At 65.9% G+C, this 115,343-nt stretch carries 90 protein-coding genes, 1 tRNA gene and 3 pseudogenes (2 of these 94 only partly in view); 46 read left to right on the forward strand and 48 right to left on the reverse strand.

Going from position 1 to position 115,343, the window contains the following annotated elements:
- The 5 genes in view from drmA to QXK92_RS01195 are tightly spaced (at most 28 nt apart) and all read left to right on the forward strand, a layout consistent with a single transcriptional unit that may run on beyond the window.
- On the forward strand, positions 1-2,220 hold the 3' portion of the coding sequence (gene drmA, locus QXK92_RS01175) for a DISARM system helicase DrmA (RefSeq protein ID WP_306239852.1). 1,443 nt of this gene lie to the left of the window's left edge; the window shows 2,220 of its 3,663 coding nt (coding positions 1,444-3,663); the start codon falls outside the window, past its left edge; it ends in the stop codon at positions 2,218-2,220.
- Complete coding sequence (drmB, locus tag QXK92_RS01180) at positions 2,217-4,286, forward strand: DUF1998 domain-containing protein (protein WP_306239853.1); 2,070 nt, start codon at positions 2,217-2,219, stop codon at positions 4,284-4,286. Before drmA ends, drmB begins: the two co-directional genes overlap by 4 nt.
- Entirely contained in the window at positions 4,286-4,999 is a 714-nt protein-coding gene (gene drmC, locus QXK92_RS01185) for a DISARM system phospholipase D-like protein DrmC (protein WP_306239854.1), read from the forward strand. Before drmB ends, drmC begins: the two co-directional genes overlap by 1 nt.
- Positions 4,999-6,162 (forward strand): DNA cytosine methyltransferase, encoded by a 1,164-nt coding sequence (locus tag QXK92_RS01190; protein ID WP_306239855.1) that lies wholly within the window; start codon positions 4,999-5,001, stop codon positions 6,160-6,162. The genes drmC and QXK92_RS01190 overlap by 1 nt, the downstream gene beginning before the upstream one ends.
- Before the next feature lie 28 nt (positions 6,163-6,190).
- On the forward strand, positions 6,191-6,556 hold the full coding sequence (locus QXK92_RS01195; protein ID WP_306239857.1) for a very short patch repair endonuclease: 366 nt from the start codon (positions 6,191-6,193) through the stop codon (positions 6,554-6,556).
- 5 nt (positions 6,557-6,561) lie between these two features.
- On the opposite strand, the gene QXK92_RS01200 is transcribed toward QXK92_RS01195, so the two are convergent.
- Entirely contained in the window at positions 6,562-7,446 is an 885-nt protein-coding gene (locus QXK92_RS01200) for an HNH endonuclease (RefSeq protein ID WP_306239858.1), read from the reverse strand.
- Between the two features lie 178 nt (positions 7,447-7,624).
- Here QXK92_RS01200 and QXK92_RS01205 point away from each other — a divergent pair, with 178 nt between their 5' ends.
- The 4 genes from QXK92_RS01205 (at position 7,625) to QXK92_RS01220 (ending at position 11,505) form a co-directional block, all read left to right on the forward strand.
- The gene (locus QXK92_RS01205; protein ID WP_306239859.1) at positions 7,625-8,590 is read left to right on the forward strand and encodes a hypothetical protein; all 966 of its coding nucleotides are present in this window, start codon (positions 7,625-7,627) and stop codon (positions 8,588-8,590) included.
- Between the two features lie 28 nt (positions 8,591-8,618).
- Positions 8,619-9,014, forward strand: coding sequence for a hypothetical protein (locus tag QXK92_RS01210; protein WP_306239860.1), 396 nt, complete (start codon positions 8,619-8,621; stop codon positions 9,012-9,014).
- Positions 9,015-10,084: 1,070 nt separating this feature from the next.
- Positions 10,085-11,170 carry an IS630 family transposase gene (locus QXK92_RS01215; RefSeq protein ID WP_306239861.1) on the forward strand — a complete coding sequence of 362 codons (1,086 nt, stop codon included), beginning with the start codon at positions 10,085-10,087 and terminating at the stop codon, positions 11,168-11,170.
- Between the two features lie 2 nt (positions 11,171-11,172).
- The gene (locus tag QXK92_RS01220) at positions 11,173-11,505 is read left to right on the forward strand and encodes a hypothetical protein (protein ID WP_306239862.1); all 333 of its coding nucleotides are present in this window, start codon (positions 11,173-11,175) and stop codon (positions 11,503-11,505) included.
- 86 nt (positions 11,506-11,591) lie between these two features.
- Here QXK92_RS01220 and QXK92_RS01225 read toward each other — a convergent pair whose 3' ends face one another.
- From QXK92_RS01225 to QXK92_RS01235, 3 genes are all read right to left on the reverse strand, one after another.
- Positions 11,592-11,897 (reverse strand): hypothetical protein, encoded by a 306-nt coding sequence (locus QXK92_RS01225; protein ID WP_306239863.1) that lies wholly within the window; start codon positions 11,895-11,897, stop codon positions 11,592-11,594.
- Between the two features lie 321 nt (positions 11,898-12,218).
- On the reverse strand, positions 12,219-12,506 hold the full coding sequence (locus QXK92_RS01230) for a DUF732 domain-containing protein (RefSeq protein ID WP_306239864.1): 288 nt from the start codon (positions 12,504-12,506) through the stop codon (positions 12,219-12,221).
- Positions 12,507-12,688: 182 nt separating this feature from the next.
- Positions 12,689-13,432 (reverse strand): ankyrin repeat domain-containing protein, encoded by a 744-nt coding sequence (locus tag QXK92_RS01235; protein WP_306239865.1) that lies wholly within the window; start codon positions 13,430-13,432, stop codon positions 12,689-12,691.
- 477 nt (positions 13,433-13,909) lie between these two features.
- Between QXK92_RS01235 and QXK92_RS01240 the strand changes: the two are divergent.
- Positions 13,910-15,555: pseudogene (locus tag QXK92_RS01240) on the forward strand (nuclease).
- A gap of 50 nt (positions 15,556-15,605) precedes the next feature.
- Here the strand turns inward: QXK92_RS01240 and QXK92_RS01245 are convergent.
- On the reverse strand, positions 15,606-16,268 hold the full coding sequence (locus QXK92_RS01245; RefSeq protein WP_306239866.1) for an NUDIX domain-containing protein: 663 nt from the start codon (positions 16,266-16,268) through the stop codon (positions 15,606-15,608).
- 104 nt (positions 16,269-16,372) lie between these two features.
- Between QXK92_RS01245 and QXK92_RS01250 the strand changes: the two genes are divergently transcribed.
- The gene (locus QXK92_RS01250; protein ID WP_306239867.1) at positions 16,373-17,815 is read left to right on the forward strand and encodes an ADP-ribosylglycohydrolase family protein; all 1,443 of its coding nucleotides are present in this window, start codon (positions 16,373-16,375) and stop codon (positions 17,813-17,815) included.
- Between the two features lie 36 nt (positions 17,816-17,851).
- On the forward strand, positions 17,852-18,595 hold the full coding sequence (locus QXK92_RS01255; RefSeq protein WP_306239868.1) for an ankyrin repeat domain-containing protein: 744 nt from the start codon (positions 17,852-17,854) through the stop codon (positions 18,593-18,595).
- 81 nt (positions 18,596-18,676) lie between these two features.
- Here QXK92_RS01255 and QXK92_RS01260 read toward each other — a convergent pair whose 3' ends face one another.
- From QXK92_RS01260 to QXK92_RS01275, 4 genes are all read right to left on the reverse strand, one after another.
- Positions 18,677-20,239: an SIR2 family protein gene (locus QXK92_RS01260; protein WP_306239869.1), complete on the reverse strand. Its 1,563-nt coding sequence runs from the start codon at positions 20,237-20,239 to the stop codon at positions 18,677-18,679.
- A gap of 510 nt (positions 20,240-20,749) precedes the next feature.
- The gene (locus tag QXK92_RS01265) at positions 20,750-20,929 is read right to left on the reverse strand and encodes a hypothetical protein (protein WP_306239870.1); all 180 of its coding nucleotides are present in this window, start codon (positions 20,927-20,929) and stop codon (positions 20,750-20,752) included.
- Positions 20,930-20,931: 2 nt separating this feature from the next.
- Positions 20,932-21,390, reverse strand: a complete 459-nt coding sequence (locus QXK92_RS01270; RefSeq protein WP_306239871.1) for a hypothetical protein — start codon at positions 21,388-21,390, stop codon at positions 20,932-20,934.
- A gap of 11 nt (positions 21,391-21,401) precedes the next feature.
- Positions 21,402-21,623 carry a hypothetical protein gene (locus tag QXK92_RS01275; protein ID WP_306239872.1) on the reverse strand — a complete coding sequence of 74 codons (222 nt, stop codon included), beginning with the start codon at positions 21,621-21,623 and terminating at the stop codon, positions 21,402-21,404.
- Positions 21,624-21,875: 252 nt separating this feature from the next.
- On the opposite strand from QXK92_RS01275, the gene QXK92_RS01280 reads away from it, so the two are divergent.
- The 3 genes and pseudogenes from QXK92_RS01280 to QXK92_RS01290 form a co-directional block, all read left to right on the forward strand.
- The gene (locus QXK92_RS01280) at positions 21,876-23,711 is read left to right on the forward strand and encodes a long-chain fatty acid--CoA ligase (protein ID WP_306239873.1); all 1,836 of its coding nucleotides are present in this window, start codon (positions 21,876-21,878) and stop codon (positions 23,709-23,711) included.
- A gap of 53 nt (positions 23,712-23,764) precedes the next feature.
- The gene (locus QXK92_RS01285) at positions 23,765-25,153 is read left to right on the forward strand and encodes a wax ester/triacylglycerol synthase family O-acyltransferase (protein WP_306239874.1); all 1,389 of its coding nucleotides are present in this window, start codon (positions 23,765-23,767) and stop codon (positions 25,151-25,153) included.
- A gap of 9 nt (positions 25,154-25,162) precedes the next feature.
- Positions 25,163-26,716: pseudogene (locus tag QXK92_RS01290) on the forward strand (APC family permease); the annotation flags it as partial.
- A 21-nt stretch (positions 26,717-26,737) separates the two neighbouring features.
- Here QXK92_RS01290 and QXK92_RS01295 read toward each other — a convergent pair.
- On the reverse strand, positions 26,738-27,928 hold the full coding sequence (locus tag QXK92_RS01295; protein ID WP_306244081.1) for an MFS transporter: 1,191 nt from the start codon (positions 27,926-27,928) through the stop codon (positions 26,738-26,740).
- Between the two features lie 98 nt (positions 27,929-28,026).
- Between QXK92_RS01295 and QXK92_RS01300 the strand changes: the two genes are divergently transcribed.
- Positions 28,027-29,700 (forward strand): ATP-binding domain-containing protein, encoded by a 1,674-nt coding sequence (locus QXK92_RS01300; protein WP_306244083.1) that lies wholly within the window; start codon positions 28,027-28,029, stop codon positions 29,698-29,700.
- A 388-nt stretch (positions 29,701-30,088) separates the two neighbouring features.
- On the opposite strand, the gene QXK92_RS01305 is transcribed toward QXK92_RS01300, so the two are convergent.
- The 3 genes and pseudogenes from QXK92_RS01305 to QXK92_RS01315 all read right to left on the reverse strand — a co-directional run.
- A complete protein-coding gene (locus QXK92_RS01305; protein WP_306239875.1) occupies positions 30,089-34,282 on the reverse strand; it encodes a PE domain-containing protein in 4,194 nt (1,397 codons plus the stop codon).
- A gap of 233 nt (positions 34,283-34,515) precedes the next feature.
- Entirely contained in the window at positions 34,516-35,094 is a 579-nt protein-coding gene (locus QXK92_RS01310) for an alkaline phosphatase family protein (protein ID WP_306239876.1), read from the reverse strand.
- A 66-nt stretch (positions 35,095-35,160) separates the two neighbouring features.
- Positions 35,161-38,661: pseudogene (locus QXK92_RS01315) on the reverse strand (PE domain-containing protein); the annotation flags it as partial.
- A 220-nt stretch (positions 38,662-38,881) separates the two neighbouring features.
- On the opposite strand from QXK92_RS01315, the gene QXK92_RS01320 reads away from it, so the two are divergent.
- Positions 38,882-39,145 carry a hypothetical protein gene (locus tag QXK92_RS01320; RefSeq protein WP_306244085.1) on the forward strand — a complete coding sequence of 88 codons (264 nt, stop codon included), beginning with the start codon at positions 38,882-38,884 and terminating at the stop codon, positions 39,143-39,145.
- 18 nt (positions 39,146-39,163) lie between these two features.
- Here the strand turns inward: QXK92_RS01320 and QXK92_RS01325 are convergent, their stop codons facing one another.
- Together QXK92_RS01325 and QXK92_RS01330 are read right to left on the reverse strand one after the other, a co-directional pair.
- Positions 39,164-40,714, reverse strand: coding sequence for a serine/threonine-protein kinase (locus QXK92_RS01325; RefSeq protein ID WP_306239877.1), 1,551 nt, complete (start codon positions 40,712-40,714; stop codon positions 39,164-39,166).
- A gap of 175 nt (positions 40,715-40,889) precedes the next feature.
- Positions 40,890-42,812: a serine/threonine-protein kinase PknD gene (locus QXK92_RS01330; RefSeq protein ID WP_306239878.1), complete on the reverse strand. Its 1,923-nt coding sequence runs from the start codon at positions 42,810-42,812 to the stop codon at positions 40,890-40,892.
- A 186-nt stretch (positions 42,813-42,998) separates the two neighbouring features.
- Here QXK92_RS01330 and QXK92_RS01335 point away from each other — a divergent pair, with 186 nt between their 5' ends.
- The 3 genes from QXK92_RS01335 (at position 42,999) to QXK92_RS01345 (ending at position 44,425) form a co-directional block, all read left to right on the forward strand.
- Entirely contained in the window at positions 42,999-43,781 is a 783-nt protein-coding gene (locus QXK92_RS01335; protein WP_306239879.1) for a hypothetical protein, read from the forward strand.
- Between the two features lie 82 nt (positions 43,782-43,863).
- Positions 43,864-44,091, forward strand: a complete 228-nt coding sequence (locus QXK92_RS01340) for a ribbon-helix-helix domain-containing protein (RefSeq protein ID WP_306239880.1) — start codon at positions 43,864-43,866, stop codon at positions 44,089-44,091.
- Positions 44,078-44,425, forward strand: a complete 348-nt coding sequence (locus tag QXK92_RS01345) for a type II toxin-antitoxin system PemK/MazF family toxin (protein ID WP_306244086.1) — start codon at positions 44,078-44,080, stop codon at positions 44,423-44,425. Before QXK92_RS01340 ends, QXK92_RS01345 begins: the two co-directional genes overlap by 14 nt.
- A 30-nt stretch (positions 44,426-44,455) precedes the next feature.
- Here QXK92_RS01345 and QXK92_RS01350 read toward each other — a convergent pair whose 3' ends face one another.
- Positions 44,456-44,869, reverse strand: coding sequence for a DUF6636 domain-containing protein (locus tag QXK92_RS01350; protein WP_306239881.1), 414 nt, complete (start codon positions 44,867-44,869; stop codon positions 44,456-44,458).
- 175 nt (positions 44,870-45,044) lie between these two features.
- On the opposite strand from QXK92_RS01350, the gene QXK92_RS01355 reads away from it, so the two are divergent.
- From QXK92_RS01355 to QXK92_RS01365, 3 genes are read left to right on the forward strand one after another with little or no spacing between them, the layout of a single operon-like run.
- The gene (locus QXK92_RS01355; protein ID WP_306239882.1) at positions 45,045-45,794 is read left to right on the forward strand and encodes an Rv3717 family N-acetylmuramoyl-L-alanine amidase; all 750 of its coding nucleotides are present in this window, start codon (positions 45,045-45,047) and stop codon (positions 45,792-45,794) included.
- A 10-nt stretch (positions 45,795-45,804) separates the two neighbouring features.
- Positions 45,805-46,650, forward strand: a complete 846-nt coding sequence (locus QXK92_RS01360; protein ID WP_306239883.1) for a hypothetical protein — start codon at positions 45,805-45,807, stop codon at positions 46,648-46,650.
- A gap of 48 nt (positions 46,651-46,698) precedes the next feature.
- A complete protein-coding gene (locus QXK92_RS01365) occupies positions 46,699-48,258 on the forward strand; it encodes a serine/threonine-protein kinase (RefSeq protein WP_306239884.1) in 1,560 nt (519 codons plus the stop codon).
- A gap of 10 nt (positions 48,259-48,268) precedes the next feature.
- On the opposite strand, the gene QXK92_RS01370 is transcribed toward QXK92_RS01365, so the two are convergent.
- On the reverse strand, positions 48,269-48,589 hold the full coding sequence (locus QXK92_RS01370) for a DUF202 domain-containing protein (RefSeq protein WP_306239885.1): 321 nt from the start codon (positions 48,587-48,589) through the stop codon (positions 48,269-48,271).
- Positions 48,586-48,942 (reverse strand): YidH family protein, encoded by a 357-nt coding sequence (locus QXK92_RS01375; RefSeq protein ID WP_306244088.1) that lies wholly within the window; start codon positions 48,940-48,942, stop codon positions 48,586-48,588. Before QXK92_RS01375 ends, QXK92_RS01370 begins: the two co-directional genes overlap by 4 nt.
- 42 nt (positions 48,943-48,984) lie before the next feature.
- On the opposite strand from QXK92_RS01375, the gene QXK92_RS01380 reads away from it, so the two are divergent.
- Both QXK92_RS01380 and QXK92_RS01385 read left to right on the forward strand, forming a co-directional pair.
- Entirely contained in the window at positions 48,985-49,683 is a 699-nt protein-coding gene (locus tag QXK92_RS01380) for a haloacid dehalogenase type II (RefSeq protein WP_306239887.1), read from the forward strand.
- Positions 49,684-49,688: 5 nt separating this feature from the next.
- Positions 49,689-50,474, forward strand: coding sequence for a potassium channel family protein (locus tag QXK92_RS01385; RefSeq protein ID WP_306239889.1), 786 nt, complete (start codon positions 49,689-49,691; stop codon positions 50,472-50,474).
- On the opposite strand, the gene QXK92_RS01390 is transcribed toward QXK92_RS01385, so the two are convergent.
- Positions 50,427-51,716, reverse strand: a complete 1,290-nt coding sequence (locus QXK92_RS01390; RefSeq protein ID WP_306244090.1) for an MFS transporter — start codon at positions 51,714-51,716, stop codon at positions 50,427-50,429. The genes QXK92_RS01385 and QXK92_RS01390 overlap by 48 nt on opposite strands.
- Positions 51,717-51,831: 115 nt before the next feature.
- Here QXK92_RS01390 and QXK92_RS01395 point away from each other — a divergent pair, with 115 nt between their 5' ends.
- Positions 51,832-52,434 (forward strand): class I SAM-dependent methyltransferase, encoded by a 603-nt coding sequence (locus tag QXK92_RS01395; RefSeq protein WP_306239890.1) that lies wholly within the window; start codon positions 51,832-51,834, stop codon positions 52,432-52,434.
- On the opposite strand, the gene QXK92_RS01400 is transcribed toward QXK92_RS01395, so the two are convergent.
- The 4 genes from QXK92_RS01400 to QXK92_RS34010 are packed head-to-tail and all read right to left on the reverse strand — an operon-like array spanning position 52,424 to position 54,486.
- The gene (locus QXK92_RS01400) at positions 52,424-53,728 is read right to left on the reverse strand and encodes a cytochrome P450 (RefSeq protein WP_306239891.1); all 1,305 of its coding nucleotides are present in this window, start codon (positions 53,726-53,728) and stop codon (positions 52,424-52,426) included. The two genes, QXK92_RS01395 and QXK92_RS01400, sit on opposite strands and share 11 nt — an antisense overlap.
- Before the next feature lie 56 nt (positions 53,729-53,784).
- Positions 53,785-54,141, reverse strand: coding sequence for an MmpS family transport accessory protein (locus QXK92_RS01405; RefSeq protein WP_306239892.1), 357 nt, complete (start codon positions 54,139-54,141; stop codon positions 53,785-53,787).
- Between the two features lie 16 nt (positions 54,142-54,157).
- Positions 54,158-54,322, reverse strand: a complete 165-nt coding sequence (locus tag QXK92_RS34005) for a hypothetical protein (protein WP_371934478.1) — start codon at positions 54,320-54,322, stop codon at positions 54,158-54,160.
- Positions 54,313-54,486, reverse strand: coding sequence for a hypothetical protein (locus QXK92_RS34010; RefSeq protein WP_371934254.1), 174 nt, complete (start codon positions 54,484-54,486; stop codon positions 54,313-54,315). Before QXK92_RS34010 ends, QXK92_RS34005 begins: the two co-directional genes overlap by 10 nt.
- 69 nt (positions 54,487-54,555) lie before the next feature.
- Between QXK92_RS34010 and QXK92_RS01415 the strand changes: the two genes are divergently transcribed.
- Together QXK92_RS01415 and QXK92_RS01420 are read left to right on the forward strand one after the other, a co-directional pair.
- Positions 54,556-55,641 (forward strand): dihydrodipicolinate reductase, encoded by a 1,086-nt coding sequence (locus QXK92_RS01415; protein ID WP_306239893.1) that lies wholly within the window; start codon positions 54,556-54,558, stop codon positions 55,639-55,641.
- 92 nt (positions 55,642-55,733) lie between these two features.
- Positions 55,734-57,560, forward strand: coding sequence for an Hsp70 family protein (locus QXK92_RS01420; protein WP_306239895.1), 1,827 nt, complete (start codon positions 55,734-55,736; stop codon positions 57,558-57,560).
- Here QXK92_RS01420 and QXK92_RS01425 read toward each other — a convergent pair.
- The 3 genes from QXK92_RS01425 to QXK92_RS01435 form a co-directional block, all read right to left on the reverse strand.
- Positions 57,557-58,183, reverse strand: a complete 627-nt coding sequence (locus QXK92_RS01425) for a hypothetical protein (RefSeq protein WP_306244550.1) — start codon at positions 58,181-58,183, stop codon at positions 57,557-57,559. The genes QXK92_RS01420 and QXK92_RS01425 overlap by 4 nt on opposite strands.
- A gap of 81 nt (positions 58,184-58,264) precedes the next feature.
- Positions 58,265-59,323 carry an SAM-dependent methyltransferase gene (locus QXK92_RS01430; RefSeq protein ID WP_306244092.1) on the reverse strand — a complete coding sequence of 353 codons (1,059 nt, stop codon included), beginning with the start codon at positions 59,321-59,323 and terminating at the stop codon, positions 58,265-58,267.
- A gap of 55 nt (positions 59,324-59,378) precedes the next feature.
- Entirely contained in the window at positions 59,379-60,332 is a 954-nt protein-coding gene (locus tag QXK92_RS01435; protein ID WP_306239897.1) for an SDR family oxidoreductase, read from the reverse strand.
- A gap of 81 nt (positions 60,333-60,413) precedes the next feature.
- On the opposite strand from QXK92_RS01435, the gene QXK92_RS01440 reads away from it, so the two are divergent.
- Positions 60,414-61,133, forward strand: a complete 720-nt coding sequence (locus tag QXK92_RS01440; RefSeq protein ID WP_306239898.1) for an SHOCT domain-containing protein — start codon at positions 60,414-60,416, stop codon at positions 61,131-61,133.
- Positions 61,134-61,244: 111 nt separating this feature from the next.
- Here the strand turns inward: QXK92_RS01440 and QXK92_RS01445 are convergent, their stop codons facing one another.
- Complete coding sequence (locus tag QXK92_RS01445; protein WP_306239899.1) at positions 61,245-61,868, reverse strand: MBL fold metallo-hydrolase; 624 nt, start codon at positions 61,866-61,868, stop codon at positions 61,245-61,247.
- Positions 61,868-62,953 (reverse strand): S-(hydroxymethyl)mycothiol dehydrogenase, encoded by a 1,086-nt coding sequence (locus QXK92_RS01450; RefSeq protein WP_306239900.1) that lies wholly within the window; start codon positions 62,951-62,953, stop codon positions 61,868-61,870. The genes QXK92_RS01445 and QXK92_RS01450 overlap by 1 nt, the downstream gene beginning before the upstream one ends.
- 32 nt (positions 62,954-62,985) lie before the next feature.
- On the opposite strand from QXK92_RS01450, the gene QXK92_RS01455 reads away from it, so the two are divergent.
- The 3 genes from QXK92_RS01455 to QXK92_RS01465 all read left to right on the forward strand — a co-directional run bounded on the left by QXK92_RS01455 (position 62,986) and on the right by QXK92_RS01465 (position 65,547).
- A complete protein-coding gene (locus QXK92_RS01455; RefSeq protein WP_306239901.1) occupies positions 62,986-64,068 on the forward strand; it encodes a class I SAM-dependent methyltransferase in 1,083 nt (360 codons plus the stop codon).
- On the forward strand, positions 64,069-64,905 hold the full coding sequence (locus QXK92_RS01460) for a serine hydrolase (RefSeq protein WP_306239902.1): 837 nt from the start codon (positions 64,069-64,071) through the stop codon (positions 64,903-64,905). It abuts the gene before it with no gap.
- A gap of 129 nt (positions 64,906-65,034) precedes the next feature.
- The gene (locus tag QXK92_RS01465; protein ID WP_055577186.1) at positions 65,035-65,547 is read left to right on the forward strand and encodes a DUF3145 domain-containing protein; all 513 of its coding nucleotides are present in this window, start codon (positions 65,035-65,037) and stop codon (positions 65,545-65,547) included.
- Here QXK92_RS01465 and QXK92_RS01470 read toward each other — a convergent pair.
- The 9 genes from QXK92_RS01470 to QXK92_RS01510 form a co-directional block, all read right to left on the reverse strand.
- A complete protein-coding gene (locus tag QXK92_RS01470; RefSeq protein WP_306239903.1) occupies positions 65,544-68,477 on the reverse strand; it encodes an RND family transporter in 2,934 nt (977 codons plus the stop codon). The two genes, QXK92_RS01465 and QXK92_RS01470, sit on opposite strands and share 4 nt — an antisense overlap.
- Before the next feature lie 131 nt (positions 68,478-68,608).
- The gene (locus QXK92_RS01475; protein ID WP_306239904.1) at positions 68,609-69,967 is read right to left on the reverse strand and encodes a hypothetical protein; all 1,359 of its coding nucleotides are present in this window, start codon (positions 69,965-69,967) and stop codon (positions 68,609-68,611) included.
- Positions 69,964-71,298 (reverse strand): hypothetical protein, encoded by a 1,335-nt coding sequence (locus QXK92_RS01480; RefSeq protein ID WP_306239905.1) that lies wholly within the window; start codon positions 71,296-71,298, stop codon positions 69,964-69,966. Before QXK92_RS01480 ends, QXK92_RS01475 begins: the two co-directional genes overlap by 4 nt.
- A complete protein-coding gene (locus QXK92_RS01485; protein WP_306239906.1) occupies positions 71,295-72,632 on the reverse strand; it encodes a hypothetical protein in 1,338 nt (445 codons plus the stop codon). The genes QXK92_RS01480 and QXK92_RS01485 overlap by 4 nt, the downstream gene beginning before the upstream one ends.
- Positions 72,629-73,969, reverse strand: a complete 1,341-nt coding sequence (locus QXK92_RS01490) for a hypothetical protein (protein ID WP_306244093.1) — start codon at positions 73,967-73,969, stop codon at positions 72,629-72,631. Before QXK92_RS01490 ends, QXK92_RS01485 begins: the two co-directional genes overlap by 4 nt.
- A 5-nt stretch (positions 73,970-73,974) precedes the next feature.
- Positions 73,975-75,441 (reverse strand): condensation domain-containing protein, encoded by a 1,467-nt coding sequence (locus QXK92_RS01495; protein ID WP_306239907.1) that lies wholly within the window; start codon positions 75,439-75,441, stop codon positions 73,975-73,977.
- A gap of 304 nt (positions 75,442-75,745) precedes the next feature.
- Positions 75,746-76,258 (reverse strand): hypothetical protein, encoded by a 513-nt coding sequence (locus QXK92_RS01500; RefSeq protein ID WP_306239908.1) that lies wholly within the window; start codon positions 76,256-76,258, stop codon positions 75,746-75,748.
- 31 nt (positions 76,259-76,289) lie between these two features.
- The gene (locus QXK92_RS01505; protein WP_306244095.1) at positions 76,290-77,207 is read right to left on the reverse strand and encodes a diacylglycerol kinase; all 918 of its coding nucleotides are present in this window, start codon (positions 77,205-77,207) and stop codon (positions 76,290-76,292) included.
- Positions 77,208-77,224: 17 nt separating this feature from the next.
- Entirely contained in the window at positions 77,225-78,805 is a 1,581-nt protein-coding gene (locus QXK92_RS01510) for an FAD-binding oxidoreductase (RefSeq protein WP_306244098.1), read from the reverse strand.
- A gap of 47 nt (positions 78,806-78,852) precedes the next feature.
- Between QXK92_RS01510 and QXK92_RS01515 the strand changes: the two genes are divergently transcribed.
- The 3 genes from QXK92_RS01515 to QXK92_RS01525 are packed head-to-tail and all read left to right on the forward strand — an operon-like array spanning position 78,853 to position 82,562.
- Positions 78,853-79,425 carry a TetR/AcrR family transcriptional regulator gene (locus tag QXK92_RS01515; protein ID WP_306239909.1) on the forward strand — a complete coding sequence of 191 codons (573 nt, stop codon included), beginning with the start codon at positions 78,853-78,855 and terminating at the stop codon, positions 79,423-79,425.
- The gene (locus QXK92_RS01520) at positions 79,425-80,960 is read left to right on the forward strand and encodes a glycerol-3-phosphate dehydrogenase/oxidase (RefSeq protein WP_306244099.1); all 1,536 of its coding nucleotides are present in this window, start codon (positions 79,425-79,427) and stop codon (positions 80,958-80,960) included. The genes QXK92_RS01515 and QXK92_RS01520 overlap by 1 nt, the downstream gene beginning before the upstream one ends.
- Positions 80,961-80,999: 39 nt before the next feature.
- Positions 81,000-82,562 (forward strand): FAD-dependent monooxygenase, encoded by a 1,563-nt coding sequence (locus QXK92_RS01525; protein ID WP_306239910.1) that lies wholly within the window; start codon positions 81,000-81,002, stop codon positions 82,560-82,562.
- Positions 82,563-82,695: 133 nt separating this feature from the next.
- On the opposite strand, the gene QXK92_RS01530 is transcribed toward QXK92_RS01525, so the two are convergent.
- From QXK92_RS01530 to aceE, 7 genes are all read right to left on the reverse strand, one after another.
- Complete coding sequence (locus QXK92_RS01530; RefSeq protein ID WP_306239911.1) at positions 82,696-84,117, reverse strand: acyl-CoA carboxylase subunit beta; 1,422 nt, start codon at positions 84,115-84,117, stop codon at positions 82,696-82,698.
- A 59-nt stretch (positions 84,118-84,176) separates the two neighbouring features.
- Positions 84,177-85,430, reverse strand: a complete 1,254-nt coding sequence (gene kasB / locus QXK92_RS01535; protein WP_306239912.1) for a 3-oxoacyl-ACP synthase KasB — start codon at positions 85,428-85,430, stop codon at positions 84,177-84,179.
- Between the two features lie 75 nt (positions 85,431-85,505).
- The gene (gene kasA / locus QXK92_RS01540; RefSeq protein ID WP_306239913.1) at positions 85,506-86,756 is read right to left on the reverse strand and encodes a 3-oxoacyl-ACP synthase KasA; all 1,251 of its coding nucleotides are present in this window, start codon (positions 86,754-86,756) and stop codon (positions 85,506-85,508) included.
- Positions 86,753-87,100, reverse strand: coding sequence for a meromycolate extension acyl carrier protein AcpM (acpM, locus tag QXK92_RS01545; RefSeq protein ID WP_055577195.1), 348 nt, complete (start codon positions 87,098-87,100; stop codon positions 86,753-86,755). The genes kasA and acpM overlap by 4 nt, the downstream gene beginning before the upstream one ends.
- A gap of 75 nt (positions 87,101-87,175) precedes the next feature.
- Positions 87,176-88,093: an ACP S-malonyltransferase gene (locus tag QXK92_RS01550; protein ID WP_306239915.1), complete on the reverse strand. Its 918-nt coding sequence runs from the start codon at positions 88,091-88,093 to the stop codon at positions 87,176-87,178.
- Between the two features lie 137 nt (positions 88,094-88,230).
- Positions 88,231-89,550 carry a CdaR family transcriptional regulator gene (locus tag QXK92_RS01555; protein WP_306239916.1) on the reverse strand — a complete coding sequence of 440 codons (1,320 nt, stop codon included), beginning with the start codon at positions 89,548-89,550 and terminating at the stop codon, positions 88,231-88,233.
- A 135-nt stretch (positions 89,551-89,685) separates the two neighbouring features.
- The gene (gene aceE, locus QXK92_RS01560; RefSeq protein WP_306239917.1) at positions 89,686-92,475 is read right to left on the reverse strand and encodes a pyruvate dehydrogenase (acetyl-transferring), homodimeric type; all 2,790 of its coding nucleotides are present in this window, start codon (positions 92,473-92,475) and stop codon (positions 89,686-89,688) included.
- 160 nt (positions 92,476-92,635) lie between these two features.
- On the opposite strand from aceE, the gene QXK92_RS01565 reads away from it, so the two are divergent.
- From QXK92_RS01565 to QXK92_RS01580, 4 genes are all read left to right on the forward strand, one after another.
- Positions 92,636-93,220 carry a hypothetical protein gene (locus QXK92_RS01565; RefSeq protein WP_306239918.1) on the forward strand — a complete coding sequence of 195 codons (585 nt, stop codon included), beginning with the start codon at positions 92,636-92,638 and terminating at the stop codon, positions 93,218-93,220.
- Positions 93,221-93,304: 84 nt separating this feature from the next.
- On the forward strand, positions 93,305-93,715 hold the full coding sequence (locus QXK92_RS01570) for a DUF3052 domain-containing protein (RefSeq protein WP_306239919.1): 411 nt from the start codon (positions 93,305-93,307) through the stop codon (positions 93,713-93,715).
- Positions 93,715-94,176: a peroxiredoxin gene (locus QXK92_RS01575; protein WP_306239920.1), complete on the forward strand. Its 462-nt coding sequence runs from the start codon at positions 93,715-93,717 to the stop codon at positions 94,174-94,176. The genes QXK92_RS01570 and QXK92_RS01575 overlap by 1 nt, the downstream gene beginning before the upstream one ends.
- 46 nt (positions 94,177-94,222) lie before the next feature.
- Positions 94,223-94,297: transfer RNA gene (locus QXK92_RS01580), tRNA-Val, on the forward strand.
- 298 nt (positions 94,298-94,595) lie between these two features.
- On the opposite strand, the gene QXK92_RS01585 is transcribed toward QXK92_RS01580, so the two are convergent.
- The 4 genes from QXK92_RS01585 to QXK92_RS01600 all read right to left on the reverse strand — a co-directional run bounded on the left by QXK92_RS01585 (position 94,596) and on the right by QXK92_RS01600 (position 97,842).
- A complete protein-coding gene (locus tag QXK92_RS01585) occupies positions 94,596-96,014 on the reverse strand; it encodes a site-specific integrase (protein ID WP_306239922.1) in 1,419 nt (472 codons plus the stop codon).
- A 210-nt stretch (positions 96,015-96,224) separates the two neighbouring features.
- Positions 96,225-96,407, reverse strand: coding sequence for a helix-turn-helix domain-containing protein (locus tag QXK92_RS01590; protein WP_306239924.1), 183 nt, complete (start codon positions 96,405-96,407; stop codon positions 96,225-96,227).
- A gap of 6 nt (positions 96,408-96,413) precedes the next feature.
- Positions 96,414-97,256 (reverse strand): helix-turn-helix domain-containing protein, encoded by an 843-nt coding sequence (locus tag QXK92_RS01595; protein WP_306239925.1) that lies wholly within the window; start codon positions 97,254-97,256, stop codon positions 96,414-96,416.
- A gap of 334 nt (positions 97,257-97,590) precedes the next feature.
- Entirely contained in the window at positions 97,591-97,842 is a 252-nt protein-coding gene (locus QXK92_RS01600) for a hypothetical protein (RefSeq protein WP_306239926.1), read from the reverse strand.
- Between the two features lie 326 nt (positions 97,843-98,168).
- Here QXK92_RS01600 and QXK92_RS34015 point away from each other — a divergent pair, with 326 nt between their 5' ends.
- From QXK92_RS34015 to QXK92_RS01635, 7 genes are all read left to right on the forward strand, one after another.
- Entirely contained in the window at positions 98,169-98,810 is a 642-nt protein-coding gene (locus QXK92_RS34015; protein WP_371934479.1) for a protein kinase, read from the forward strand.
- Positions 98,811-98,869: 59 nt separating this feature from the next.
- On the forward strand, positions 98,870-99,133 hold the full coding sequence (locus QXK92_RS01610; protein ID WP_371934529.1) for a helix-turn-helix domain-containing protein: 264 nt from the start codon (positions 98,870-98,872) through the stop codon (positions 99,131-99,133).
- 126 nt (positions 99,134-99,259) lie between these two features.
- On the forward strand, positions 99,260-102,094 hold the full coding sequence (locus QXK92_RS01615; RefSeq protein WP_306244100.1) for a helicase-related protein: 2,835 nt from the start codon (positions 99,260-99,262) through the stop codon (positions 102,092-102,094).
- 3 nt (positions 102,095-102,097) lie between these two features.
- Positions 102,098-106,693 carry an Eco57I restriction-modification methylase domain-containing protein gene (locus QXK92_RS01620; RefSeq protein WP_306239928.1) on the forward strand — a complete coding sequence of 1,532 codons (4,596 nt, stop codon included), beginning with the start codon at positions 102,098-102,100 and terminating at the stop codon, positions 106,691-106,693.
- Positions 106,694-106,717: 24 nt separating this feature from the next.
- Positions 106,718-107,437: a hypothetical protein gene (locus tag QXK92_RS01625; protein WP_306239929.1), complete on the forward strand. Its 720-nt coding sequence runs from the start codon at positions 106,718-106,720 to the stop codon at positions 107,435-107,437.
- Positions 107,437-113,721 (forward strand): DEAD/DEAH box helicase, encoded by a 6,285-nt coding sequence (locus QXK92_RS01630; RefSeq protein WP_306239930.1) that lies wholly within the window; start codon positions 107,437-107,439, stop codon positions 113,719-113,721. The genes QXK92_RS01625 and QXK92_RS01630 overlap by 1 nt, the downstream gene beginning before the upstream one ends.
- Positions 113,722-115,343: the 5' portion of a 3'-5' exonuclease gene (locus QXK92_RS01635; RefSeq protein ID WP_306239931.1), read on the forward strand. The gene runs 601 nt beyond the window's last position; 1,622 of the gene's 2,223 nt are visible here — the first part of the coding sequence; the start codon lies at positions 113,722-113,724; its stop codon lies beyond the right edge, outside the window.

Genomic DNA, 115,343 nt, shown 5'->3' on the forward strand with positions numbered 1-115,343 from the left:
GAAGCCTATCTCGGCCTGGCTGCCTACACGTTCGCGATCCGTCGCTTGCAGGGCAAGATCGATACGGATGATGGTGTGCTCAATGGCGGCGACGGAGTCGCTGTTCTCATGCGGTACACGCTGCGCTTGCTCACGTCTCAACAGTTTCAGCGCGCAACCGCTCTCGTCTGTGCGGCCGAGCTCATCCGGCACGAGGATCCTTCGACCTGGGGCGAGACGCCCTTCACCATCGGGCTTTGGGTCGGAACCGCTGTCAGCCCAAAGCGGTTCGAGGACGCGAAAACACAAGTAGAAGAAGTGAAGTCGGGCAACAGCAAGCCCTTCGGCTTGACGGTGCTCCAGTTGCAGCGGTGCCCCTGGTGCGGCACCAAGATCGACCCGAAGCGAGATCTCCAAGTCGACCGAACTGCCGAACGCATCGAAGTCTATTGCGGAGAGCGTCGCGGTGAATGCCCGTTCGGCATTGACGGTAACGCCGATGGACCTCTACCGATCCTGACCGTGGACGACGAAATCTATCGCCATCCACCGACATTCTTACTTGCAACCGTGGACAAGTTCGCGCGACTGGCGCGCGAAGGTCAGGCCGCGAGTCTATTCGGATATGTAAACGAATCGTGTCCTCGGCACGGATACCGTCACCCGGACAGCGGCGGACTGTGCGGCAAGGGCGCTTCGCACAATGCCGTCAAAGGTGGTCGTCGGGACTATCCGAAAGTTGCAGTCCAACATGTAGATAGGCTGCGCCCGCCGGATCTGATCATCCAAGATGAGTTGCACCTGATCACCGGCGCTCTGGGCACTTCAGTCGGTGTCTTCGAAAACGCCATCGATGTGCTGTGCTCGTATCAACGCGACGGCGCGGTGGTCCGTCCATTGATTGTCGCGTCTACCGCCACCGTCCGTAACGCAGAACAGCAAGTACAGGCGCTCTATGGTCGAGGCGTCGACATGTTCCCACCACAAGTGCTCGACGTGCGGGACACGTACTTCTCGAAAGAGGTGCCTGTCAGCGACGACGCACCTGGACGCAAGTACCTCGGCGTGTGCGCACACGGAATCAGGTTGACACTAGCTGAGATTCGGATCGCTGAAGTGCTGCTCCTCGCCGGGCAAGACTTGCTCAACAAGGCCGGCACGGCTGCCGACCCGTATATGACGACCGTCGCATACTTCTCGGCAACACGAGAACTCGCTGGTATGCGCCGCTACCTCGATGATGACGTCACGACCCGCGTCACCGGCAGAACCGAGCCCTTCCCGCCTCGAACCAATGACTTTGAGCGGCTCGAAATCGGCGAACTGACTTCACGGATCTCCTCGGAAGACATCTCGGTAAACCTCGACAAACTTTCGTTGCCATTCACTGAGCGATGGAGCACGCAGGGGCGGCAGAAGTACTTCGACGACCGCGATGCCGCTCGCAAGGCTGGAAAGCCGGAGCCTGACTGGGGGACCAAGCCTTTCGATTTCGTTCTCGCGACGTCGATGCTTCAAGTGGGTGTCGACGTTCCCAGACTCGGTCTCATGCTCGTCGTCGGGCAGCCAAAGAACACGGCCGAATACATCCAGGCCTCCTCCCGCGTCGGCCGTGATCCATCAAAGCCGGGTCTTGTTGTGTCGCTCGCAAATTGGTCCAGGCCCCGCGACATGGCCCACTTCGAGCAGTTCCGCCACTACCACGAAACCTTCTACGCCCAGGTCGAAGCATTGAGCGTCACACCTTATTCGGATACTGCGATGGAGCGTGGTCTCATGGGCGTGCTCGTCAGTGTTGCGCGGGTGACGCAGGCACGGATAAGCGCCGGTCTTTCACCTGAAGAAGGCGCGGGTGAGATCCTGGAGTCGATGGCGAAGGTGAGCGAGCTCATCGAGCAGCTGACAGCACGAGCCGTCCCCGCTGTCGAAGATGCGGCTGCTGCGGACAGGCTGCGACTCAAATTGATTCAGCGGCAAGACCGTTGGTACGGGAAGGCGGAAGAGACCCAGGGCGCCCTGTTCTACGAGCGTGTTCCGAAGAATGCCACAGCGTGGCCCCTGCTGATCAGCCCAGAATCCTCGCTGATGAAGCCCGCCGATCAAGTATTCGTAGTCGCGAACTCGATGCGCGAGGTGCAGCCAGAGTTGAATCTTCTGGTCAGCCCCACGACGGAGAATCTGGCGTTCCGAGAGAAGCCCAATTACCCGAAGTGGAACGTCCCCGTAGAGAGCAAGAAGTGACCGAATCGCTAGCCGGAGCCGGCATCCTCGAAGGCTTAGAGCCTATAGCCGCGGGCGCCGAGCCCCTGGATCCGATCGCGGATGCCGAAGCCAAGACGTCGAAGAACTACGCGCGTGTGGGATCCATACGGCCATCCGCGATGCTGTACACGAATGGCATCGGAGCAACGGTCGACTTGCCGCACTTCGCCGTGATGCCGTCGGGTCTCGATGCGTGGGAGCGGGTATACGCGCGCCGACCCGGCGGAGCAGAGACGATCGCCGAACCTCGTCTGTTGGAGCTGACGCGGGGACACTTGGGTAGCCAGGTCGCTGAGCTTTGTAAGCCGCCGTGGGCACCGGAAGAGAAGGGGTGGGCGGCGGGGTCGGCCATCGATCTCGGGATTCCTTGCCGAATTTTCCCGCAATGGTTGCGTTGCACGGGCTGTGGCCTGCTGGCGCCGGTGTCGCATGAGCGGTTCAAATACCGAAATGTTGTCAAATACCGACCGGACCAGGCGGAGTTCTTGCACGAGAACTGCAAGGGCTTCGAAGGAAAGAAGAAGGCTTTCCGAGCGGTTGCGTTACCTGCGCGCTACTTGATTGCGTGTGTGAACGGTCATCTCGACGAGTTCCCGTATGACGCATGGGTTCACCGAGGCAATCCCTGTCCGTCAGGTGACAAGTTTCCGACTCTCAGGATGAGGGAATGGAAGAGCAACATCGGTCCGGACGTACAGATCCACTGTCTCGCATGCCGGCAGAGCCGCGGAATGCTCGAAGCCGTTGGGCCCAAGGCAGCCGAGAAGCTCCCGATGTGCCGGGGGCGGCACCCACACCTTGACGCCTTCTACAAGTGCGACCAACGAGGGCGCCTGTTGATGCTTGGGGCGGCCAACCAGTGGTTTGCGTCCACCATCGGGTTGCTCGCCCTGCCGACAGAACAGGCCGCCTCAGCGGCAGACCTTGCCTCGTTGTTGCGAACGCTGCCGAAAGTGGATCTCGATGACCTACAGAGTGTCGCCGAAATGAAGATGTTTCGGAAGTTAGCAGCGATGGCACTCAAGACTGACGTATTCGATGGCGTCGCTGATGAATTGCTTTGGGAGTCAGTGCAGATCGCGCGCGGGTCTGCGAACGCGAAAGTCGAGGATACATCGGAACAGCAGACAGATCCACGCACCATTCTTGCGCCTGAGTGGGCAGTGCTCACCGACGAAACGAAATACACACAGATGAGCGGCTCGCGCGACTTCCGAGCTGTCCGTCGTGACGTTCCCAAGTCATTGCAACCAGTGGTGTCAGCGGTTGCCGCGGTTGAGAAGCTGAAGAAGGTCAACGCTTTCATCGGTTTCACGAGGATCGACGCTCTTGATCGAATCGACGACGCGACTGCCCGTGTGGCTCCCCTGTGCACCAACGGCAAGCCGACGTGGGTGCCGGCCACTGAGGACAGGGGCGAAGGAGTCTTCCTGCAGTTCGACGAGTCAGTCGTTTCGTCCTGGGAGCAACAAGTCCTCACTCTGCCTATGTGGGAGGCGTTTCGCCAAGCACATCGTCTGAACTTCCAACGCCGCACGAGCAAGACGGCCGATGACATTGATCCAGATTCTCGCTTCCCTGCACCGCGTTACTGGGCGATTCATACGTTGTCGCACTTGCTCATTCGTCAGGCAGCGATGTCGAGTGGATACGGCAGCGCAAGCTTGACCGAGCGAATCTACGCCTGGCGGGCAGATGACGAGCATCCGGCAGCCGCCGGACTCTTGATCTGCACAACTGCGTCTGATGGGGAAGGCACACTTGGCGGCCTTGTTGAGCTCGCCAAGCCGGCCAAACTGGAGCGACTGTTCGTAGACGCAATCCGCCGCGGACAAAGATGCTCTTCGGATCCGATCTGTTCGCATCGCGTACCCAAGGGCAAGGAGGAATTCCTCCATGGCGCCGCATGCCATTTCTGTCTTTTCCTCAGCGAGACCAGCTGCGAGCGAACGAACCGATTCCTCGATCGGCGCCTGCTGCTTGGGTTGATGACCGACGAAGATATCCGGACACCGGCCCTGCTGGAAGGGCTTTCGATCCTCTGATGAGTAGCGCGGAGGTTGCGCGGCTGGGTGAGTTGCTCAGCTCCGAGGAGGCCAGATCGGTCGCCGCGGCTCTTCGCCAGCTCAAGCTGCCCCATCTTGCGGCTAAGCGTGCGTACCCAGAACATCGACCGGAGGTGCAGCGGCTGTTGCGGCAGCTGCTCGGCGCTGACTGTGACTTACTTCAAGTCGCGGCAGTGCTTGATGGAATCGCAGCGGTGCCGCAGGTGGAAAGGCCGGTTCCGGTGTGGACATCTCCGTCGGTTCCCGGGTCCGGCGGGCACACCACCCTCGCAGCACTAGACATGATCAACGGAGCGACGGGCTTTGTATATGCGGCGACGTACTCGGCTGGCAAGGATTCGCCCCATTTGCTTGCCCTCCGCAATGCGCTGGACCGTGGGGTGGCGGTAACTGTCGTGGTGGACGTCAAAGAGCGTGCTGACCACGCCGTCATGATCTGCAAGGCGTTGAATGGGGCGCGAACGTGGACACTGGCCCAACCGGAGGGCGGTCAGTGGGCGATTCAGCATTCCAAGCTAATTACGGTCGATGACACGACAGCGTTCGTCACAAGCGCCAACTTCTCAACCGCGGGAGCCAAGCGAAGTCTCGAATGCGGGATGCTGACACGAGATTCGCTTGTAGCAATGAGCCTGCGTGAACACCTGCAGAATCTGCATACGCATGGCATCTTGATTGATTTCATACCGTGATGGACTATCGGGACCAAATGTTCAAGCATCGTGATGTGGCCGCAGTAGGACTCTTTTCAGGTATCGGCGGGTTCGAGTTGGGATTTGCGCGCGCTGGGATAAAGACCAATCTGCTTTGCGAGTCGTGGGAGCCAGCTGTGGAGGTTCTGCGGCGCAACTTCGGTACCGAAATTGTCGGGGACATTCGCGCTGTTCATTCGCTGCCGACATGCGACGTGGTCACCGCAGGTTTTCCTTGTACCGATCTCAGTCAGGTTGGCCGCACGGCGGGCATCGACGGAGTCGAATCCGGCTTGATTCGTGAAGTCTTTCGGCTGGTGGCCCGGAGCGCAGCGACATGGGTCGTGCTTGAGAACGTCCCTAACATGCTCAGTCTGCATGGTGGAGCACCAATTCGCTTTATCACGCAGTGGTTTGAAGAGCACGGTTGGAATTGGGCCTATCGAACGATCGACTCGCAATACTGCGGTGTTCGGCAACGCCGCCGCCGGGTTCTCGTTGTTGCGTCGCGGACCGAGGACCCACGCGCCGTCATCTTCGCCGACGATGCACCGCCACGTCCTGGACGTGAAAGTCACCGCGCATACGGTTTCTATTGGACCGAAGGCAATCGCGGTATGGGTTGGGGCAAAGGTGTCACTCCCACGCTCAAAGGTGGATCGAAGATCGGTATTGCGTCGCCTCCGGGAATATGGCTATGCGACCAGCAGCCCGGATATGCGATTGCGCGTCCGTCCATCAAGGCAGGTGAGCGGTTACAAGGCTTCCCGGCTGGCTGGACATCCCATGCTGGAACAGAGGGCATTCGGTGGAAACTAGTGGGCAATGCCGTGACTGTGCCCGTCGCAAAGTGGTTGGGACGAAGGCTTGTTGACCCCGGCGAGCCCGTCGACGTCGAGCGCCGGGAACTTGCGGGTAGTCGGTGGCCACCGGCAGCCGCATCGATTGGCGGCCACAAGGAGACTTGGTGTGTGAGTGAGCGACCCTTGCAGATCGCATCGCGGGCATCGTTGGCGGCGGTGCTGGACCACTATGGTGCGTTGCCGCTCAGCCTTGGAGCCACTCGCGGCTTCGCCAAGCGCCTGAAGGCGAGTAGTTTACGAATCAGGTCCGACTTCGTCGATGCCTTGGACACCCACATAAATGCCCTCGAAAGGTCCTGAACCCCTCGATGATGTGACGCGCCGGAGGATGCAGAGGCAGCGTCAAAAGGGCACAGCTTTGGAGATTGCTATACGAAAGCGGTTGCATGGCATGGGCTTTCGATTTCGTGTCGACTTTCGACCTGACAAGTCGGTGCGCTGTCGAGGTGACATCGTGTTCACGCGGCGAAAGACCGTCGTTTTCGTGGACGGCTGCTTCTGGCACGGATGCCCCTTGCACGGCACGATGCCCGCGAATAACGCAGAGTGGTGGAGAGCGAAACTTGCTGCTAATGCGGAGCGCGACCGTCGGAATACCCTCGCTCTCAACCAACTTGGGTGGACGGTCATTCGCATTTGGGAACATGAAGAGATCGAATCAGCCGTCGAGCAGATACGCGGCTCCGTTCGCTAGTCTTCTCAACTAGCGGACTTGAATTCGTCAAACCGCTCTGCGAGGCGGTCTTTCGAGGGTCGGTCAGCGTGCCGTTTAGGCAGGGTCAGGGCTCGGCCATTCATTTCTTGGAGACCGTGCTGAAGCATAGGTCCGTCTGTGTCCTCCATCAGTCCCGCGTTGATTTGAACAACGTAGTCGGGAGATATGCCGAGAAGGTTCGTGTCGTAGGCGGCATGATGGATCTTGCAGAGGCTAAGCCCATTCTCGACTAGCGGAAGTCCGTGAGGTTTGTCATCACTGATAATGTGGGCGGCGTCAAGTAACTTACCGTGTCTGAGTGTGCAAACTGCACAACTCTCGTTGTACGCCAACATGATTCGCCCGCGGAACTCGGGCTGGTGGAGGCGTTGCTTCATGATTCGCTCTGCGTACGCGCGCTCGGGAGCGGTCAGGCGGAGCGGGTCTCCGATCTCTCGAAGGCTCTCGTCCAGCGCGATGAAGAACTTTCGGTTGGCGATGTCATCGCTGACGACATAGGCCGGAAATACGGGTACGTAGATGCTGGGCCGGAGCTTTCGAAGCAGGATGATCGGTAGCCCTAGTTCATATGCTCGCCGCAGCTTCGTATTATCGCCTTCGGTGTTGCCCTTCCGGTAGTCATACGCGAAGAGCGTCTCGCTGATATGTGTATCCGCGTAAGGACCGTCGGGGCTCGACACAATCGACAGGGTGGCGGCGAGATCTTGAGGATTCCAGATTCCTCTGCTTTGGTCGATGACGCGGCGGCTCTGGTCGCCTATTTGTAGCGAATTCAGTTCGGCTCGTGTGACGACTCCATGCTCGGCCGCGATCTCAGCAAGCCGGCCAAAGATCAGCTGGCGCAGGTGTAGCTCCGCAGCACTGTCCATTCACAATGCTTAGCACTTTGAAGCTGGTTGGTCCGGCATTTCGCTGATGCAGCGGCCGTTACCGCGTGCAGACGGGTCGTAGCGTCTAGCGGAAGTTGCTGCGATTGTCAGCGCTGGGTGGCAGACTGTGGCTGTCAAAAAGGGGGAACACATGGTTTTGCCGCTGATACCTGCGATCTTGATCGGCGTCGGTGCGCTCACAGGTGGGGGTGGAGTCGCGCTCGGTGGTAAGGGTGCGCTCGACATCAAGAAGGCGGTTGATGACCTCAACAACGCTCGCGCGCGGTACGAACAGCGTCGATCCGAGAGCATTGCGCGGGTCGGTGAGACGAACGATCGGGTGATCGCCCTAGGACGCCGTCAAAGAGAGGCGATCACGGACGTCGTGGTCAGCATGGCCGATTTCTTGCGACGCCACGAGAGGCAGGTGAGGGAGCACGAGCGACTACTGCTTGATGGCATCGAAGCTGAGCTCAACCTCGTAGTAGGGCCTGGCGGTGTGGATCTCAATCTCGGAGCATGGGTCGCTGGACTGCTCGGCTCCGCCGGCGCTGCAGCCGGAACTGGTGTAGGAGTGACCACAGTGGCCACTGCAGTGGGCACGGCAGGTACCGGAGCGTCAATCTCAGGCCTTTCAGGTGTAGCAGCGGAAGGCGCAATGCTGGCTTGGCTCGGTGGAGGGACGCTCGCATCAGGCGGAGGTGGCATGGCCCTAGGCGCTACCGCGCTGAACGTTGTGACGGTGGGCCCGGCGCTGCTGGTCGGAGGCTTCATGGTGATGGGGCAGGGCCAGAAGGCGCTTACCAAAGCCGCGGCTTTCCAAGCTGAAATCGCAGTGGCAATCGCAGAGATTGACGAGACGGACGCTCGACTGCATGCGATCGATGCCCGGGTCGAAGAATTGAGCGCAGTATTGGCCGACCTCGTTGTGCGTGGGGTGGAGGCGTTGGATGTCTTGGAATCCGACCCGTTTGACCCTGTCGCTCACACCGACAGATTTCAACGCGCACTCAGTCTGGCTGTTGCCGTTCGTGACGTCGCGGCCGCGCAGATACTTGACGAGTCAGGCGATCTGACCGTGGAAAGCGCGTCAGTGGTGATCAAGTACCGGGCGATGGACGGGGGTGAGCCCGAAAATGCCTGAAGAGCCAAGAGTGCACCAAGCTCGCGTCGTGGGAACGCCGTCCGGGCCTACATCGTCGCTGGACCCCTTCGCTGCACCCGGCCAGATCGTGGACGCAGCTCGTGAATTCGGCAAGATATACCAAACCGAGCACACCACCAGGGCGCGTATCAACGCATACGTGGATACGGAAGTAACGCGGATAAAGACCGCTGAAGCAGTATTGACGAGGTATTTCGAGAAGGTCTTCGAGGAGCGACGGGTCAACTTTCAGGAATTGTTTTCTCGGCTAGATACCGCTCTTGAACAACGGGATGGGGCGGCGATAACCAACATCGTATGCGGCATCGTCGACATCGCACGATCGTCGCCGTTGGCCGATCTTGGCGATTTGAGTCAGATCAGAGCCGCTCTTGACGACCCGGACCAGGTCTGGGAACTCTAAGCCCTTCGGCATGATCCCTGTGGCACCGGCGTTCATGCAACCGAGAGTTTCTTCGAACACCAGATGGCTACGAGCAACGACCGATTAATTTGCTTTAGCAACAGCTTCGGCGTTGTCGCGGGATCTGGCGCGGTGGTTCCATGGACTGAGTCGGACTTCCAATTCGCGGCTAGATTCCAGCATCCATATAACAAGATTCGACCTAACGCTACGCAGGCAGAACCTTCGCCCGATCGGTTGCCATCCGAAACGGCCACTGACCTACCCGCTGCCCACGGGTGCTTAGGTCGAGAGAGATCAGCGCGAGCCGGGCCCACTTGCCGACCACCGGTTCAACGGTGGTGACGCCCACCTGCCCCCTCGGTCGGTGTCGGCTCGTCCGTGAAATCCGGCGACCGGGAGTGGGGCACATTAAAATATGCAATGCGCACGCGCGACCAATGTCGAGTGGCTCCGCCCAGTGAACATACGTCTGCGAAGATCGGACGCCATGAGCAATAAACCGACATCTGATGCGAAAATGGCAGCGAGTAGTAGCTGCACGGCGGACGAGGATAGGGAAGACGCAGAAGCTAAGTACGCCGCCATGCAACTTCCGGTCTTCCACGGCACCAGACGGTCCAGCGCGGAGGCAATCATGCTAAACGGCTTCGAGGCGACATCCGTTGCCGACCAAATATCGGCTGTTGCAGTCAGATACGACGTTTCGCTGAGCGAGGTACGAGGCCACCTTCGGCGGATGAAGTGATTCGCTGACCTGGATGACAGGCTGGGGACTGTGTCGCTCACAGCCGATCCAGAGCGGGCCGGCGGCTGGGCGAATCGAGCACCCGAGGCGACCTGGGAAGCGCTGTGGTCCGTGTTCGCGCTGCGGCACCAGGAGCTGGGCGACGCTTACTATCAATCTGGCAAAGGTCATTTTTGGGTCATGGCTCAGATGATGTCTGATCCGCCCGTCGTCCTTGCGGCTACGGCCCCGATAGCGACGCTTCGAGCTTGGCAGTGGCCTGCTGGCGACAGTGCCCTAGTGTCCTGAGTCATTAATTACGGCTCAGTTGGTAAACTGAGTTGTGCCCAATCCGCAGGCTGCCGTGATCGAGTTGACCGATGCTGAACGTGCCGAGTTGGAGGGGTGGGCGCGGCGTCGGACCAGTGCGGCGGGGTTGGCTTTGAGGTCGCGAATTGTGTTGGCGGCTGCTGATGGTGAGTCCAATACCGACATGGCCGCTCGGATGGGGATCTCGCGGTCAACGGTCAAGCGGTGGCGAAACCGATTTGTGGAGTTGCGCTGTGACGGCCTGCTCGACGAACCGCGTCCCGGCCGGCCTCGGGTCGTAGGTGACGAGCAGATCAAGGCGCTGATCACCAAGACGCTGGAGAGCGCTCCGCGGGATGCCACGCATTGGTCGACGCGGTCGATGGCTGAGCATCTCGGGTTGAGTCAGTCGATGGTCTCGCGGGTCTGGCGGGCGTTCGGATTGGCCCCGCACAAACAAGATTCGTGGAAACTGTCCAAGGATCCGCTGTTTGTCGAGAAGGTCCGCGACGTGGTCGGGCTTTATCTGGATCCGCCGGAGCGCGCACTGGTGCTGTGTGTTGATGAGAAGACCCAGATCCAAGCGCTCAACCGCACTCAGCCGGTGTTCCCGATGCTGCCCGGCACGCCCGCGCGGGCCAGCCATGATTACGTTCGGCACGGCACCTCGAGTTTGTACGCCGCGTTGGACCTGGCCTCTGGTCAGGTGATCGGCTCGTTGCACGCCCGTCACCGGTCCCAGGAGTTCTTGGCATTCCTGAAAAAGGTCGATACCGAAGTCCCCGCCGACCTCGATGTTCACCTGGTGCTCGATAATGCCTCAACACACAAGACCCCAGCGGTAAAGCGTTGGCTGTCAACCCATCCCAGATTCGTCCTGCACTTCACCCCGACCAGCTCCTCATGGCTCAACCTCGTCGAGCGCTGGTTCGCCGAGTTGACCACCAAGAAACTGCGCCGCGGCACCCACACCTCGGTACGCCAACTCAACGCCGACATCCGCGCCTGGATTCAAAGCTGGAACGACAACCCCCGCCCCTACGTCTGGACCAAGACCGCCGACCAAATCCTAGCCAGCATCGGCAACTACTGCACCAGAATTAATGACTCAGGACACTAGAGATGCTTGAACGTCTCGTTGGCCAGGGCTGTAACGCCGACGCCTTCATCAAGCGTTATACGCGCACGCCAGAGTGGCGTGCAAAAGTTGATCAAGTCACTTTTGTCGCCTATGAGCAGAAACCAACTCGCCTTGAACGACACGAAATCATATTCATGTCGGGCGGAGGCCCTGACAGCTTCAATGAGCAACTGCGAGCGGGGTATTGGGGGCAACCCGGCGGTTACGACCAAGCTGGGATGCCTTGGTGGCCGTTTGAAGAGGTCTGGTCGAGGCTCAGCGAAGAGCGCCGTTCACAGCTGGAATATATTGCTGGACAAAGTCTGTCATCGTAGATCATGACGTCGCGTGTCGGTGTCGCGTGCTTGAGAGGCTTGTGGACTCTGACATTGTCACGTCCAGTTGCCGGTTACGGCTCGGTTCATTGCTTGTCGACGGGAGAACTCTGAAGCGTGAGTATGTGGCGGGAAAGGTGGCGATACTTCGACCGCTCCTTTTTACCCGCACTTTCGACATCGAGTATGAGCAGCCCAGCGATCCGCGCGCTCGGTATGTTTACGTGCTCTACGATCTCACGTAGCCCCGCCCAATCCGCTTGAGCCTCAAGATAATCGACGACCTGCTCGGAGTGTGGTTGCGCTGGAATGCGGTGGTCGAGGGGCATCTGCCGGATGTCTTTGTCTCGCTCACTTAACGGTAAGACCACATCGGCGGTGGTCGACAGCACGGCCCGCCCGTCTCACCGGCTGGTGGTTCGCCACAGGGGAGTCCAGCGACTGAAAGTGGATGACGAAGGAGAGATCAGGCTAGTCGAAACCCATGCCTAGCGCCGAAGTCGCGGTCGTCGAGGAACTCCGCTGAAGGTCCCAATGCCTGCCGGAGGACCGCCATCGCAGCGTCCTCGAAGCCAGTGGTCACGTCCTCCGAGCTTTCCGGGCGAGCCGTCGTTGACCTGGGGAGCGTAGCGGACGGGGGAGACACAGGCTCGATGAAACCGCACCCGCATGGTCCCAAATAGCCTGCTGGGTAGGTTGGCTCGTCTACATCCTCACGCCGGACCGGTATAGCCATTCTCACGTGCCCAGGCGACAACCAGGGACTTGGTGTCCGGACACATGTTGTTGACGGCTGCGGTCAGGATGATCGCCGACTCGGTCGGTGCGAAGCCTGTCCTGCGCAGCTTGCCGAGCACCAACGAAGGTGACACGTCGTTTCGGAGGTCGTGGCAGAGCCCCTTGCCGATATTGATCATGTCGGTGATTGACGCGTAGCTCACCCCCGAGTTGTCCAACTCGGAGATGAAGTCGTACTGGTCGGCCCGAGCCGGACCCGACAAGGCCAATGCCCCGCATGTTGCGACTACTCCCGCAATAACCCCACGTCCGCGCATTTTTCCCCCTCGCATCGCGCCGAGGAGCAAAGAATACGATTGGCCACCGACAAGAAAATCCCGACAGCGAAAGGCGCAGGGGCTGGCGTACGAGGAGGTCGAACAGCTGTGTAGGGATTGCTGCCCGACTACACGAATCCTTGATCGACCAGAACCGCGCCTTGCGTCGTGACCACATGTGCCTGTCCCGAACCGCCAACAACGCGGCACCAACTCTTCACATCGAGATGGTCTTGCGCCAACGTGATGTCGAACCCCCCGTACATCCCGGGCACGGGGAACCATATGCGCATGCCCGGCACCTCATGCAAGATCTCCACGGGAGGGTATCGCAGGACGCGTTGGGGATCGCGGCCGTCGTAGAGCACGCCGCAGATGCGGCTGTCGATGACTTCGGCGAGGTGCCACTCGAGCGCGCGGATTTCGTAGCGCCCCAGGGGGGAAGGCGGTGGCTTAAGATAGCGCGTGCGCAGAATGAGCGATTTTCGCTGTTGTGCGGCAATGTCTTTGGGGTGAACCGCCTTCAGGTCCCGTTCGCGCCGGACATCGTAGGCGGTGCGTCCCCGAGCGTCGGTGAGTGACTTCAAGGCGCCACGTCGGATGAGTTCGGCGGCGACTTCGTTGGGTGCGCCGTGCCAAGCGGCTTGGTGTAAAACGGTGAACCAGGTGGTCCCGCCGGGCCGCCACCCGTTGATGTCTACGTGTAGTTCGTCGTCGTCGAGCAGTTCGAATACTGTTGCCCAGTCAGCCGCTTTGGCCGCATCGGCACATTCATGACTCGCCGACACGTCATCGTCGAACAACAGGTCAGGGTCGAGTACCCCGCGCCACACGAAGGGTTGGTCAGTCGGTACGTTCTCTGGCCCCGTCATGACGTTCCCTCCTTCCGAGTATCTGCGAGGCTAAGCCAATTCAGGGTTTGGGCATCCCTGCCCCGCCGAGGAATACCGTCGGTGAAAAATCGTCCTGCTCTTTTGTGGTTCGCCATCCATAAGCTGGTCGTCACCCAGGGCCGGCACTGTATGGGCATGTTGCGCATGTCCGTGCCACCCGGTTCCTCACGGCCACGTGCTGGGTGGAAGTCATAAGCTAAAGCGGATGGACTACATGCGTGCCAAGCTGGTGCGGCTCGACAATTACGAGTGCTTGGTAGGGGCAGCGCACCGCGAAAGAACACGTCCTTCAGCCTCGCCTCGCAGTCAGGTGGGTGGAAAGACCCGACAACTCCCGCCCCGGACAGCGTTGTATCAGCCTCTCCGACGTCGGCGAGCCAACTGACTCGGTGGGTTGCTACGACGGTGCTAGTGGGAATCTTGCTACATGTCACCGCCGCGTTACTCAATCTTGTAATGGCGGAAACTGAGTCGACGCGGCTGCGAGCCCCAACCCCTCGCCTGCTGAACGGTGCCGGACGCTGCTCGTACCACACGCTGACCGACCAACTGCAACCCAACGACGTGGTGATCCCCAACCAGCGCTTCACCGACCATCTCAAAGACCACGAGATCGACTTCGTTGTCGGCATCGAGGGCGCCGGCATCGTCTGCTTGGAGGTCAAGGGCGGTGAAGTCTGGCACGACGGGGAAGGCTGGGTGCCAGATCCGCAGCGGCAAAACGGGTGAACATCGAGCCGGTCCGCCAGGCGCGCGAGGCGTGTTATGCGCTGCGCAGCTACGTCGAGAGCGACCCACGCTGGACACAGGCCCGAATGCGCTGGGACCACGTCCTCGTTCTGCCCAATGTCGAGCTGCCGGAGGACTTTTCACTACCGGAATGCCCCCGCTGGAAGATCTCGTCCACAAACTGCGCAGTCTTCTCATCCGTCAGGAACTAGACCGGCCGCTAATCACCGTGAATGGAATCAGCCAACTCGGTACCGTGTTGAGCGGCAGGGGATTACGCAACGCGACGTCGTGGCCCGTGCGCTGGCCAACGAGGACACCGCCGACACCCTCACCGGACACCAGTCCGTCATTCTTGACGCCATCCGCCTCATTCACCGGGTGGAGGTACGCGGCGGCGCCGGCGGAGGCAAGACCTTCCTGGCCATCGAGCAGGCCCGCCGCCTCGCACAGCAAGGTCAACGGGTGGCTCTCGTGTGTTACTTGCATGGCCTGGCCTCTTACCTCGAGCGCGTCAGCGCGGCCTGGCCCCACGCCATAGACCCGCTTACGTCGGCGAGTTTCATGCCTTGGGGGTTCGCTGGGGCGCACCGGAGGGCCCCGATGAATCGTTACGCACCGAGCAGACCGTGCAATTCTGGGAACACGACCTGCCGCAGCAGATGGCGGAGCTGGCAGCACAATTGGAGCCTGGCCACCGCTATGACTCGATCGTCGTTGACGAGGCGCAGGACTTCGCGGACGCCTGGTGGGACCCGTTGCCTGCAGCGCTGAGGGACGAGGAATCAGGCGGACTCTACGTCTTCAGCGATGAGGGGCAGCGGGTTTTCAGTCGTCATGGCTCCCCGCCGGTTCCGCTGGTGCCCTTGATCTTGGATCACAATGTGCGCAACACCAAGCAGATCGCCAACGCGTTTCAGCCGCTCGTCGATCACCCGATGCGCTTCCTAGGTGGCGACGGGCCCGCCGTGAAGTTCGTGGCCTGCTCGCGGGATGACGCTATGGGTGTCGGCGACGACGAGATCGAGTCGCTTCTCGATGACGGATGGCGCCCAGAAGACGTCGCTCTGTTGACCACCGGCAGCCGGCACCCCGAGCAGAAGGAACGGCAAGCAGCGGGCAACGCCGCCTACTGGGACAGCTTCTGGGATGCAGAGCAGGTGTTCTACGGACACGTGCTGGGCTTCAAAGGGCTTGAGCGGCGGGCGATTGTGCTCGTCGTTAACGAACAGTCAGCATTCGAGCGCTCGCGGGAGCGGCTCTACGTCGAGCTATCCCACGCTAGGGATCAGCTTGTGGTGTGTGGCGACCCAGCTTTCATTCGAGAAGTTGGCGGGCCGGATCTCGCTCGCCGGCTGCAGCTTCGTGGGTAGTCCAGCCCTAACATGGCTGTGGAAGCGGCAAACATCGTGTCCGAACGCTCTTATGCTCGGACTTCTTGACGCCGATACGTCTCGGCGGGCCGGCCTCTGCCCTCACTCTTCAGCTGTCCTGTAGGCGTGACGAACCTCGACATGGCACGCCGGAAGACATCTCGTTGGAAGCTCTTTCCCGCCACCGCCTCGTGAGCGGCTCGCAACTCGAAGAGTGTGAACTCATTACCGAGGAATCCATCGGGATCGGGTCTGTCGGCATAGCGCGCCTGCAGGTCCTGAAGAGCTAGCTCGACGATTGTCGGATGATCGAATGGAAGTGCACCGGGGTCGCGGGCCGGAGCTAACCTGGTTTGGTTCAGTCTGCGCGACTTGAGTTGATGCGGCTGCACAACGGCGATGTGAGCAACAGAGAGCACCCAACCGCGGTGGTCGCGGCGGGGGTTGTCGAACACATGGAATTGCCGAGGGCGCAGGCCGCGGACATCTGCCTTTTCCCGGAGCGATCGGTCGACGGCCTTGGCAAGTGTCTCGCCCTTATGCAGGAAGGTCCCTGGTAATGCCCATCCGCGCCCGGCAGGTCGACGCACCTCCAGCACCATTAAGGCGTTGTCGTGGCTCAGGCTGAACACGGCAGTGTCGACGGCGACTGACGGTCGCTCGTACTCGTCAAGCGCCTTGCCCTTGGAATCGCGGTGCTTAGCGTCGCTCATGTCAGTGCCTCCTCGCGCAGTCTAGACAAATTGCGCTCTATCGCGCAAAATGGGATTAATTAGCGCGAATGAGCGCAAAATGCCCTCGGAGGGAGATGGTGACCATGGCTTCATTGGACGACCGTATTGAGGGTGCACTACTCGGCGTCGCAGCCGGCGACGCTCTTGGCGCGCCCTACGAATTCGAGCCACCGCGCGAAGCGGGGCTCGAAGTGGCGATGGTCGGTGGCCGCGGTTGGGAACGCGGCGAATGGACGGACGACACCGCGATGGCAATTGCCATTGCCGAAGTGGCGGCAACCGGCGCCGATCTGCGCGAGGAGTCCGCCCAGGACGCGGTCGTAGCGCGCTGGCAGGAATGGTCTCGAAACCCCAAAGACATTGGGATCCAGACTTCGAGGGTACTCCGATCAGCCGCGCGCGGCGGCTCGATATCCGCTGCCAGTGCGCGCGCTGTATCAGCCAGCTTGCATGCACGCACCGGGCACACGGCTGGAAATGGCTCGCTAATGCGGACCGCGCCGGTGGCTATTGCCTACCTCGACGACGAGAACGCCATGGTCGAGGCTGCTCGCGCGATCAGCGAGCTTACTCACTATGATCCGGATGCAGGTGACGCATGCGCCCTGTGGTGCTGTGCAATGCGCCATGCGGTGCTCACCGGGCAGCTTGATGTCCGAGTTGGGTTGCGGTACATCGAATCCGGTCGACGTGCGCGATGGGAGCAGCGGCTGACTGAGGCGGAACGGGCGGCACCGTCGTCATTTGCGAACAATGGATGGGTGGTCGCCGCGCTACAGGCGGCATGGTCAGCGATAGTGACGACACCGGAACCGGAAGACGACCCATCTGCTGGGCGTTTCCGTGCCGATAGGCTCCGGCACGGCATCGATGCCGCGGTGCGGGCCGGCAATGACACTGACACTGTCGCGGCGATCGCGGGGGGATTGCTCGGTGCGGCCTACGGGGCCTCCGCTGTTCCGCTCGAATGGCGGCAGTGGTTGCACGGGTGGCCTGATCTTGATGCGCACGGCTTGGTGGGACTGGCTGCAGCTATTGCTCGAAAGGGTCAGGCAGACCGTTTCGACTATTCTTATTCGGATTTTCCGATCGAAACGTATGCCCGGCACCCCTACGACGACGGTGTCGTCCTAGGCGGCATAGGGGCATTGCGTCGACTGCCGGACAAGTTTGATGCCGTCGTGTCTCTGTGTCGGCTGGCCGATAGCGATGTGCGGCAGGATATCCCGCACATCGAAGTGCGGCTGATTGACCGAACGCCGAATGACGAGAATCCGCACTTGGACTACGTGATGCTCGACGCCACGCGGGCCGTCGAGCGGTTGCGAGAGCAGGGTCGGACTGTTCTGTTGCATTGCGTTGCGGCGCAGAGTCGTACGCCGACAATAGCGGCGCTCTACGGCGCGCGGCTACGCGATGTCGGTGCCGAAGAAGCGTTGCGCGACGTGCAATCGGTGCTACCTAGCGCTTGTCCCAACTCGGCGTTCCGAAGCGGGCTGCGGCGCCTCGTCGGCTGCGCCAACTGAATTTGCCTGAAAGCAAAGCAACACCGAGGAGGGTTGATGACTGACCGCGACTACGCACTTCCCGAAGGCCTCTTTGTCTGGTTCGGGGTGCTCGATCCGAGTTACATGTTCGACCAAGCTGTGTCGGCTGGCCACCGACTTGCCGATGCGGCCAAAGTGGGGGACTGGTCAACCGTCTTTAACATGCTCGACGACCCGTCGCAACAGGCTCGGATCAACTGGTGGCGGCCCGGCGGAACCGCATGGTTCACAGTCCTGCATCAGGCGGCCTGGCATGGCGCTCCTGCAGGCGTCGCCGACGAACTCATCCGTCGCGGTGCTCTGCGCTCGTTGACGGATTCCCGCGGACGCACCGCCTACGATGTCCGCTGCGAACGTGACTCGCAGGCAAAGAGTCCCAAAGGGGTTGCTGCACAACGACGCAAATCCCTGGTCTTACGCGAGCGGTGCCTTAAGCCTCCGCCTTCGCCGTTTAGACAGAGCGATATTAGCGTTCTTGCCAAGCATCTGGCTGGTGTCATCGACAGTCGCATCAAGGGCATGGACGGCTACGGGTCCGACCCGCAGCGCGTCCTGCGCTACCCACCTGTCGGGATCATGCATGAGGTACCAGGCCAGGAGTTGTGGTTCCCGGTCGGAGGCATGTACGGGGGCTTCCATATAAAGTTGATGGGAGATTGTCTGGAGGTACGCAGTTGGTGCCGGATCGTTGGGGGCTCCGGCCAGGCGCATCTCGTTACCCGCGAGGGTGCGATCTTGGTCGATGAAGGTTTCTGCTGATTTTCGCGCACGATTACGCCGATTCGATCTGAGCCGAGGAGGCAGGTCGTCGCTAAGCCGAATCCGGGCCACGCTGACACTTCATTGATCAATCCTTTCGCCCGCGGCAAACCGGTCGAGCATCTTCTCAACCGCCCGTGCGGTGGGCTGATCAGGACATTGCGTCAGCACTTGCTCAACCGTAGCTTGTAGCTTGCCGAGTTGCCTTGCGATCGCGCGCTCTCCCTTGGAGAGGAGACCGTTGAACGACTTGTCGAGTATGTGGAGGTCCTGTGGTGCCGCGAGTTGAGCAACCCGGTCTAGGAGGATCTGAAGCCTGCGTCCCGAGCGATCGCGCGAACCTTCGCCGACGCGGTGCACATCGAGAACATCTTTCCAAATGGGAGCCAGAGGCCAGTCCTCTATTGTCAAAACTGTTCCAAGTTGACTTAACGGCTTCGCTTTTGGCGAGTCAGTTGCGATCCGAATCTCCTCGACAAGTCGGTGGAAGTCGTCATCGGTGAGCGAATAGCCCACGAAAAGCAGGTGTTTGGTGACTAGCAGAGCTTGAACTATTCCAAAAAGTGCGCTGCGCTCTCGGGCAAGACGGAGGTAGTCGGACCGAGTGATGACAATATGATCGGGTTGTTCAATACAACCGTGCAGCTTCAATAGCCACGGACGGTCCCGTTGCACGCGACCGTAGGGCAACACAGTCATGCAGCTATCGATGTCGGAGGTGCGATAGGAGCAGGCGCGCTCGTACAACTGGTCGTAGTTGGTGGTGACTGCCTGCTGCACGCCAAGCGACGCAAGCAGGGCGTGGGTCAATCCAATCCGCTTATGTCTGTGAATAGTCTTGCGAATCTTCGTGAGCAGCTCCTCGCGTCCGCCTAGTTCTTTCGCGATCAACGCCGCTTGGTCACGCAAATCCAGCTTGTGTATTGCGTCTCGCTCGTCGTCCAGTGACGTGCGAGATCGAAGATTGTCCAGAAGAGCTTGCCAGCCGGGAACGCCGGCATCGCAACTCACCCCTGCGCCGATAAAAAGTACCAACCGACCAGCCCGCGCCTCCTCGGCAAGCGACTGAGCCAACTCCTCTTCAGCTGGCGGCAGTTGCCAACCGCCGCGTGCTGCTTGAACCGCTGACCAAGCCAAATCATCGTACGTGCAAAGAACGATGTCGACCTCATGCTTGTGCGCAAGACTTTTAAGCTTGGAAACGAGCGGCTTGATGGTGTCGCCTTTGGCGCCTTTGAGGCCGCCCTCTCCGGTACCGATTAACGGTAGCGCCAGTCGGAGTTTTGTTTCAGCATCCCGTCGGCGGCAGTGCTGGACGGACAGCTCGACAAACGCTTCTACGATCGGTCCTAGTTGGCCCACTTGATGTTTGACGTCATCGGGCGATTCGGCTTCGTACGTGCCAACATTGCAAAGAACAATCAGCGGGCGGGAACGCCCGAGATTGAACGGGACCGCCAGGGGATGCTCCCAAGATGGGCCCTTGAGGCGTCCCGCCGCGGACAGGCCAACGGCTGATGCAAATCCCGCGGTCACGTGGAACTTCGGATCCGTGGGACACAGCCAGGCGTCACAGTCAATTGTGGTGACATTGGCCTTCACCACAAACACATGACCGGCATCGTTGGGGTGCTTGGTTTCCATCAGTCAATCTCAGCACTGTTCGGCGTGGATGTCAGCGTTTCGGCAGTCGCGCAGCGACCCCCACCTCGCCACTTGATGAGAGCTGCGCCAAGCATCCTTTGCCCAAACGGAACTGGACGAATGAGTACCGGACGCACTTTCAACCGCTGATGGCGTCGAACATTTGATATTTGACATTTAGCGGCTGTGCTCATGAGGGGTCCGCGCCATCCACGATGTCGGCGACAATTGAATACTTGCCACTGCCAAGGGGTCGGAATTACTCGGCGAAGCCAACTCGTCGACCGTTAGGCAGGTTGAAATGGCGCTCCTGGCAGCGCTTTTCGACCCGTCCTACGCGGAAGGGATGTCGCGGAGGGTTGGTCAGTTCATCGGTCTTCCGACAGAGTAGGTGATTCAAGAAAGCAGACCTGGCGACCGGATCGCAGAGCCGCCTGGGCATTCACGTGAGCGTTTCAGCGTCCTCGGTGCGCTCTGATTCTTCGCAGTGTTTGTCTCGCAACGGCTCTGTCAGCAGCGCGCCCAAGCGAGCGAGACCGTGGCGGCGGCCGCGAGGACATGGGTTGTGGTGGTCGCGACGGCTCCGATGGTGGCGACGGCGGCATCGAGCACGCTCGGAATGTGAAAGTCCTCCCAGGCCTCGACCTGGTGATGGCGGGCCTTCGCGAAATTGTCGAGCTCGTCGCGCATGGCTAAGCGCTGGGTGGCCAGCTCTCGCACCGAGCCGAAGCGGAAGCCGTCGAGGCCTTGGACTTGCCGAACCGGTCGAGTACTTCCTTTGCGTTCCGGTAGATTGCGACGTCTTCTCGCAGATGGTGGTCGACGAGCTCGCGAGCCTCATCGATCGCTCGCAGCAGGTGTTCTGGTTGCGTCGATGCAACTCGCGCGAGGCTCCGGCGCTGCCATTTGTGCAGCGAATCTTCTGCGATCACCAGCAGGCTCAATGTGTCATTAAGTCGGTTGTCGTTGAGCGCATTTCGCAGCTTCTCCGCGCGTTGCTGCACCGGCAGTTCGTCATCGAAAGACGCCAGGATGCGCCCGACATGGTTGCGCAGTTGCTCGACGGTGACGTTGAGCGCCGGTCCAAGAACGGCCACCGAATCCCAGTACGCGTCGGGTAGCGACCCGCACCTTTCCAATGACTCGACCATCCGCGACAGGGTCAGGTTATTGCCGAGCACGTCCCCGGCCCGCCGTTCGCGAGCGAGGCGCCGTGGGTCCCGGCGACCCTCATGGCTCGCCCGGCGTTCCCCTGCAGCCTCGTCAGGTAGGACTCGACCGCGGCAGGATCGCCGCCAACTAGCAGGACCTCGTCGTGAAACGTCACCACGACCTCGTCGTCATCGATGCCGCCCGACATGTCGGACATTTGGTGTTCGCTCACGGCACCCCCGTCGGCAGCTAAGCAAGCGGGCCGCGAGTTTCCAGGCGCTCGTCGGCTGACGAGAGCGGACACTACACGCGTGGCGCCACCCGAGAACTCGGGTTTGGCGTCTATTGGGCAGAAGTTCACCCGGGACGGGGAGTGGTCGCAGCCGGTCAACAAAGGACCTTGTCCTCTGGCCGCGCCCCCGCACTCGTCGGACACTCGGGAGTCAGCAATAGTCCCGCTCAGCCCTCAAAGGAGCAGGAAGGAATGGTCGAAGCCGATCCCACCGTGGTCCGGCACCCCAGCGGAGCGCTGGTGTCCACGCTGCCGCAAGCCTTCCAGGAGACGGCCGCCATCAAGCCGGACTCGATCGCCATCCGGACGGTCGGCGACGAAGTGGTCATCACCTGGCGTCAGTACGCCGACCGAGTCCGCAAGATCGCCGCCGGCCTTGCCGCCCTGGGGGTCGCACACGGTGACACGGTCGGCATCATGTTGCGCAACCGGCCGGAGTTCCACCTGGTCGACACCGCCGCCATGCATCTGGGCGCGATCCCGTTCTCGATCTACAACACCTCGGCGCCGGATCAGATCCGGTACCTGTTCAGCAACGCCGGGAACAAAGTCGTGGTCACCGAGAAAGAGTTTCTGCCCGCGGTGGAGGCGGCCGGGAGTCAACCCAATCACGTGATTGTCGTTGACGCTGACGTCGAGGGCTACCAGAGCCTTGAACAGCTCGAATCTCACGGAGCAGAAGCCGATCTCAACCCAGCCTGGCGCGCGGTCCGGCCCGACGACGTCGCCACGATCATCTACACCTCGGGCACCACCGGCCCACCCAAGGGGGTCGAGCTCACCCACGCCAACGTCATGGCCGAATTCTCGGCGATCGTCGACCTGGTCGGCTTGCTACCGACCGATCGGATCACCTCGTACCTGCCGCACGCGCACATCGCCGACCGAGTGACCGGGCACTACGCCAACATGGTTCTGGGAGTGCAGGTTACCGATGTCGCCGACCTCCACGCCATCGCACAGGCGCTGCAGGATGCTCGCCCCACGGTGTGGCTGGGGGTGCCCCGAGTGTGGCAGAAGATCAAAGCCGGAATCGAAACGAAACTCGAGACCGAGGCCACCGGCCTCAAGCGCCGACTAGCGTTGTGGGCCATCGAAACCGGCGTGCACGCCGCCCGCCTGTCGTTGGCCGGCGAGCCGCTGCCCGCATCCCTTGCCATCCGCCGCAAGATCGCCGATCGCCTCGTGCTGGCCAAAGTGCGCGACGCGCTCGGGCTCGACCGGCTGCGGTGGGGAGTCACCGGTGCCGCCGCCATCCCGGTGGAGACAATCGAATTCTTCTGGGGGCTAGGCATTCCCGTCTACGAAGTGTGGGGGGAGTCGGAGTGCGTGGGCGGCGCGACCTCCAACCGGCCCGGTATGAACAGGGTCGGTTCGGTCGGGCCGGCGCTGAACGGCGTGGAGGTCTCGGTGGCCGACGACGGCGAACTGCTGATCCGCGGGCCGATCGTGATGCGAGGCTACCGCCATCAGCCGGAGCAGACCGCGGAGGCAGTCGACGCCGACGGCTGGCTGCACACCGGTGACATCGGCACGATAGACGCAGGTTTCGTGACGATCGTCGATCGCAAGAAGGAGCTGCTGGTCAACGAATCTGGCAAGAATCTCTCCCCGACGAACATCGAGATGGCGATCCGTGCCGCCTCTCCGTTGATCGACCAGGTCGTGGCGTTCGGCGATGCACGGCCCTACGTGACGGCACTCATCGTCCTCGATCCCGAAGCCGCCGCCGCGCAGGCCGCGGCGCTCGGCATGGCCGACCAGTCGGTGGCCGCATTCGCCCAGCATCCCGACGCGCGCGAAATGCTCACCGCCGCAGTCCTCGACGGGAATTCCAAGCTGTCCCGCGTCGAGCAGATCAAGCGATTCCTCATCCTCGGCACCTCGTGGGAGCCGGGCGGCGACGAGCTCACCCCGACGATGAAGCTCAAACGCAAGCCGATCGCAGAGAAATACGCGACGGAGGTTGACAAGCTCTACTCGGCGACGCCAGGCCCGGACGTCATCAGCCTCTCCGGCAGCAGCTGAACCCCGATGAACCGCACCTTGCGCGCGAATGCCGACGAGAGACCAGTGCAGCCATGAAGCGGTTGTCAGCCCTCGATGCGACGTTCTGGTTCGCTGATACGCACGAGTGTCCGCTGCACGTCGGGGGACTAATGATCTGCGACCCGTCCGATGCGGAGAATTTCAGCTTCGATCTGATGAAAGACCTGCTCGTACAACGCCTCCCGGAGCTTCCCATGCTGCGTCACCGGGTGAAGGGCGCGCCGCTGGGTCTGGACCGGCCGTGGTTGGTCGAGGACACCAAGCTCGACATCCACTATCACATGCGTCAGATCGCGGTGCCCGCACCCGGAGGACGCCGCGAGCTCGACGATCTGGTGGGCCGCCTGATGTCCTACCCGCTCGACCGCGACAGGCCGCTGTGGGAGATGTGGTTCATCGAGGGTGTCGAGAAAGGGCGGGTCGCGATATTGACCAAGATGCATCACGCACTGATCGACGGGGTGTCCGGCGCCGGGCTGACCGAGATCATGCTCGACGTCACGCCTGAACCGCGACCGCCCGCCGTCGTAGCCGGCGCATCATCGACGTCGGGCATGCCTCGATTCGAGCGGCGCATGTTCGGCGCGATCGTCAACGTCGCGATCATGACGCCCTACCGCGTGCTGCGGATTATTCAGCAAACGCTGTTTCAACAGTTGGCGGTGCGCGGGCTGCCCAACAAACCGCCGCGATTCTTCCAAGCTCCCACGACGCGCTTCAACACCGACCTCACTCCCGAACGGCGGGTCGCCACGTGCAGTCTCCCGCTGGATCGGCTCAATGCGGTGAAACGAGCCCATGAGGTGAAGCTGAACGATGTTGTGCTCGCACTGGTTTCGGGAGCGATGCGCCGTTACCTGCAAGACCGTGGCGAGCTGCCCGAGCGGCCGTTGGTGGCTCAGGTCCCGATATCCACCCACCACAACGGCGCCGAAGTCGGCAACCAGATCATCTCCACGACGATCAGCTTGGCCACCGACGTGGTCGAACCGGCCGAACGATTGAAGAAAATTTTCGCCAATTCCCAAGGCGCCAAGGAAATGACCAAGACGCTGACCGCTCATCAGAGCTTGGGGCTGACCGACACGACACCGCCTGGGTTGGTGGGACTGGCGATCCGCGCCTACACCGCAAGCCATCTCGGCGGGCACGTCGCCCCGATCAACCTGGTCATCTCCAACGTTGCGGGCCCTGACCACCCGATCTATCTGGCGGGCGCGGTCGTCGAGCGGCTGGTGCCGGTAGGACCGCTGATGCTGGACGTGGGGTTGAACATCAGCTGTTTCAGCTATCACCGATTGATCAATTTCGGTTTCGTCACAACACCCGAGATCGCCGACGACATCGACAAACTTGCCGACGGCATGGAGCCGGCCCTGCAGGAGTTGGAAGAGGCTGCGGGCCTTCACACGGTGAACTGATCAACAACGATGAGCCAACCTGAGATTGCGGCCGGTGAGGCCGTGGCGACCGTCGAAAGAAGAGGCCTCAAGGGTGGCGCACTCGGTTTGCTCTCCAGCGTGGTGGTCGGGTTGGCATCCACGGCGCCGGCGTACAGCTTGGCCGCGACATTGGGTCTGATCGTGGCCAGTGGCGGTGGGCAGCTGGCCGGTGTCAAAGCCCCTGGCGTCGTGCTCATGTCGTTCGTCCCGATGTTCCTGATCGCGGTGGCCTGCCGGGAACTGAACGCGGCAGAACCGGACTGCGGCACCACGTTCGCGTGGGCGTCGCGGGCATTCGGGCCCGTCGTCGGATGGCTCGGCGGCTGGGCAATGGTTGCGGCGGAAGTGATTGTGATGGCCAACCTGGTCGAGATCACCGGGGCGTACTCGTTCAGATTCGTCGGCGTCCTGGGCTGGCATTCGGTTGCGGCCCTGGCCGACAACAGGTTCTGGTCGACGGTCGGAGGCGTCTGGTGGATCGTGTTGATGACCTACGTCTGCTATCGCGGCATCGAGATCTCGGCCTCAGTGCTCTCCGCTCTGCTGTCGATCCAGATCCTGATGCTGATGGTGTTTTCGGTGGTGGCGCTGGTCAAGGTGTATACCGTTAGGGCCCAGGCGAATTCACTGCATCCGTCACTGTCGTGGTTCTGGCCGGACGGTCTTGATTTTGGGTCTCAAATCGCCCCAGCGATTCTGCTGGCCATCTTCATGTACTGGGGCTGGGACACAGCTTTGGCGTGCAACGAGGAGTCCGAGGACCCCACCCGCACCCCGGGCCGGTCGGCAATCATCTCGACTTTCCTGCTGCTGGCGACCTACACCGTGGTGACCGTGTCGGCCGTCGCGTTCGGCGGTGTCGGGACGACGGGCTCCGGGCTGGGCAACCCACACAACTCCAAAGACGTCTTCGCATCCATCGGTCCGGATCTGTTCGGCAACGGCACACTCGGCACGATTGCACTGCTGTTGCTGGCGGCGTCGATCCTCACGTCTGCCGCCGCCTCGACGCAGGCGACGATCTTGCAGACCGCGCGCACCACCTTGTCGATGGCGAGGTGCCAGGCGCTACCTGACTCGTTCGCGAAGATCCACCATCGCTACCTCACACCGACCACATCGACCATCGCGGTCGGCGCCGTGTCCATCCCGTGCTACGTCCTGTTCACTCTCGTCAGCACCAACCTGCTAACCGCGCTGGTCGGATCGGTCGGGTTGATGATCGCGTTCTACTACGGGCTCACCGGGTTTGCGTGTACGTGGTACTACCGCAAGACCCTCACCAGGTCGGTGCGGGACTTCGTGATCCGCGGCGTCGCCCCGCTGCTGGGCGGAGCGGTCTTGCTGATCGTGTTCGGCTACGGGCTCATCCAGTACGCCACGCCCGGTTGGTTGACGGACGACGACGGCAACGAGATCACATTCCTCGGGTTCGGCGCTGTCGCAGCGGTCGGTATCGGGGCGTTGGTGCTCGGACTGATCCTGATGGCGGTCTGGTGGGCGATAGCCCCAGCCTTCTTCCGGGGCCGCACCATGACGCGCGGCGGCGGCTGACGGAATTGTTCAGCGGTGCCCGACACCGCGGACCAGCCGGCCGCCAACAACGACCACCGCAAACACCCCGCCAACAATCCCCGAAACCAACAGTGGCAGTTGCCCGTTCGATCCCCACAGCAGCCCCGCCCACAAACCCGCCACCAGTACTCCGAAACCGGTCCCGCCCTGGAACACCCCCTGCGCGCTGGCCTGATGCTCCGGCCCGACGAGCCCGGAGATCCAGGCCTTCCCGACCCCGTCGGTGCATCCCGTGAACAGTCCGTACGCCCCGATGAGCAGCCAAGCCGTCACGACGTCGGTGGTCAGTCCCAGCCCGATGTAGCCGATTGCGAAGAACGTCAGCCCGAAACCGAACAGCGCCGGCCTGCCAACCCGGTCGGCCAGTGCCCCGGCCGGGTAGCTGGCCAGCGCATACACCAGGTTGTACCCGACGTAGGCCAGAATCACCTCGACCACCGAGAAGCCGATCTCGTTGAGCCGCAACAACAACAGGGCGTCGGGGAAATTCACCACACTGAACGCGATGAGCAGCGCGGTCACCCGCCAATACGGCCGCGGCAAGCTGCGCACACCGGCCCACATGGACGGCCGTTGTGCTCGTGGCACGGGACGGCTGCGCTCCCGTACCAGGAACATGAGCGCCACGCTCAGGACGGCGGGCACGATCGCGACGTACAGCAGCGGCTTGATCTTGTGGTCGAGCAGCTCGTAGCACGCCAGGCCCAGCAGCGGGCCGACGACAGCTCCCAGGGTGTCCATCGCGCGGTGGAAGCCAAACACGCGGCCGCGCAACGCCTCGTCCACCTGGTCGACCAGCAGGGCGTCCCGCGGCGCACCGCGGACACCCTTGCCGAGCCGGTCGACCACGCGACCCGCGAGCACACCCGGCCACGCCGCGGCCACGGCGATGATCACCTTTCCGAGTGCCGCCATCCCGTACCCGGTGGTGATCAGGGGACGACGCGAAAACCTGTCGCCGAGCGGGCCGGCCGCGAGTTTTGTCAGGGAGGCCGCACCTTCGGCCACGCCCTCGACGGCTCCCACCACAGACGGCGGAGCACCCAGTACGGCCGTGAGGTAGATCGGCAGCAGCGGATACAGCAGCTCACTGGCGCTGTCCTGCAGGAACGACACCGCCGAGAGCACCCGCACGTTACGAGTGAGCCAGCCGGGCCCCGAGCGGCTCGGCCGCACCATGTCTTCCTGGTCCACGGTGGTCAGCGTAGGCAACGGCGCTGCCGTGGGCGCCATTGGACTTGTGGCCAGTTGTCACCGGCACGTTGTTCAATCATGAAATGGCGGTAACCAAGTCGACGACCCTGCATGCCACAGCCCCGCGCCTGGCGAACGGCGCCGAGCGGTGTGTGTACCACGCGCTGATCGACCAGCTGCAGCCCAACGATCTGGTCATCCCCGGCCAGCGTGTCACCGACCATCTCAAGGACCACGAGGTCGACTTCGTTGTCGGTATCGAAGGCGCGGGCATCGTCTGCTTGGAGGTCAAGGGCGGAGAGGTGTGGCATGACGGTGAGGGCTGGTGCCAGATCCGCGGTGGGAAAAAGGTCAACATCGAGCCGATCCGCCAAGCGCGTGAAGCGTGCTATGCGCTGCGGAGCTATGTCGAGAGCGATCCGCGCTGGAAGCGGGGGCGCCTGCGCTGGGATCACGTCGTGGTGCTGCCCAATGTCGAACTGCCGAAGGACTTCTCGCTGCCGGAATGCCCACGTTGGAAGATCATTGATCGCACCGATCTTCCCATGCTGGTGCACAAGCTGCGTCGCATCATCATCCGGCAAGAGTTAGACCGGCCGCTGCTGGCCGAAGACGGGATCACACAACTCGGCACCGTGCTGAGCGGTAGGGGATTACCGCAACGCGACGTGGTCGCCCGCGCCCTGGCGAATGAGGACGCGGCCGATACGCTCACCGGTCACCAGTCCGTCATCCTTGACGCAATTCGTCTGATCAACCGCGTTGAAGTGCGCGGCGGTGCAGGCAGCGGCAAGACTTTCCTCGCCATCGAACAAGCCCGCCGGCTCGCTCAGCAGGGCCAACGGGTGGCGCTCGTGTGCTACTCCCACGGCCTGGCGTCCTACCTGGAACGCGTCAGCGCCGCCTGGCCCCGTCGCCAGCGGCCCGCATATGTAGGGGAATTTCATGCGCTCGGAGTTCTATGGGGCGCACCGGAAGGCCCGGACGAATCGTTACGCACTGAGCAGACCATCCGGTTCTGGGAACACGACCTTCCGCAGCAGATGGCAGAGCGCGCAGCGCAATTGGATCCTGGACATCGCTATGACTCGATCGTTGTCGATGAGGCACAGGACTTCGCCGACGCCTGGTGGGATCCACTGCTCGCCGCCTTGAAAGACGAGGAATCAGGCGGTCTGTACGTCTTCAGCGACGAGGGCCAGCGCGTGTTCAGCCGGCATGGCACGCCGCCCGTTCCCTTGGTCCCGCTGATCCTGGATCACAACGTGCGCAACACCAAGCAGATTGCCAACGCTTTTCAGCCGCTCGTGGATCACCCGATGCGCTTCCTGGGTGGCGACGGGCCCGCCGTGAAGTTCGTGGCCTGCTCGCGCGACGACGCTATGGATGTCGGTGACGACGAGGTCGAATCACTCCTGGGACAGGGATGGCGCCCGGAAGACGTCGCTCTGCTGACTACTGGCAGCCGACACCCGGAGCAGAAGGAGCGGCAAGCCGCGGGTAACGCCGCCTATTGGGATAGCTTCTGGGATGCAGAGCAGGTCTTCTATGGACACGTGCTGGGCTTCAAGGGACTTGAGCGACGGGCGATCGTGCTGGTCGTCAACGAACGGTCAGCATTCGAGCGCTCGCGGGAACGGCTCTACGTCGGGCTTTCCCGGGCGCGGGATCAGCTCGTGGTGTGCGGAGACCCGGAATTCATCCGGGAAGTGGGTGGCCCGGACCTTGCTGCCAGACTGAATCTTCCTGCTGGATAGTGCGCACCGGCATCGATATGAGTGGTGCGCATGGCTCCGCCATGCGGGGGATTTGATGGCGCATGGTGGAAAGAGTCTGAACTCATCACCGAGCAGTCCATCGGGACCGGTCTGTCGGCGTATTCGCCCTGCGGGTCCTGAAGAGTTAGGTGAAATGCAAGCGGTGGGCTTGCTACGCGGCCTGCAGCGCAAATCAGCCGCATCACCTCGGCTGATCCGTTGTTTCCTGGGAGCAGTCGGCGGTCAATTCCCGCTGGCGGCGACTCACGCCCTACTTGAAGTCGCGCGGTGAAGAGGCGAGAGTCGTTTCCGCGCCAGGGGATAAGCGCTTCTGCTGCCCTGGGTTGGCGAATAGGCGAATTTGTCAACAACTCCCGCGCCTACCCCCCTACGACCAGAACCCATTCATCGGCGTCGCATACATATCATTAAACGTCAACGGCGCCAACGGAACTCCCGGCATCGGACCCAGCGCGTACTCGATCGTCGACATCAGGCTGTACTGGTCGTAGTAGCTGTGAGTCACGAACTGCCCGGACAGCATCCCCGATGTGATGGCGCCCTGGTTGGGGATGACGATCATCGGAACGTGGTTGCCCTGGTTGCCGATTCCCAATCCCAGATTGTTGTAGTCCTCGTCCCAGGTGATGATGATGGCGTCGCGCTGGCCGGCGGTGTTCCACGCGGTGGAGTTCTGAATCTGCGAAACCTGCTGTTGCAGGAAATGGTCGCCGGCGGCCACGTTGTACTGGTGATTGGTGAGCTGGCTGCCCACGAAGTTGAGGATGCTGAGAGGCGAATCCACCGGCCCTTCCATGTCATTGGCGTTGTTGGCGACGATCCAGCTGAACCGCGGCGTGGTGCTCGGGTTCTGCAGATCGATGCTCAACTGTGTCAGCGGCAGCAGATGCTCCTGCTGATATGCCACGGTGTTGTTGAAGACATAGCTGTACTGAGCGGCTGGTATCTGGAACGTGCTGTAGTCACCGGAGGAGACCAGCGCGCCGGGGTAGGGCATGCCTTGCGCGTAGTTGGCCCACGAAACTCCGGCGCCGTCCATTTCTTGCATCAGGCTGGGGGCGTTGATGGACGGCGGGTTCGGGTTGTAGGTGAGGCCGAAGTCCGAGCCGCCGAGAATCCGGAAGTAGTTCGGCGCACTAGGGTGGCTGTTGGCGAAGTAGTTGTCCGCCGACCCGTAGGTGCCGAGCAGGCTGTTGATGTACGGCGCGTTCACACTCCCGACGATGTCGGTGAAGCCGTGGTTTTCCATGTAGATCAGGAACACATGATCAAGTTGGCCGACGTTGGAGGTTGGCACGGTCAGCGCCGCGGGGGTCAGGCCGGGCGCACCGACGGTGAACGACAGGTTGTCGGCGTAGGCGTTGTTGTAGTGGTTGGTGATGGGGTTGGAGTCGTTGAAGGTGGCGGTGACCACCGCGGAGGTGGTGCCTACCGGGATCGTCCCGGAGACCGAACGCGGCTGCAGCCCAATGGTTCCCAACCGATCGATGGCGCTGACCGTTGTCGTCGATCCGGTGCCCAGCACCGCGCCGTTGGAGTTGAGGAAGCTGACCTGCAGCGCGGTCGACGACGGGTCTACCAGGTATCCGCCGAGCAGCCCGCTGAGCGTGTAAGGCGTTGTGCCGGTGTTGATCTTGGTGGCTGCGGCGCTCAGATCGACCGTTTGACTGATGCTGGACGTCGCCACCGGCCCGCCACCGGCGAAATTGGCACCGGCGCCCGGGGGAGCGGTGCCCGGGAAGCCCAAGAAGCCCGGTAGGTCCGGGAACGGGAACGAGACTCCCAACACGTAGCTGACCTTGTCGGTTCCATACGCGATGATCGTCGGGGTGCCGCTCACGGACCAGCCTGGGAAGGTCACCGAGCTGGTGCCCGACGGTGACGGGGTCGCGATTTCAAAGTTCCCGTTGACCAACAGGTTCGGGCTCATCGGCAGACCGGGAATCCCGTTGACACCCAACAGGATTCCGCGGGTTCCAACAGTGCCGGGGCCGCCCAGCAACGCGAGCGTCGCCGCGTTGCCGGCGTTGCCACCGTTGCCGCCGTCGCCGATCAAAACGGCACTGCCGCCGGTACCGCCGTTCCCGCTACCAAAACCGGGGGCACCTTCAGCGCCGGTCCCGCCGGGCCCGCCGTTGCCCAGCAGCGCCCCGCCGACCCCGCCACGGCCGCCCGTCCCGCCGATGCCCGCGTCGGAGAAGCCACCGGTTCCACCGGCACCGCCGGAACCCAGCAAGGTCGCATCACCACCGATGCCACCTCGACCGCCGGAGAAGTGCCCGACGAAGGGCACTCCTGCCGTGCCTCCCGCACCGCCGGAACCGCCGGAGCCGAGCCAGCCTGCGCTGCCTCCTCCGCCGCCGTTGCCTCCACCTGCGATGGCCTGTGCGGGTGACAGCACCGATCCACCGGCTCCGCCGGAGCCTCCGGTGCCGGCGAATTGTCCACCCGCCCCACCGCTTCCACCCGGCCCTCCGGTTCCGGTCAGGCTGGCCCCGCCGTCGCCGCCGGCCCCGCCGGTACCGACCACGGAGCCCCCGATGGTGCCCGCTCCGCCCCCGAACAGCGAACCGGCGAGGCCGGCGGGCCCACCGTTTCCGCCGGCACCCCCGATGTCGCCGGCCCCGCCGACCCCGCCGTAGCCGCCGCCGGCACCGACCAGCCCGCTGAGGGCGCCACCGGCCCCGCCGGCCCCGCCTGCACCGCCCAGGAGAATGGGGACCGAGATTCTCGCCATCCCGCCCGTCCCACCGACCCCACCGGAGCCGAAGATCCCGCCAGTACCGCCGTCCCCGCCACCGCCACCGTTGCCGTCGGCCCCGACCGCGCCGGCTCCGCCGGCTCCGCCGTTACCGAACAACAAGCCGCCATTGCCGCCCTGACCGCCGGCGCTGCCGACCCCGGTCGCGCCGTACCCGCCGGCCCCACCCGTGCCGCCGCCGCCCAACAGTCCCGCGGACCCACCGGGCCCGCCGGGTATGCCGTTGGCGCCGGACCCGCCGGCTCCGCCGTCACCGAGCAACCACCCACCCGGACTCCCGGCGGCCCCACTGCCGGCCGCGCCTGGGGCGCCGTTGCCGATCAACGGGCGCCCGGTCAGCGCCACACTGGGCGCGTTGATGGCGTCGAGCACTGCCGCCGGCAGCAACAACCCGTTCGCGCCGGCGGCGCCGTTGCTGCCCGCCGGGGCCCCGAGTCCGCCGATCCCACCCGTTCCGCCGAGTCCGAACAGCGTGGCCTTTCCGCCGGCGCCACCGGCCCCGCCGGCGAAGAGCGCCGGCGCGGCCTGGGCGCCGGCCCCGCCGGCCCCGCCGCTGCCGAATATCAGGCCGCCCGCGCCGCCGTTGCCGCCGGCCCCGCCGGCACCGGTCGCGAACCCGCCGAACCCGCCGGCGCCGCCGAAACCGAACAGCCCCGCGTCACCGCCGGCCCCGCCGTGGCCGCTAGTGCCCCCGGCCCAGTTGCCGCCGCCGGCCCCGCCCGCGCCGCCCGAGCCCAATAGCCAGCCGGCGTGCCCGCCGCTGCCGCCCGACCCGGCGCTGCCGTGCAAGCCGGTGCCACCGGTGCCGCCGACGCCACCGTTGCCGAACAGGGGACCGGCCGCGCCACCGGCGCCTCCGGTTCCGCCACCTCCGGTGCCGCCCAATCCGCCAGTGCCCCCGCCGCCGCCGGCGCCGAACAGCAAACCACCGGCGCCGCCGGCCCCGCCGGTACCACCGGCGATGCCGACTCCGCCCGCCCCGCCGGGCCCGCCTCCGGCGCCGACCAGCCCGGCGAGTAGCCCACCGGACCCGCCGGCCCCACCGACACCACCCGCTCCGGCCGCCGCGAAGCCGCCGGTCCCGCCGGCGCCGCCGGCGCCGAACAGACCGCCCGCACCGCCCGCGCCGCCGGCCCCGGCCGTCCCGGCTGCCGCGAACCCACCGACCCCGCCGGCCCCGCCGGTGCCGATCAGCCATCCGCCGTGCCCGCCCGGCCCGCCGGCACCGCCAGTGCCTCCCGCCCCGCCGGCCCCGCCGGTGCCGATCAACCCCGCATCCCCGCCCGCGCCGCCGCCGTAACCGAACGGGGGACCGGCCGCACCTGACCCGCCGGCCCCGCCGTCGCCGATCAGCCAGCCGCCCGGAGCCCCTTTGGCTCCCGTGCCGGGCGCTCCGTTGGCGCCGTTGCCGATCAGCGGACGTCCGGTCAAGGCGAGGACGGGTGCGTTCACCGTGTCCACCACCTCGAGCAGGCTCTGCCCGATGGTCTGCTCGAATGCCTGCAGCGACAGTCCGTTGACGGTCTCGGCGGCCCCGTAGGCACCGGCGCCGGCAGTCAACGCCTGCTGAAACTGCTTCTCGTACAGCGCAATCTGAGCGCCCACTGACTGGTATGACTCGGCGTAGCCGCCGAACAGCCGGGCGATCGCCGCGGACACCTCATCAGCGGCGGCGGCCGCGATCTGCGTGGTCGACGGGGCCGCAGACGCGGTGGCCCGCCTGATCGCCTCCGCGATCCCGTTCAGATCCGCTGACGCCGAAGCCAAGGCTTCAGGTGCTGCAACGAGAAAAGTCGACATCTGCGACTCCCATCGACGGGGCGACGTGATCGGCTCACTCTATTCACAGCGACTTCAAATGTGAACACACCTGGACGTGTCGCCGGACATGTTTGTGCGCCGGCAACAAAAGCTGGGGGCTCGACCCGGCCTGAGGGTGGAGGTCGCGCATCGAAACCTGGCCAAGGATGCCGCTGGACGTTGGCATTCTGCCAATCACGTTGTCAGAGAACGGTAATGCGATCGCAGAACCTCTACGACCAGAAGTCGTTCATCGGCGTCGCATACAGGTCGTTGTTCGTCAGCGTCACCAGCGGGGTTCCCGTGGTCGGGCTCAACGCGTACTCGATCGTCGACATCAGGCTGTAGTGGTTGTAGTAGCTGTTGGTGACGAAGTGTCCGGACAACATCCCGCCGGAGGTCACGGCGGCTTGATTCGGGATGACGACCATCGGAATGTGGTTGCCCTGGTTGCCATTTCCGGTCGACAGATTGTTGTAGTCCTCGTCGAAGGTGATGATGATGACGTCCTTGGAGCCACTGTTCCATGTCGGCGAGTTCATGATGGTGGACACGTTCTGTTGTAGATACTGGTCGCCGGCAGCGATGTTGTACTGGTGGTTGGTGAGCTGGCTGCCAAGCCAGTTGGCGATGTCGAGAGGCGAACTCACCGGGCCCTCCATGTTGGTTTCCTCCGAGCCGCAAATCCAGGCGAATCTCGGAGCGGTGAGCGGGTTCTGCAGATCGGCTCCCAGTTGCGTCAATGGCAACAGGTGGTCGGCCAGGTAGGTCGGAGAGCTGTTGTAGACGTAAGTCAAACGGGGGAAAGGCAATTGGTCGACGCTGTAATCGCCGGACGACACGATCGCGCCCGGCTAGGGCATGTTCGGTGTGTAGCCGGCCCACGAGATGCCCGCGGTGTCCATCTTCTCTACGAGGTTGGGCGCGGTGACGGTGTTCGCTGTCGGGTTGTAGTCGATCCCCAGGTCGGTGCCGAGCAGGATCCGGAGATAGTTGGGCTCGCTGGGGTGGCCCAGTGCGTAGTAGTTGTTGGCGTAGCCGTAGGTGTTGATCAGGCTGTTGAGGTAGGGGGCGTTGACGCTGCCGAGGATGTCGGCGGCGCCCTTGTTCTCCATGTAGAACAGGAACACGTGGTCGAGTTGGCCGACATTCGACGTGGGGACGGTCAGAACCGGCGCGGTCAGGGTGGGGTCGCCGACGGTGAACGACAGGTTGTCGACATAGGCGTTGTTGTAGTTGCTCAGGATCGGGTTGCGGTCGGCGAGGGTGGCGGTCACTACCGCCGACGTGGTGCCGACGGGAATGGTCCCGGAGATGTCGCGGGCCTGGAAACCAGTGGCTCCCAAGCGATCCAGCAGGTTGACCTCCGAAGTCATACCGGTGCCCAGAACGGCCCCGTTGGCGTTGAGGAAAGTGACTTTCAGTGATGCCGCAGAGGGGTCCAGGAGGTAGCCGCCGAGGAGTCCGCTGAGCGTGTAGGGGACGGTGCCGGTGTTGATGTTGGCGGTTGCGGCGGTCAAGTCGACGGTCTGGCTGATCGAGCCTGAGCTCACCGGCCCACCTCCGGCGAAGTTGGTGCCCGCGCCCGGGGGAGCGGTGCCCGGGAAGCCCAGCACCGGTGGCGTATCCGGCAACGGGAAGGAGAAGGGCGAGGGGTAACCGCGTGGCGTTCCGTAGGAAATGATCGTCGGGGTGCCGGTGACGGACCAGCCGGGGATGGTCACCGAGCTGAAGCCCGACGGCGACGGTGTGGCGATCTCGAAGCTGCCGTTGACGAGCAGGTTGGGGCTCATGGGCAGGCCGGGGATGCCGTTGTGGCCGGCGAGCCAGCCGCCGGTGCCGATGGTGCCGGGGCGGCCGAGCAGGTTGAGGGTGGGGGAGTAGCCGCCGTTGCCGCCGTTACCGCCGTTGCCGATGAGCACCGAGTTGCCGCCGATGCCGCCGCGGCCGCCGGCTGCGGCGGAGGCTTCTGCGCCGGCGCCACCGGGACCGCCGTTGCCCAGCAGGGACCCACCGATTCCGCCGTGGCCGCCGGCGCCACCGGGGCCGGCGGCGGCCTGTCCGCCGGTTCCCCCGGCCCCGCCGCCACCGAGTAGTCCCGCGGCCCCGCCGATGCCGCCCTGTCCGCCCTGGGTTCCCGCGGCGCCGCCGACGCCCCCGCCACCGCCGGAGCCCAGCAGGCCGGCGGTGCCGCCGGGTCCGCCGAGACCCCCGGCGCCGGCTTGGCTGGTACCGCCGGCCCCGCCCGCGCCGCCGCCGCCGATGAACTGTCCGCCGGTGCCCCCGGCCGCGCCGGGACCGGCGGTGGTCAGGCCGACACCGCCATCGCCGCCGTGCCCACCGCCGCCGATCAGTGAGCCGCCGATGGTGCCGGCGCCGCCGCCGAAGATCGAGCCGCTGATGCCGGATGGGCCGCCGGCCCCGCCGGGACCGCCGATGTCGCCGGCGCCGCCGACCCCGCCGCCTCCGCCGGTGGCGCCGAGCAGCCCGCTGAAGGCGCCGCTGGCCCCGCCGACCCCGCCGCCGCCGCCGCGCAAACCAACGCCCGCTGGATCGGCCATGCCGCCGGTGCCGCCGGCGCCGCCGCCGCCGAACAGCCCGCCGGTGCCGCCGGCGCCACCGCCGCCGCCGTTGCCATCGACACCGAGGCCGACGCCGGCGCCGCCGGCCCCGCCGGTGCCGCCGGTGCCGAAGAACAGCCCGCCGTTGCCGCCCTGGCCGCCGGCGCGCCCGACCCCGGTGGCGCCCAGTCCGCCGGCCCCGCCGGTCCCGCCGCTGCCCAGCAGACCGGCGGCCCCGCCGGGGCCACCGGGGATGCCGTTGGCGCCCGAGCCGCCGGCTCCGCCGTCTCCGAGCAGCCAGCCGCCCGGCCCGCCGGCGGCCCCGCTGCCTGCGGCCCCGGCTGCGCCGTTGCCGATCAGCGGACGCCCGGTCAGCGCCACGCTCGGGGCATTGATCACGTTCAGGGCCGCGGCGGGCAGCAGCAGCCCGTTGGCGCCGGTGGCGCCGGTGGCGCCCGCGGGGGCGCCGAGTCCGCCGACTCCGCCGGCTCCGCCCAGCCCCAGCAATACGGCTTTGCCCCCGGCCCCGCCGGCCCCGCCGGCGAACAGCGGGGCGCCTTGGGCGCCGGCGCCGCCGGCCCCGCCACTGCCGATCAGCAGCGCCCCGGCCCCACCGGCCCCACCGGCGCCGCCGGCCCCGGCCGCGGCGAACCCGCCGACACCGCCGACCCCGCCGAACCCGAACCAGCCCGCATCCCCGCCGGCCCCACCGTGGCCGCCGGTAGTACTACCGAACGTGGCCCCGCCGGCCCCACCGATGCCCCCCGAGCCGAACACCCCGGCGTGCCCGCCGGCTCCACCGGCGCCGGCGTTTCCGAGCACGCTGGTCCCGCCGGTCCCACCGGCGCCGCCGTCGCCCCATAGCGGGCCCGCCGCGCCGCCTGTCCCGCCGATCCCGCCTGCTCCGGTCAGGCCCAACCCGCCGGTGCCCCCGGCGCCGCCGGCACCGAACAAGGGACCGCCGGCCCCGCCGGCACCGCCCGCGCCGCCGACCTGCCCGGTACCGCCCACCCCGCCGACTCCGCCACCCGCCCCGACCAGCCCACCGAGCAACCCGCCCGCGCCGCCGGTCCCACCGGCCCCGCCCGCCCCGGCCTGGCTCAACCCACCGGTCCCGCCGGCCCCGCCGGCGCCGAACAATCCACCGGCCCCCCCGGCGCCGCCGGCGCCGCCGGTCCCGTTGGTCACCAATCCGCCGGTGCCCCCGGCTCCGCCGGTGCCCAGCAGCCATCCGCCTTGTCCGCCGGCCCCGCCGTGGCCGCCCCCCGCACCGCCGGCCCCACCGGCCCCGCCGGTGCCGATCAGCCCCGCCGCCCCGCCCGCGCCGCCCGCCAAGCCCGCCGCCCCCGTCCCGCCGGCCCCGCCATCACCGAGCAACCAGCCCCCGGCCCCACCGGCCGCACCCGTGCCGGGAGCGCCGTTGGCGCCGTTGCCGATCAGCGGACGCCCGGTCAACGCGACCACCGGACCGTTGATCGGAGCCAAAAGCTGCTCGCCCAGCGCATGCAGATCCACGTTCTGCAGCGCCGACAGATTCACCGCCTCCGCGCTGGCATACGCCCCCGCCCCCGCACTCAACGCCTGGGCAAACTGCGCCCCGAAGACCGACGCCTGCGCATCCAGCGCCACAAACGTCTGCGCGTAATTACCGAACAACCCCGCAATCGCCGCCGACACCTCATCAGCGGCGGCCGCCGCCACCGACGTGGTCGACGGCGCCCACGACGCCGTCGCCTTCCTGACCGCCTCCCCGATCCCGCTCAAATCCGCCGCCGCCGCGGCCAGAGCCTCAGGTGCTGCGATCAGAAAAGTCGACATCTGCGGCTCCCATCATTGGGGCGAATCGATCGGTAATGTATTGCAGAAATGCGGGAATGTGAACCACCTTTTTGCTGGGTATTCGACCGCGATTGGGGTGGGGAATGCGGGCGCCGTGGAGTCCCTGATCCTTCGTCGCTCTCCTCCGAGAGGGGTTCGCGCCACGGCCGCGCGCGCCTAACCCAAAAGTCTCAACTAGAGGTTTACCCTTCACTCCGTGATGGTCGGGGAGTGCGTACTGCTGCCGGAGTTCGAGGTCCTGTCGGCGCTGGATTTCGAAACCGAGATTCCATGCATCTGCCGGAAGTTCTGCAGCGAGGCGGACCACGCCGCCGACTGGTGGATCACCCTGTCGTGCGGATGCCGATACCCGTTCTGCAGCAAGGCGTTACGGATGTCGAGGCTTCGGTTGAAGATCCGGCCGCTGACGTGCCGGCTGTGCTCGTCGCACGACATCGTGATCAGCAAGGTGAAGCGCACATAGCTGCCCCGGGGAGCCCCCTCAGTTGTACGCCGTGCTCCCCGCCACCAGATGCGTCGTGCTCACGATCTTCGCGATGCAGTGATCCCGGTCGAACCCCTTGCTGCTGCACCACATCAGCGCACCTCGGGCGTCGGCGAAGGTGATCCCCGCGATCGTCACCCAGAAATTCGGCTCGGAGAATGTCGACCAGTCACCCGACCACAGCAACTTGGCGTTGTACAGCTTGCGAAATTGCAGGTGTTCCTGCAGCGCCATTTCGTTGTCCCACACCACCCCGTTGTCGCGAATACCGGGACGCTTGGAACTGAGCTGCGGCACCCACTTGTCGGCGGCCTCGGTGGCGACGATGGAGCGGTCGAGGTTCACGTACTGGCGCAACTGCTGCTCGGCATCGCGCACTGCGGCGGCCGAAGTCGTGGGAATCGCCGCGGGCCGCGTGGTCGAGGGCGTCGTCGTCTGATAGGTCGGCGTAGCGCTCGTCTCGGACGACGGCTCATACGTCGGTCGCCCCGACGTCGGATAGGCCACTGCCGGCCGGTCCGGATCCGTGTTCTGTTTCCCGGCGACGACCACCACCAAGACCACCGCCACAACGACCAGGGCGGCCGCCACGGCGACGAGCGTCGGCACCAGATAGCGCCGCGAGTCGTCCCGCGGCTGGTACGGGGGAACCGTTGGGGGAGAGGGGAAATGCTGCGGCGGCGGCTGGTACTGCGCGGCATACACGGTGTCCGCGGCAGCCGGCTCCGGAGCCGACAACGCGCGCTTGGCCGCACGTGCCAACGCCCCGGCACTGCCGTACCGGTCATCCGGGTGCTTGGCCATTCCCCGGGCGACAACCTGATCGAGCGCCAGTGGCACGCCCGACCGGCCGACGCTGGGCCGCGGCGGCGGCGCCGTCAAGTGACCGGCAATGATCTGCTGGGTGTCGCCGACAAACGGCCGACGGCCGGTCAGTGCCTCGTACAGCACGCAGGCCAGCGCATACACATCGACCGCGGACGTCGCCGGCCCATCGCTGTTGAGTCGCTCGGGCGCCATGTACGCGAAGCTACCGACCTGGTATCCGGTCATCGTCAGATGCGACTCGCCCCGCGCCTCGGCGATGCCGAAGTCGACAAGGTAGGCGAAGTCGTCGGGGGTGACGATGATGTTCTGCGGCTTGACGTCACGGTGGATCAGCCCGTTGGCGTGGGCGGCATCCAGCGCCGCCGCCACCTGACCGATGATCTCGACGGCCCGCTCCACCGGCAGCGCACCCTTGGCGAGGATGTCGTGCAGGGTCTGGCCCCGGACCAGCCGCATGTCGATGTAGAGGGTGTGGTCGATCTCGCCCCAGTCGTGGATCGGAATCACATGCGGCTCTTGCAGAATCGCCGCGGCATGCGACTCACGCAGGAACCGCTCCCGGAAGGTCTGGTCGTCGGCGTACTCGTCGGGCAGCACCTTCAGCGCCACGGCGCGCCGCTTGTCGGTGTCGAATGCCTCGTACACCTCGCCCATGCCACCCTTGCCGAGCAGCCGGCTGACTTCGTATTTGCCAAAGGTTTCACCCACGAGTGACTTCATGGCAATTCCTGCCTTCCTCCCGTTCGCCAGTATGCGATGGAGGTCTGACAAGCGGCGGGCGTTTTCGGGGAATGGATATCCGTTGCGCAAAGACGCCGGCGCGCATGATTCGCCTATGGGCTTGCCTGCAGGACGGGCTGGACGCAGGCCGACACTGCTGGGCTTCGGCCCCAAATCACTTGTGTCGCAACGCGACAATCTTGTCGTTGCGCCCGCCCACGTAGACGGTGCCGCTGTTGTCGACCGACAGGCCCCACGGGTAGTCGAGGCCGGTGAACGGCAACTCCTCCTGCGTCGAGGATCCGACCGCGAGTTTCAGCGTGCGATTGTGGCCGGTGTCGTTGAGGTAGACGTTGCCCTTGGAATCGAGGGTCAGGCCGCCCGGTTGCTTGAGACCCGAAAACGGAAGTTCCGCTTGCTTTTTGGTCTCGACCGGCAAAATCAGCACCCGGTTGTTGCCGCCGTCGGCCACATACACGGTGCCGTTGCCGGTGACTACCAGACCCGTCGGATTGTTCAACCCGGTGAACGGGACCTCGGAGATGGTGGTCGACCCGGCGGGAAGCGCCACGACGTGGTTCTTACCCGTGTCCGCGACGTAGACGGTGCGGCTGCTGTCGACGGTGAGGCCCGTCGGGTTCTCCAGGTCGGTAAAGGGCAGCACCTCTTGGGTTTGCGACCCCGGACGCAGGACCAGCACCCGCTTGTTGCCCGCGTCGTTGACGTACACGGTGCCGGTGTTGTCGGCGGTCACACCGGTCGGCAGGTTGAGGCCGTCGAACGGCAGCGTGTGCGGTTCGGTGGCGCCGGCGAACAACGCCAGAATCCGATTGTGTTCGGTGTCAGCGACATACACCGTGCCGCCGATGTCCACCGACAAGCCCTGCGGGTCGCGCAGCCCACTGAACGGCAAGGTCACCTGTTCGTAGTCATTGTTCGACCCGGACGTGCCGATCACGACGATGGCCACCACGGTCACGATCGCGACCAGGACGGCACCCACGGCGACCGCCTTGCGACGCCACCACGGGCGCGCCGGGGGAGCAGGCGGCGCGGGGGCCGGACGGGGCACTGACGGTTCCGGCGGGGGGACGACGACCGGCCGCGCCATCGTCGGGTTGACGTTCTGCGGGGTCGGCGGCGGTGCCGGCCGCCGCGGCGGCGGCGGAGGCGGCGGCGGTTGCCGGGGTGGCGCAGGGGGTTGGCGCCAGTTGGTGTCGGGGCGGGGCAGTCGATTGGTGTAGGCGGCCGGAGCCGGATTCATCCTGATGGTCGGGGTCACCGCCGTGGCGGTGAGCGCGTTGGCGGCGTCCCGGGCGAGCTCGATGGCCGTGTCGTACCGATCGCCCGGGTTCTTCGCCATGCCCCGCGCGATGACCATGTCCAGGCTGGCCGGAATGTCCGGGTTGGTATTCGACGGCCGCGGTGGTGGCGCACTGCGGTGGCCGGTGATCTGCTCCTGCAGGGTGTCACCGGGAAACGGCGACTGCGCCGTCAGGCATTCATAGAGCACACAGGCCAGCGAATAGATGTCCGAGCGGGAGTCCACCTCTGCCGCGGTGAACCGTTCCGGGGCCATGTAGTGGTAGGTGCCGATGAAGTTACCGGTCGCCGTCAACGACAGGTCGTCGGCGGCGCGGGCGATGCCGAAGTCGATCAGGTAGGCGAAGTCGTCATGGTCGAGCAGGACGTTCGACGGCTTGACGTCCCGGTGCAGCAGCCGTTCGCGGTGCGCGGCGTGCAGGCCTTTGGCGACCTGGTCGATGATGCCGACCGCCCGCGCCGGCGGCAGCGGCCCTTGGTTCAGCACCCACTGCAGGTCGTGCCCCTCGATCAGCCGCATGTCCACATACAGGCGCCCGTTGATCTCGCCGTAGGTGTGGATCGGAATCAGATGCGGGCTGTTCAGCCGCGCGGTGGCGTGTGCCTCGCGCCGGAAGCGTTGCTGGAACACCTCGTCGTTGGAGACGGCCGACGGCAGGATCTTCAGGGCGACGACGCGGTCGGTGTCGGCGTCATAGGCGCGCCATACTTCGCCCATGCCGCCCCGGCCCATCAACTCGATGAGCCGGTACTTGCCGAACGAAGTCTCCTGCAACGACGCCTCCCACAATCGCCACCACTGGCCCGACTGTAACGCGGGCGCCTGTGACCAGTCACAGCATTTCACCGGGCCCGTCGTCGCGCCAGGTTAGCTGCGCGTTTGCCGTCCGTTAACCATATTGGCAGTTCGCCGGCTGAACTTTGGGTTCGGTAGTCGACTGCATCGCGTTGACTTATCGGCGTGAAGACGTGGATACCGGTCGTCATCACCACGACGGTGCTGGTTGCGGGGTGCTCGGCGCACCGGTCAGCCCCGCGCAACACGATGCCGGCCCTGCCCGGTCCGACGACGGTGCAGCAGCTGTGCGAGGCGCAGACCTGGCCGCGTCCGCTCCCCAACGTTGTCGGGCGACTGCTCTACCAGGCCAAAGACGGGGCACTGGGGTGCTGGGACAACGTCCGGGGGGTCGCGCCGGACGGGCACGACCCGCTGCACAGTCCCGCGCAGCCCGCGGAGAAGACCTATCGGATCGTCGCCATGTCGCCGGCTGCCGGCACACCGACAGGTCGCCACGACAGCGTGACGGTCGACCTCGCCGAACTCGACCCGACGGAGCCGGCGGCGCTTCGCCCGTGTGAGTGGGTGAGTGAGACCGAAGCCCGCCGATTGCTGGGTGGGCAGGTCAGCCTGGAGCCCTATGGCGACCAGGCCGGGTCGGTCGACATCGCCTGCATCTACAACAAGCCCGGTGACATGGGCGACGGCGTCGAGGTCGACCTGCAACTGCCCGGCGCGTTTCTGGTCGATGCGGCGTCGCAGTTCACCCTCGACGCGCGGCAGGCCACGAAGGTGGACGGCGTCGGGGTCAAGGCCGCCTGTGTCGACGACCCCACGACGTCGCCGCCGTCCACCACGCTGATCGTCGCGCTCAACGGCGACCGGCTGCTGCGGGTGATCCAGGGCAACGGATCGTGTGACACCGTGAAACGCTTCGCGCAGTCGGCAATTGGCCGGATCGGATGAAGCCGGGCCGCGGGCCAAGAGGCGCCGTCCTCGGTGGCGCACCCTTTTCCTACCAGAGTGCTACCCCGGTAGTATGGCTGGGATGAAGTTGAGTGTCAGTCTGTCCGAGGACGATGTCCGCGTGTTGGACGAATACGTGCAACGGACCGGGCTCCCCTCGCGATCGGCCGCGGTGCAGCGAGCGATCCGCCTGCTTCGTCACCCTTCCCTCGAGGAGGATTACGGGAAAGCCTGGGCGGAGTGGTCGGGTGGCGACGGCGATGCCTGGCACGACGCTGCCGCGGACGGGCTTGACGATGCTGCGCGGTGAGATATGGCAGGTCGACCTCAACCCAACTCGAGGCAGCGAGGCGAACAAGGTTCGTCCGGCCGTCGTAGTGAGCAATGACCGGGCGAACGCGATTGCATCCCGTCTCGGCCGTGGAGTCGTGACCGTCGTGCCTGTAACGAGCAACGTGACTACGGTTTACCCGTTCCAAGTGTTGCTGACGGGCGGCGCCATGGGTCTCGTTGTCGATTCGAAGGCCCAGGCCGAGCAGGTCAGATCCGTTGCGGCCGAACGTCTCCGCCGCCGACTCGGCCGGGTGTCCGGAGCCGAGCTGGCGCAACTCGACGATGCGCTGCGGCTGCACCTCGACTTGTGACGTAAGCCCCGGCGATGCAGGTGCGCGCCGCTATCCGAGCTTGAACGAGTCCCGGGAAACCTGGAAGTAGTGGCCGCTGCTGCTGTCGCTGCACTTCACGCCGGCTTCCTGGCTGACACAGCTGATAGTGCCGGCCGACGCGGTCTGGCCGTAGTTCAGGGTCGGTTCGCCGGGCACGCCCAGGGTGTCCCCGTGACAGTGGATCGCGGCCGGCTTGCCGACGTCGAGAACGAACCGGTTACCCCAGGCGATGTGCTGGGCGCATTCCGGCGGCGGAGGTGGAGTGTAGGTGTACTCGTTGATGTCGCACGCCGCGCCAGAGCTGTCCAGCGTGCAGACGATGTTGCCCGACGGGGTCCGGAAGTTCTGCGGGTCGGCGTGCGCGACGGCGGGCAGCGCGACGGCGGCCGCGGCCGCGATCGGCGCGAGCAGGAGAATTCGCATCGTCCGGTCATAGCACGCCGATCCACTGAGTGCTGGCGCTTTGGCAACGTCGAGATTGCCGTCACGGTCGTGGATGAGCCGCCATGCGCAACCATTGCGGCAATCTCGCGGCCAGCCGAGCGCCCCCGTCACAGGTGAAGGGCGCTGCGCCGACCCAGGTTGTTACCATCGCGCGGTGAGCCGATTTTCCAGGCGCGACGTGCTGAAATGCGCCGCCGCAGCACCGGTCCTGCTGGCCGCGCTGGTCACCGTCCCGCCCGCCTCAGCCGCCGGCATCGCCGGGATGAGCGTCTTCCTCGACCCCGGCCACAACGCGGTCGCTGACGCATCGATCAACCAGCAGGTGCCCAACGGCCGGGGCGGCACCAAGCCGTGCAACACCTCGGGCACCGCCGCCGGCGACGGCTACCCCGAGCACGCGTTCACCTGGGAGGTCACGAATATGGTCGCGGCCAACCTGAACAACCTCGGCGTCAACACCCAGCTCTCCAGGCCCGACGACGGCTCCGTCGGACCCTGTATCGATGCCCGCGCCGCCCGCGCCAACGCGATGCACCCGGACGCGATCGTCAGCATCCACGCCGACGGCGGGCCCACCTCCGGGCACGGCTTCCACGTGAACTACTCCAGCCCGCCACTCAATGACGCGCAATCCAACGGCGCAATGCAACTCGCCAACGCGATGCGATCCGCGCTGATCGCCGGGGGCTTCCAGCCGTCGAACTACATCGGCTCGGACGGCCTGTACGGTCGCGCCGACCTCGCGGGCCTCAACCTGGCCGAGTACCCGGCCGTGCTCGTCGAGCTCGGCAACATGAAGAACGCCGAGGACGCCGCCCAGATCGAAAGTGCCGACGGCCGAGCGAAATACGCCGCCGCCGTAACGCAGGGGATCGTCGCTTATCTCCAAGCCAAGGCGGGCTAGCGTCCGCACCGTGATCGCGGTCATCGCAACACTGGTTGTGGCGGCCGCGATCGTCACATTGACCGCCGTCTACACCTACCGGCACGCCCCCGCTCCGCAAAGGCCACCGATGACGTCCCCCGCAAGCGCCCCGCCCCCGCAGAACCCGTATCTGGCAAGCGAATTCGCCCAACTCGCCACCCGCGTGCACGCCACGATGGGACTGGCCGTCATCGCGCTCGGAAGCACCGAGCCGGCCACCACGTACGGCGACTGGCACCAGGGCCCGGCCTGGTCGACGATCAAGGTGCCACTGGCGATCGCCGCCTACCGCCAGCAGCATCAGGTCACCGCCAAGATCAACATCACCATCACCGAATCGGACAACGCAGCGGCAGAAGCACTTTGGCAGCAGCTCGGCGACCCGGTCACCGCGGCGGGCAAAGTCCAGGACGTCCTCCGTGAAACCGGCGACCCCACCACCGTCGAATCGCGCAAGCTGAGACCGGAATTCACCGCTTTCGGCCAGACCATCTGGTCGCTCACCGATCAGGCCCGCTTCATCGCACAGGCGTTCTGCGACAAGCAGAACGAACCGATCTTCGCGCTGATGGGGCAGATTGCGCAGCAACAGAGTTGGGGCATCGGCGCGCTACCCGGGGCGCAATTCAAGGGCGGCTGGGGCCCGTCCCCGGCCGGGCGATACCTGGTGCGCCAGATGGGTGTGCTCAATTCGGGCAGACTCGCCGTTGCCATCGCGGCCGAGCCCGCCTCAGGATCGTTCGAGGACGGCACCCGCGCGCTCGACGAAGCCGCCACCTGGCTCAGTGCGCACCTCGCGCAGCTGCCCGCCGGCCAGTGCCCGGGAAACCCTTAGACATCCCGGCAACGTGCCGCATAATCCCTACGGAGGAGGGCTTCAGCGGTGGATCAGCAGGTCGGCTCGACTTTCGGCAAATACACGATCACCGGCGTCGTCGGCAAGGGCGGCATGGGCGAGGTTTACGAGGCCTACGACAACCAGATCGGCCGCACCGTCGCGCTCAAGATCATGAACAGCCAGTTCGCCAACGACCGCCAATACCGCACCCGTTTCGAGCGTGAATCGCACGCCGCGGCCACCCTGCAGGAACCACACGTCATCCCGATTCACGGCTTCGGGGAGATCGACGGCAGGCTGTTCATCGACATGCGACTGGTCCGCGGCAAGGATCTGGACGGCTTGCTGGCAAGTGGGCCGCTGGAACCGGAGCGGGCGGTCGCCATCGTCGCCCAGATCGCCGCCGCGCTGGATGCCGCGCACGCCGAAGGACTCGTGCACCGGGACATCAAGCCGCAGAACATCCTGGTCACCCCCGCCGACTTCGCCTACCTGGCCGATTTCGGCATCGCCGAAACCATGGGGGAGCACACCCGTCTCACCGCGGCCAACATGCGCCTCGGCTCTTGGGCCTACATGGCACCGGAACGGTTTTCCGACAGCGACATCACGCCGTCCGCCGACATCTACTCGCTGGCGTGCGTGCTCTATGAAGCGCTGACCGGTCAGCCTCCGTTCCCGGGCGATTCCCAGGGCGCTTTGGTAGCCGCGCACCTGTCAGCACCGCCCCCGCGGCCCAGCCTGGCCAACCCGCGGGTTCCGGCTGCTCTGGATGAGGTCATCGCGCGCGGTATGGCCAAGGAGCCTGACGACCGGTACGGCAGCGCCGGGGCATTCGGGCGGGCGGCCGAACGGGCGCTGCGCAGCGGAGTACGCACCGCGGTCGACCCGGTCACCCCGGGCGACCCCACCCCGACCCGGCCCGCCTCCTGGCCGCCCCCGCCGCCACCGCAACCGCCGACGATGCAGGCGGTCTATCCGCAACCGTTCCCGCAATCGTTCCCCCAGTCCGGCCCGCAGCCGGTGGTCGCCTCCGAAGCTCCAGCGAAGCCGGGACGTCGCTGGCTGGTTCCGCTCGTCACCGTGGCCACTGCGGTGCTGGTGCTCGGCGGCATCGGCGTGGCCGTCGGACTGCTGGCGAAGGAGGAGGACTCCCCGCCCGCGTCGACCGCCACCGTGCCGCCGACCATCCCGCCGTACTCGGGCGAGACGTCCACGGTGAGCCCGGAGCCCATCCCGTCGCGGCCGACCACCGCGGCACCGCCGCTGGTGACCGGCCCCGACCAGAGCGCCAACCACCAGAGCTGCGACCAGGGCTTCCAGATGAACGTGACCGGGTACGGCTCGCACGGCGGTCGCGGCTCGCCGCAGACGTCGTGCTACTTCGCCAACGCCGTCCTGCACGCGTACTGGAATACCTACAACAACGCCACCAACGGCGCGCGCACCGTATCGTCGCCCGGAGCCGTGGACTGCTTCACGGTCGCGGGTGCGAACTGCGATCCGAAGATTCCGGCGAACTTTCTGATGCAGTGCGCCGGTGACGGAGCCAACCCATGGATCCGGTGCACCGGCGGCAAAGACGCCGTCGTCTATCTCTGGTAATCCAATCCCGTTACAGCAGTTGGGCGATGGCGGTAGTGGTGATGAGGATCAACGCCGCCACGCCGATGATGTGCACTTGACGGCGGGCAGTGATCCTGACCGGAAGCGGGCGCAAAGCAAGCGTTCGCTGACGTCGCAAGGCGATGGAGTAGGTGACCAACGCGGCCGCGCAGGCGATCCCGGCCGGAAGCAGTGCACCGGGCCGTTGTCCGGCGCCGTGTACGTCCTTGATCGCCAACAGCACGCCATTGGCCAGGAAGGCGATCGATGTCCTGGTCCACGCCAGGGTGGTTCGTTCGGCGGCGCTGCCGACTGGCTCGGGCGCGGTCACCCGTTGACCGCCTTGTAGATCACCAGCCCGAGCGCGATCATCCCGAGCACGATCAGGCCCACCGCCAGGAAACCTGGCGAGGGATGCCGGGGTAGCGGCTCGCCACGGCGCATGGCGCGATCCGCATGCACCCAGCGGCGCAGGCCGATCCCGCTCGTGCCGATCGCCAGCGCGGCGAGGCCGATGCCGAGCAGACGTCGCGCCCCAGGTACGGCAAGCTCCGGTACCAGCTGCACCAACGCGACCGCGGCCGCCAGCAAACCCAGCGCGGTGCGCTGCCAGGCCAGGAAGGTTCGCTCGTTGGCGAGGGTGAAACGGTAGTCGGGCTCGGTCTCTTCGACGCTGTCTTCCACGGGTTTGCCTCTGGGCACGGTGCACATCGTAGATTCGGTCGGGTGCTCAAGGCGCTGTTATTCGATGTCCAGGGAACCGCGACCGACTTTCACTCCACGGTGTGCGACGACGCACGCCGGATCAGCGCCGGCCGGGATGCCGGGGTGGACTGGCCGGAGGTCGTGCGGCGTTGGCGCGCCGGCTACTTCGCGGCGCTGAACCACACGCCGCGCCAGGGGGCCTGGCTCTCGGTCCACTCCGTCTACCGGGACGTGCTCGACAACGTCCTGGCCGACGCCGGCTTCACCGCCCTGACACCCGACGAGCGCGACGACCTCGCGCTGGCCTGGCAGCGTCTGCGGCCCTGGCCGGACGTCGTGCCGGGGCTGACCCGGCTGCGCCGCGCGTACCTGCTGGCGACCCTGTCGAACGCCGACGTCAGCGCGGTGATCAACATTTCCAAGCGCGCCGGCCTGCCCTGGGACGCGATCTTCACCGCGGAGATGGCCGGGGCCTTCAAACCCGACCCGGCCGCCTACCGGATGGCCGCCACCTACCTCGGTTTGCCGTCCGGCGACATCATGATGGTGGCCAGCCACAAATACGACCTGCGCGCGGCCGCGCGGCTCGGTTTTCGGACCGCCTTCGTCGCCCGGCCACTCGAGTTCGGCGCCGACGGTGTGGCGGACGTCGCCTACGAGGACGAGTTCGACGTCAACGCTTGTGATTTCGTTGACCTGGCCGACCAGCTCGTAGGGTGAGGCATATGCACTCTCTCTCCAAGGAACAGATGTGGAGGCAGCGCACCGAGTGGCCACTGGCCATCGTGGCCGTCGCCTTCCTGATCATGTACTCGGTGCAGATCCTGGCCCGCCCGCATGGTTCGGAGGCGCGCATCCTGTGGCTGCTGTGCTGGATTGCCTGGGCACTGTTCGTCGGGGACTACTTCGCCCGCCTGGTGCTAGCGGACAACCGGCGGGAATGGTTTCTGCTGCACATCCTCGACCTGGTGATCGTCGTGCTGCCGTTTCTGCGACCGCTGCGGATGGTGCGCCTGATCGTGCTGCTGGGGGTGTTGCAGAAGGCCGTCGGTCATGCCGTACGCGGCCAGATCCTGATCTACACGGTGTCCGGGGTGCTGCTGCTGGTCTATACCGGCGCGCTGGCCGTGCTCGACGCCGAACGCCAGCAGGTCGGCACCACCATCAACAGCTTCGGCAAGGCCGTGTGGTGGGCGATTACCACGGTGACCACGGTGGGCTACGGCAATCTGTATCCGCTGACCGTCACCGGCCGCGTCGTCGCGGTCCTGCTGATGATGGGCGGCATCACGCTGATCGGTGTGGTGACCGGATCGCTGGCCTCCTGGATCGTGCAGCGGGTCTCCGAAACCGATGCCGCGACGCAGACGGCGACGGCCGCGCAGATCGAGGAGCTGCGCGGTGAGATCCGGGAGCTGGCCGAGCAGCTACGGGCGACGTCGGGCGGGCACCTGGCCGGCCATTCACCGGCGTCCGCGGCGCAGCTCGGCGTGAGCCCGGCCGGAACGTGACGGCGCCGAGTTCACGTCGGTCAGCGACGTGCCCCGGGTCTCCGGCAGCCGATAGGTACACCAGAGGCTGACGACCACCAGCACCGCCAGCATGAGCCCAATGGCCCAGCTGCCGTAGCGCGCGCTCAGCGGTTCGGCGATCAGCGGCGGAACGGCGCCGCCGAGGATGCCGGAGACGTTGATCGCCAGCCCGGCGCCGGTGTATCGGTGCGACGTCGTGAACAGCTCAGGCACAAACGACGTCATCGGGGCGTAGGCGAACGCGGCAATCGCATAGGTGCCCGTGATCGCCACCGTGAACAGCATCGGGGTGCCGACATCGATCAACGGCAGCACGGCGAACGACCACGGCAACGCTACCGCCCAGCCGGACAGGATGACGGGACGGCGCCCGACCCGGTCGGACATCCGGGCCGACACCGGGACCACCACCGTCCACGCCAGCCCGCCGAGTAATCCGGCGACCAGGATCGCGGTGCGGGAGAGCCCTAACTGGCTGTGGGCATAACCGGTCAGATAGGTGCCCGCCATGAAGACAAAGGCGAACAGCGCGACGAAGCTGCCTGACGCCAGCAACACCGCGCGCCACTGCCGGCGCAGGACGTCGGCGAGCGGCACCCGCGGTGGCGCGTTCTGCTTCGCGAATACCGGGGTCTCCTCGATGCTGACCCGCACGTACAACGCGAACGCCACCAGTAACCCACTGAGCAGGAACGGGATTCGCCATCCCCAGTTCTGGAACGCCGGACTCGTCTCCCCGACGGTGGCGTTGACGAGCAGGAAAGTCACGCCGGTCAGCACCATCGCGATCCCGGCACCGATCGCCGTGAACACGCCGTAGCGGCCGCGCTGGTCCGTCGGCGCGTATTCGGCGGCCAGCAACGCCGACCCGGCCCACTCGCCGCCGACCGCGATGCCCTGCAACAGGCGCAGCGTCAGCACGATCAACGGCGCCGCCACACCGATCGTGGCGGCACCCGGGGTAAGACCCACCGCCACCGTGGACAAACCCATGATCAGCAACGTGGCGACCAGGGTCGCCTTGCGTCCGATGCGGTCACCGAAGTGGCCGAACACCGCGCCGCCCACGGGACGGGACACGAACGCGGCGGCGAAGGTGCCCATCGAGGCGACCGTGGCCAGACCGGGGCTGAGGTCCGGGAAGAAGACCTTGGGGAACGTCAACGCCGCGGCGGTGCCGTAGATGTAGAAATCGTAGAACTCGACGGTGGTACCCACCATGCACGCGAACGCGATACGTCTGACGTTCACGAACCCGGCACCCTCCTCCGCAGCGGGAGTCTAGGCGCACAACGCCGGCCGGGAAGCGCTTTCGCGCGTGCTAGGTTGAGCCGAGATGTTCCGCCGCCGCCTCTTCGAAGCCCAGCACGTCACGCAGCCCGCCGTGCGGTTACGTGAACAGGCCGAATCCCTCGCCGATTACGTCGGCCGCGGCGACAGCGTCCTCGACGTCGGTTGCGGGACCGGACTTCTCTCGTCCTACCTGCGGGAGATGTACGGGGCGGTCCCAACCGGCATCGACGTCAAGGACGCCCGGCAGGCCGACATCCCCTTCACCGAGTTCGACGGAACATCGATCCCGTTCTCCGACAACTCCTTTGACCACGTGATCCTCAGCGAAGTGCTGCACCACAGCCACGACCCGGTCCGGCTGATCGCCGAGTGTGACCGCGTGGCACGCCGGCGTGTGATCGTGTTCGAAGACATGCCTGAGGGATTGGTCGGCAAGCTCGCATTGCAGGCGCACGTGCAGGCCTTCGCGCGCTACCGCCGGTACCCGTCCCGTCCGGCACGCCTCGACGAATACCGGCAGGCGCTGGCCTGGCTTGCCACCAAAGCGACTGGTGTGCAACGAATTCCGCAACCACCGCAGTGGCTGACCTGCTATCCGCGGGTGCTGTACATCTATGACCTGGCGGCAGGACCCGCTACCAGCTGACCGGCAGCACCTTGATGCCGTGGATGAACTGCGACAGCAGTCGGCGCGGCTCGGCCGTGGCCACGATCTCCGGCATCTCGCGGCGCAACTCATCGAACACCACCCGGATCTCGCGGCGGGCCAGGTTGGCGCCCAGGCAGAAGTGAGCGCCGCCACCGCCGAACCCGACATGCGGGTTGGGGTTGCGTGCCACGTCGAACCGCCACGGGTCGGCGAACTTCGACTCGTCCCGGTTGGCCGAGCAGTACCACAGCGTAACCTTGTCGCCCTCAGCCAGTTTCGTGCCGGACAGCTCGAAATCGCGGGTCAGCGTGCGGCGCATGTACACCACCGGTGAGGCCCACCGCACGATCTCCTCGGTGGCGGTGTGGGCCAGGCCCTCGTAGTCGGCCCACCACTTGTCCCGCTCCTCGGGATAGCGCGACAACGCGAGCACCCCGTGGCTGATCGCATTGCGGGTGGTCTCGTTGCCGGCCACCACCAGCAGGATGAAGAACATCGCGATCTCCGACGACGAGAGGCGCTCGCCGTTGACCTCGGCTTCCACCAGCGCGGTGGTCAGGTCGTCGTGATGCTCCACCCGTGCGCTGCGCCGGTCGTCGGCCATCGCGGTGGCGTACGCGCCGATGTCCATCGAAACCTGAAGAAACTCACCGAAATCGGTGGCCAGGTCGGGATCGCCGAAGCCGAGGATGACATTGGTCCAGTGGAAGATCTTCTGGTGGTCTTCCTCGGGGATGCCCATCATGTCGCAGATGATCTGCAGCGGCAGCGGTCCGGCGATCTCGCTGACCAGGTCGGCCTGCCGGTCGGGGTGATTGGCCATCATCGACGTCACCAACTGGTGCGCGCGGTCGCGCACCGACGCTTCGATGCGTGCCACCACCTTCGGGGTGAAGGCCCGGCTGACGATGGAGCGCAGCCGTTGGTGACGCGGATCGTCCATCACGATCATCGAACCGAAGTACTCGGCCAGTTCCGGCGTCTGGTCGTTGATGGTGATGTTCGGGCTGGAGCTGAAGACCTCCGGATGGCGGCTGGCGAAGAAAACGTCGTCCAGCCTGGTCAGCGCCCAGTGCCCGTTGCCGCCGGTGAACCCCTCCATCTCGATCGCGGGCCAGAACGAAATGGGCGCCTCGCGGCGCAGAGTGGCGAAGGCGCCGTCGCGGTAGTCGTCGTCGAGGGCCCAGAAGTCCAGCGAACCCAGCGCGATGTCGGCCAGCGGAATCTCCGGCGGCGGCGTCCCGTTCACCCGAGGCTTGAGGCCCGAGTGTGCGTCAGTCTTGAGGTCCATTAATCCTCCTTTGCCTCCTCAACGTTGAGGGGGCGCCACCGCCGAGCCTAGACGCGTCAGTGCGAGCACATGGCGTGACCGGGAGTCCCGGTGGAATGCGCGTCATTGACCACGTTGCCGTCCACCACGATCTTGCACGCGATGGTGCCCTGCCCCTGCGCGCTCAACACGAAGACCTGACCGCCGAAACCCTGGAAATCCGTGGACCAGGGCAGTGGCACGTTGACGGCACGCTGCTGTCCGGATTGCGTCTGATACGAGATGTATTCGGCCATGCCGGTGCCGCTGACCTCATAGTGAACCTGGGGGAATGCACCCGGTGGCTTGAAAGGATCCGCGTGCGCCACACCGTAGGTGGCCCCGAAGGCGGTGCCGGTGGCGATCAGGATCGAAGCTGCGCGACGGATGGTCATGGTTGTCATCGTGTCATCACCCGCGGCGCCACACCAGAGGTTTGCCCGCTTTGACCGGAGCCATCACCGGGCCGGCGACCACCGCGCGCAGGGTCGACTCCTGGATCCCCACGGCGGCGCCCCACAGCAGAGCGCCCGCGATCACCAGCGCAACACCGCGACCGAACGCCGTCAGGGCCACCAGGATGGACAGACCGGCAGTGCGACAAGGGTTTTGGCGCCGAACCGGTCGTAGCACCAACCGGAGGCGAGCGCCGCGGCCTCGCCGATGCCGGCGACCACCCCGACCACCAGCCCTGTCGTGCCGACGAACCGCCACGGGCTCAACGCCGGGACTGCTCGCACGGTCCGATGCTAGATGTCCCCTCGCTGCCCGCTTAGGGTGAAGCGATAAACGAAAGAGGTGGCCGATTGATGACGCAGAGTGGCGTTAAGCGAGTGGTGGTGTGGGGCACCGGCTTCGTGGGCCGGATGGTGATCCCCGAGATCGTCAAGCATCCGTTGTTCGAGCTGGTCGGTGTGGGCGTCAGCAACCCGGACAAGGTCGGCCGCGACGTGGGCGACATCTGCGGCATGGCCGAACCGGTCGGCGTCACCGCCACCGACGACGTCGACGCGCTGATCGCGCTCAAACCCGACGCTCTGGTGCACTACGGCCCGACGGCGATGCACGCCAAGGACAACATCTCGCTGATCACCCGGTTCCTGCGGGCCGGTATCGACGTGTGCTCCACGGCGATGACGCCGTGGATCTGGCCGACCATGCCGCAGAACCCGCCGAACTGGATCACCCCGATCACCCAGGCCTGCGAGCTGGGGGAGTCGTCCTGTTTCACCACCGGCATCGACCCCGGCTTCGCCAACGACCTGTTCCCGATGACCTTGATGGGCCTGTGCTCCGAAGTGAAGCGGGTGCGCGCCTCGGAGTTGCTGGACTACACCAACTATGAAGGCGACTATGAGCGGGAGATGGGCATCGGCCGCGAACCCGAGTTCAGCCCGATGCTGGAAAACCGCGACGTGCTGATCTTCGCGTGGGGCGCCACCGTTCCGATGATCGCGCACGCCGCCGGAATCATGCTCGACGAGATGACCACCACCTGGGACAAGTGGGTGACTCCTACTGACCGCCCGTCGGCCAAGGGCGTGATCAAGGCGGGCAACGTCGCCGCCGTCCGGTTCACCATCAACGGCCTCTACCGGGGGGAGACGCGGATCCAGCTCGAGCACGTCAACCGGATCGGGCTCGACGCTGCCCCGGACTGGCCGACCGGCCACGACAACGACGTGTACCGGGTGGACATCGAAGGCACCCCCAGTATCTTCCAGGAAACCGCGTTCCGCTTCACCGACGGCTCGGGCCGCGACGCTGCGGCCGCCGGATGCCTGGCCACCGGCCTGCGAGCGCTCAACGCCGTTCCCGCGGTCAACGAGCTGTCGCCGGGCTGGGTGACCGCGCTGGATCTGCCCCTCATCCCGGGCGCAGGTACGATCCGCTGACCAGCGCTCATACAGCTCGCGCATAGCTGATACTGAGAGTGCCTATAGGTTTTACGGAGAAAATGAGCTGGGCGACACGGGGGTGAGGCCAGATGGCAGATGGAGCTAGGCCCGCACTGGGTCTGTCGATCGGTGCCACCAACCTGGCTGCCGTCACGCCCGACCATGCCATCACCCGCAAACCCGTGCTGACCCTGTACCGGCAACGTCCGCCCGAGGTCGGGATCCTCTCGGAGAATCCCCGGCTGGACGAACCCGGCCTGGTGATCACCGACTTCGTCGACCGGGTGGGCGACCGGGTCGGCATCGTGGCGGCAGACGGTTCCGTGCACCGCAGCGAAGCCCTGGTTGCCGACGGGTTGCGGGCCCTGGCCTATGCGGCCACCGGCGGGCGCGCACTGCCCGACAATGTCGCGGTGACCTACCCGGCGCACTGGGCGCCGGCCGCGGTCGACGCGCTGGGCGGTGCGGTGAGCCGGGTGGCGGAATGGTCCCACCAGGCCACGCCGGTCACCCTGATTCCCGACGCCGCAGCCGCGGTGTTCGCGGTGCGGGCCAATCCCGGCATACCGGCGCGGGGAACGGTCGCGGTGTGCGATTTCGGTGGCAGCGGAACCAGCATCACCCTGGTCGACGCGAGCGGCGACTATCAACCGCTGGGTCCCACGGTCCGCCATCACGACTTCTCCGGTGATCTGGTGGATCAGGCGCTGTTGAGCTACGTCATGTCCGAGATGCCCGCGACGGGCTCGTTCGATCCGACGGCCACCGCGGCGATCGGATCGCTGACCCGGTTACGAGCCGCCTGCCGCGCCGCCAAGGAGCGGCTCTCGGCGACGACGGCGACCACGCTGGCCGAAGCGGTGCCGGGACTGCGCGGGGAAATTAGACTCACCCGCAACGAACTCGAGGAGACGATCCGCGACTCGCTGGCCGGAGTAATGGCGGTCCTCGAAGAAACGTTGCGGCGCAACGCAACAGGATTGGTCGCCATCGTCACCTTCGGCGGCGGGGCGAACATCCCGGCGGTGACGACGTCGCTGTCCGGGCGGTTCGGGGTGCCGGTGATCACCACGCCGCGCCCCCACCTGACCGCCGCCATCGGTGCCGCCCTGCGCGCCGCCCGGGGCCCGGGTGACACCAGCGCCACCATGTTGACGCCCGCCGCGCCGCCCGCGGTGCCGGCGCCGGAGCCGCCCGCCGAGGAATACGAGGACGTGCCCGCCGCGGCACCGGTATCGGCAATGCAGCCCGCGCTGGCCTGGTCGGAAACTCAGGACGAGTCCCGGGTGATGCCGGCAGTCGGGTCGGGATCTGGATCGGGCTACACGGCCGCCCGGCCGCAGATGAAGTTCGAACACGACGAGCGCCCGGAGCCCGAGCAGAAACCCTCGCCGATTCCGTGGTACCGCCTGCCGGCGGTGATCATCGTCAGCACGGTGGTGGCGGTCCTGCTGGTCGGAACCGCAGTGGCTATCGGGCTGACGTCGCACGACAGCAAAGGGACCAAGTCGCCCGGGGTGAACACCACCCCGCGCAGCTCCGCGCCCCCGGCGCCGCCCACCTCCGCAAGCCCCAGTCCGGAGCCGCCGCCGGCGTCGACGCCCGAGCCCGCGCCCACGACCCAAGCGCCCGCCCCGCCTCCGCAGACACAGCAGGCGCCACCGGCCACCCAAACGCCGGCGCCCACGAGCGAGGCGCCGGCGCCGACGACGGCGCCACCGCCGGCGACCACCCAGCCGCCGGTCACTACCCAGCCGCCAGCGACCACCCAGCCGCCGGTGACCACCCAACCGCCGGTGCCGCAGATACCTCAGCTGCCAGGCCCTGGCAATCCGAATCCACCTGCGCCACCGGCGATTCCGCAGATCCCCCAGATTCCGGGGCTGCCGCAGATCCCCGGGATCAGCTGGCGCTAAGCCTCCGCCTTTTCCGAGGCCTTCTCCCGGTCCTCGCGGTCCTGCTTGGTCGCCTCAATGATCTCCTTGTTGAACTCTTTGTCCTTCTCCAGGTTGTCTTTGACGCGTTGTTCGGCTTCTTCGTTGAGCTGCTCGATCGACTTGTTCTCGTCCTCCGCCGTTTCGTCGGCTTCAGAGGCGCGCTCACTCTCGGCGGTGTTCTTGGCCCGGCTGCCGCCTTCGTTGTCGCCGTCGTCGTCGGCCCGGTCTGTGCCCACATCGATTCCGTCCGCCGAGTCGTCTCCCTTGGCGGCGTCGGATCCCTCTGACTTGGCCTTCGCCGCCGGCGAGTCCTCGTCGTCGGCATACTTGGGGTTGCCGTCGTCGTCGAGCCACTCGTTAACCGCGGTCCCGGTGATGGTCTTGCCCGACCCGGGCATCACCAGCGTCGGCTTGTCCTCGTACGCCGTCATCATTTCGGCGGCCTTTTCCTTGGCCTCGTCGTCCGGCTCCGGCTTTTCGGTGGTGTCCTGGACGCCGCCGCTGTTCTCCCTGTCGTTCTCGTCGGCCTCGGCCGTACTCACGGCACCCTCGTCGGTCTTGCTGGCGTCCTGACCAGCCGATTCGTCCTCGTGCGCGCTCATACGTGTGGCCCCCTTATGGAGTTGCTCTGCGACCCGACCCAAAGTGAGGGTTACCACATCGACGTCGGGCCGAAACTCCCGTTACTGCGAATCCCGCTTGGCCAGCACCAGGGACGCGAGCGGAATCCGCATGGGCTCGGGTGCCTTGGCCAGCCGCTCGGCCACACCGGCTTCGAGCCGCTCGACGAAGTCCGTCCCCCGCGGATCGTTGAATCCGCCGCTCAAGCCTGCCCGCAGCGTCGGAAACAGGGCGGCCCGGGCGAACGCCGCCCACTGCGCGCCGAAAGCCTCTGCGTCCGAATCCTTTTGGAACCTCGCCCAGAACCGGTCGTCGGCATTGAACATCTCGAGATGCTCGATCGTCAAACCCTCGAACCAGCCGCGCGGTGCGAACGGGGCGCGGAAGTCCTTCTCGGTGCGGGCGACGACGGGAATCACCATGCGCCGCATCTCTTCCCGGCGCAGCAGACCCTGTTCGGCAAGCTCCTCCAGCGTCGCCATCAAAGCCTCGTTCAGCGGCCGATAACCGAATTCGCCGTCTTCGTCGAGGGCCATGGTGAGCACCACCAACCGGCCGCCGGGGCACAGCTCCCGGCCCCGGAACGCGACGAAGTCATTCCAGTCCAGCGCAGACTGGTGTTGGTATGCACGCCGCGCTTCGGCGCTGCTGCTATAGGCGATCTGCACATGGTCGGCGACTTCCGGCGCACCTTCGGGGACGCGGCTCAGCCATTGGATCGCCCAGGACGACCACCCGAGGTTGACGGTGCCGGTGGGCAGGATCTGCTGATAGAAGGACCGGCCGATGGCCGAGGTGAAGCTGGCCGTGTCGTTGTTGAGGTAACTGTCCGGGTCGTCGGACAGCGTGTTGAACAGGGCGGTGAAGTCGTTCTCCGGCACGTCGGTGTGCACCACCAGGATGGCGTGGTCGTGGCGGGTGCGTGCGCGCAACACGTCGACCGCGGTGGCCATCGGCCGCAGCGAGTTGTGGCCGGTGGCCGCACCGTAATCGGCGATGACGACCGGTTGCGGAGGTTTGGGCAGCGGAACCTGCTGCGCCGCCTGTTCGAACAGGGCGACGGCCGGCAGCAGTCCCGCCGCCTGCAGACGCGACGACTGCGTGTATGTCGCGGAGTCCATCGGTTCCGGCCGCACCACGACGCTTGATTCGGGCAGGCGGACCTTGGGCTGCCGGTCAGTGCGACGAGGGGTAGCTGACACCGGTGAGCCTTTCCGAAATCTCCCAAAGTCGTTTGCAGTCATCGTCATTGGCGGCGCGCGCGGGCACCTTGGCCTCGGTGACACCGCCGCCGGCGGCCTCGTAGAACCCGCGCGGCCCGTAGAACGCGCCGCCCTCGGCGCCGGGTGTGACCGCCGCGTACAGCACCGGCAGGATGCCCTCGTCGATCTCCTGCCACAGGAATGGTGCGTACTTCCAGGACGTCGTGTACAGGCGCTGCATCAGCGCGGGTTTGTCCCGACCGTGCGAAGGCCCGCTGATCTGCAGGTTCGTCTTGGTGAGCCCCGGATGGGCCGCGTTGGACATGATGCCCCAGCCACCGCGCCGGCTGCGCCGGTCCAGCTCGCGGGCGAACATCAGCGTCGCCAGCTTCGACTGGCCGTAGGCCGACATCGAGGCGTAGGACTTCTCGAACTGCAGGTCGTCGAAGTGGATGCGGCCACGGCGGGCGGCGATGCTGCTCAGCGAGACCACCCGCGGGGCCGGCGCCGCGCGCAGCAGCGGCAGCACGTGCGCGGTGAGTGCGAAGTGGCCGAGATGGTTACTGCCGAACTGCAATTCGAAGCCGTCGGCGGTGGTGTCGCGCTCGGGTGGGGTCATGACGCCGGCGTTGTTGATCAGGATGTCGATCGGGCGGCCGTCAGTGTTGAGCTGTGCACCCAGGGCGGCGACAGAGGCCAGCGACGACAGGTCCAGCGACGTGATCGTCAGGCTGGCATCGGGCACGGTTTTGCGGATCTCTTCGATGGCGGCCTCGCCCTTGGCCTGGTTGCGGATGGCCATCACGACGTCGGCGCCGCCCGCCGCGAGACGCTTGGCCAGACCGAATCCCAGGCCGCTGTTGGATCCGGTGACAACCGCCAGCTTGCCGGACAGATCGGGCACCGTTGCGACGAGATCGCTGGCCATGGGAGAACTCCTTTTCCGGTTGCGTCGTCTGCGGTCGCAAACAGTGTCCCCCGTCGCCGCCGGTCGTGACACACTGCCTGGATGAATAGCAGACGGGTCGCCAAGGTCTCGTTGATCCTGGCGGTTGTGACGCTGGTGGTGGCGGTCGCCGGCTTCATCACCACGCTGGTACTCAATGTGTTCTTCCTGGATGACTTCGACGCCTACGGTGAGGTCCCCGTCCCGGGCACCGGCAGCGTGCACCTGCCCAAAGGGGAGGCCACCGTCAGCCTGCACACGCTGGTGATCGGCGGGACCGACGGCGGCGGGTTGCCGGTGCCGCCGCTACGCATCTCGATCACTCCGCCGGACGGAGTGGCGCAGCCCGAGGTCACCGAAAGCATCGGCAGCACAACGACGGTGAACAACGACGCCCACATCCGGGTGTGGAACGTGCGGGTGCCGGCCGAGGGCACCTACAACGTCATCACCGACGGCCAGGTCAACGGTTACATCAATCCGCGACTGGCTTTCGGCCATCAGAGCTCGTACGGCTACCTCGTCTGGGTGTTCGTGGCCCTGTTCGTCGTCGGACTGGTCGACCTGACGCTCTCGATCATCTGGCTGGGGCGGGCCCGGCGGCGCCCGGTGCCGTCCTCCGGATCACCCGTCGCTTTCGCGGCGCCGGCGGTGGCTTACGAGCCCACCGGCGAGGGCGTGCGTGTGGAGCGGCTGAAAACTCTTTCCGCGCTGCGTGATTCGGGGGCGTTGACGGAAGACGAGTTCCAGCAGGAGAAGCGCCGGATCCTCGACGGGCTGTAGGGGCCCACGTCTTCGTGCGGGTGGTGCCGTGGCGCGAGCGTGCCCGGATGTACAGCGACACGCCGGTAGCGGCGGCATTGAGTGCACGCCCGGCGATGACGGTGAACCGGCCTAGTGGCCCCGCTTCTCCCACTCCTCGTAGTGCACGATCTCGTCGCCGATCGTCGTGCTGTCCCCGTGGCCGGTGTGCACGACGGTGTCGCCGGGCAGCTTGCCCAGGCGCTCGGAGATCGACTGCAGGATCGTCGGGAAATCCGAGTACGAACGGCCGGTCGCGCCGGGCCCGCCGGAGAACAGCGTGTCGCCGCTGAACACCACGCCGAGGTCGTGGACGTACCAGCACACCGATCCGGGGGAGTGCCCCGGCGTGTGGATGGCGCGTATCTCGGTGCCGCCCACCTTTAGCGCCTCACTTTCGGAGATCGGCCGAAAGTCGCTGTCCGGATGCGTCATTCGCCACAGCACCTCGTCCGCGGGGTGCAGCAGCACCGGCGCGTCGAGCTCCTTGCCGAGTTCGGGCGCCACCGTCACGTGGTCGTTGTGCCCGTGTGTGCACACCACCGCCACCACATGGCGCCCGTCCACGGCCTCGATGATCGGCGCCGCGTCGTGGGCGGCGTCGAACACCACCACGTTGGAATTGTCGCCGACCAACCAGATGTTGTTGTCGACTTCCCAACTGCCGCCGTCGAGTTCGAAGGTGCCGTGAGTGACCAGCCGGTCGATGACCACCATCAGAGAATCACCACCGAACGTAATACCTCGCCGTCATGCATCTTGTGAAACGCCTCCTCGATGCCGTCTAGCCCGATTCGCTCGGAGACAAACTTCTCCAGCGGCAGCCGGCCCTGCAGGTAGAGGTCGACCAGGGTGGGGAAGTCGCGCTCGGGCAGGCAGTCGCCGTACCACGACGACTTGAGCGAGCCGCCGCGGGAGAAGAAGTCCACCAACGGCATGTCCAGGCGCATGTCCGGGGTCGGCACCCCCACCAGCACCACGGTCCCGGCGAGGTCGCGGGCGTAGAAGGCCTGCTTCCAGGTCTCGGGCCGCCCGACGGCGTCCACCACGACGTCGACCCCGAAGCCACCGGTGAGGTCCTGGATGGTCTCCACGACATCAAACTCTCGGGCGTTGACGGTGTGGGTGGCGCCGAACTTGCGCGCCCACTCCAATTTCTTGTTGTCGGTGTCGACGGCGATGATCTTCTTCGCTCCGACCAGCGCGGCGCCGGCGATCGCGGCGTCACCCACCCCGCCGCAGCCGATCACCGCAACCGTGTCGTCACGTGTGACGCCACCGGTGTTGATCGCCGCGCCGAGGCCGGCCATCACCCCGCACCCGAGCAGGCCCACGACGGCCGGATCGGCTTCCGGATTGACTTTGGTGCACTGCCCGGCCGCCACCAATGTCTTGTCGGCGAACGCTCCGATGCCAAGGGCGGGAGTGAGTTCGGTGCCGTCGGTCAGCGTCATCTTCTGCTCAGCGTTGAAGGTGTCGAAGCACAGGTGCGGCCGACCCCTTCGGCAGGCCCGGCACTGCCCGCACACCGCACGCCAGTTCAGGATCACGAAGTCACCCGGTTCGACGTGGGTAACGCCGGGACCGACCGCTTCGACCGTGCCGGCGGCCTCGTGCCCGAGAAGGAAGGGGTACTCGTCGTTGATGCCGCCCTCGCGGTAGGTCAGGTCGGTGTGGCACACGCCGCAGGCGGTGATGTCGACGACGGCCTCGCCCGGTCCGGGGTCGGGGATGACGATGTCGACCAACTCGACGGGTTGCCCTTTGCTCCGCGAAATGACGCCGCGCACTGTCTGACTCATGGCCCCCAACCTACGGTGTAGCGTCGCTTGCCATGACGGCACCCGAGACCGGCACCGAAACCGTCCCTGAAACCGTGGAGGCGTTCGCCGACCGAATGGTCTCGACGATCGACAACGCAAGCCTGACGCTGCTTCTGAGTCTGGGGCACCAGACCGGACTCCTGGAGACCATGGCTCGATTGGCGCCATCCACTAGCGCGGAGATCGCCGAAGCCGCCCAGCTCGACGAGCGTTACGTCCGAGAGTGGTTGGGCGGCATGACAACCGGCCGCGTCGTCGACTACGACGCCGAGACCGGGACCTATAGTTTGCCCGCCCACCGTGCGGCGGTACTGACCAGTGCGGCCGGGCCGGACAATCTCGCGCTGGTCGCGCAGTTCGTGCCGCTGCTCAGCGAGGTCGAACAGAAGATCCTCGGCTGCTTCCGGGCCGGCGGCGGTCTGCCGTACAGCGAATATCCCCGCTTCCACACATTGATGGCCCAGCAGAGTGGTGTGGTGTTCGACGCCGGGCTCATCGACGTGGTGCTGCCCCTGGTGGACGGCCTGCCGGAACGTTTGCGCGCCGGCGCCGACGTCGCTGACTTCGGTTGCGGCAGTGGGCATGCCGTGAATGTGATGGCGCAGGCGTTTCCGGCCAGCCGGTTCACCGGCATCGACTTCTCCGAGGAGGCCATCGCCGCCGGCCGCGACGAGGCGGCGCGGCTCGGCCTGACGAATGCGGCGTTCGAAAGCCACGACCTGCCGACGCTGGACAGGGAGGCGGCCTACGACGTCATCGTGGTCTTCGACGCCATCCACGACCAGGCCCAGCCGGCGCGGGTGCTGGAGAACATCTACCGCGCATTGCGGCCGGGCGGTGTTTTCCTGATGGCAGACATCAAGGCATCGAGCCGACTCGAGGAGAACGTCGGCGTACCGATGAGCACCTACCTCTACACGGTGTCGTTGATGCACTGCATGACGGTGTCGCTGGCACACGGCGGAGCCGGGCTGGGAGCGGCGTGGGGCACGCAGCTGGCCACCTCGATGCTCGCCGACGCCGGCTTCGGCGACGTCGTGGTGGCCGAGGTCGAGTCGGACCCGATCAACAACTACTACATCGCCCGCAAATAGATGGCCGCCCTCGACGTCCTGGACGACTGGCCGGTCCCGAACGCCGCCGCCGCGGTGGTCGGACCGAAGGGGGTGCTGGCCTCCCACGGTGACACCGCGCGCGTCTTCGCGCTGGCATCGGTCACCAAGCCGATCGTGGCACGGGCCGCGCAGGTCGCGGTGGAGGAAGGCGTCGTCGAGCTCGACACCGAGGCCGGCCCGCCCGGCTCCACCATCCGTCACCTGCTGGCGCATGCCTCGGGTCTTGCCATGCTTTCCGGCGATGTGCTGGCCCGCCCGGGAGCGCGCCGCATCTACTCCAACTACGGGTTTGCCGTGCTCGCCCAGACCATCGAGCGCGAGTCCGGCATCGAGTTCGCCCGCTACCTCACCGAGGCGGTGTGTGAGCCGCTCGGCATGACTTCGACGCGACTCGACGGGGGCGCCGACACCGCCGGCTACGGCGCGACCTCCACGGTCGACGACCTGGTCCGGTTCGCGGGCGACCTGCTGCGCCCGGCGACGGTCTCGGAACAGATGCACGCCGACGCGACCAGCGTGCAGTTCCCGGGTCTGGACGGGGTGCTGCCCGGATACGGCTCTCAGCGGCCCAACGACTGGGGCCTGGGATTCGAGCTGCGCGACTCGAAGTCCCCGCACTGGACGGGCGCGGGCAACTCGGTGCGCACCTACGGTCATTTCGGCCAGTCAGGCGGCTTCATCTGGGTCGATCCCGACGCGGACCTGGCCCTGGTGGTGCTCACCGACCGCGACTTCGGACAGTGGGCGTTGCAGCCGTGGCCGGCGCTGTCCGACGCGGTGCTCGGCGAGTACGCGTCAAAGGAAAATGCACACTAGCGCAACACAGGCATCACAGGGCACAATAGACACGCAAGACACAAGAAAAGATATCGCGCAGTATCTGCTTGATCGGGTTCACCAGGTCGTTGGGGAAGACGTCCCTCGTGAAACCGAAGGAGCAAGAAGATGCGTGCGTCGAATCAGTTCGCCGACGTGACGGCTGGTGTGGTGTATGTCCACGCCTCGCCAGCGGCGGTGTGCCCTCATGTCGAGTGGGCGTTGTCGTCGACCTTGCAAGCCAAGGCGAATTTGGTGTGGACTCCGCAGCCGGCCATGCCCGGGCAGTTGCGCGCGGTCACCAATTGGGTGGGTCCCGTCGGGACAGGTGCCCGTCTGGCGAACGCGCTGCGCTCATGGTCGGTTCTGCGGTTTGAAGTGACCGAGGACCCCAGCCCCGGTGTCGACGGACACCGGTTCAGCCACACTCCGCAGCTGGGGTTGTGGAGCGGGCCGATGAGCGCCAACGGCGACATCATGGTGGGCGAGATGCGGTTGCGGACGTTGATGGCGCAGGGCGCCGACACCCTTGCCGCCGAGATGGATTCGGTGCTGGGCACCGCGTGGGACGAGGCGCTCGAGCCGTACCGCGACGGCGGCGACGCCGGCGAGGTCACCTGGCTGAGCCGGGGAGTGGGCTAGCCCCCGCTTGCCGAGCAGACACAAACTCGCGTTGGAGCAGCCGCTCCCACGCGAGTTTGTGTCTGCTCGCGCCGGGAAGGCCACCAGTTGGCCCGCCCGACCAGTGCCGCCATCGCCGGCACCGTGATGGTGCGCACGACGAACGTGTCGACCAGCAGACCCGCGCCGATGATGAAACCGGTCTGCGCCAGGGTGGACATGCTGGCGAACATCAGCCCGAACATCGACGCGGCGAAGATGATGCCCGCCGAGGTGATCACGCCACCGGTCGAGCGCACCGCCCGGATGATGCCCGAGCGGATTCCGGCCGCCGCCTCTTCCCGGATGCGGGTGATCAGCAGCAGGTTGTAGTCCGCCCCCACCGCGACCAACACGATGAACGCCGTCGCCTGCACGTTCCAATAGATCGCCTGGTGCAACACGAACTGGAAGAAGACCACCCCCAGTCCGACCGCCGACATATACGAGATCACCACGGAGGCAATCAGATACAGCGGCGCCACCAGGGCGCGCAGCAGCAGCACCAGGATGAGGAAGACCACGACCAGGGTGGCGATGATGATCAGGGTCACGTCCCGGTCGTAGTACTGGCGCAGCGTGCTGTACATCGGGGTGGTGCCGACCATCGAGATCGACGCGTCCGCCAGCGAGGTGTTCGGCTGCGCACTGCGCGCGGTGTCGAGGATCGAGGCCACCTGATCCATCGCCGCCGGGCTGAACGGGTCCAGCTTCGTCTCCACCATGTAGCGCACCGAGTGCCCGTCGGGAGAGATGAACATCCGTGCGGCGTTCTTGAAGTCCTGCGAGGTGAGCACCGTGGGCGGGATGTACATGCCGGCCATGCCGGGTTGTGCCGCATCACGTTTCATCGACAGCAGCAGATCGGCCGCTTGATTCATGCCCGAGCCCATCTTCTTGGTCTGCTCGACGAGCGTCCGCACGCCGCGGGCCAGCTGCTGGCTGCCGTCGGCCAGCTTGTCGGCCGCCGCCTGCAGTTGTGCGATCCGCTGGGTGATTCCGGCGGCTCCGGCGCTCGCGGTGCGCAGGCTGTTGTCCGCGCTCGCGAGCATCGCGCTCACGTTCTGCACCGCAGCCTGCAGGTTCTGCATCGCCGACGGCACCAGGCGCGAGCGGCACGTCGTGTCGTCGGCGCAGAACGGACTGTTGGCCAGGGCATCCAGGACCGGGTTCCCGGCAACGTTGCCGGCCGTGACGGCTCCGTTGGCGAGCCCGCGCAGATGGTCCAGGAGGTTGGCGGCCCCGGTGAGCTGCTGCTGCACTGCGTTGAGCGTGCCGGTCACCTGTGCCACCGGCCCACTGGCGCCACTGATCTGGTCGCGAACCTGGGCGAGCGCCGCGGCCAGTTGGTCGGCCCCGTTGGTCAGCGCATCGAGGTCGTCGGTCTTGTCGCTGATCTGGGTCGAGGCATCCGCGAGCTTGGAGCCCACGGCACCGGCCTGCACGCTGAGCTTGGCCTGGTCGAGCGGCTGACCGTCGGGCCGGGTGACGCCGCGCACCGCGGCGATGTCGGGCAGCTGGGACACCCGCTGTGCCATCTGGTCCAGGTCGGCCAGCGCCCGTGAGGTCCGCAGGTCATGGGGTGAGCGCACGTAGATGTACTGCGGCAGTAGCGCATTCATCGAATAGTGCGCCGCCATCGTAGTGAAGCCGACGTTGCTGGGCGCCGATTGCGGTAGCTGCAGGCGGTCGTTGAAGGTGGGCCGCAGCAAGGCCGCGCAGCCGGCCAGCGTGAGCAGTACGGCCAGGCTCACCACCAGGTGGGCCTTCGGCCGGCGCACGATCGCGACGGCAGAGCGCCGCCACAGCCGGTCGGTCAGCCCGGGGCGCGGGGCCACCCAGCCGCGCCGGCCGGCGAGCACCAGGATGGCGGGCAACAGGGTGACGGCCGCGAAGAATGCGATCGCGATCGAAACCGCAAGGGCCGGACCGATACTGGTGAATGCGGGCAGCCGGGTGAACACCATGCACAGGAAGGTGACCGCGACGGTGGCCGCCGACGCCGCGATGACTTCGCCGATCGAGCTCAGCGCCTTGCACACCGCCTGGTCGGAATCGCTGCCGGCGCGGATGTGCTCGTGATAGCGGCTGATCAGGAACACGGCGTAGTCGGTGCCGGCGCCCACGATCATCGCCGTCATCAGCGCGACCGTGAGCGCCGATACCCCGAGCCCCAGTTGAGCCAGGCCGGACACCACGCCCTGGGAAGTGGCCACCGAGATGCCGATGGTGAGCAACGGCAGCAGCACGGTCATCGGCCGCCGATAGATCGCCATCAGAATGAGCAAGACCAGTATGGCCGTGGCGATCTCGATGATGTGCATGTCATGGGTGGTCAGGATCGACATGTCGCCGACCATCGCCGCCTGTCCCGTCACCGCCGCGGTCAGCGACGAACCGGCGGTGACGCGTTGCGCGGTCTGCGCGATCCGCTGGTAAGCCTGCGACGACTCCGGGGACCCGGCCGGCGCCTTCAGGCTCACGGCCAGATAGATGGCCTTGTGGTCGGCGCTGGCCATGAAGGTGCGCAACGCGGGCGTGGTGAGGACGTCCTGCACATTGGCCACATCAGCGGTCTGACTGCGCAACGTGGCGGCCAGCTTCCGGTAGGTGTCCTCGTCACCGGGTTGCAACCCCCGGTTGTCGGTGAGGACGACCAGCAGCAGGTTCTGTGCGGACTCGCCGAAATCCTTGGCCATCTGATCGGCTGCCGCCATGGCGCTGGGCGGCAACGGCTGCAGCGGCCGGCTCTCGACCACCGTGGTCAGCGGTGTCAGGGTGGCGGCCAGCGCTGCGACGACGACGATCCAGGCGGCGATGACCACCCAGGGTGCGCGCACGGCGACCCGTCCCAACACCGAGAACACGCCGATCGGCATCGAGGTCCGCGCAGGGGCGAAGCGTTTCAACATGGTGACGTCCTTCTCGGTCAGGCGTAGGCACGCCCGCCCCGGCAGGTGCACAGCCTGACGGCGGGCGTCGTGTTGACACCGAAGCTACGGTCGCCCCGGCGCCCGGTCGCGCTTGTCAGCGATAGTCGGACTTAGCCACGTTTGGCGAGGTTGTGCGCATTGTGCTCTGCCGCCGGCCAGCCCGCGGCGGAAGGGATGCCGAATTCCCGCAGAACCTCCGAAATGTCCTTGAGCAGTTGGGCATTCGAGTTGCGATCGCACGGCTGATGGGACAGCGCCGAGAGGAAAATCTGTCCGTTGACACGCCCGGACACGAGCCCCAGCAGGCCGCCGGTCGGGCGCATCGTCGCCGCGGTAGACCGCGGATACAGCGACCTCATGGCCATGCAGTCGGCGTCGGTGCCGTCCGGCCGGTTGACCGCGGGGTTGATCACGCCGAGGTTGGAGGATCCGCTGGTCGTCGCACCCCCGAGAGCCACGCCGACCATCCGTCGAACCGCCCACCGCGGCAGCCACGGAGTCAGGGGGAGCAGCGCCGAGCGCTCGTCGGGCATGGTGCCGCGGCGAACCAGCGCGTGCTTGATGGCGGCCCGGACCGGGGTCAGGTCCGTCGTCACCATGGTGGAGTCCACCTCGACGTCGACGGCCGTGATGGCGTTGGCCCGGGTATCGCCGACGACCCGCTCGTTGACCGGTATCGCCACGGTGGCGCAGCCCGCGTCGGTGACGCGTCCGGTCCGCCGGGCAAGCCGGGCGGTGACCGCCGCCAGCAGCGCGTTGCCGGTGCCCCCGAGCGCCCGGGCGCGAGCGTCCCACCAGTCGCCGTAGATATGCACCGTCGCCGTGGCCAGCGCCACGCGCTGGGGTGACCGCGGAGACCGGGCCGGCCGCGCGGTGGCGGTCCGGTGGGTGCCGCGTGCCAGACGTGCGGCGTCCCGCAGAGCCCGCCGGGTGGCGGGCAGGTCGCGCCGGGTCTGGCGGGCGTCCTCGCGAAGTGCCCGCCACCGCCGCCGCGAGCGGGCGGCCGGCCAGCTGACCGGATCGTCGTGCCCGCAAGCGGCGTCGGCCAATGCCGCGCAGATGCCGACGCCATCGGTGAGGCAGTGCGTGGTCACAAAACTCACCCCAGCGCCACCGTCGGTGAACGGGAGCACCGCCAGATGCCAGCCAGGTCCGCGTTCCGGGTCCAGCGCGACGTCCGCCTGTTCGTCCAGCCAGCTGTCGAAATGCTCACGCGGACGGGGTGATTCGACGATCTCGAGCTCGGGCTGGGCGGGTGTGGACACCCAGCGGTGGCGGCCGAAGGGTAGCGGTGAGCGTTCGATGCGCCGCGCGAGGCGTCCCCGCTGCAGGTGGCGGTGGAATCGGCGCAGACCGTCGAGATCGACGCCGCCCTGGTAGAGCCAGGCCCACTGCAGCACATTCGTGGAGCCTGTGGCCCGCTCGGCCAGAAACGCGGCCTGGTCCATCAGATCGAGGACGTTACTCATCGCCGGGACGCCTCCTGGTCCGCCAGCTGGGACAGCTCTGCGACGGTCAGCGAGAAGTCGTTCAGCACATCCGAAAGATGGTGTCGCAGTTCGGGCGTGGAGTTGGAGCGGCCCTGCTGGTAGGCCAGCACCGAGACGAAGACGTGCCGGCGCGTGCGGCCGGACAGCACCATCAGCAACCCGCCCAATCGGTCCATGATCGCCGAGGTCACCCCCGGCGCCAGTGACTTCATCGCGAAATGGTCGGCCTCGGTGCCGTCCGGCCGCAGCGCGGCTGCATCGATCGCTCCGAGGTTGGAGGCGATCACGCTGGTCGCGCCGCTGGCCGAGAGACCGACCCAGCGCCGCACCAGCCACTGCGGCAGCAGAGGAACCAGGGGCAGCAGTTGCCAGCGCTCGTTTTTCGACGTGGCGGCGCTGGTCAGCGCGTCCTTGATCGCGGCCCGCAGCGGCCGCAGGTCCGTTGTCGTCGGCGCGACCGCGAAATCGACGTTCGTGATCGCGTTGGCCCGGGTATCGCCGGTCGTGCGTTCGTTCACCGGCACGGTCAGGGCAACCATGCCGTCGGCGGTCAGCCGGCCCACCCGCTGGGCGAGGCGGGCCGCGACGCCCGCGAGCAGCGTGTTGGGCGTCCCGCCGAGCGCTGCGGCGCGGGCGTCCCACTGGTCGGCGTCGACGAAGATCGTCGCAGTCGGGAGCGTCACGGGCTCGTCGGATCTGTCTTGCGGTGGCGGTGCGGCCGAATCCTGCTGCCGCCGAGCCGCTCTGGCGATGACGACGACGGCGCGCCCGATGGCCGGGATGTCACGCAGGGTCTGACCCGCGTCTTGGTACAGCGCCTGCCACCGGGGTCGGGAACCGGCGGCCGACCACCGGAACGGGCTGTGCCGGCCGGACGCCGCGTCCGCCAGCGCCGTGCACAGCCCGACTCCATCGGTGAGGCAGTGCGTGACCACCAGGCTCACTCCGGCCCCGCCGTCGGTGAAGGGCAGCACCGCGAGATGCCATCCCGGGCCATGTTCGGCATCGAGCGCGACGTCGGCCTGCTCGGCCAGCCAGGACTCGAACAGCGCACGCGGCCGGGGTGTTTCGGCGATCTCAAGCTCGCAGTCGCGGCGGGGTGAGACCCAGCGATGGCGGCCGAACGGCAAGGGGGAGCGTTCGACGCTGCGCGCCAGCGGGCCGTGCTGCAGGTGGCGGTGGAATCGTCGCAGCCCGTCGAGGTCGACGGCGCGGTCGTAGAGCCAGAAGCACTGTAGGAGGTTGGTCGCTCCCGTTGCGCGCTGGCCCAGAAACTGGGTTTGGTCATAGAGGTCCAGAACGTCGCTCATGATCGGTAACCTTTCGCGGTGGTCAGGTCGTCGGATGTGGTCGCGGTGAGCGAGAACTCGCCCAACACGGATGAAATACGCTGTCGGAGAGCGGTATTGGAGTTGATCTGGCCCGGTTGATAGCCGAGCACCGAGATCGCGATCCGCCGGTCCACCGTCATCGCGTGCAACGACAGCAGGCCGCCGATCTGGCACAGCATCGCCTCGGTCAGATCCGGGTAGACCGACCGGACGGCGACGTAGTCGGCGTCGGTGCCGTCTGGCCGGCTCAGGGCCGGCGGCGCCGTGCCCAGGTTGGACGCGACGACGACATTGGTCGCGCCGCCGGTGGCTACCCCCACCAGCCGGCGGGTGAGCCGCCGCGGCAGCCAGGGGATCAGGGGCAGCAGTGTCCGCCGCTCGTCGGGCAGTTCCCGGTAGCCGGTCAGCGCCTGCTTGACGGCGGCCCGGATGACGCGCAGGTCGGCGGCCACCCTGGCCGGGTCCACCGTGATGTTCACCATCGTGACGGCGTTGGCGCGGGTGTCATCGGCGGCGCGTTCGTTGACGGGTATCGCCACGGCGACCGTGCCGTCGGCAGCCACCCGTCCGACCCGGTGCGCGAGCCTGACCGCCACCGCCGCGAACAACGTGTTGCTGGTTCCGCCGAGCGCGTGTGCGCGAGCTTCCCATTCCCCGGCGTCGACGAAAACCGTTGTGGTGGGGGCGGTGTACGATTCGTCGGCGCCGGCGACCGGGAGGATCGGGGTGGCCCGGCCGCGGTTCTGCCGGGCGAACCGGGCGGCGGCGGCGAGGGCCCGGCAGACGGCGGGCATGTCGCGGGCGGTCTGCCGGGCGTCTTCGCGCAGCGCACGCCAGCGGGTGCGGGAGCCGGCGGCAGGCCAGTGCGCGGACGGCTCCCGGCCGCACGCCGCCTCGGCCACCGCGATGGCGCCGCCGACACCGTCGGTGAGGCAATGGCTGAGCACCAGGCTGACCCCGGCGCCGCCGTCGGTGAACGGCAACACCGCAAGGTGCCAACCCGGTCCGAACTCCGCATCCAGCGGGGTGTTGACCTGCTCAGTCAGCCAGGCGTCGAATTCCGCACGGGGCCGGGGCTGGTGAGCGATCTGCAGTGCGGACGACCCGCGCTGGGACACCCAGCGGTGGCGGCCAAACGGCAACGGTGAGCGTTCGATGCTGCGCGCCAGCCGTCCCTGCAGCAGGTGCTGGTGAAATCGGCGCAACCCGTCGATGTCCACCGGGCGGTTGTACACCCACACGCACTGGCCGACGCCGGCGGCTTGTTCGAGACGAAAGAAGGTCTGATCGACCAGATCAAGGACGTTGCTCATCTGCCGAGGATCCTTTCCTGCACCGGCCATCCGGTAGTCGTGCTGAGCGCGAATTCGCTCAGCACATCCGAAACAAGGCCGTTGACAAAGCTGTTGGAGTTGCGGCCGTCTCGCTGATAGGAGACGACCGAGACGAAGACCGTGCCCCGCACGCGGCCCGAGAGCACCGACAGCAGCCCGCCGGAGCGGTCCGTCATCGCGGTAGTGGCATGCGCGGTGAGCGACCTCATCGCGAAGTGGTCGGCGTCGGTGCCGTCCGGCCGGTTCACGGCCGGATCGATGATCCCGACGTTGGATGCCCCGACGCTGACCGCACTGGTGGCGGCGGCATCGACCCATCGTCGGCCCAGTCGCTCGGGTATCACCGGAACCAGCGGCAGCAGGCGCCACCGCTGTTCGGGCTGCTCCGCGCACCGGATCAGCGCTTGCTTTGTGGCAGTGCGGATCTCGCGGAGATCCGTCGCGGCGTGCGTGGGGTTTACCGTGAAGTCCACATTGGTGATGGCGTTGGCGCGGGTGTCGCCGGGGGCGCGTTGGCTGACCGCCATCGTCACCGCGACCGCACCGTCCGCGGTGGTCCGTCCCATCCGCTGGGCCATGCGGGCGGCCACCGCGACCAGCAACGTGTTGCTGGTCCCGCCGAGATCGCCGGCGCGGGAGTCCCACTCGTCGGCGTCGACGAAGGCGGTTGCGGTGGGGATGTTGATGCGGGCAAATGGTCCGGTCGGTGCGGCGACCTGTCCGCCGTCCCGGCGGTTGCGCCACGCGAACTGTGCCGCGACGGCGGCTGCCTTACCGATGGCCGGGACGTCACGCACGGTTTGCCAGACGTCTTCGCGCAGGGCCTGCGGCCGCGGGCGCGACCCGGCTGCCGGCCAGCGCCGTGGGAGATCGCGGCCCTGCGCCGCATCCGCGAGCGCTTCGCACAGCCCGACGGCATCGGTAAGGCAATGCGACGCAACCAGACTCACGCCCGCGCCGCCGTCGCTGAAGGGCACTACCGCCAGGTGCCAGCCGGGTCCGTGCTCGGCATCCAGCGGGGTGTCGGCCTGCCGGGCCAGCCACGTGTCGAAATCGGCGCGTGCACAACGCTCCTCGGCGATCTCCAGCTGGTTCTGCTGCCAGGGGGAGACCCAGCGGGGACGCCCGAACGGCAGTGGCGAGCACTCGATTCGGCGGGCCAGTCTGCCGCGCTGCAGATGGTGATGGAACCGCCGCAGGCCGTCGATGGCTACGGGGCGGTCATACACCCAGGCGCACTGGATCACGTTGGTGACCTCGGCGGCCCGCTCGATGCGGAAGAAGGTGTGGTCGACCAGATCGACGACAGTGCTCACGGTGCTCACACCGATCCCTTGCTGATGACCGGAATGCCCTGCCCCGAGTTCGCATGCTCGGCAACCTCTTCCAGCCACGGCGGGGTGGACGGGGCGACGATGCGCGCGAAGGCTCCGGCCAGTGCCGAGAGGTAGCGGCGTACCGACGTGCGTGCCTCCGGGTTATCCGGAAAGGAGATGGTCGCGGTGGTCTTGTCGGCGTGCCGGGTGATCCAGACGTTGACCCCGCCGCGTGACAGATTGTCGCCGTAGGCGCCGAAGTTCGTTTGTTCGAACAAGGGCGCCAGGGGTAGCTTGCGGACGTCGATGAACGACACCATCGATTCCGAACGCTCGGGGGGCGCGATTCCCAGCTGTTCCGGCGTCGCCAGTTGCAGTACCCGGTCGAACGGGACACCGGCCAGACGCTTGGCGGCGTCGAACGATTCCTGCGCGGCGCGGGCCATCCGGGGGAAGGATCCGGAGCCGATGGAGACACTGATCGGTACCAGGCTGGCGAACCAGCCGACGGTGAGAGTGTCCAGGCCGGGTGTACGGGTGTCGTAGGGGGTGAATCCGTAGTAGGTCGTGGCGCCGGTCAGGTCATGCTCGGCCTGCGCGGCACAGGCCAGGACACCGCCACTGAAGCGGGCACCGGCGGCCCGGCAGGCGGCGTCGAACGATTCCGTCCCGGCGGCGTCGAGCAGGTCGACCGTCAGAAAGTCGCCCGTGGTGGTGACATCGACGTCCCCGAGCGGAAGCGGGAAACGGGGCCAGTGTCCACCGGTGCCCTCCATGAAGGAGATCCACTCCCTGACCTCTGGCGAGGTGAGCGTCAGGCGCGCTATCCGCTCGTGCTGCCGCGCCGCGTAACGCCGATAGCTGGCGATCTCCGGAGTGACGGGTTGCTGCGCCGGGTTCTGCGTCAGCGCGTCATAGGAGAGATGGATATCGAAGAAGATCAGGCCGGCCGACATGCCGTCGATGTAGAGATGGTCGACGCTGGTGTAGAAGGTGAAGTAGTCGGCGTGCTGGATGACCCCGAAGGTGATGCAGCCCCACTCCAGCGTGCCCGGGGTGCTGGTCAGCGCATGGTTGCGTATCTGTTCGGTGTTCATCCGGCCGAATTGGACGGGGTGGAAGGCGATGACATCGGGGTTCTCGATGCGCCGGCGCTGGATTGCCGCACCGTCGAATTCGAACCAGTCGTGGTAGCTGTCGTGGCGGCGCACATGGGTGTTGATCGCGGCCGTCATTGCGCCGATGTCGCAGGTGCCGGCGATGTCCCAGGCCACGACCATCAACCGGGGCAGGGTGTGGCCGGCTTCCTGAGCGGCCAGGGCCGACCGAAGGTGTTGCTCCCGTTGGTAACTGGGAGCCAGAGTGCTGTGCGGCGCCGTCCGTGCCGCGGCGCGTGCCGCCGGGGTGGCCGTCCAGGTGGTGACCAGCCCGTGCGGCGGTCGCCATTCGTTGATCGTGCCCAGTCCTACCATCGCTCGATCCCTTTCGCGTGTGCCGGCCGTGTATGGCAGGCAAAACCACTGGGGTGCCTGGATTTCGCCGGCGGAAATCCTGTGCGTGGTTGGGCGGAGCGCGCCTGCCAATCGGTTGATCACAAACCTAGGAATTCGGCGGCGAGCCGTCACGGTTGTGGTCGATAGCCGGAGTAAACGACGATTGCAGGGTTTTGCGCGTTATGCTCACGCAGTGGTGCGGCGGACGTGGATTACGTCGCGGGAACGTGCGCGAAATGGTCGATCAGTGCTTGCTGATCGACGCCGTCTCGCGGACGGGCACTTAGGTGACGGGCCCTGATATCGGCTTGGCCGACACCGGCATATCGACATTGCCCGCGCAGGTGCCGCTGGCGATATCGGTGTGGAAGACGCCGGTGAGAATGCCGTATTGCCCTGGGGTGTAGACGGTTATCGATTTGGCCGGGTCGTATTCGATGGTGCCGTCCGGCAGCAGGCAGTCCCATTTCCAGGTCATCTCGCGCACCCATTGCGAGCCGTTCCAGGTGAATTCGATTGTCCGGGGCATCGATTCGTTCTTCGGTACCGGCGGGTTGTCGACCGTGGCGACGCAGACGCCCGCGGCGCAGCTGGAGGTGAAGGAGACGGTGGAGCGGTGGGCGAATTCGGGCTGGCCCGCTGCCACACTGGTGCCGGATTTGGCGTTGGCGCCGAGCACGACGAGGTATTCACCGTTCCAGGAGGCGACTTCACCCGCGTGCGCCACCGGCGCCACGCACAACGGAACCCCTATGGCCGCTACCGCGGCCAACCCGGTCTTGACGAACACTGACATGCTGAACATGTCGCGTCGCGTGACCGGTTCGTTACACCTTGTGGGCCGGCCTCAGCACCTGCAGCGCGGCCGGAACCGCGGAGATCTCGGCCGGCAGCGGACAGGCGAAGTCACCGTCGGCGTACACGTTGATGCCGGGGCATTCGACTTCGACGGTCTTGGCTCGCGCGGTGGTGACTTCGTCGAGCCCCACATGCGTGCCTTTGAGGGCGGTGGGGAAGAAGCGGATCAGCTTCGTGCGCGACTCTGACCGCACCATGGTCAGATCCAGCAGGCCGTCCGACCGGTCGGCGTTCGGGCAGATCAGCATCCCGCCGCCGTAGCTGCGGGTGTTGCCGAACGCTGTCATGGTGAGGTCGGTTTCGATCACCTGCTGCCCGTCGAGCACCAGCCGGAACGGCAGCAACCGCAATTGCGACAGCTCGGCGAACATGGCGATGTAGTACCGCATCCGCCCGTGCGGCCAGGTCATCCGGTTCGCCCGATCGGTCACCAGCGAGTCGAATCCCGTTGCCGCCACGGTGCCGAACCACTTGTTGACGCCGTGCTGGTCGCGGATCCGGCCCAGGTCAATGGTTTCCGTCCAGCCGTCCACCACGATGTCCGCCGCGGCTTCGGGATCCTTGGTGGGGATACCGAATTCACGCGCGTGGTCGTTACCGGTGCCCGCCGGGATGATCCCCAGCGGCACATCGGTTTGCGCCAGCACCTGCAGGGCGTTGGAGATGACGCCGTCGCCGCCGGTGACGACGACCGCGTCGGTGCCCTTCTCCAGCGCCGCGGCGACCAGAAAGCGTGCGTCTTCGGCGCCGTCGCCGATGATCTCGACGACTTCGATGCCGCGTTTGTGGAACCGGGCGATCGCGCGTTGCGCCGCCTCGATCGCGGCACCGTGTCCCGACAGGGGATTGGTCAGCGCGGTGACCTTGGCGATCTCGCGCCGGCTCAGGACGGGGGACTGCTGCGTCACGGAATCAGTTTGCCGGGGTTGAGAATTCCGGCTGGATCCAGGGTGGCCTTGGCCGCGCGCAACAATTGCACCCCGAGGTCGCCCACTTCGTCTCGCATCCATGCCCGGTGGTCGGCTCCGACGGCATGGTGGTGGGTGATGGTGCCACCGGTGGCCATGATCGCGTCACACGCCGCCTTCTTCGCCGCCCACCACTGCTCGACCGGATTGCCGCGCTGGCCGGCGACCACGGTGAAGTACAGCGAGGCGCCGGTGGGGTAGACGTGCGATACATGGCACATCACCAGCGCCGGGGTGCCCGACTCGCCCAGCGAACTGGTCAGCGCCTCGGTGACGGCGGCTTTGAGGGCGGGAATGTTGGACCAGTCGGTGGCGGTCTCCAGCGTCTCGCAGAGCGCGCCCGCGGCCAGCAGTGAGTCGCGCAGGTACGGCGCGCTGAACCGGCCGTGCTCCCAGGTCTTGGCCGGGCCTTCGCCCAGCGAGGTGCCGCCGCTGGCTTCCAGCAGCGCCCGGGTCTCGGCGTGCCGGCTCTCGGCGTGCTCCTTGGTGCCCTCGAACAGCGTCAGACCCAGACATCCACCGCTGCTTTGGTTTTCACCGATCGTCTCGTGAGTGGCGAGGTTGATGCCGGTCTCCGCCTCATCCGAAAGGCGCACCACGGTGGGGCCGGTGCCGGTCTGGGTGATGGCCCGCAATGCGGCGACCCCGGTTGCGAAGTCCGGGAACGACCACGCCTCGTAGCGGGTGGTCTCCGGGACGGGGTGCACCCGCAATCGCACCTTGGTGATGACCCCCAGGGTGCCTTCGGAGCCGATGGCCAGCTGACGCAGATCCGGACCGGCGGCCGAAGCCGCCACCCGCCCCAGGTCCCAGATGCCGACGGGGGTGACCATGCGCAGTCCGATGATCATGTCGTTGAACCGGCCGTAGCCGGCGGAGTCCTGGCCGGACGAGCGGGTCGCCGCGAAACCGCCGATGGTGGCGTACTCGAAGCTCTGCGGGAAGTGCCCGAGGGAGAAACCGTGTTCGCCGAGCAGGCGTTCGGCGTCCGGGCCGGTGACGCCGCCGCCCAGTTCCGCGATGCCCGACACCGGGTCCAGGGAGTGCAACTCGTCGAAGCGACGCAGATCCAGCGAGATGACGGCGGCGAACTGCCCGCGGGTGGGATCCAGGCCCCCGGTGACATTGGTGCCGCCGCCGAACGGGACGACTGCGATGCCGTGGTCGGAGCAGTAGCGCAATATTTCCAAGACCGTGTCGTCATCGCCGGGGAGCAGCACCGCGTCGGGCGCATCCTGGACGCCGCGGTCTTTGCGGCGCAGCATGTCGGGGGTGGACTTCCCGCCGGCGCGCAGCAACCGGTCGCGGTCAGCGGTACGGAAGTACTCGCTGCCGACGATCTTGGCGAGCCCGTCCCGGGCTTCCTGCGACAGGGCGCATTCGCGCAGCTTCACCTCGTCGGGCTGCAGCTCGTCCTCATCCGAATCTTCAAGGCCCACAACCTGCTTCAGCAGACCGCGGATTCCATCGGAGAGTGGCTTGGCCGCGGCGGGATCCCCCCACGCGTTCCATTTCATCGGCGGAAGGAGTTCCTCAAGGTGCGTCATGCGTTACAGTATTACACATGGTGTCAATGAGTAATGACCCAAATTTGGATACCGGGGACCGAATATTAGCTGCGGCGGCCAGCTGCGTGGTCGATTTCGGTGCCGACCGGGTGACTCTCGCCGAGATCGCCCGCCGCGCCGGCGTGAGCCGTCCGACGGTCTACCGCCGATGGCCGGACACGCAGTCGATCATGTCGACGCTGCTGACCGACCACATCACCAACGTGATGCGCGAGGTGCCTTTCGCCGGCAACGACCGGGAGGCGCTGGTTCGGCAGGTGGTGGCGGTGGCCGACCGGTTGCGCCGCGACGAGCTGATCATGTCGGTGATGCACTCGGAGCTGGCCCGGGTCTACATCACCGAGCGCCTGGGTGCCAGCCAGCAGTTCCTGATCGAAGGGCTGGCCCAGCGGCTGGCCGAGGCGCAGCGGGCCGGCACCGTCCGGCCCGGTGACCCCCGTCAGTTCGCGACCATGATTCTGCTGATCGCCCAGTCCACCATCCAATCCGCCGACATCGTCAAACCGATCCTCGACGACGAGGCCCTGGCCACCCAACTCGCCTACACACTGAACGGATACCTGTCGTGATGGAGAACCTGACCGCGCTCAACGCCGCTCGTCGCACCGCAGACCTCACCGCCCTGGCCGACGGCGCCGAGCTCGACGTCGTCGTCATCGGTGGTGGCATCACCGGCGTCGGCATCGCCCTGGACGCCGCGTCGCGCGGCCTGCGCACCGCGCTGGTGGAGAAACACGACCTCGCGTTCGGCACCAGCCGGTGGAGTTCGAAACTGGTGCACGGCGGTCTGCGCTACCTGGCCAGCGGCAATATCGGCATCGCGCGCCGCAGCGCCATCGAGCGCGGAATCCTGATGTCGCGCAACGCCCCTCATCTGGTGCACGCGATGCCGCAGCTGGTTCCCCTGCTGCCGGCGATGAACCACTTCAACCGTGCCCTGGTGCGGGTCGGCTTTCTGGCCGGTGACGCGCTGCGGGTGATGGCGGGCACGTCGTCCTCGACGTTGCCCCGGTCGCGGCGGATCTCGGCAAGCCGGGTGGTCGAGCTGGCACCCACGGTGAAGCGCGACGGCCTGGCGGGGGGACTGCTCAACTACGACGGGCAGTTGATCGACGATGCGCGGCTGGTGACGGCCGTGGCGCGCACCGCGGCCCAGCACGGCGCCCGGATCTTGACCTATGTGGCCGCCTCGGAGGCCACCGCCACCTCGGTGCGGCTGACCGACCAGCGGACCGGCGAGTCGTTCGAGGTGAAGGCCGGCGCGGTGATCAATGCGGCCGGGGTGTGGGGCGGTGACATCGACCCGGCCTTGAAGCTACGGCCCAGCCGCGGAACCCATCTGGTGTTCGACGCGGCGGCGTTCGGCAATCCGACTGCGGCGCTGACCATTCCGATCCCGGGCGAGGTGAACAGGTTTGTGTTCGCCATGCCCGAGCAACTCGGCCGGATCTACCTCGGGCTGACCGACGAGGATGCGCCCGGCCCGATTCCCGATGTCCCGGAGCCCTCTTCGGCAGAGATCGCCTTCCTGCTGGACACGGTAAACACCGCGCTGGGCACCACCGTTTCGTCGTCGGACGTGATCGGGTCTTACGCCGGGCTGCGGCCGCTGATCGACACCGGTTCGGGCCGGACCGCCGACGTATCCCGCGACCACGCCATCTTCGAATCGCCGACCGGTGTGATCAGCGTGGTGGGTGGCAAACTCACCGAATACCGTTACATGGCAGAGGATGTGCTCAACCGGGCGATCGAGTTGCGCACGTTGCGCGCCGGGCAGTGCCGGACCCGCAACCTGCCGCTGATCGGGGCGTCGGCCAACCCGGGCCCCGCCGCGGGGCCGGGTAACGTGCCGGCGTCCATGGTGGCGCGGTACGGCGCCGATGCGGCCAACGTGGTTGCGGTGGCCACCTGCGAGCGGCCGACCGAGCCGGTCGCCGACGGCATCGACGTGACGCGGGCGGAGTTCGAGTACGCCGTGACCCACGAGGGCGCACTGGACGTCGGTGACATTCTCGATCGCCGGACCCGTATCGGTCTGGTGCCGCGTGACCGCGAGAAGGCGGTCGCGGTAGCTGAGGAGTTCCTGGCAGGTGTCGGCTGACCCTCGCCATGGCCGGGCGCGAGTTGTAGCTTCGTAACCGTGACGGGGGAGGACCGTCGGGTATTGATCGTCGGAGCCGGGGTGGGCGGCCTGGCGACGTCGGCGTTGCTCGCGCAGCACGGCGTGCGTTCGTTGCTGGTCGATCGGCGGCACGAGACCTTCGTCTATCCCAAGGCGCGCAACCTGAGCTTTCGCAGCCTGGAAATTCTGCGCGGGCTCGGTCTGGGCGACGAGGTGCACGCCGTGGCGGAGCGGGTGTCCACCATGGTGGTCAAGCCGACCCTGGCCAGCACGGCCCCGGGGCACCCGGCGATCGATATGGATGCGATATTCGCCGGCCTGGACGCGGTGAGTCCCGAGCCCGCCGCGCAGTACTGCCCGCAGAGCGAGTCGGAGCCGATGTTGTTGCGAGCGGCCCGCACTCGCGGCAGTGAAGTGCGCTATGGGACCGAACTGGTGTCGTTCGAGCAGGACGGCGACGGTGTCTCGGCGATCCTTGCCGACCGGGAATCCGGGCGATCGCAGATAGTGTGGGCCGAGTATCTGATTGCGGCCGACGGGGTGCACAGCCCGATCCGCAAGGCGCTGTCGGTACCGACTTCCGGCTACGGCGCGTTGCCGATCTTCGTGGTGTTCATCTACTTTCGCTGTGCATGGCGCCGGTTCGCTCCGGATCTCACCAACGGCGATGCGGTGCAGATCAGCAATCCGGCCGCGCCCGGCATCTTCCTCGCGGTCGACGAGGACCGCGGCATGTTCATCACGACCTATTTTCCCGCCAAAGGCGAAACGGCCCAACAGTTCACGCCCGAGCGGTGCGCCGAATTGGTGACCGCGGCAATCGGACAGCGGGCCGAGGTACAGATCATCGAGGTCGCCTCGTGGCAGCCCTATGAACAGGTTGCGGATCAATTCTGTTGTGGCCGTGTCCTTCTGGTCGGCGATTGCGCGCATACCATGCCACCGTTCAAAGCCGGCGGAGCCAATACCGCCATTCAGAGTGCGCACAACCTCGCCTGGAAGCTGGCAGCGGTGCTGCAGGGCCGGGCCGGACCGGCGCTGCTGTCGAGTTATCACAGCGAACGGCACCCGGTCGGCCGGTTCGCCGCCCACCAGTCACTGACGGGCCCCACGCTGGCCACTCTCGAATTGGGAGACCAGCGGCCACGTTTAGCGCCCGAGCAGGAGTGCTCGATGTTCGAGCTGCTGATCGGCTACCGGTATCGGTCGGCTGCGGTGCTGACCGACGATCCCGATCCCGGGGCGTTGGAGCTGGTGCAGGAGTTGCGCGGACAGCCCGGCACCCGAGTTCCACACGTGTGGCTGCAGCGCGACGGGAACCGGATGTCGACGCTCGACCTGCTGGGACCCCGGTTCACGCTGCTGTCTGCTGACGAGCGGTGGCGTGCCGCAGCGGCCGGTCTCCAGGTCGCCATGCACCGCATCGATGAGCCAGAGTGGTTGGACGTCACCGGTTTAGGCGCGACGGGAGCGCTGCTGGTGCGCCCCGACGATTTCGTGGGATGGAGAGTGGAGGAGATGCCGGACGACCCGGCCGGCGCACTGCAACAGGCGCTGAGCGCGATCCTGGCCCTGGGGTGAGCAGTCGCAAAATCGCACGTTTCCCGAAGGAAATCGTGCGATTTTGCGTCTGCTCGCGAGTGGGTGGTGACCCCTGCTCGCGAGTGGGTGGTGCCCCTGCTCGCGTAGGGAGCTGGCCCCCGCTCGCGAGGATTTACAGCGGGATGTTCTTGTGGCGTCCGCGGCGAGCCGGCGCCTGCGCCAGCGCCTCGGTGAGCTTGCTGCGGGTGTGCGACGGGTCGATCTTCTCGTCGACCACACCGATGTCGATGGCGCTGTCCACACCACCGGCGATGCGCTCGTGCTCAGCGGCCAACTCGTCGTGCAGGGCCTCACGCTCGTGGTCCGGTGCGGCGGCCAGCTTGCGCTTGTGCAGGATGCCGACGGCCGCCTTGGCGCCCATCACCGCAACCTCGGCGTCCGGCCAGGCGAACACCTTCGTCGCGTTCAGCGAGCGGGAGTTCATCGCAATGTAGGCCCCGCCGTAGATCTTTCGCGTCACCAGGGTGACCCGCGGAACCGTCGCCTCACCGAAGGCGTGCAGCAGCTTCGCGCCGCGGCGCACCACGCCACCCCACTCCTGGTCGACACCGGGCAGATACCCCGGCACGTCGACGATGACCACCAGCGGGATACCGAACGCGTCGCACAACCGCACGAAACGCGCTGCCTTCTCGGCACTTTCGGAGTTCAAGCAACCGCCCAGGCGCAGCGGGTTGTTCGCCAGCACGCCGACCGTCCGGCCCGACAAGCGGCCCAGGCCGACCACCATCGACGGCGCCCACTTGGCCTGGAATTCCTCGAAAGGCGCGTCCGAGTCGAGCACGGCGCTGACGATCGGGTGCACGTCGTAAGCCCGTCGCGACGACTCAGGCAGCAGCGCCCTGATGTCGGTGTCGCCGGCCTCGGCCTTGCTGCGGTCGAAATGTCCCTGCTGGCAGAACAATCCGACCAGCCGGCGACCACGCTCGAAGGCGTCGAGTTCGTCGTCGGCGACGATGTGGCACACCCCGGACTTCTTGTGGTGGGTTTCGGGCCCACCGAGGGACGCCATGTCGACGTCCTCGCCGGTGACGCTGCGGACCACGTCGGGCCCGGTGACGAAGACCCGGCTCTCCGGCGCCATCACGATGACGTCGGTCAGGGCCGGCCCGTAGGCGGCGCCGCCGGCCGCGAAGCCGACGACCACCGAGATCTGCGGGATGTAGCCGGATGCCCGGATCATGGCCTCGAAGGTCAGCCCGACCGCGTGCAGCGCTTTGACGCCCTCGGCAAGCCGTGCGCCACCCGAGTGCCAGATGCCCACGATCGGGCACTGCTCCTCGATGGCGGTGTCGTACGCGTTGACGATGTGGGCGCAACCCTCGACTCCCATGGCGCCGCCCATGACGGTGCCGTCGGTGCAGAAGGCAACGGTGCGTACGCCGTTGACGGTGCCCGCTGCGGCCAGCACACCCGAGCGGTCCCGCTCGTGAAGCAGCTCGATGCTGCCGTCGTCGAGGAAGTTGCTCAAACGCAGCAGCGGATCGCGGGGGTCGAGCGACTCGCCAACCGCCTCAGGGGCCATGATTGTCATCGCAGATCTCCTAATTCGCCTGTGGTGCTCTGGGTTTATCCCGTGATCCTTGGAGCTTTCTAGTAACGCCCGAACGCGATCGCCACGTTGTGACCGCCGAACCCGAACGAGTTGTTGATCGCGTACTCGAAGTTGCCGGACCGGGGCTTGCCCGCCACCACGTCGAGGTCGATCTCGGGGTCGAGGTTGACCAGGTTCAGTGTCGGCGGAATGACCTGATCCCGCAATGCAAGCACGGTCAGGATGGACTCCACGGCACCGACCGCACCCACCGAGTGCCCGAGAGCACCTTTCGGGGCGAACACCGCCGGCTTGTTGCTGCCGAGAGCGTTGTTGATCGCCCTGCCCTCGGCCACGTCGCCGACCTGAGTGCCGGTGGCGTGCGCGTTGACGTGGCCGATGTCGCTCGGCTGCAGACCGGCGAGCTGGATTGCCCGCGTGATCGCGTGTCCGGCGCGAATCCCGTTGGGGTCGGGCGCCACCATGTGGAAGCCGTCCGAGGTGATGCTGGCGCCCATGATGCGGGCCAGGATGTTGGCGCCGCGGGCCTTGGCGTGCTCCTCGGTCTCGATCACCATCAACGCGGCGGCCTCACCGAACACGAAGCCGTCGCGGTCCTTGTCGAACGGGCGGCAGGCACCTTGCGGGTCGTCGTTGTTGGTGGACATGACGATTCGCATGTTGGCGAACCCCGCGATCGGCACCGCCTCGATCTTGGTTTCCACACCACCGCAGATCGCGATGTCGGCCTCGCCGAGCGCAACCTGCTGCCACGCCCGGGCGATGCCCTCGGCTCCTGACGCGCACGCCGAAATCGGGGTCATCACACCGGCTTTGGCGTGGCGCTCCAAGCCCACCGCCGCGGCCGCGCCGTTGGGCATGTACTTCTGCACGGTCAACGGCGAGATGGCTCGGAAGCCACGCGCCCGCATTTCGTCGTACCCGAAGACGAGCTCTTCGGCGGAACCCAGCCCGGTGCCGATGGACACCATCAACCGGTTGGTGTCGACCTCCGGTGAGCCGGCGTTCTCCCAGACCCGCCGGCCCATGATGGTGGACATCCGCTGCAGGTAGCCCGTGCGGCGCAGTTCGATTCGCGTCAGTTGACTGTCGAACTCCTCCAGCAGGTGCCCGCCGATCTTCACCGGCAGGTCGAACTCCTCGACGAAGTCGTCCTCGAGGACCCGAATCCCACTTTGCCCGTCGAGCAAGCACTTCCACGTGTTCTCGGCGTCGGTTGCCAGTGCGGTCGTCATGGCAATGCCGGTAACGACAATATTCGGGAATGCTTTCCCGGTAACCAGCTCTGTCATGGCTTGTGCCACGTTCCTTCCGTATTCGTCCGGCACGGGCCGGGTGCGGCCCGCATCATCGCCGAACCCCGTGCCTCAGTAGCGCCCAAACGCGAGCGCCACGTTGTGGCCGCCGAACCCGAATGAGTTGTTGATCGCGTAGCGGTACTCGCCGTAGCGAGGCTCGCCGGCGACCACGTCAAGATCGATCTCCGGGTCCGGGGTCTCATAGTTCAATGTCGGTGGTATGACTCCGTCCCGAAGGGTCAGCACCGTGAGGGCCGATTCGAGTGCGCCGACGGCGCCGATCGAATGTCCGAGCGCCGATTTCGGCGCGTAGACAGCGGCGTTTTCGCATCCGGCGACCCGGATGGCGTTGGCCTCGGCACTGTCACCGATAGGTGTGGCAGTGCCGTGCGCGTTGACATGGTCGATGTCGCTGGGGGACAGGCCCGCCAACTCCATTGCCCGTCGCATCGCTCCGCCGGCACGGGTGCCGTCGGCAGCGGGAGCGACCATGTGGAAGGCATCCGAGGTGATACCGGCACCCATCAACCGGGCCAGCGGCTTGGCGCCACGGGCCTTGGCGTGCTCCTCGGTCTCGATGATCATCATCGCTCCGGCCTCGCCGAAGACGAATCCGTCCCGGTCCTTGTCGAACGGCCGCGACGCCCGCTCGGGCTCGTCGTTGCGCGTCGACATGGCCCGCATCATCGAGAACGCGGCGATCGGCAGCGCCTCGATCGGTCCCTCGACACCGCCGCACACCGCGAAGTCGGCGTCACCCATCACGATCTGACGCCACGCGTGCGCGATGGCCTCCGACCCTGACGAACAGGCCGAAACCGGGGTGATGACACCGGCGCGGGCACCGAGTTGCAGACCCACCACCGCCGCGGCGCCGTTGGGCATGATCATCTGAACGGCGAGCGGCGACACCTTGCGGGGGCCACCCTCGTTCATCAGGTCATAGCTCTCGACGATCCGCTCGGCGCCGCCCAATCCGGTGCCGACCACGACGCTGAAGCGATCGGGATCAACCTCGGGGCTGCCGGCGGTCTCCCACAACTGGCCGCTCAACCACTTGGCGAGCCGCTGGACATACGACATCCGTCGCATGTCCAGGCGGCCCATGTGGTTGTCGACCGGTTCCTTGAGGTGTCCGCCAATTTTGGCGGGCAGGTCCCATTTGGAGACGAATTCGTCTTCGAGGACGTGGATACCGCTTTCGCCGGCCAGCAAGCTCTTCCACGTGCTCTCGATGTCCGGCGCGAGACATGTCGTCGCCGCGACGGCGGTTACCACAACGCTGGGGTAACCGCCATTAGCAGTGGAAGGCTTGGTCACTTGCTGTCTGCTTCCAGCCTCGCCTTGACGTTGGCAGCCGCCTCGGGGTTGTCGGTCTCCAGCTTGGCGCGCAGCGCCTCGGCAGCCTCGGGGTTCTCTTCCTCGAGCTTCTGGATGTAGGCGACGACGTCACCGACGGTGCGCAGGCCGGCGAGGTCCTCGTCCGGGATCTTCACGCCGTACTTGTCCTCGGTCTGCACGGCGATCTCCACCATCGACAGCGAGTCGATGTCCAGGTCGTCGACGAACGACTTCTCCGGGGTGACCTCCGAAGGCTCGATACCGGTGACCTCTTCGATGATCTCGGCGATACCGGCGATGATTTCTTCCTGACTGACGGCCACAGTTAGTTCCCTTCGTAATATGTTGTGTGTAAACCGATTTGACGTGCTTATTGGGCTCTGGGGTAGAGCGGGCGATTAGATGTTCGCCAACTCGTCCAGATCTGCGGGTGACTTGACGGCTCGCGTCGGAACCCCCCGAAGTTCGCGTTTGGCGATACCGGTCAGAGTGCCCGCGGGCGGGAACTCCACGATCGCCGTCACATTGTTCTCCGTGCTTTCCCGCATAAATGCGGTGCACAGGTCCCAGCGCACCGGCCGGGTCAGCTGAGAAACCAGGGTCTGCATCGCCGAGGCGGCAGAGGTCACCGGCTTTCCGTCGTAGTTGGACAGCAGCGTGGCCGTCGGCTCGGCGGTCGCGATGCCGGCAGCCGCTGCGGCGTAGCCCTCCAGGGCGGGGGCCATGAATTCGGTGTGGAACGCGCCCGCGACGCCCAGCGCGCGGACCCGGGCCTTGGCCGGCGGGTCCTCGGCAAGCTTCTCCAGCGCGGTCAGCCGGCCGGCGGCGACGATCTGGCCCGCGGCGTTGCGGTTGGCGGGAACCAGGTCGAGCTGCTCGAGACGGGTGAGCACCTCCGACTCGTCGCCGCCGAGCACGGCCGACATGCCGGTGGGCTCGGCTGCGCACGCCTTGGCCATCTCGGCGCCGCGGGTGGCGGCCAGCATGACGGCGTCATCGGCGGCCAGCACCCCGGCGATCGCGTAGGCAGCGATCTCGCCGACGGAGTGGCCCGCGATGATGAGGTCCTGTCCCGACAGCAGCCCGCGCCGGGTCAGCTCCTGGTGGGCCAGCAGGGTGGCCGCAACGATCAGGGGCTGGGCGATGGCGGTGTCGGTGATCTCCTCGGTCGATGCCGTGGTACCGAGCCGGGCCAGATCCAGGCCGCTGGCCGTCGACCATGCCGAAATCTGGTCTGCTGCTCCTGGCAGTTCCAGCCATGGCGACAGCATTCCCTCAGTCTGGGAGCCCTGTCCGGGCGCAAGCAAAGCGATCACGTGTCTAAGAGAACACTGTGAAGACGGTTTTGCGGGGTGTAACAGATTATGAACCTCGTCTTAGGTTTTTGTAGATCTCCTACAAAATAGCTCCGTAAGCTACATGTTTGAGATACACCCGCTATCTGTCATCTAAATCACTTTCGGCCGGAAACGGCGCCGGAACCCCCTCTGACCGGCGACGGAAGCTGCGGGACCGACGTACCGGCGGCGCTGGAACTCTGCGTCGGGTAGTTGAGCTGGCCTACCGTCGCCGCCACGCGGAGAACGTAGGCGTCGCGCGGCTGGGTGGGATCACGCCCGGTGAAGTCGGTGATCCGCTTGAGCCGATAGCGCACGGTGTTTGGATGAACGAACAACTTCCTGGCACAAGCCTCAATAGCACCGCCAGAATCTAAGAAAGCATCCAAGGTCTCAACCAGCGTCGGCCCGGCGTCGGCCAGCGGGCGCATGACGTCGGTGTGCAGCGCCACGATCGCCGACGCGTCGCCCATCAGGGCCCGTTCCGGGAGCAGTTCGCGGGCCAGCACCGGGCGGGGGGCCCCGCGCCAGCCGGCGACCGCGTTCATGCCGGAGATGGCCTCACTGGCGCTGTGGTAGGCGGCGGTGAGCATGGGCGCCGTCGGCCCGATCACCACCGGTTCGTCGGCGAAGGCGATCAGCAGGTCCTTGAGAAACTTGTCGGTGAGCGACAGCTGTCCCGAGACGATCGCAACGAGCCAGGTGCCGTGCACGTCGGTGAGGGCCGCCCGGCCGTGTCGCGTGGCGATGTCACGCAGATGCTGGCTGGCCCGCTCGCTGCCGGCCTCGCCGTCGGCGCGTCCCGGTGCCGGGGTTCCCACGATGACGGTGGCCGGCGCGGTGGTGTCCCAGTTCAGCGCCGCCGCCCGGGAGAGCAGCTCCGGGCCGGTGTCGCCGCGGACGACCGCGTCGACGACGCTGGCCTCCATCCGGCTGTCCCAGTTGCCGCGCGCCTCGGCGGCGTCGGCGTAGGCCGAGGCGGCGGTGAAGGCCAGGTCGCGGCTGTACTTCAAGATTCCGACCGTCAGTGCGGTCAACTGCTCTTCAGAGCGGGCCAGCAGCGGCACCACCTCTTCGAAGAACTCCATGGTGACCCGCACCATGTCCACGGTGTGGCGCAGCGCGATGCGCCGGGTGAGGTCTTGCGGCACCAGTTCGAAGGCCTGCGCGGTGTAGCTGACGTCGCTGTGCGGGTCCTGCATCCACTCGACGAAGTTGACCACCGCCGTCTGGACGACCAGTGCCACGCTGGCGCGCTGGGAGGCTTCCAAGTCGGCGAAGAACGGCAGCCGTTCCTGCATGGCCGAGACGGCTTCGGTGGCCAGCCGGCCCGAGTACTGCTTCAACCTGCGCAATAAGGAGTCCGGCACGGTATCCAGCAGCTCCAGCGGCGACCGGGGACGCCCAAGCTGCTGCGCCAAGTTGTTGTCGCCCACCCCTAAAAGCTACGCCCCTTTTCTGTCGGAGTCCGCTAAAGGCCCCTGGCGCTTCGGCGCCGAGTGTGGGCCTAGCCGCACACTCGGCACCGACGGTGCGGCGGGCCGCACATTCGGCGAGAGAACGAGCGGGGGCTAAGCGACGCCCGGGTCGGAGGTCTGCTCCGGGGCTGCCTGGACGTCGTCGATCTTGTACTGGCGCGCGGCGGTGACGGCCACCGACGGGTCGATCTCCCCGTCGCGGGCCAGTGCCTCGAGCACCGCGACCACGGTCGACTCGGCGTCGGTGTTGAAGTAGCGCCGCGCGGCCGGTCGGGTGTCGGAGAAGCCGAACCCGTCGGTACCCAGCGTCACATAGGTGCCGGGCACCCATGGCCGGATCTGCTCGGGGACCCCGCGCATCCAGTCCGACACCGCGACCACCGGGCCGCGGGTGTCTTTGAGCACCTTCGTCACGTACGCCTCGCCCGCCGGCTCGTCCGGGTGGCGCAGCCGGTGCTTCTCGATCTCCACACCGTCCCGGTTGAGCTCGCCCCAGCTGGTCACCGACCACACGTCGGCGGCCACGTCCCATTCGTCGGCGAGCATCTCGGCCGCTTTGAGCGCCGAGGGCATCGCGACCCCGGACACCAGGATCTGGGCCGTGCTCGAGCGCTGCTCCTTCGCCGAGCGGTAGCGGTAGATGCCGCGCAGCAGGCCTTCGGGGTCGAAGTTCTCCGGCTCCGGCGGCTGCGGGTAGGGCTCGTTGTAGAGGGTGATGTAGAAGTAGACATTCTCCGGGTCCTTGCCGAACATCCTGGCCAGACCGCTTTCCACGATGTAGGCGATCTCGTAGGCGAACGCCGGGTCGTAGGACACCACGGCCGGATTGGTGGCCGCCAGCAGCAAGGAATGCCCGTCGGCGTGCTGCAGGCCCTCGCCCACCAGGGTGGTCCGTCCGGCGGTCGCGCCGAGGACGAAGCCGCGGGCCATCTGGTCGGCCGCGGCCCACAGGCTGTCGCCGGTGCGCTGGAACCCGAACATCGAATAGAAGATGTAGAGCGGGATCATCGGCTCGTCGTGGGTGGCGTAGGAGGTGCCGACCGCGGTGAACGAACCCACCGAGCCGGCCTCGTTGATGCCCTCGTGCAGGATCTGGCCTACTTCGCTCTCCTTGTACGCCAGCATCAGTTCGGCATCGACGGCGGTGTAGAGCTGGCCGTTGCGGTTGTAGATCTTCAGCGACGGGAACCACGAGTCCATCCCGAAGGTACGTGCCTCGTCCGGGATGATGGGGACGATGCGGTGACCGATCTCCTTGTCCCGCAACAGCTCCTTGAAGGTGCGCACCAGCGCCATGGTGGTGGCGACCTCCTGGTTGCCCGATCCCTTCTTCAGCGCCTTGTACACATCGCGACTGGGCAGCTTGAGCGCCTTGGCCTTGGTCCGGCGTTCGGGGACGAAGCCGCCCAGGGTGCGGCGCCGGTCCAGTAGGTAGCGGATTTCCGGGGCGTCCGGGCCGGGGTGGTAGTACGGCGGCAGGTACGGGTCTTCCTCGAGCTGGGCATCGGTGATGGGGATCCGCATGGCGTCGCGGAAGTGCTTGAGGTCCTCAGCCGCAAGCTTTTTCATCTGGTGGGTGGCATTGCGGCCCTGGAAGTGCGCGCCCAGCGAGTAGCCCTTGATGGTCTTGGCCAGGATGACCGTGGGCTGCCCCTTGTGCGCGACTGCGGCGTGGTAGGCGGCGTAGACCTTGCGGTAGTCGTGGCCGCCGCGCTTGAGGTTCCAGATCTCGGAGTCGCTCATCTTCTCGACCAGCGCCTTGGTGCGCGGGTCGCGGCCGAAGAAGTGGTCGCGCACGTAGGCGCCGTCGTTGGCTTTGTAGGTCTGGAAATCCCCGTCGGGAGTGGTGTTCATCAGGTTCACCAGCGCGCCGTCGCGGTCGGCGTGCAGCAGCGCATCCCATTCGCGGCCCCACACGACCTTGATGACGTTCCAGCCGGCCCCGCGGAAGAACGACTCCAGCTCCTGGATGATCTTGCCGTTGCCGCGCACCGGGCCGTCCAGGCGCTGCAGGTTGCAGTTGATCACGAAGGTGAGGTTGTCCAGCGCTTCGTTGGCCGCCACCTGGATCAGTCCGCGGCTTTCCGGCTCGTCCATCTCGCCGTCGCCCAGGAAGGCCCAGACGTGCTGGTCGGTGGTGTCCTTGATGCCGCGGTCGTGCAGATAGTGGTTGAACCGGGCCTGGTAGATGGCGTTCATCGGGCCCAGCCCCATCGACACGGTGGGGAATTCCCAGAAGTCGCGCATCAGGCGCGGGTGCGGGTAGGAGGGCAGGCCGCCGCCGGCGTGGCTGTGTTCCTGGCGGAAGCCGTCCAGGCGGTCCGAACTCAGCCGGCCCTCGAGGAAGGCCCGTGCGTAGATGCCGGGGGAGGCGTGCCCCTGGATGAACACCTGGTCGCCGCCGCCGGGGTGCGCCTTGCCCCGGAAGAAGTGGTTGAAGCCCACCTCGTAGAGCGCCGCCGAGGAGGCATACGTCGAGATGTGGCCGCCGACGCCCACCCCGGGGCGCTGCGCGCGGTGCACCATAATGGCAGCGTTCCACCTGATCCAGGTGCGGAAGCGGCGTTCCACGTCCTCGTCACCGGGGAACCACGGTTCCAGTTCGGTGGGGATGGTGTTGACGTAGTCGGTCGACGTCAGCGCCGGGATCGAGACCCGCTGCTCGCTGGCTCGCTCGAGCATGCGCAGCATCAGATACCGGGCCCGCGCCGGCCCCGAGCGCGCCAGCAGGTCGTCGAACGACTCCAGCCACTCCGCGGTTTCCTCGGGGTCGATGTCGGGCAGATACGACGCGACACCCTCGCGAATCACCCGGACGCGATCGGGTTCGCTTGTGCTGCTTGGGTTTTTGGCCAGATCGTTGCGGGCGAACTCGGTGGTCAACTTCCGCTCCTGTAGTTGGCATGGGTGATGCTCGAGTGGTCGTCCCTCTATCGTGCCGCACCGGCGTGCCCGGCGGGTACCCGTGTGCCGCTCGCCGGTGCCACACCGAAGTCGGTGCTAATGGGGCAGTTGGGATCGCGACCCGGTAACGTCAGGTCCCGTGCTCATCGGATGGCGTGCCGTCCCTCGCAGGCGCGTGGGGGCGTTCCCCAGGCGAGGCGCCCTGGCTCTCGGGTCCGTCGCTGTGGTGGCGATCGGCATTGTCGGCTGTACCAAGGTGACCGAGGGGACCGGGGCGCCGGACACCAACGTCGCCCCCGCCTACCGGTCCTCGGTGTCCGCGTCGGTTTCGGCGTCGTCGGTGACGTCCAGCGTCCGCGAATCCCAGCGCATCGCCTCGGTGACCACCAGGGCGATTCGCACCTCCTGCGACACTCTCGCCACCACCAGCAAGGAAGCGATCGACAAGGTGAACGCCTTCGTCGCGGCCTTCAACGGCGGCAAGAACACGGGGCCGGCCGAAGGCCCGGCCATCGACGCGCTGAACGCCAGCGCCTCGGCGGTGGAGAACAGCTACAGTGACGCGCTGCCGGGCCAGATGCGCGACGCGATGAACACCTACAACGACGCTGCTCGTCAGGTCGCCAACGCGATCGGCACCCACGCCTCGACCGGTGAGTTCAACCGGCGGGTGGACCGGCTCAACGACGCCAAGACAAAGGCGTTGAAAATGTGCGTGGGTTAGCCGTATGAAGCTACTAGTGCCTGTGCGACGATTACGTTCGTCGCTCTCGGTTGTCTTGCTCTCGTCTGTTTAGGAGGTTCCACGGTGGTCGCGGCGGATCACGCTCGCAAACTGGGCATCCAACGGGACCAAGTCGTCCAAGAGTGGGGTTGGGACGAAGACACCGACGACGACATCCGCGCTGATGTCGAGGATGCCTGCGGCAGCGAATTGCTCGACGAGGACACCGACGAGGTCGTCGATGTCGTCCTGATGTGGTACCGCGACGGTGACGGCGACCTGGTTGACCTGCTGATGGACGCAATCAGCCCGCTGGCCGAGGACGGCGTCATCTGGGTGCTGACGCCCAAGACCGGCCGGCCGGGGCACGTCCTGCCCGCCGACATCGCCGAGGCAGCCCCGACTGCGGGCCTGATGCCCACGTCGTCGGTCAACCTGGGCAACTGGGCGGCCAGCAGATTGGTTCAGCCGAAGTCGCGGACCGGTAAGCGCTGATGCTCGACGTCGGAGCAACCGCCCCCGACTTCACGCTGCGCGACCAGAACCAGCAGCCTGTCACGCTCAGCGGCTATCGCGGCGCCAAGAACGTGCTGCTGGTGTTCTTCCCGCTGGCGTTCACCGGAATCTGCCAGGGCGAGCTGGACCAGGTGCGGGACAACCTGCCGGAGTTCGAGAACGACGACAGCGCGGTGCTAGCCATCTCGGTGGGGCCGCCGCCCACCCACAAGATCTGGGCGGTGCAAAGCGGGTTCTTGTTTCCGGTGCTGTCGGACTTCTGGCCGCACGGCGAGGTCAGTCAGGCCTACGGGGTGTTCAACGAAGTGGCCGGCATCTCCAACCGCGGCACCTTCGTGGTGGACAAGGAGGGCATCATCCGGTTCGCCGAGATGAAGCAGCCTGGCGAGGCCCGCGATCGTGCGGTGTGGACCCAGGCGCTGGCGGCGTTGCGCGTTTAGTTTTGGGTGGTTGGGCTTTCGGCGTGTAGCCTGCGCCGGGGCATAAGGGCGCGTAGCTCAGTGGTAGAGCTCTGGTTTTACACACCAGCGGTCGGCGGTTCGATACCGTCCGCGCCCACCAGGTTTAGCGCAGGTCAGATGCATATGGTGAGCTGAATTCGGCTGACGGAAAAACCCCCGTTGTGCCAAGAATGTGCCAACTGGGTTCGCACACCCGGTCGATTCCGCGTTCAGGGGGCCCGGGCGCTCACCCTGCAGCGGCGCGCGCCGCCGGGGGGCTTGGCGGGCTGGCTCGGCGACTGCGGCCGGATTGCACTGAAGGAAGCCGTCCGCACGCTTCAGCGCGTCGAATGAACCACTACCGGCACCCGGTGCTTATCCCCGTTTAGCCCTGGTATCGGAAAAGCTGGGGCTGGGTTTCACGCCCTGCCATTGGCGGGTGACATCCCGCCGAGTAGCACATCACCCGCCGACGCCAGCGCGTCTTCGTACACGTGGCCGTACACCCGAAGTGTCATCGCCGGATCGTGACCCAACCACTTCGCCGCCGCCGACACCGTGGTGCCGCTGTCGAGCATCCGCGTCGCGGCGGTGTGTCTGGTGTCATGCAGCCGGATCGCCGGCACGCCCGCTGCTGCGCAGTGCCGGCGAAATGCTTTGGAGTAGGTCTCGGGCCGAATGGGGGAGCCGTCCTCATTGACCGCGATGAGGCCCGTGTCTATCCATGTCGGGCCGAGCTCCAGTCTTTCGCGCTTTTGCTGTGCATTCAGCGCTCGCAAAGCGGCCATGACGTGACTGGGCATCGGCAGTGTGCGCCGGGAGCGTTCGGACTTCGGCGCGCCGGTGGTGGTTCCAGCGCCGCGCACGACAACGCGGCCCTGGGCGACGCTGACCGTCCCGGCGTCGAAGCTCACCGCTGACCACGTCAGGCCGAGCACTTCGGAGCGTCGCCAGCCGGCGAGCGTTAGCAGCCAGCACGCATAGAGCCGGTCGCTGCGCACATGCTCACGGAACCGTTCGACCTGCTGCGGCGTCCACGTGGACATCTCGCGGCGATCGATGGCCGGGCGGTCGATGAGTTGGGCGACGTTGCGAGCGACGAGGCCGCGTTTCATGGCTGCGGTGAGTGCCTGCGACAGGACGGTCAGCATGGCGCAAACGGTCCGGTTACTCACACCGCCAGACACTTTCGGGCGTTCGGGTTCGGTGGGCTGCGCGGCGACGTATCGCGCGCGCCGCGGACGCAGCACATCACCGGATGACACAAGCCGGTCGAGCGCTTTGATGCCGGGCTCGCCGAAGGTGGTCAGCAGGTCGGAATACCCGGCACCTTCTGGGCGCGCCCGCAGGTAGGCCAGCACCTCGGCGGAACGGCGTCCGCGCTTGGCGCGCTGGGGAATTGGTTGGCCGGTCAAGCGCAATGTCACCAACTCGTCGAGGTGCGGGGTGTCGAGGTGCTGTAGAGGCACCGTGCCGAGGTGGTCGATAACCGGCTTTAGGGCGGCGCGGTAACCGTCGAGCGTGTTGGGTCGCACGCGGCGGCTGTCGAGCCACTCGGCCAAAAAGGCGCCCAAGGTCACCTTGTCGCGCCGGACCAGAGTGCCCGCGGCCGCCTCGGTAATAATGCGGGCGTATTCACGTTTAGCCTCAGCCAGCGTTGCATAGGTGTAGCGCCGCCGGTCGCGGGAGCCATCCGGCTTTATGCCCGCGTCGAGCTGGAATGTGTAGCTGACTTTCCCGTTGCGTGCGATGCGCTTGGTGATCGGCAGTGCGCGGCGGGTGCGGTTGGTCTTTTCGCGATCGGCGGGCGTTGGGTCGGCAGTGGCTTCCGCGCTCATCGGTCGGTCTCCTCGCCTGTATTTTTCGAGCCAGATGGCAATATATGCGGCGCGTCGCCGCGCATGGCTTAGCGGCCGTGCTTTCCAGGTTTGCCGTTCGCTACTGCGGCCGCCCTAGTTGATCCAGGGACATCGGCCAGGCTAGGGTCCCGCTCGGTGGAGTCGGAACTTGACGGTACCGCGTCGAGCCGCGCTGGTGCACAACGCCTTTCACCATGCCACCAGTTCACGCAGGGCTGCGGTCACAACGTAGATGCGGCCGCCCAGTCGACGAACGGGCAACTCGTTAGAGGCCACCAGTCGATAGGCTGCAGCCCGACTGATTCCCAGTAGCTGCGCTGCGTGGGGAACTGCGAGCAGCAGGGGCAGCTCATTGAACACGTTGCTTTCCAAGATAATTCACCACCTTTCCACAATTCTGACGGAATCTCGTATGGATGGACGGTCCCTGTGGAGTTGCGGGCTGCACTGTGGACAAAAGCGTGCAGCTTCCGATCCGTCGGCGTTAGTGACCGAGATTGTGCGAGAATGCGCGTCCCCGCATTCACCACACCAGGGCAGCGTCGTCACAGGCGGCTCTGGCGCCTGCCAGGCATCGGTGAGACGGTGAGCCAGCACGCGAACTGGGTCACGCGCCCCGTTCGGGTTTCGAATTAGATGGTCGGTGAGTTCTGCAGCCGGCCAGCCGGCCGCCAGCGCGGACTTGATCGCCGGTAAGAGAGTGTGCGCATTGCGGGTCCCCAACCTCCACGAATCGACGACGGTCTGCAGGATCAGCGCCGCGGCGTCGCCCGGTTCGGAGGGGGATTCGGTTGATAGATTCAAGGGGTCCCGATTTGGGACCCCCGTAGGGTGCCGCTCTGACACCGCCCCCGTCCCAATGTGGGACGGGCCCCGTGCCAATGTGGGACCGGGGGGTCCCACATTGGGACTAGGGGGTCCCGGATCGGGACCGGGTGGAAGATTCTGTGCGCGAGGGTGATTCAAGTAGTAACGGGTTGAGCGGCGGGCCCCAGAGTCGTGAAATTGCGGACGCCGCGTCATGAAGCCGCGCATCTCTAGATAGCTCAGCGCGCGCAACACCGTGCTCCTGCCGGCGCCGGACTCAGCCATCAGCGTGCGGATGGAGGGATAGCACGAGAAGTTTTCATCTGCCTTGTTTGCCAATAGGACGAGAATGAACTTTGCGACCGGTTGGGAGATTTCTGAGTCTTTAGCCCACGCGAGCGCTTCCCAGCTCATTCTGAAGCGAGGGTTGAAGACTGATCACCGGCAGCAGTTTCGGCGGGCTGCAACGTGCGGCGATACGTCACGCGTCGTTTCATGGTCAAACGGTAAGTCCGCCTGACGGCGTTTCGCGACGGTCGCGTGAATATTTTTCGTCGAGTTTTTCTACGGCACAGCCAATTTGCCGCTACTGCCCGGACACAGTGAAACATCGCGAAACACTGCTTGGCAGCGGCATTGCACGTAAGGATTCGGGCTGCCATTGACGGTGAAGGGGTACGCGACTGTGCTCGGCGAAGAGTTCGCCCTCGGCCGCAGCATGGGCTCAGATTTTGCGACTAGCCCGGCCCTATCGATCGATGAGCCGGGCCCGCTTGAGCGAAGAGAGTAATTGCTGTGCCGCTCGCAGCGTGGGTGCGTGCGCGGCGGCGGTCAGGCGTCCCGCGTCTGCTTCTGTGGCCAACGTTTCCAGTACGGTGCGGCATGCACGGGGTGATTTGAGCACAATTTGAGCGGCCTCGGCCGGACAGCACTCGATTTGCTTTGTCTCGACTCGGATGCGCTCCACGATGCGCTCGACGGGCTTCTCGACAACCTCCACGCGCACCGCGACCGCTCCGTTCGCTGCTGCTCTCCGCTCCTCATAAGCCGCTCGTCGGCATCGTTGCGAGCACCAGATAGACGGTCGTCCTGGCTTCGGTGGCCAGATGTTGTCCGGCACTTCAATGCGGCATCGGGGGCACCGTTTTGTGGGCACGTAACCATATTAAGGGGACCCTGGGTAATTAGATACGGACGAAATTGCGTTATCGTTTCGTGCCCCTGAGTGCAAGAGGTGTGATGTTCGCGCCGACCGTGAAGTAAGGGTGCCTTTCGTGCGCGAGCTTCGGGGTAATTCACAACATCCGGGCATGGCTATGCATTGCAGTGCTGGAGGTTCTTGGGCGCGCTTGGTTCAGAGGATGCGTTCGGAGGCATTGCCGGTGGCGCGCCCATGACACAGACGACACCGACCGGATCGTGGCCCTTAAACGGCTGCCCGCGAATCTGTCGGAGGACGAGGAGTTTCAGCGGCGATTTCGCCGCGAAGCCCACGCGGCGGCACGGTTGAACAGCCCGCACGTGATCCCGATCCATCACTACGGCGAAGTCGACGGGCGTTTGTACGTCGACATGCGCCTGGTCGAGGGCCGCGACCTACACACAGTGCTCGACGACGGGCCGCTGGAACCCGTCCGCGCGGTGCACATCATCGGGCAGGTCGCCGAGGCCTTGCACGCCGCCCACGACGTGGTCTGCTGCACCGACCCCGACCAGCGCTACGCCACCACCGTCGAACTCGCCGACGCCGCCGCGATGCCATCACCGTTCCCATCCAGCAGCCGACAGCGAAACCGACGCGGGTGCGAGTTACACCCGATCGACTTCGGGATTGCCCGGGTCCTCGAGGACACCCGCATGACCAAGACCCGCAACACGTCTTCTTCGACGCCGATGTCGTCTAACCGCTCGGGTGTCAAGCAGGCATGGTCGTCCTTCCGGCGGCGGTGCGGCGGGATTAAGGCCTGAAACAGCTGAGCATAATACGCATGGGCCTAATACGCTCTGGCCTCTTCCGCGTGGGCCGTATGAGGTTGATAATCGTGCCCGACACGGCTGCTTCCGCGCTAAATGAGACGACCCGCGAGTTCGGAGAACGTGTTAGGCAACGACGATTGAAGCTGGGACTTAGCCAAGAGGCGGCAGCCGTCAGATGCGGGATCCATTGGACGCAGCTGGGCAAGGTTGAGCGCGGTCAGCGCAGCCTGAGGCTGGAGACAATCGTCAAGATCGCGGCAGGCCTAGACATAGAGCCAGGAAAGCTGGTAAACGGCCTCCCCCCGCCGATGTAGGAGCGCCGGATGGCCTTTACCCACCCAAAGCGTCGGTACGGGGTATTAATTTCTGGTTATCGGTAAGGGGGAAACATTTCAGCGCCAGCAACCGACCTCAACGTCGCACCCGGCTCCATCGTCGTCATTCGTGACGAGGAATGGCTGGTCACCTCAGCCGAGCAGGGCGCCGACGGCTGGCTGGTGCACGTCCGCGGCCTGTCCGAGCTGGTCGCGGAGACGACCGCCGCGTTCTACTCCAGCCTGGACGTCATCGAAGTCCAGGACCCCAAAGAAGCCAGGGTGGTCGCCGACGGGTCCTCCGGCTACCGCGACTCCCGGCTCTGGCTCGAGGCGCTGATCCGCAAAACCCCGGTCCCGTACGGAGACCAGAACCTCGCCGTCTCCACCCACATGCTCGCCGACGCTCTGGCCTACCAGCAGGCCGCGGTCACTAAGGCCCTCGACCCCCAGCACATCCGCCCGCGAATCCTGATCGCCGACGCCGTCGGCCTGGGCAAAACCCTCGAGATCGGCATGATCCTCTCCGAGCTCGTAAGGCGCGGCCGCGGCGAGCGCATCCTTGTCGTCACCCCTAGGCACGTCCTCGAGCAGATGCAGCACGAGTTGTGGTGCCGCTTCGCGCTCCCGTTCGTCCGCCTCGACTCGACCGGCATCCAGAAGGTTCGCCAAAAGCTGCCGGCCACCCGCAACCCCTTCACCTACTTCAAGCGCGCCATCATCTCCATCGACACCCTCAAGAGCCCCCGCTACAAGGCGCATCTGGAACGCCAGCAGTGGGACGCCGTCGTCATCGACGAATCCCACAACCTCACCAACACCGGCACCCAGAACAACGAGCTGGCCCGCGTCCTCGCCCCCAACACCGAGGCCCTGATCCTCGCCTCGGCCACCCCGCACAACGGCAAGGAAGAATCCTTCGCCGAACTGCTACGTCTGCTCGACCCCACCGTCGTCAAAGCCGACGGCAGCTTCACCAAAGACGACGTCGAGTCACTGCTGATCCGCCGCCACCGGCACAGCCCCGACGTCGCCGCCGAAGTCGGCAGCGACTGGGCCGAGCGCGCCGAGCCGGTCCACCTCCTAGTGAAACCCTCACCCGAAGAGGACGCGGTGGCCGCCGAGCTGTCCCACACCTGGCTGCACCCCGCCACCGGAAGCTCGCCCTACTCCGGCGACACCAAAGCACTATTCCCCTGGACCCTCGCCAAGGCATTTCTGTCCTCCCCAGCCGCCCTGGCCGAATCCATCAAGCAACGCCGCTCCAAACTCGACAAGGACGACCCCGTCCAGAACACCGAACTCAAGGCGCTCCAAATCCTCGACGAACTCAACGCCGAGGCACTGGCCCAACCCGCTGGAAAGTTCGCCGCTCTGATCCAGCGCCTCAAGCACATCGGCGTCGCACGCGGATCAGACACTCGCGCAGTCGTTTTCGCCGAACGGATCGCCACCCTCACCTGGCTGCGTGACCACCTCCCGAAAGCCCTCGGCCTGGCCGCCGAAAACGTCGCGATGCTGCACGGCGGCCTCTCCGACATCGAGCAGCAGGAGATCGTCGATAGTTTCAAACTAGAGACTTCACCAATCCGGGTATTGGTCACCGGCGACGTCGCCTCCGAGGGTGTGAACCTGCACGCCCAGTGCCACCACCTGATCCACTACGACATCCCGTGGAGCCTCATCCGAATCGAACAGCGCAACGGCCGCATCGACCGCTACGGGCAGAAACATCCGCCGGTGATCTCGTCCCTCATCCTTGAACCCTCCGACCCTGACTTCTCCGGTGACCTGCGTGTGCTCTCCCGGCTGCTGGAACGAGAGAACCAGGCGCACAAGACACTTGGCGATGTCGCTTCATTGATGGGAAAGCACAGCGTCACCGAGGAAGAGAATGTGATCCGCGACGTTCTGACCAAGGGCGCCAAACTCGACGAGGCGGTCCGCACCGCCGATGAGGTCGCCGACGGCAGCGACCTCGATGCCTTCTTCGCCCAATTCGATGCGATCGACGACACCCCGCCACTGCTGCCGGCCGGACCGCGCCAGAGCCTGTACCCCGACGATCTGACCTTCCTGGACGAGGCGCTGAACGCTGCCTTCCACGACGTCCCCCACGCCGCCCCCGACCACGGCGGCGTCAGCTGGACGGTCAGCGCCCCGCACGGCATCGCCGAACTCACCCCACCCCGCGACCTGCGCCAGCGCATGGCACAGCTCCCGCAGAACTACTTGCAGCACGGCCGCGTGCTGGAGCGGCTCAAGCTCGCCACCTCCCCCCAGGTCGGCAACTCCCAACTTCGGCTCGCGCGGGAAGGTAAGGGCGTCAACAACACCACCTGGCCCGAAGCCCACTTCCTCGGCCCACTGCACCCGGTGCTGGACTGGGCCAGCGACCGGGCACTCACCGCGCTCGGGCGAAACCAGGTCTTCGTCATCCGCGGCGACGTCGACGCCCCCACCGTTCTTCTGATGGGAACCCTCACCAACAAACGGGGACAACTGATTTCGCGCGTTTTCTCCACCGCCGTGTTCCCCAACCCCTCCAACCCGGAGTTCTGCGTCGTTGAACCGCTGGAAGACCTAGGCTTCCTCACCACCACAACCGCGCTGAAGCCCGGCTCGTCAAACCCCGGCCCGGTTGCCGACGTCGAGCGCTACCAGGCGCTCATCCCGGTCGCTGTCGAGCACGCCCGCCGCGAGATGCGGTGGGTGCTCGACGCTCAAGAGGCCGCCACCACCGATCGGCTTACCCAGTGGCGAGAACGCGCGAACCGATGGCACGTCGAAGCGGAGCGGCTGGAACTGCACGGCGCGCAGAAATCCCGCGTCAGCAAGCTCGGCCAGCGGATCACCGAGGAGCAGCGACTGGCCGATTTACTGGCACCCACCCAGCAATTGGTCCGCCCCCTGCTGGTGATCGTGGCCGCTGATACCCCCGTCGCCGGAAAGGATGCGTGAGCCGTGCCGTCCTTCGATTCCATCGTCGTCGGTGAGGACTGGATCAGCGAGCACTACTTCACCACCGACTCCACCAAAGAGTCCTTTCAGGGCAAGGTGCTCGAACTGCGCAAGCAGTGGGACGCCGAAGCCGCCGAGGGCCGCGACACCGTCCGACGCCACCTGCTCGCCACGGCAGGGGAGTTGCAGACCGCCTTATCGACCTTGGACGAACACCCCGAGGGCGCCGCATACGCGCACGCGCTGGCTCGCCGCGCATTCGGGTTCACCGAAGAGCTCACCGACTACACCGGCGAACGTGCCGGAACCGAGTTACGTCTTCCGGCAGCGAAACTCGAGGGCATTTCCAGCACTCTTTTCCTCCAGGCCGCCCCGGTGGCTTCGGTCGACGACCTGCTCGACCCGCAGGCCGGGTTGCTTCTGGAACCCGGCGAGGAAGATAACAAGCCCATCACCGCGGTAACCAAAGCGGTGTCGGCGGCCTTTCGCGCTGACGAACCCCCCGCCTTCATCTTCGTCCAGGCCGGCCAATGGCTGCTGCTGGCCGAAGCCGAACGGTGGGCCGAGGGCCGTTATCTCGCCGTGGACCTGCTGGTGGTTGCCGAACGCCGCGACGACAAGCGCGGCGGCGAGATCGACCGGGTCGTCGCCATGCTCAGTCGCCAGGCACTGTTGCCCGACGCCGACGGGAACATCTGGTGGACAGGTGTCCTCGAGGACTCGGTCAAGCACACCGTCGGGGTGTCGAAAGACCTCCGTGAAGGCATTCGGCTGTCCATCGAAATCATCGCTAACGATGTGGTCCGTCGCCGCGACCAGCGCGGCCTACCGCTGGACCAGATCGACGCCCAACAACTTGCCAAGCAGTCGCTGCGGTTCCTCTACCGCATCCTGTTCCTGCTCTACGCCGAAGCCTCCCCGGAGATGAGGGTGCTTCCTTCTGGTGCGCCGGAGTACGGCGAAGGCTATGGACTGGACCGGCTGCGTGAACTGACCCTGACGGAACTGGTTTCCCCCCAAGCTAAGTCCGGCACCCACCTCTATGAGTCACTGGCGACGTTGTTCCGACTCGTGGACCAGGGCCACGCTCCCAACGGGCCGACTGTTGATGACGTCGACGACCCGGCCCCCGGCCTGGAGTTCAACGCGCTGCGCGCCGATCTCTTCGCGCCTGCCGCCACCGCACTGATCGACGAAGTCGGACTCAGCAATGAGGCCACCCAACGGGTCCTGCAGCACTTATTACTGTCCAAGGAGTCCAAGGGCCGTAAGGGCGCAGACCGAGGCTTCATCTCCTACGCCGAACTCGGCATCAACCAACTTGGGGCGGTCTACGAAGGCCTGATGTCCTACACAGGCTTCTTCGCCACCGAAGACCTCTACGAGGTCGCCAAGAACGGTGACCCCGAAAAGGGCTCCTGGGTGGTACCCGTCACCAATGCCGACCATCTCTCCGAGTCCGACTTCGTCACCACCCTCGATGAGGCCACGGGCGAGCAGGTTCCAGTCATCCACCGCACAGGCACCTTTGTCTACCGCCTTGCCGGCCGCGAACGCCAACAGTCCGCCTCGTACTACACGCCAGAAGTGCTCACCAAGTTCGTTGTCTCCCAGGCACTGGAAGAGCTTCTCGACCAGGACGGCGAACGCACAACACCAGAAGAGATCCTGCAGCTGACCATCTGCGAGCCGGCTCTTGGCTCAGGAGCGTTCGCGATCGAGGCGGTGCGCCAACTCGCCGCCGAATATCTCAAGCGCAAGCAGGAAGGCCTGGGCAAGGTCATCGAGGCTGACCAGTACCAAGTCGAACTGCAGAAGGTGAAGGCATACCTTGCTCTGCACCAGGTCTACGGAGTTGACCTCAACGCCACCGCTGTCGAGCTTGCGGAGATCTCCCTCTGGCTTGACACCATGGTCGCGGGACTGCAGGCACCCTGGTTCGGTCTGCACCTGCGGCGCGGCAACTCGCTGATCGGGGCGCGCCGGGTGGTCTATGCGCCGTCTCTGTTGGCGAAGAAGGCCTGGCTCTCGACGGCACCCGAGGACAAGTCCCTCGGCGAGGAGATCGGCGCGGGCATCCACCACTTCCTGCTGCCGTCGCAGGGCTGGGGCGCGGTCATCGACACCCCGGAAGCCAAGACGCACGCACCGGGCAGGCGAGAGGAAATGCGGCTGTGGCGCAACGGTATTCGGGGAATTCCGAGCGCGGCGATCAAGAAGCGCCTGGCTGCGCTGGCCGAGCGGGTGGAAACCCTGTGGGGATTCACCCTGCGCCGGTTGACGATTGCCGAGTCGGAGATCCGCCGTGATATCGACGTCTGGGGCCGGCAGGCGGTCGAGCGCTCGGAGGCCGCCGTCACACGCGAGCAGATCGAAGCGGTGCTGCACAACGAGGACGGCGCCTACCGCCGTCTGCGGCGGGTGATGGACGCCTGGTGCGCGCTTTGGTCCTGGCCGCTGACCACTGACATCGCACCGCCGGACTGGGATCAGTGGGCCGGCGGTCTCGAGGCGATCCTCGGTGTGCCGCCGAAGGCCGGCAAGTTCGAGAGGTACGGACAGACCAGCCTCGCCCATCAACTGGACTGGGATGAACTCGACGCCGCCGAGGACAACGACCGGATCTTCTCCCAAGCCCTGCCGATACAGAAGGCGCTCGACGAATATCCCTGGCTGACGGTCGCACAGTCCATTGCCCAGGCGCAGGGCTTCTTCCACTGGGAACTGGACTTCGCGCCGGTGTTCGCCCGCGGTGGCTTCGACCTGCAGGTCGGCAATCCGCCCTGGGTGCGCCCGGACTGGGACGAGGCCGGAGTGCTCGCGGAGTCCGACCCGTGGTGGCGGCTGGCCGACAAGCCCGCCGAATCGGTGATCCGGGAGAAGCGCGCGGCGACGCTGGCTGACGAAATTGTGCTGGGCGCCTTCCTCGATGAGCGGGCCGCCCAATCCGGAATCAAGGAGCACCTCGGCTCGGGCGTCGACCGACCCGTCCTCACCGGGTTGCAACCGGACCTGTACCGCTGCTTCATGGAACGCACCTGGCGCTCCATGGCGCCAACCGGGATAGTCGGACTTATCCACCCGGAGAGCCACTTCACCGAACTGCGGGCCAAAGTGTTGCGGCGGGAGACCTATCGGCGGCTGCGGCGGCACTGGCAGTTCCGGAATGAGCTCAAGCTGTTCGAGATCGACAACCACAATGTGTTCGGCGTTCATGTCTACGGGTCCGACTCCGCTGTGACGTTCCTGAGCGCGGCGTCGCTCTATCACCCGGACACGGTGAGCCGATCAATCTCTCACGATGGTTCTGGTTCGGTGCCCGGTGTTAAGGACGAGGATGGAAACTGGGATCTGCGTCCGCACTCCGAGCGGGTCATTGAGGTCGCCGAACCGCAACTCACGGCCTGGGCGGCACTCGTCGACGAACCCGGCACCCCGCCGGATGAGGCCCGTATGATGTACCCGGTCAACCGTGCGAGCGCCGAGGTGCTCGACAAGATCGCCGCCGCACCACGCCTCGGGGACATCGCCTTCGAGTGGACCGCCGGGTGGCATGAGAGCTCCGACCGCAGGCTGGGCTACTTCCAGTCAGAGTCGGCGGTTCCCGACGACTGGGCGACCGTCATCCTGCAAGGGCCGCACTTCTCCGTAGCGACACCTCTGTTCAAGCAGCCCAATCCCACCATGCGGAGCAACAAGGACACCTCCGAGATTGATCTCGGGAAGATCGGCGAGGATTTCATTCCGCGCACCAGCTACCAGGTGGCCAAGCCCGTCGCCGAATACGTTGCCGCCTATCCGAAGTGGCAGGGTGAGCCCAGTTCACGCTTCTTCCGTCTGGCGTGGCGGGAGATGGGGCAGACGGGCAACGTTCGTACCTTGCATTCGGCACTTCTCCCACCAGGCCCCGCCCATGTGCACGCTGTCCACACGTTCGCATTGCCGGGCGCCTATCGCGAACTTGCCGTGATGGCGGGTATCAGTCATTCGATTGTCGCTGACTTCATGGTCAAGCTGATTGGCAGCGGCCATGTGAAGTTTTCGTTCTGGAAGCAGCTTCCGCTTCCGCGCCACCACCCCCTCGAACCCCACCTCATCCTGCGCACCCTCCGGCTCAACTGCCTCGTCCGTCCCTACGCCCCTCTCTGGGAAGAGCTGTATACCCCCGCCTGGCAACAGGATTCGTGGGTGCCGCACGTCGGCGTCGACTACGCCGATCGCGCACCACTGGGCGACGTCACCCCGAAGTGGCAGTGGTCAACCCCGCTGCGCCGCGCCGCCGACCGCCGCCAAGCCCTGGTCGAAATCGACGCCATCGTCGCGATCATGCTCGGCATCACCGCCGAGGAACTGACGACCATCTACCGCACCCAGTTCCCGGTGCTGCAGAAGTACGAGCGCGATGCGCTCTATGACGCATATGGCCGCCAACTGCCGGGCAAGCTCGCCTCGGAGTTCCGCAAGGGCAGGGCTCATCCGACGACCAAACCCGAGGACTTCACCGTCGACGGCGTCACCTACAAAGAGCCATTCAGCGGCGTCGACCGCGAGCGCGATATGGAATTGGCGCACAAGCACTTCAGCAATCTTGTCCAGTGAGAGATGGATTCGGGGGATAGCGGGATGGTCTCAGGTGCACCTGTTGATGACGCAACGCTGGACCAGCTGGCTGATGCCCTGGTTGCGCTCGAACCCAGGCCGAGGGAACTGCGCTGGGTCAGTCTGTCGTTGTGCATCGTCGACGCGGTTTGGAGCATCGGGGCGAACTACGACACGGTCGTCGTTCCCATGGTGCGTGAACGGGTGGCCCAAGCCTTGGGAGTGGAATCCCCGACCGCGCTTGCCGCTGGATTCCGCGCGAAGGATCCGACATCGCTTCAGAAGCTGAAGGAGCTCGGACTCGACCGGTTGACCGAACTGACCAATCGGCAACGGACATCGACCCGCAGCGGAATCCTGAAGTCCGAGGCTGTTCTTGAGCACTGCCGCATATTCCGTCACCATGAGATCGAGACACTTGAGCAAGCCATCGCACTGATGGAAGACGACAGTCGATTTGCTCAGGTGGATAAGGCGCTGCGGGCGATCCCGGGTGAGGGCAGGTATGGTATCCGGCGCAATTACCTGTGGATGGTGCTCGGCAACGATGACCTAATCAAACCTGACCGAATGGTCCTGCGCTGGCTTGAAGGGCACGGGGTCAAGACCGATCCTGACGGTGCGCGCAGCGTTATCGCCGCATTGGTCTCGAAGGTTGAGTTGCCCGGCGGGCGTCGGCCGACTCCATGGGAGATCGACCATGCGATTTGGTTGGCGGCCCGAGCAAAGAAGAAGCGCCGCTGATGGGCGCACTGCTACCGACGTTGCAGGCTGAGCACCTGCGCGAAGGCCTTACCGATTACCTGGCAACGACTTTCGCGCTGACAGACCCCGACGCCCAGGCCGCGCTCACCGACTTCGTCGGACATCCGGACTTCGGAATGTTCAAGGGTCCCTACGTGCGACTGAGGCTACCGTTCGCGCCGGCCGCCGATGACTGGTCGGATCACCTCGCCTGGTGGCCGGAGGGCTTCACGCCCTACGGGCATCAGGCCCGGGCCTTCGAACGGCTCTCGACGAAGTATCGAGACCGTCCCCGACCCACTCTGGTCACCACCGGCACCGGCTCAGGTAAAACCGAGGCGTTCCTGCTGCCGATCCTCGACCACGTTCTGAGGGCGAGGAAAGCCGGCGTCACCGGCATGAAAGCGTTGATCCTCTATCCAATGAACGCGCTGGCCAACGATCAGGCCGAACGGCTTGCCGCATTGATCTCCGGTGACCCGGCACTGTCCGCGGTGACCGCCGGGCTGTACACGGGCGAGCAGTCAACCGGGGGACGGACCCGGGTCTCCGCCGATGGCCTCATCACCGACCGTGCGTTGATGCACGATGCACCGCCGGACATCCTGCTGACCAACTACAAGATGCTCGACCACATGCTGTTGCATCCGGGTCGGGCTGACATGTGGCGGCTCTCCGCCGAATCGTTGCAGTATTTGGTGCTCGATGAATTCCACACCTACGACGGCGCCCAGGGCACCGACGTGGCGATGCTGCTGCGCCGATTGGGACTGACCCTCAAGAGCCACTGCGCCGCCACCTCCAAAGTCACCGATGATGATCGCGCCCGCCCTCTCGGCCGGATCACCCCGGTCGCGACGTCAGCCACACTCGGATCCCGCGCGGCTCCCGTCGCAATGCTGGACTTCGCCCACACCGTGTTCGGGGAGCGATTCGAGGCCGACGCGGTCATCGAGGAGACACGGCTTACCCCGGACCAGTGGCTGACCGCACGGGCGGGGGAGCGCGACGGCGACTTCACCGCGATCGACCCGGTAGTGACCGAGGCGATCGAGCGTATCGCGGCGGTGCACCGAGATGCCGCCGACAACCAGTCCATTGCCGCAGCGGTGTTCTCCGAATTGTTCGACACCCCAACGGCTGACGCGCCGCTGACCGCCGCAGAGATGCTCGACCAACTCAAGCGACATCCGCTGATCGCCGCGGTCCTAACCCACGCTGTTGACGCGCTGTCACTGACGGAACTCGCCGATCGAGTCTTCCCGGCCATCACGGTCGAGCGCGATCCGGCGCGAGCCCGTGCGGCGCGAATCCGGTTCCTCGAGTACCTCTTCGCCTTGCTGTCCCATGTCCGCGCCGAGGTTGGTCGCAGCGCCCTGGGCGTCGACGTCCATCTGTGGATCCGGGAGCTCAGCCGCATCGACCGGGCGGTCCGCGCGGCCGCCGCCTACCGCTGGTCCGATGACGGCACCGTCGCCGACGAGAACGAACTGTTCCTGCCCGCAGTGTTCTGCCGGCACTGCGGACGCTCCGGCTGGGGCGCGCGGCTGGCGCCCACCGGCAGCACCCTGGATGTCACCGACGAGGCGATCCGTGCCGACCACGCCGCAGGCGCTTCCCGTTTCCGGGCGCTGATCTCCGCCCCCGCCGAGGCGCAGGTGACCGAGAAAATCGAGGGGCTGCGTTGGTTCCACCTCGACCACCGCGAACTGCTCGACACCGCCCCAGACCCGGAGAGCGCGGAGATGCTCGACGGCCGGGTGTTGCCGGTACTCACCCTGGTCGGGCCCGACGCCGACGAACACTCCAAACAGGACGTCTGCCCGGCCTGCGGGGCCACCGACGGAATCCGGTTCATGGGCAGCGCGGTCGCCACCCAGCTTTCCGTCACGCTGTCGAACCTGTTCGGCGACAAGAACCTTGACGCCGCCGAGAAGAAAGCGTTGATGTTCACCGACAGCGTCCAGGATGCTGCGCACCGCGCCGGGTTCGTCCAGGCCCGCTCGCACAGCCTGAGCCTCCGTACTGCACTGCGCGGTGCCCTCGGCGACAGTGAGATGGACCTCACCGAACTGGCCCAAGCCGTCGTCGCCCGAGCCGGGAATGACCCGATCCAGCGATATCAGCTGTTGCCGCCCGACATCGTCGACCGCGACGAGTTCATCGGCTTCTGGAATCCCGACGTCCACACCAATACCCGCCGGGCAGCGGAGAACAAGGCCAAGCGACGGCTGCAGTTCGATGTCGATCTGGAGTTCGGTCTGCAATCGCGCACCGGGCGCACTCTCGAGCTCACCGGCAGCGTCGTCGCGGAGGTGTACCTCGGGGCGCCACGGCGGGCGGCGATCATCGGCCGGCGCGCGGTCGACAAAGCCGATGCGACCCAACTGCCCTTGACGGGCGTGAATGACGAAGCCGTAGCCCAGTGGGTGCGCGGAGTCGTCGAACGCATTCGGACCCGCGGCGGCATCCACCACGATTGGCTGCGGCCGTATCTGGAGAAGAACGCCAACCGCTACCACATCTGGGGCGGTCGTCCCCGCGGGCAGGGTATGCCCGCCTTCCCGAAAGGCCGCCCAGCGCCGGCTTTTCCGGCACTGAAATCTGGATCGGGGACGCTGCCCGAAGGCTTCGACCCGATCACCGCACCTGCCTCCTGGTACGCCATCTGGACATCACGGTGCCTCGATGTCAGCCCGTATAACGGCACCTTCCTGGCCAAATCGCTCTTCGCCGAACTCACCGACCAGATGCTGCTCAGCACCGTCCTCACCGAAACCGGCTCCACCGTCTACGGACTGGCGCCGGCCACTGTCCAGGTCGGCGCCCCCACCATGGAGGCGCTGCTCGACGGCCAGCATCTGCTGACCTGCGACGTCTGCCAGACACCGGTCCCCGGAAGCGCCACCACCATCGAGGAACTCGACGGTGCCCCCTGCATGCTCACCCGATGCCCGGGCAACCTGCACCGCGCACCGCGGGCCGACAACTTCTACCGCCGACTCTACGACTCGGCGGAGATGAAACGCGTTGTGGCACGCGAACACACCTCCCTGCTGCCCGACAAGGTGCGCCTCGGCTACGAGAACGCCTTCAAACACGGCGGCACCAACCCGCAGGCGCCGAACGTCCTCGTCGCGACCCCGACGCTGGAAATGGGTATCGACATCGGTGACCTGTCCACCGTGATGCTGGGATCGCTGCCCCGGACCGTGGCTTCCTATCTGCAACGGGTAGGCCGCGCAGGCCGACTGACGGGTAATTCACTGGTGCTGGCCTACGTCCGCGGGCGCGGGGAGCACCTGCCCAAGCTGTTCGAACCGCTGTCAGTGATCCAGGGTGAAGTACGCCCCCCGGCAACCTTCCTCAGTGCCGAGGAGATCCTGCAGCGCCAGTACGTCGCGCATATCGTCGACCGGTTCGCCCGCGACCCTCAGGCCGAACCACCCAGGGACGCCCGCGCGGTTCTCGGCGACCCCAGCCCTGACAGCTGGCTGGGCCGACTGATGGAGACGGCGGCTGTCGACGCTGCGGCGCTGCTGGACGAGTTCCTCGGCCAGTTCGGCGATCACCTCAGCCCCGATGCGGTCGCTGGATTGCGTGCATGGGCCAGCCCGCCTCCGCAAGGGGGCCAAAGCGCGCTCACCGAACACCTGAAGTCGGCGGCCTACCAGTGGCAGCTTGACCTCGACGAACTCACCAAGCGCCTGGAAACCGTCGAGGCAGACCTGCCCGAGTTCGAGAAACGAGCCTGCTCACCTGCGGCCACCGATGACGATAAGCGTGCCCTGCGGACCGCCAAGGGCTCCCGCAAACTGCTTGGCGCCCAGATCAACTCGCTGACCCGCGACTACTGGATCTCGGTATTGGAGCGCTACGGCGTACTGCCCAACTACACACTGCTGGACGACACCGTGACCCTTGACGTTGGCGTCACCTGGATCGACCCCGATACCAACGCCTACATGGGTGAAGAACTCAGCTACCGTCGCGGGTCAAGGGTGGCCTTGACCGAACTGGCGCCCGGCGCCACTTTCTACGCCCAAGGCTTGGCCGTCACCATCGACGCCGTCGATCTGGGCACGGGCGAATCCAACATCTACTCCTGGCAGATCTGCCCGCAGTGCGGATGGGCCGGCATCAGCCAGGTCCTCGCCGGTTCCCAAACCGTCACGACCTGCCCGCGCTGCCACAACGGCGGCATCGCCGACGTCAGCCAACATCTGAACGTCGTCGAGATGACTCGAGTCTCCGCCGAGGTCCGCCGGGACGAAGCCACCATCAACGACAACCGCGACGAACGCAAACGCGAACCGTTCACCGTCGGCATCGCCGCCGACATCGACCCGGCCCACGTCGGACGCACCTGGTTCCGCGCCGACTCCGATTTCGGCGCAGAATATCTGCGCCGCTTGGACATTCGCTGGCTGAACCTGGGCAAGCGGAACTCCCAAGGCAAGAAACGGATGATTGCCGGGCAGGAGACCGCCAGCGGTCTGTTCCGAGTCTGCGCATCCTGTGGCCAGATCGACGGGGCTGCCGGCCGCAACAACCGTTACGAACACCGAACCTGGTGTAAGTTGCGCGATGTCGCGATCGAGGACGTGCGCGAGATCGCCCTGGCCCGGGTCCTACGCACTCAGGGTGTGCTGCTGCACGTGCCGCCGAAAATGGAATACGACAGCTTCGCCTATCCCAGCTTGGCCGCCGCCATCATGCTGGGCTTGCGCCAGGTGATCGGCGGGTCTCCCGAACACCTCGACGTCACTGCCATCAGTGACGCACTGCGGTCACCAGACCGCCGCGCCCTGCTCATCCACGACACCGTCCCCGGTGGCACCGGCTACCTCGCCGAGTTCTCCGACCACACCAAAGTCTGGTCCGTGCTCGCCACAGCGCGACAAGTGGTGCGGGAGTGTCCATGCCGAGATGAGGACCGCCTCGCCTGCCACCGGTGTCTGTTGCCGTTCGCCCCGCCGCAGGACATGGACAAGGTCTCGCGGGCCACCGCGCTGAAGCTCCTCGACGACATCCTCGACGTCGGCGCCCACGCCAATCCCGACCCCAAGGACTGGACCGCCGGCGTCACCGAAAAGGCACCCCCGCCGACCCCGATCAGCGACGAGTCTTTCCTCGAACGCGACTTATACTTCTCCTTTATCGAACGGCTCAAGCTCATGGGCGCCGCGGTCGTGGAGAAGCCCGGCACCTACGGTCCGTCCGCAACCATCACCCTGCAGGGCAAGAAACCCCGGAAATGGTCACTGCGGCCCCAGGTTTCACTGGGCTTCGTCAAACCGGATTTCATGCTCCAGACTGCCGATCCTGAGATCCCGCAGATCGCCATCTTCGCCGACGGTCGTGCGTTCCATGCAAGCCCTGAGAACAACCGGGTCGCCGACGATGCCGACAAGCGTGCGGCGCTGCGTAGTGCGGGCTATGTCGTGTGGTCCTTCAGTCACGAAGACCTGCAGCGGTTCAAGGCCGGTGAGGTTGCCGAGCCGGTTTGGTTCGATCATAAGGCCGCCAAACTCGTCACCAGTCAGTTCCACGTCCAGCCAGGGCTTATCCGTCTATTGGCTAAGGATCCGGTGACGCAGCTCCTCGAGTTCATGGTCGAGCCGGATCCGCAGGCCTGGAAGAAATTCGGTGATCACCTGCCGTATCTGTTCGTGAACAGCGGAAACCGGGTTCGCTCGGACGCGACGTCGATTGCCCGCGCGGCGCAATCTGCGCTCGATGGCGAGGTTGCGTTCCCACCGGGAGGGGACCAGTGGTGCTGGTCGTTCACCGATGGGGGAGTCGCGTTGACGGCCAGTGCGGTGGAGTCGGCGGGTCCTCGCGCCGTACTGGCCGTCGATGACCGCGACGACCGGATCTCGAACCTCGAAGGCAAGGCCTGGAAAGAATGGCTGCGGCTCTCTAACTGGCTGGGGCTCAGCGACCGCCACCGGGTGAGCACGTACTCGCTGCTGTCGTCTGCTCCCACGGACACGGGAGTTGTTGCCGCAGAAGAAGAGTCTCTGCCCCCCGCGTGGCAGGCACTCTACAAAGAGGCGGTCTCCGATGCGGAGAAGCAACTCATTCGTGCTCTGGCAGAGGCGGGTGCCGCTAGGCCCACGCTCGGGTACGAAACGGACGACGGCGAGGTGATCGACCTCGCCTGGGCCGATGCCCGTGTCGGCGTGAGCTTTGACGGCGAGAGCGCAGCGGACGGGTGGACCCTCTGCCCAGCCGATGTTCCGCAGATCCTGGCGGCACTGAAATCGAATGGAGTGATGTAAGTGGCACATCTGGTCATCGCGTCGAATAGCAGGGCGATGTCCAAGCTGGACGGCTCCATCAAGAAGAAGGTGTTCGACTTCTTCGAGAAGCTCAGTGAAGATGACACCACACCCTCACTGCATATCGAGCCCCTGCACGTGGCGTCCGATCCGAGAGTGCGCACCGGACGCGTCGACATCCATTACCGGGCAGTCCTTTTCAAGGTCGAGGACAAGTCGAGTACCCCCACCTACATCTATATGGGGACGTGGAACCACGACGATGCCATCAAACTTGCCGAGAAGGCCACGTTGAAGGTCAATCCCATCAACGGGACCCTCGAAGCACTCATCGGCGAAGTCGAACCCAGCTCAGCGTCGGCCCCCGCAGTTGAGGCTGTTCAGACACCTAAAGCGGCGCCGTCGTATCTGGCTGGGGTGGGCTACACCTTGGAAGACCTCACCGACCGCCTGGGCCTCTCCGCGGCGGTGGCGGCCAAAGCGATGGCCGCACCGGACGAGTCGGCGCTGCTGGACGCCGCCGCCGGTGGAGTTGAGTGGGAGGGCAGCGCGCTACTCGACCTCGCCACCGGAATCTCGATCGAGGACATCCGGGAAAAGCACGGCTTCGCAGACAAACCGGTCGACACCGATCTGGACGAGGACCAGCAGATCATCGAGGCCCTCGAGCGCCCTGCCTCGAAGATGCAATTCGCCTACATCGAGGACAACGATGAGCTTCGGAGGGTTATCGAGGGCGGCGACTTCGCGGCATGGCGTATCTTCCTGCACCCCGAACAACGCAAGTACGTCGACGCTGACTTCAGCGGTCCATTCCGGCTTTCGGGAGGGGCAGGAACCGGCAAGACCGTCGTCGCCATCCACCGCGCACGTCGCCTCAGTCGTGCCAATCCGGATGCGCGGATCATCCTCACCACCTACAACGCCACACTGGCACAGGGACTTCGAGCTGACTTGATCGCCCTGGACCCGGACGTGCGAATCGCGGCGAACCCGGGTGATCCGGGTGTGTACGTCGGCGGTATTGACGCGTTGGGCAAGGCAGTCCTGGATCGGACCCCGCGGGATTTCATTAGCGCGGCTTGTTCAGTTGTGTTCGGGCGCGGTGAAATTGAGTTTGGGCCGAAGCGCACATCTTCGGATGCGGTGTGGCGTGAAGTTGCCCAAAACGTCGACTCTGGTCTCGATGCCAAGCTGGCCACCCCGTCATTCTTGGAGAGTGAGTATGTTTCGGTGGTTCTGGCGAATCGGATCACCACGCTGGAGGAGTACGCCAAGGTTGCCCGGCCGGGTCGCGGTGTTCGACTGAGCCGCCCCCAGCGCATCGGGGTGTGGAAGCTCGTCGAGGCGTACCGCCGCCACAGCCAGATGGATGAGACGATCAGCTTCCCTGAATTGCTCGCACTTGCAGCCGAGGGATTGCGAATCGAGACCGAGAAGTTCGGACGCTATCTCGCTGACCACGTCATTGTCGACGAAGCCCAAGATTTGCACGCCACGCACTGGGCCCTGCTGCGCGCCCTGGTACCCGAAGGACCGAACGACCTGTTCATTGCAGAGGATTCGCACCAGCGGATCTACGGCAGTCCGATCGTGCTGAGCCGATTCGGCATCAAGATTGT

This window comes from Mycobacterium sp. TY815 (genome assembly GCF_030755135.1).
GTDB lineage: Bacteria > Actinomycetota > Actinomycetes > Mycobacteriales > Mycobacteriaceae > Mycobacterium.

What these genes read in the sequence shown, in the direction of transcription:
- QXK92_RS01465 (WP_055577186.1), top strand. Translation starts at nt 65,035, where the DNA reads ATGCGTGCGTCGAATCAGTTCGCCGACGTGACGGCTGGTGTGGTGTAT.
- QXK92_RS01575 (WP_306239920.1), top strand. Translation starts at nt 93,715, where the DNA reads ATGCTCGACGTCGGAGCAACCGCCCCCGACTTCACGCTGCGCGACCAG.
- QXK92_RS01235 (WP_306239865.1), bottom strand. Translation starts at nt 13,432, where the DNA reads ATGACGGGGCCAGAGAACGTACCGACTGACCAACCCTTCGTGTGGCGC.
- QXK92_RS01515 (WP_306239909.1), top strand. Translation starts at nt 78,853, where the DNA reads ATGGTGTCAATGAGTAATGACCCAAATTTGGATACCGGGGACCGAATA.
- QXK92_RS01305 (WP_306239875.1), bottom strand. Translation starts at nt 34,282, where the DNA reads ATGTCGACTTTTCTCGTTGCAGCACCTGAAGCCTTGGCTTCGGCGTCA.
- QXK92_RS01450 (WP_306239900.1), bottom strand. Translation starts at nt 62,953, where the DNA reads ATGAGTCAGACAGTGCGCGGCGTCATTTCGCGGAGCAAAGGGCAACCC.
- QXK92_RS01530 (WP_306239911.1), bottom strand. Translation starts at nt 84,117, where the DNA reads ATGACAATCATGGCCCCTGAGGCGGTTGGCGAGTCGCTCGACCCCCGC.
- QXK92_RS01610 (WP_371934529.1), top strand. Translation starts at nt 98,870, where the DNA reads ATGAGGTTGATAATCGTGCCCGACACGGCTGCTTCCGCGCTAAATGAG.
- QXK92_RS01485 (WP_306239906.1), bottom strand. Translation starts at nt 72,632, where the DNA reads ATGAGCAACGTCCTTGATCTGGTCGATCAGACCTTCTTTCGTCTCGAA.
- kasB (WP_306239912.1), bottom strand. Translation starts at nt 85,430, where the DNA reads ATGACAGAGCTGGTTACCGGGAAAGCATTCCCGAATATTGTCGTTACC.
- QXK92_RS01340 (WP_306239880.1), top strand. Translation starts at nt 43,864, where the DNA reads ATGAAGTTGAGTGTCAGTCTGTCCGAGGACGATGTCCGCGTGTTGGAC.
- QXK92_RS01350 (WP_306239881.1), bottom strand. Translation starts at nt 44,869, where the DNA reads ATGCGAATTCTCCTGCTCGCGCCGATCGCGGCCGCGGCCGCCGTCGCG.
- QXK92_RS01460 (WP_306239902.1), top strand. Translation starts at nt 64,069, where the DNA reads ATGGCCGCCCTCGACGTCCTGGACGACTGGCCGGTCCCGAACGCCGCC.
- QXK92_RS01445 (WP_306239899.1), bottom strand. Translation starts at nt 61,868, where the DNA reads ATGGTGGTCATCGACCGGCTGGTCACTCACGGCACCTTCGAACTCGAC.
- QXK92_RS01585 (WP_306239922.1), bottom strand. Translation starts at nt 96,014, where the DNA reads ATGAGCGCGGAAGCCACTGCCGACCCAACGCCCGCCGATCGCGAAAAG.
- QXK92_RS01630 (WP_306239930.1), top strand. Translation starts at nt 107,437, where the DNA reads ATGGGCGCACTGCTACCGACGTTGCAGGCTGAGCACCTGCGCGAAGGC.
- QXK92_RS01595 (WP_306239925.1), bottom strand. Translation starts at nt 97,256, where the DNA reads ATGAGCTGGGAAGCGCTCGCGTGGGCTAAAGACTCAGAAATCTCCCAA.
- QXK92_RS01220 (WP_306239862.1), top strand. Translation starts at nt 11,173, where the DNA reads ATGCTTGAACGTCTCGTTGGCCAGGGCTGTAACGCCGACGCCTTCATC.
- QXK92_RS01435 (WP_306239897.1), bottom strand. Translation starts at nt 60,332, where the DNA reads ATGGCCAGCGATCTCGTCGCAACGGTGCCCGATCTGTCCGGCAAGCTG.
- QXK92_RS01510 (WP_306244098.1), bottom strand. Translation starts at nt 78,805, where the DNA reads ATGAAATGGAACGCGTGGGGGGATCCCGCCGCGGCCAAGCCACTCTCC.
- QXK92_RS01260 (WP_306239869.1), bottom strand. Translation starts at nt 20,239, where the DNA reads ATGGAAACCAAGCACCCCAACGATGCCGGTCATGTGTTTGTGGTGAAG.
- QXK92_RS01195 (WP_306239857.1), top strand. Translation starts at nt 6,191, where the DNA reads ATGCAGAGGCAGCGTCAAAAGGGCACAGCTTTGGAGATTGCTATACGA.
- QXK92_RS01480 (WP_306239905.1), bottom strand. Translation starts at nt 71,298, where the DNA reads ATGAGCGACGTTCTGGACCTCTATGACCAAACCCAGTTTCTGGGCCAG.
- QXK92_RS01420 (WP_306239895.1), top strand. Translation starts at nt 55,734, where the DNA reads ATGGCAGATGGAGCTAGGCCCGCACTGGGTCTGTCGATCGGTGCCACC.
- QXK92_RS01190 (WP_306239855.1), top strand. Translation starts at nt 4,999, where the DNA reads ATGGACTATCGGGACCAAATGTTCAAGCATCGTGATGTGGCCGCAGTA.
- QXK92_RS01520 (WP_306244099.1), top strand. Translation starts at nt 79,425, where the DNA reads ATGGAGAACCTGACCGCGCTCAACGCCGCTCGTCGCACCGCAGACCTC.
- QXK92_RS01405 (WP_306239892.1), bottom strand. Translation starts at nt 54,141, where the DNA reads ATGACCATCCGTCGCGCAGCTTCGATCCTGATCGCCACCGGCACCGCC.
- QXK92_RS01325 (WP_306239877.1), bottom strand. Translation starts at nt 40,714, where the DNA reads ATGAAGTCACTCGTGGGTGAAACCTTTGGCAAATACGAAGTCAGCCGG.
- QXK92_RS01475 (WP_306239904.1), bottom strand. Translation starts at nt 69,967, where the DNA reads ATGAGTAACGTCCTCGATCTGATGGACCAGGCCGCGTTTCTGGCCGAG.
- QXK92_RS01455 (WP_306239901.1), top strand. Translation starts at nt 62,986, where the DNA reads ATGACGGCACCCGAGACCGGCACCGAAACCGTCCCTGAAACCGTGGAG.
- QXK92_RS01270 (WP_306239871.1), bottom strand. Translation starts at nt 21,390, where the DNA reads ATGGTCGAGTCATTGGAAAGGTGCGGGTCGCTACCCGACGCGTACTGG.
- QXK92_RS01320 (WP_306244085.1), top strand. Translation starts at nt 38,882, where the DNA reads ATGGTCGGGGAGTGCGTACTGCTGCCGGAGTTCGAGGTCCTGTCGGCG.
- QXK92_RS01390 (WP_306244090.1), bottom strand. Translation starts at nt 51,716, where the DNA reads ATGGTGGGTACCACCGTCGAGTTCTACGATTTCTACATCTACGGCACC.
- QXK92_RS01440 (WP_306239898.1), top strand. Translation starts at nt 60,414, where the DNA reads ATGAATAGCAGACGGGTCGCCAAGGTCTCGTTGATCCTGGCGGTTGTG.
- QXK92_RS01395 (WP_306239890.1), top strand. Translation starts at nt 51,832, where the DNA reads ATGTTCCGCCGCCGCCTCTTCGAAGCCCAGCACGTCACGCAGCCCGCC.
- QXK92_RS01425 (WP_306244550.1), bottom strand. Translation starts at nt 58,183, where the DNA reads ATGAGCGCGCACGAGGACGAATCGGCTGGTCAGGACGCCAGCAAGACC.
- QXK92_RS01255 (WP_306239868.1), top strand. Translation starts at nt 17,852, where the DNA reads ATGACTGACCGCGACTACGCACTTCCCGAAGGCCTCTTTGTCTGGTTC.
- QXK92_RS01430 (WP_306244092.1), bottom strand. Translation starts at nt 59,323, where the DNA reads ATGGACTCCGCGACATACACGCAGTCGTCGCGTCTGCAGGCGGCGGGA.
- QXK92_RS01470 (WP_306239903.1), bottom strand. Translation starts at nt 68,477, where the DNA reads ATGTTGAAACGCTTCGCCCCTGCGCGGACCTCGATGCCGATCGGCGTG.
- QXK92_RS01245 (WP_306239866.1), bottom strand. Translation starts at nt 16,268, where the DNA reads ATGAGCGACGCTAAGCACCGCGATTCCAAGGGCAAGGCGCTTGACGAG.
- QXK92_RS01415 (WP_306239893.1), top strand. Translation starts at nt 54,556, where the DNA reads ATGACGCAGAGTGGCGTTAAGCGAGTGGTGGTGTGGGGCACCGGCTTC.
- QXK92_RS01295 (WP_306244081.1), bottom strand. Translation starts at nt 27,928, where the DNA reads ATGGTGCGGCCGAGCCGCTCGGGGCCCGGCTGGCTCACTCGTAACGTG.
- QXK92_RS01625 (WP_306239929.1), top strand. Translation starts at nt 106,718, where the DNA reads ATGGTCTCAGGTGCACCTGTTGATGACGCAACGCTGGACCAGCTGGCT.
- QXK92_RS01300 (WP_306244083.1), top strand. Translation starts at nt 28,027, where the DNA reads ATGGCGGTAACCAAGTCGACGACCCTGCATGCCACAGCCCCGCGCCTG.
- drmC (WP_306239854.1), top strand. Translation starts at nt 4,286, where the DNA reads ATGAGTAGCGCGGAGGTTGCGCGGCTGGGTGAGTTGCTCAGCTCCGAG.
- QXK92_RS01495 (WP_306239907.1), bottom strand. Translation starts at nt 75,441, where the DNA reads ATGGTAGGACTGGGCACGATCAACGAATGGCGACCGCCGCACGGGCTG.
- QXK92_RS01500 (WP_306239908.1), bottom strand. Translation starts at nt 76,258, where the DNA reads ATGTCAGTGTTCGTCAAGACCGGGTTGGCCGCGGTAGCGGCCATAGGG.
- QXK92_RS01250 (WP_306239867.1), top strand. Translation starts at nt 16,373, where the DNA reads ATGGCTTCATTGGACGACCGTATTGAGGGTGCACTACTCGGCGTCGCA.
- QXK92_RS01280 (WP_306239873.1), top strand. Translation starts at nt 21,876, where the DNA reads ATGGTCGAAGCCGATCCCACCGTGGTCCGGCACCCCAGCGGAGCGCTG.
- QXK92_RS01200 (WP_306239858.1), bottom strand. Translation starts at nt 7,446, where the DNA reads ATGGACAGTGCTGCGGAGCTACACCTGCGCCAGCTGATCTTTGGCCGG.
- QXK92_RS01265 (WP_306239870.1), bottom strand. Translation starts at nt 20,929, where the DNA reads ATGCGCGACGAGCTCGACAATTTCGCGAAGGCCCGCCATCACCAGGTC.
- QXK92_RS01400 (WP_306239891.1), bottom strand. Translation starts at nt 53,728, where the DNA reads ATGGACCTCAAGACTGACGCACACTCGGGCCTCAAGCCTCGGGTGAAC.
- QXK92_RS01385 (WP_306239889.1), top strand. Translation starts at nt 49,689, where the DNA reads ATGCACTCTCTCTCCAAGGAACAGATGTGGAGGCAGCGCACCGAGTGG.
- QXK92_RS01285 (WP_306239874.1), top strand. Translation starts at nt 23,765, where the DNA reads ATGAAGCGGTTGTCAGCCCTCGATGCGACGTTCTGGTTCGCTGATACG.
- QXK92_RS01345 (WP_306244086.1), top strand. Translation starts at nt 44,078, where the DNA reads ATGCTGCGCGGTGAGATATGGCAGGTCGACCTCAACCCAACTCGAGGC.